Annotated in this window: 93 protein-coding genes, 2 pseudogenes and 1 riboswitch (2 of these 96 only partly in view); of the genes and pseudogenes, 42 read left to right on the forward strand and 53 right to left on the reverse strand. The window is 61.6% G+C overall.

From position 1 onward, the window contains the following. The 8 genes from ccoN to ccoS form a co-directional block, all read left to right on the forward strand. On the forward strand, positions 1 to 1,302 hold the 3' portion of the coding sequence (gene ccoN / locus MTX19_RS32055) for a cytochrome-c oxidase, cbb3-type subunit I (RefSeq protein ID WP_280978242.1). Its footprint begins 321 nt before the window's first position; 1,302 of the gene's 1,623 nt are visible here — the last part of the coding sequence; its start codon lies beyond the left edge, outside the window; its stop codon occupies positions 1,300 to 1,302. An 8-nt stretch (positions 1,303 to 1,310) separates the two neighbouring features. Continuing rightward, a complete protein-coding gene (ccoO, locus tag MTX19_RS32060) occupies positions 1,311 to 2,045 on the forward strand; it encodes a cytochrome-c oxidase, cbb3-type subunit II (RefSeq protein ID WP_280973490.1) in 735 nt (244 codons plus the stop codon). 10 nt (positions 2,046 to 2,055) lie between these two features. After that, complete coding sequence (locus MTX19_RS32065; RefSeq protein ID WP_280973491.1) at positions 2,056 to 2,220, forward strand: cbb3-type cytochrome c oxidase subunit 3; 165 nt, start codon at positions 2,056 to 2,058, stop codon at positions 2,218 to 2,220. Positions 2,221 to 2,226: 6 nt separating this feature from the next. Continuing rightward, positions 2,227 to 3,099, forward strand: coding sequence for a cytochrome-c oxidase, cbb3-type subunit III (gene ccoP / locus MTX19_RS32070; RefSeq protein ID WP_280973492.1), 873 nt, complete (start codon positions 2,227 to 2,229; stop codon positions 3,097 to 3,099). Positions 3,100 to 3,201: 102 nt separating this feature from the next. Continuing rightward, positions 3,202 to 4,659: a cytochrome c oxidase accessory protein CcoG gene (gene ccoG / locus MTX19_RS32075; protein WP_280980809.1), complete on the forward strand. Its 1,458-nt coding sequence runs from the start codon at positions 3,202 to 3,204 to the stop codon at positions 4,657 to 4,659. A gap of 23 nt (positions 4,660 to 4,682) precedes the next feature. Beyond that, positions 4,683 to 5,183, forward strand: coding sequence for a FixH family protein (locus tag MTX19_RS32080; RefSeq protein ID WP_280980810.1), 501 nt, complete (start codon positions 4,683 to 4,685; stop codon positions 5,181 to 5,183). A 10-nt stretch (positions 5,184 to 5,193) separates the two neighbouring features. Continuing rightward, a complete protein-coding gene (locus tag MTX19_RS32085) occupies positions 5,194 to 7,380 on the forward strand; it encodes a heavy metal translocating P-type ATPase (protein WP_280973497.1) in 2,187 nt (728 codons plus the stop codon). Continuing rightward, on the forward strand, positions 7,380 to 7,556 hold the full coding sequence (gene ccoS, locus MTX19_RS32090; RefSeq protein WP_280973498.1) for a cbb3-type cytochrome oxidase assembly protein CcoS: 177 nt from the start codon (positions 7,380 to 7,382) through the stop codon (positions 7,554 to 7,556). Before MTX19_RS32085 ends, ccoS begins: the two co-directional genes overlap by 1 nt. A 148-nt stretch (positions 7,557 to 7,704) precedes the next feature. Here the strand turns inward: ccoS and MTX19_RS32095 are convergent, their stop codons facing one another. Continuing rightward, positions 7,705 to 7,950: a hypothetical protein gene (locus MTX19_RS32095; RefSeq protein ID WP_280980811.1), complete on the reverse strand. Its 246-nt coding sequence runs from the start codon at positions 7,948 to 7,950 to the stop codon at positions 7,705 to 7,707. 213 nt (positions 7,951 to 8,163) lie between these two features. Between MTX19_RS32095 and MTX19_RS32100 the strand changes: the two genes are divergently transcribed. The 4 genes from MTX19_RS32100 to MTX19_RS32115 all read left to right on the forward strand — a co-directional run bounded on the left by MTX19_RS32100 (position 8,164) and on the right by MTX19_RS32115 (position 11,122). Next, positions 8,164 to 8,295 carry a hypothetical protein gene (locus MTX19_RS32100; protein ID WP_280973500.1) on the forward strand — a complete coding sequence of 44 codons (132 nt, stop codon included), beginning with the start codon at positions 8,164 to 8,166 and terminating at the stop codon, positions 8,293 to 8,295. Positions 8,296 to 8,471: 176 nt separating this feature from the next. Next, the gene (locus MTX19_RS32105; protein WP_280973501.1) at positions 8,472 to 9,869 is read left to right on the forward strand and encodes a PAS domain S-box protein; all 1,398 of its coding nucleotides are present in this window, start codon (positions 8,472 to 8,474) and stop codon (positions 9,867 to 9,869) included. Positions 9,870 to 9,877: 8 nt separating this feature from the next. Then, positions 9,878 to 10,150 carry a hypothetical protein gene (locus tag MTX19_RS32110; protein ID WP_280973502.1) on the forward strand — a complete coding sequence of 91 codons (273 nt, stop codon included), beginning with the start codon at positions 9,878 to 9,880 and terminating at the stop codon, positions 10,148 to 10,150. Positions 10,151 to 10,447: 297 nt separating this feature from the next. Beyond that, on the forward strand, positions 10,448 to 11,122 hold the full coding sequence (locus tag MTX19_RS32115; protein WP_280973503.1) for a helix-turn-helix domain-containing protein: 675 nt from the start codon (positions 10,448 to 10,450) through the stop codon (positions 11,120 to 11,122). 352 nt (positions 11,123 to 11,474) lie between these two features. On the opposite strand, the gene MTX19_RS32120 is transcribed toward MTX19_RS32115, so the two are convergent. The 7 genes from MTX19_RS32120 to istA form a co-directional block, all read right to left on the reverse strand. Next, positions 11,475 to 11,654, reverse strand: coding sequence for a hypothetical protein (locus tag MTX19_RS32120; RefSeq protein ID WP_280980812.1), 180 nt, complete (start codon positions 11,652 to 11,654; stop codon positions 11,475 to 11,477). 27 nt (positions 11,655 to 11,681) lie between these two features. Further along, positions 11,682 to 12,404 carry a CBS domain-containing protein gene (locus tag MTX19_RS32125; RefSeq protein ID WP_280980813.1) on the reverse strand — a complete coding sequence of 241 codons (723 nt, stop codon included), beginning with the start codon at positions 12,402 to 12,404 and terminating at the stop codon, positions 11,682 to 11,684. Positions 12,405 to 12,946: 542 nt separating this feature from the next. Continuing rightward, a complete protein-coding gene (locus MTX19_RS32130) occupies positions 12,947 to 13,927 on the reverse strand; it encodes a PDR/VanB family oxidoreductase (RefSeq protein ID WP_280980814.1) in 981 nt (326 codons plus the stop codon). Positions 13,928 to 13,939: 12 nt separating this feature from the next. Continuing rightward, positions 13,940 to 14,692: a GntR family transcriptional regulator gene (locus tag MTX19_RS32135; protein ID WP_280980815.1), complete on the reverse strand. Its 753-nt coding sequence runs from the start codon at positions 14,690 to 14,692 to the stop codon at positions 13,940 to 13,942. A 3-nt stretch (positions 14,693 to 14,695) separates the two neighbouring features. Next, positions 14,696 to 15,742 (reverse strand): aromatic ring-hydroxylating dioxygenase subunit alpha, encoded by a 1,047-nt coding sequence (locus MTX19_RS32140; RefSeq protein ID WP_280980816.1) that lies wholly within the window; start codon positions 15,740 to 15,742, stop codon positions 14,696 to 14,698. A gap of 536 nt (positions 15,743 to 16,278) precedes the next feature. Continuing rightward, entirely contained in the window at positions 16,279 to 17,136 is an 858-nt protein-coding gene (gene istB, locus MTX19_RS32145) for an IS21-like element helper ATPase IstB (protein WP_280980571.1), read from the reverse strand. Next, complete coding sequence (istA, locus tag MTX19_RS32150; protein ID WP_280980572.1) at positions 17,136 to 18,446, reverse strand: IS21 family transposase; 1,311 nt, start codon at positions 18,444 to 18,446, stop codon at positions 17,136 to 17,138. The genes istB and istA overlap by 1 nt, the downstream gene beginning before the upstream one ends. Positions 18,447 to 19,989: 1,543 nt before the next feature. Between istA and dctA the strand changes: the two genes are divergently transcribed. The 4 genes from dctA to MTX19_RS32170 all read left to right on the forward strand — a co-directional run bounded on the left by dctA (position 19,990) and on the right by MTX19_RS32170 (position 25,908). After that, entirely contained in the window at positions 19,990 to 21,312 is a 1,323-nt protein-coding gene (gene dctA, locus MTX19_RS32155; RefSeq protein ID WP_280973509.1) for a C4-dicarboxylate transporter DctA, read from the forward strand. Between the two features lie 770 nt (positions 21,313 to 22,082). Continuing rightward, a complete protein-coding gene (locus MTX19_RS32160) occupies positions 22,083 to 24,755 on the forward strand; it encodes a PAS domain S-box protein (protein ID WP_280973510.1) in 2,673 nt (890 codons plus the stop codon). Then, positions 24,752 to 25,429 carry a response regulator transcription factor gene (locus tag MTX19_RS32165; RefSeq protein WP_280980817.1) on the forward strand — a complete coding sequence of 226 codons (678 nt, stop codon included), beginning with the start codon at positions 24,752 to 24,754 and terminating at the stop codon, positions 25,427 to 25,429. The genes MTX19_RS32160 and MTX19_RS32165 overlap by 4 nt, the downstream gene beginning before the upstream one ends. A 92-nt stretch (positions 25,430 to 25,521) precedes the next feature. Next, complete coding sequence (locus tag MTX19_RS32170; RefSeq protein ID WP_280980818.1) at positions 25,522 to 25,908, forward strand: response regulator; 387 nt, start codon at positions 25,522 to 25,524, stop codon at positions 25,906 to 25,908. Between the two features lie 535 nt (positions 25,909 to 26,443). On the opposite strand, the gene MTX19_RS32175 is transcribed toward MTX19_RS32170, so the two are convergent. From MTX19_RS32175 to MTX19_RS32185, 3 genes are all read right to left on the reverse strand, one after another. Next, positions 26,444 to 27,268: an Effector protein NopP gene (locus MTX19_RS32175; protein WP_280973514.1), complete on the reverse strand. Its 825-nt coding sequence runs from the start codon at positions 27,266 to 27,268 to the stop codon at positions 26,444 to 26,446. A 539-nt stretch (positions 27,269 to 27,807) separates the two neighbouring features. Then, positions 27,808 to 29,634 (reverse strand): glutamine--fructose-6-phosphate transaminase (isomerizing), encoded by a 1,827-nt coding sequence (gene glmS / locus MTX19_RS32180; protein WP_280984944.1) that lies wholly within the window; start codon positions 29,632 to 29,634, stop codon positions 27,808 to 27,810. A 145-nt stretch (positions 29,635 to 29,779) separates the two neighbouring features. Then, positions 29,780 to 30,010 (reverse strand): hypothetical protein, encoded by a 231-nt coding sequence (locus MTX19_RS32185; protein ID WP_280985643.1) that lies wholly within the window; start codon positions 30,008 to 30,010, stop codon positions 29,780 to 29,782. A 1,047-nt stretch (positions 30,011 to 31,057) separates the two neighbouring features. On the opposite strand from MTX19_RS32185, the gene gmd reads away from it, so the two are divergent. After that, positions 31,058 to 32,143, forward strand: a complete 1,086-nt coding sequence (gene gmd, locus MTX19_RS32190) for a GDP-mannose 4,6-dehydratase (RefSeq protein ID WP_280980820.1) — start codon at positions 31,058 to 31,060, stop codon at positions 32,141 to 32,143. After that, positions 32,124 to 33,080 carry a GDP-L-fucose synthase gene (locus MTX19_RS32195; protein WP_280985644.1) on the forward strand — a complete coding sequence of 319 codons (957 nt, stop codon included), beginning with the start codon at positions 32,124 to 32,126 and terminating at the stop codon, positions 33,078 to 33,080. Before gmd ends, MTX19_RS32195 begins: the two co-directional genes overlap by 20 nt. Positions 33,081 to 33,620: 540 nt before the next feature. On the opposite strand, the gene metE is transcribed toward MTX19_RS32195, so the two are convergent. The 7 genes from metE to sfnG all read right to left on the reverse strand — a co-directional run bounded on the left by metE (position 33,621) and on the right by sfnG (position 45,881). After that, positions 33,621 to 35,954 (reverse strand): 5-methyltetrahydropteroyltriglutamate--homocysteine S-methyltransferase, encoded by a 2,334-nt coding sequence (gene metE, locus MTX19_RS32200; protein WP_280985645.1) that lies wholly within the window; start codon positions 35,952 to 35,954, stop codon positions 33,621 to 33,623. Positions 35,955 to 36,055: 101 nt separating this feature from the next. Then, positions 36,056 to 36,256, reverse strand: a riboswitch (cobalamin riboswitch). Between the two features lie 708 nt (positions 36,257 to 36,964). After that, positions 36,965 to 38,077: an MFS transporter gene (locus MTX19_RS32205; protein WP_280984945.1), complete on the reverse strand. Its 1,113-nt coding sequence runs from the start codon at positions 38,075 to 38,077 to the stop codon at positions 36,965 to 36,967. Positions 38,078 to 38,446: 369 nt separating this feature from the next. Next, positions 38,447 to 39,292, reverse strand: coding sequence for a nodulate formation efficiency C protein (locus MTX19_RS32210; protein WP_280985646.1), 846 nt, complete (start codon positions 39,290 to 39,292; stop codon positions 38,447 to 38,449). 1,359 nt (positions 39,293 to 40,651) lie between these two features. Further along, on the reverse strand, positions 40,652 to 42,301 hold the full coding sequence (gene groL, locus MTX19_RS32215; RefSeq protein WP_280980822.1) for a chaperonin GroEL: 1,650 nt from the start codon (positions 42,299 to 42,301) through the stop codon (positions 40,652 to 40,654). 87 nt (positions 42,302 to 42,388) lie between these two features. After that, complete coding sequence (locus tag MTX19_RS32220) at positions 42,389 to 42,703, reverse strand: co-chaperone GroES (protein ID WP_280980823.1); 315 nt, start codon at positions 42,701 to 42,703, stop codon at positions 42,389 to 42,391. Between the two features lie 434 nt (positions 42,704 to 43,137). Then, positions 43,138 to 44,334: an acyl-CoA dehydrogenase family protein gene (locus MTX19_RS32225; RefSeq protein ID WP_280980824.1), complete on the reverse strand. Its 1,197-nt coding sequence runs from the start codon at positions 44,332 to 44,334 to the stop codon at positions 43,138 to 43,140. 446 nt (positions 44,335 to 44,780) lie between these two features. Then, on the reverse strand, positions 44,781 to 45,881 hold the full coding sequence (gene sfnG, locus MTX19_RS32230; protein WP_280980825.1) for a dimethylsulfone monooxygenase SfnG: 1,101 nt from the start codon (positions 45,879 to 45,881) through the stop codon (positions 44,781 to 44,783). A 1,368-nt stretch (positions 45,882 to 47,249) separates the two neighbouring features. Between sfnG and greA the strand changes: the two genes are divergently transcribed. Continuing rightward, the gene (gene greA, locus MTX19_RS32235; RefSeq protein ID WP_280980826.1) at positions 47,250 to 47,750 is read left to right on the forward strand and encodes a transcription elongation factor GreA; all 501 of its coding nucleotides are present in this window, start codon (positions 47,250 to 47,252) and stop codon (positions 47,748 to 47,750) included. 276 nt (positions 47,751 to 48,026) lie between these two features. Further along, complete coding sequence (locus tag MTX19_RS32240) at positions 48,027 to 48,833, forward strand: hypothetical protein (protein WP_280980827.1); 807 nt, start codon at positions 48,027 to 48,029, stop codon at positions 48,831 to 48,833. 261 nt (positions 48,834 to 49,094) lie between these two features. Here MTX19_RS32240 and MTX19_RS32245 read toward each other — a convergent pair whose 3' ends face one another. Continuing rightward, positions 49,095 to 49,394 (reverse strand): hypothetical protein, encoded by a 300-nt coding sequence (locus MTX19_RS32245; protein ID WP_280980828.1) that lies wholly within the window; start codon positions 49,392 to 49,394, stop codon positions 49,095 to 49,097. A gap of 418 nt (positions 49,395 to 49,812) precedes the next feature. Here MTX19_RS32245 and MTX19_RS32250 point away from each other — a divergent pair, with 418 nt between their 5' ends. Both MTX19_RS32250 and MTX19_RS32255 read left to right on the forward strand, forming a co-directional pair. Further along, the gene (locus MTX19_RS32250; RefSeq protein ID WP_280980829.1) at positions 49,813 to 50,586 is read left to right on the forward strand and encodes a sulfite exporter TauE/SafE family protein; all 774 of its coding nucleotides are present in this window, start codon (positions 49,813 to 49,815) and stop codon (positions 50,584 to 50,586) included. 87 nt (positions 50,587 to 50,673) lie between these two features. Then, positions 50,674 to 51,711 (forward strand): Cj0069 family protein, encoded by a 1,038-nt coding sequence (locus tag MTX19_RS32255; RefSeq protein ID WP_280985647.1) that lies wholly within the window; start codon positions 50,674 to 50,676, stop codon positions 51,709 to 51,711. A gap of 341 nt (positions 51,712 to 52,052) precedes the next feature. Here MTX19_RS32255 and MTX19_RS32260 read toward each other — a convergent pair whose 3' ends face one another. The 6 genes from MTX19_RS32260 to MTX19_RS32285 form a co-directional block, all read right to left on the reverse strand. Next, positions 52,053 to 53,405, reverse strand: coding sequence for an amidohydrolase family protein (locus tag MTX19_RS32260; RefSeq protein ID WP_280980830.1), 1,353 nt, complete (start codon positions 53,403 to 53,405; stop codon positions 52,053 to 52,055). 110 nt (positions 53,406 to 53,515) lie between these two features. Continuing rightward, positions 53,516 to 54,409 (reverse strand): amino acid ABC transporter substrate-binding protein, encoded by an 894-nt coding sequence (locus MTX19_RS32265; protein ID WP_280973537.1) that lies wholly within the window; start codon positions 54,407 to 54,409, stop codon positions 53,516 to 53,518. Between the two features lie 29 nt (positions 54,410 to 54,438). Next, complete coding sequence (locus MTX19_RS32270; RefSeq protein WP_348638371.1) at positions 54,439 to 55,164, reverse strand: amino acid ABC transporter ATP-binding protein; 726 nt, start codon at positions 55,162 to 55,164, stop codon at positions 54,439 to 54,441. 97 nt (positions 55,165 to 55,261) lie between these two features. Further along, entirely contained in the window at positions 55,262 to 55,957 is a 696-nt protein-coding gene (locus tag MTX19_RS32275; RefSeq protein WP_280980832.1) for an amino acid ABC transporter permease, read from the reverse strand. Further along, positions 55,954 to 56,745: an amino acid ABC transporter permease gene (locus tag MTX19_RS32280; RefSeq protein WP_280980833.1), complete on the reverse strand. Its 792-nt coding sequence runs from the start codon at positions 56,743 to 56,745 to the stop codon at positions 55,954 to 55,956. Before MTX19_RS32280 ends, MTX19_RS32275 begins: the two co-directional genes overlap by 4 nt. A 51-nt stretch (positions 56,746 to 56,796) precedes the next feature. After that, positions 56,797 to 57,957 carry an aminotransferase class V-fold PLP-dependent enzyme gene (locus MTX19_RS32285; protein ID WP_280973541.1) on the reverse strand — a complete coding sequence of 387 codons (1,161 nt, stop codon included), beginning with the start codon at positions 57,955 to 57,957 and terminating at the stop codon, positions 56,797 to 56,799. 201 nt (positions 57,958 to 58,158) lie between these two features. On the opposite strand from MTX19_RS32285, the gene MTX19_RS32290 reads away from it, so the two are divergent. Next, positions 58,159 to 58,956, forward strand: coding sequence for an IclR family transcriptional regulator (locus MTX19_RS32290; RefSeq protein ID WP_280980834.1), 798 nt, complete (start codon positions 58,159 to 58,161; stop codon positions 58,954 to 58,956). 536 nt (positions 58,957 to 59,492) lie between these two features. Here the strand turns inward: MTX19_RS32290 and MTX19_RS32295 are convergent. Then, the gene (locus tag MTX19_RS32295; RefSeq protein WP_280980835.1) at positions 59,493 to 60,632 is read right to left on the reverse strand and encodes a hypothetical protein; all 1,140 of its coding nucleotides are present in this window, start codon (positions 60,630 to 60,632) and stop codon (positions 59,493 to 59,495) included. Positions 60,633 to 60,889: 257 nt separating this feature from the next. After that, positions 60,890 to 61,354: an IS200/IS605 family transposase gene (gene tnpA / locus MTX19_RS32300; protein WP_280984622.1), complete on the reverse strand. Its 465-nt coding sequence runs from the start codon at positions 61,352 to 61,354 to the stop codon at positions 60,890 to 60,892. 159 nt (positions 61,355 to 61,513) lie between these two features. Here tnpA and MTX19_RS32305 point away from each other — a divergent pair, with 159 nt between their 5' ends. From MTX19_RS32305 to MTX19_RS32315, 3 genes are all read left to right on the forward strand, one after another. Continuing rightward, entirely contained in the window at positions 61,514 to 61,858 is a 345-nt protein-coding gene (locus MTX19_RS32305) for a DNA-binding protein (protein ID WP_348638235.1), read from the forward strand. 226 nt (positions 61,859 to 62,084) lie between these two features. After that, entirely contained in the window at positions 62,085 to 62,492 is a 408-nt protein-coding gene (locus tag MTX19_RS32310; RefSeq protein ID WP_280980836.1) for a hypothetical protein, read from the forward strand. A gap of 435 nt (positions 62,493 to 62,927) precedes the next feature. After that, positions 62,928 to 63,182: a hypothetical protein gene (locus tag MTX19_RS32315; RefSeq protein WP_280980837.1), complete on the forward strand. Its 255-nt coding sequence runs from the start codon at positions 62,928 to 62,930 to the stop codon at positions 63,180 to 63,182. Positions 63,183 to 63,251: 69 nt separating this feature from the next. Here MTX19_RS32315 and MTX19_RS32320 read toward each other — a convergent pair whose 3' ends face one another. The 11 genes from MTX19_RS32320 to MTX19_RS32370 all read right to left on the reverse strand — a co-directional run bounded on the left by MTX19_RS32320 (position 63,252) and on the right by MTX19_RS32370 (position 75,512). Beyond that, a complete protein-coding gene (locus tag MTX19_RS32320; protein ID WP_280980838.1) occupies positions 63,252 to 64,352 on the reverse strand; it encodes an adenylate/guanylate cyclase domain-containing protein in 1,101 nt (366 codons plus the stop codon). 14 nt (positions 64,353 to 64,366) lie between these two features. Next, entirely contained in the window at positions 64,367 to 64,744 is a 378-nt protein-coding gene (locus tag MTX19_RS32325) for a response regulator (RefSeq protein ID WP_280984946.1), read from the reverse strand. Continuing rightward, on the reverse strand, positions 64,737 to 67,460 hold the full coding sequence (locus MTX19_RS32330; protein WP_280980839.1) for a response regulator: 2,724 nt from the start codon (positions 67,458 to 67,460) through the stop codon (positions 64,737 to 64,739). The genes MTX19_RS32325 and MTX19_RS32330 overlap by 8 nt, the downstream gene beginning before the upstream one ends. A 25-nt stretch (positions 67,461 to 67,485) precedes the next feature. Beyond that, complete coding sequence (locus MTX19_RS32335) at positions 67,486 to 68,118, reverse strand: DUF3365 domain-containing protein (RefSeq protein WP_280980840.1); 633 nt, start codon at positions 68,116 to 68,118, stop codon at positions 67,486 to 67,488. A 144-nt stretch (positions 68,119 to 68,262) separates the two neighbouring features. Further along, a complete protein-coding gene (locus MTX19_RS32340; RefSeq protein WP_280980841.1) occupies positions 68,263 to 70,512 on the reverse strand; it encodes a molybdopterin cofactor-binding domain-containing protein in 2,250 nt (749 codons plus the stop codon). 16 nt (positions 70,513 to 70,528) lie between these two features. Beyond that, complete coding sequence (locus tag MTX19_RS32345; RefSeq protein WP_280980842.1) at positions 70,529 to 70,996, reverse strand: (2Fe-2S)-binding protein; 468 nt, start codon at positions 70,994 to 70,996, stop codon at positions 70,529 to 70,531. A gap of 434 nt (positions 70,997 to 71,430) precedes the next feature. After that, positions 71,431 to 72,663 (reverse strand): ABC transporter permease, encoded by a 1,233-nt coding sequence (locus tag MTX19_RS32350; RefSeq protein WP_280980843.1) that lies wholly within the window; start codon positions 72,661 to 72,663, stop codon positions 71,431 to 71,433. Positions 72,664 to 72,686: 23 nt separating this feature from the next. Beyond that, positions 72,687 to 73,382 (reverse strand): ABC transporter ATP-binding protein, encoded by a 696-nt coding sequence (locus MTX19_RS32355; protein WP_280980844.1) that lies wholly within the window; start codon positions 73,380 to 73,382, stop codon positions 72,687 to 72,689. 28 nt (positions 73,383 to 73,410) lie between these two features. Beyond that, positions 73,411 to 74,583: an efflux RND transporter periplasmic adaptor subunit gene (locus MTX19_RS32360; protein WP_280980845.1), complete on the reverse strand. Its 1,173-nt coding sequence runs from the start codon at positions 74,581 to 74,583 to the stop codon at positions 73,411 to 73,413. A gap of 200 nt (positions 74,584 to 74,783) precedes the next feature. Next, positions 74,784 to 75,143: a hypothetical protein gene (locus MTX19_RS32365; RefSeq protein WP_280980846.1), complete on the reverse strand. Its 360-nt coding sequence runs from the start codon at positions 75,141 to 75,143 to the stop codon at positions 74,784 to 74,786. A gap of 135 nt (positions 75,144 to 75,278) precedes the next feature. Next, positions 75,279 to 75,512, reverse strand: a complete 234-nt coding sequence (locus tag MTX19_RS32370) for a hypothetical protein (RefSeq protein ID WP_280980847.1) — start codon at positions 75,510 to 75,512, stop codon at positions 75,279 to 75,281. A gap of 417 nt (positions 75,513 to 75,929) precedes the next feature. Between MTX19_RS32370 and MTX19_RS32375 the strand changes: the two genes are divergently transcribed. From MTX19_RS32375 to MTX19_RS32400, 6 genes are all read left to right on the forward strand, one after another. Then, on the forward strand, positions 75,930 to 77,384 hold the full coding sequence (locus MTX19_RS32375; protein WP_280980848.1) for a HAMP domain-containing sensor histidine kinase: 1,455 nt from the start codon (positions 75,930 to 75,932) through the stop codon (positions 77,382 to 77,384). Further along, a complete protein-coding gene (locus MTX19_RS32380) occupies positions 77,369 to 78,736 on the forward strand; it encodes a sigma-54 dependent transcriptional regulator (protein WP_280980849.1) in 1,368 nt (455 codons plus the stop codon). The genes MTX19_RS32375 and MTX19_RS32380 overlap by 16 nt, the downstream gene beginning before the upstream one ends. A gap of 116 nt (positions 78,737 to 78,852) precedes the next feature. Continuing rightward, positions 78,853 to 79,560, forward strand: coding sequence for a hypothetical protein (locus MTX19_RS32385; protein WP_280984947.1), 708 nt, complete (start codon positions 78,853 to 78,855; stop codon positions 79,558 to 79,560). A gap of 47 nt (positions 79,561 to 79,607) precedes the next feature. After that, positions 79,608 to 80,228, forward strand: a complete 621-nt coding sequence (locus tag MTX19_RS32390) for a hypothetical protein (RefSeq protein ID WP_280980850.1) — start codon at positions 79,608 to 79,610, stop codon at positions 80,226 to 80,228. A 53-nt stretch (positions 80,229 to 80,281) separates the two neighbouring features. Further along, a complete protein-coding gene (locus MTX19_RS32395; RefSeq protein ID WP_280985648.1) occupies positions 80,282 to 81,562 on the forward strand; it encodes an MFS transporter in 1,281 nt (426 codons plus the stop codon). A gap of 28 nt (positions 81,563 to 81,590) precedes the next feature. Beyond that, on the forward strand, positions 81,591 to 82,844 hold the full coding sequence (locus tag MTX19_RS32400) for an arsenic transporter (RefSeq protein ID WP_280980851.1): 1,254 nt from the start codon (positions 81,591 to 81,593) through the stop codon (positions 82,842 to 82,844). A 123-nt stretch (positions 82,845 to 82,967) separates the two neighbouring features. Here MTX19_RS32400 and MTX19_RS32405 read toward each other — a convergent pair whose 3' ends face one another. After that, positions 82,968 to 84,161: an adenylate/guanylate cyclase domain-containing protein gene (locus tag MTX19_RS32405; RefSeq protein WP_280980852.1), complete on the reverse strand. Its 1,194-nt coding sequence runs from the start codon at positions 84,159 to 84,161 to the stop codon at positions 82,968 to 82,970. Positions 84,162 to 84,603: 442 nt separating this feature from the next. Between MTX19_RS32405 and MTX19_RS32410 the strand changes: the two are divergent. The 3 genes and pseudogenes from MTX19_RS32410 to MTX19_RS32420 form a co-directional block, all read left to right on the forward strand. After that, positions 84,604 to 84,678 (forward strand): annotated as a pseudogene (locus MTX19_RS32410) (AhpC/TSA family protein); the annotation flags it as partial. A gap of 86 nt (positions 84,679 to 84,764) precedes the next feature. Beyond that, positions 84,765 to 85,834 (forward strand): IS630 family transposase gene (locus tag MTX19_RS32415; protein WP_280985649.1). Its coding sequence is split into 2 segments (ribosomal slippage): positions 84,765 to 85,292 and positions 85,295 to 85,834, totalling 1,068 coding nucleotides; the frame shifts between segments, so codons are not numbered across the junction. A 3-nt stretch (positions 85,835 to 85,837) separates the two neighbouring features. Further along, positions 85,838 to 86,174: pseudogene (locus MTX19_RS32420) on the forward strand (redoxin domain-containing protein); the annotation flags it as partial. 102 nt (positions 86,175 to 86,276) lie between these two features. On the opposite strand, the gene MTX19_RS32425 reads toward MTX19_RS32420, so the two are convergent. Beyond that, entirely contained in the window at positions 86,277 to 87,341 is a 1,065-nt protein-coding gene (locus MTX19_RS32425) for an AraC family transcriptional regulator (RefSeq protein ID WP_280980853.1), read from the reverse strand. 132 nt (positions 87,342 to 87,473) lie between these two features. Between MTX19_RS32425 and MTX19_RS32430 the strand changes: the two genes are divergently transcribed. Further along, positions 87,474 to 88,010, forward strand: a complete 537-nt coding sequence (locus MTX19_RS32430) for a peroxidase-related enzyme (RefSeq protein ID WP_280980854.1) — start codon at positions 87,474 to 87,476, stop codon at positions 88,008 to 88,010. 39 nt (positions 88,011 to 88,049) lie between these two features. Further along, a complete protein-coding gene (locus tag MTX19_RS32435) occupies positions 88,050 to 88,556 on the forward strand; it encodes a DUF417 family protein (protein WP_280980855.1) in 507 nt (168 codons plus the stop codon). A gap of 100 nt (positions 88,557 to 88,656) precedes the next feature. On the opposite strand, the gene MTX19_RS32440 is transcribed toward MTX19_RS32435, so the two are convergent. The 4 genes from MTX19_RS32440 to MTX19_RS32455 all read right to left on the reverse strand — a co-directional run bounded on the left by MTX19_RS32440 (position 88,657) and on the right by MTX19_RS32455 (position 93,809). Continuing rightward, positions 88,657 to 89,952, reverse strand: coding sequence for an ArgE/DapE family deacylase (locus MTX19_RS32440; RefSeq protein ID WP_280980856.1), 1,296 nt, complete (start codon positions 89,950 to 89,952; stop codon positions 88,657 to 88,659). A 77-nt stretch (positions 89,953 to 90,029) separates the two neighbouring features. Further along, positions 90,030 to 91,346, reverse strand: a complete 1,317-nt coding sequence (locus tag MTX19_RS32445) for an aspartate aminotransferase family protein (protein WP_280980857.1) — start codon at positions 91,344 to 91,346, stop codon at positions 90,030 to 90,032. A gap of 4 nt (positions 91,347 to 91,350) precedes the next feature. Next, positions 91,351 to 92,415, reverse strand: coding sequence for a phosphotransferase (locus MTX19_RS32450; protein ID WP_280980858.1), 1,065 nt, complete (start codon positions 92,413 to 92,415; stop codon positions 91,351 to 91,353). Positions 92,416 to 92,513: 98 nt separating this feature from the next. Further along, entirely contained in the window at positions 92,514 to 93,809 is a 1,296-nt protein-coding gene (locus MTX19_RS32455; RefSeq protein WP_280980859.1) for an MFS transporter, read from the reverse strand. 219 nt (positions 93,810 to 94,028) lie between these two features. Between MTX19_RS32455 and MTX19_RS32460 the strand changes: the two genes are divergently transcribed. Beyond that, entirely contained in the window at positions 94,029 to 94,724 is a 696-nt protein-coding gene (locus MTX19_RS32460) for a GntR family transcriptional regulator (RefSeq protein ID WP_280984948.1), read from the forward strand. A 640-nt stretch (positions 94,725 to 95,364) separates the two neighbouring features. Further along, positions 95,365 to 98,469, forward strand: coding sequence for an adenylate/guanylate cyclase domain-containing protein (locus MTX19_RS32465; protein WP_280986149.1), 3,105 nt, complete (start codon positions 95,365 to 95,367; stop codon positions 98,467 to 98,469). Positions 98,470 to 98,478: 9 nt separating this feature from the next. On the opposite strand, the gene MTX19_RS32470 is transcribed toward MTX19_RS32465, so the two are convergent. The 6 genes from MTX19_RS32470 to MTX19_RS32495 all read right to left on the reverse strand — a co-directional run bounded on the left by MTX19_RS32470 (position 98,479) and on the right by MTX19_RS32495 (position 107,350). Further along, on the reverse strand, positions 98,479 to 99,879 hold the full coding sequence (locus MTX19_RS32470) for an NAD(P)/FAD-dependent oxidoreductase (protein ID WP_280980862.1): 1,401 nt from the start codon (positions 99,877 to 99,879) through the stop codon (positions 98,479 to 98,481). A gap of 5 nt (positions 99,880 to 99,884) precedes the next feature. Next, positions 99,885 to 101,240: a radical SAM protein gene (locus MTX19_RS32475; protein ID WP_280980863.1), complete on the reverse strand. Its 1,356-nt coding sequence runs from the start codon at positions 101,238 to 101,240 to the stop codon at positions 99,885 to 99,887. Then, entirely contained in the window at positions 101,237 to 102,982 is a 1,746-nt protein-coding gene (locus MTX19_RS32480; protein WP_280985650.1) for a ferritin-like domain-containing protein, read from the reverse strand. Before MTX19_RS32480 ends, MTX19_RS32475 begins: the two co-directional genes overlap by 4 nt. Before the next feature lie 11 nt (positions 102,983 to 102,993). Next, the gene (locus tag MTX19_RS32485; RefSeq protein WP_280980865.1) at positions 102,994 to 104,643 is read right to left on the reverse strand and encodes a hypothetical protein; all 1,650 of its coding nucleotides are present in this window, start codon (positions 104,641 to 104,643) and stop codon (positions 102,994 to 102,996) included. A 24-nt stretch (positions 104,644 to 104,667) separates the two neighbouring features. Then, positions 104,668 to 106,068 carry an FAD-binding oxidoreductase gene (locus tag MTX19_RS32490; RefSeq protein ID WP_280980866.1) on the reverse strand — a complete coding sequence of 467 codons (1,401 nt, stop codon included), beginning with the start codon at positions 106,066 to 106,068 and terminating at the stop codon, positions 104,668 to 104,670. A 403-nt stretch (positions 106,069 to 106,471) separates the two neighbouring features. After that, positions 106,472 to 107,350 (reverse strand): DUF2066 domain-containing protein, encoded by an 879-nt coding sequence (locus MTX19_RS32495; RefSeq protein ID WP_280980867.1) that lies wholly within the window; start codon positions 107,348 to 107,350, stop codon positions 106,472 to 106,474. Between the two features lie 198 nt (positions 107,351 to 107,548). Between MTX19_RS32495 and MTX19_RS32500 the strand changes: the two genes are divergently transcribed. After that, a complete protein-coding gene (locus MTX19_RS32500) occupies positions 107,549 to 108,562 on the forward strand; it encodes an NAD(P)-dependent alcohol dehydrogenase (RefSeq protein WP_280980868.1) in 1,014 nt (337 codons plus the stop codon). 27 nt (positions 108,563 to 108,589) lie between these two features. Here the strand turns inward: MTX19_RS32500 and MTX19_RS32505 are convergent, their stop codons facing one another. Continuing rightward, positions 108,590 to 109,363 carry an enoyl-CoA hydratase-related protein gene (locus MTX19_RS32505; RefSeq protein WP_280980869.1) on the reverse strand — a complete coding sequence of 258 codons (774 nt, stop codon included), beginning with the start codon at positions 109,361 to 109,363 and terminating at the stop codon, positions 108,590 to 108,592. A gap of 101 nt (positions 109,364 to 109,464) precedes the next feature. On the opposite strand from MTX19_RS32505, the gene MTX19_RS32510 reads away from it, so the two are divergent. Both MTX19_RS32510 and MTX19_RS32515 read left to right on the forward strand, forming a co-directional pair. Next, on the forward strand, positions 109,465 to 111,060 hold the full coding sequence (locus tag MTX19_RS32510; RefSeq protein WP_280980870.1) for a gamma-glutamyltransferase: 1,596 nt from the start codon (positions 109,465 to 109,467) through the stop codon (positions 111,058 to 111,060). 627 nt (positions 111,061 to 111,687) lie between these two features. Then, positions 111,688 to 113,298, forward strand: a complete 1,611-nt coding sequence (locus MTX19_RS32515; RefSeq protein WP_280978673.1) for an IS1182 family transposase — start codon at positions 111,688 to 111,690, stop codon at positions 113,296 to 113,298. Positions 113,299 to 113,362: 64 nt separating this feature from the next. Here the strand turns inward: MTX19_RS32515 and MTX19_RS32520 are convergent, their stop codons facing one another. Next, positions 113,363 to 114,655 carry an FAD-binding oxidoreductase gene (locus tag MTX19_RS32520; RefSeq protein WP_280980871.1) on the reverse strand — a complete coding sequence of 431 codons (1,293 nt, stop codon included), beginning with the start codon at positions 114,653 to 114,655 and terminating at the stop codon, positions 113,363 to 113,365. A 240-nt stretch (positions 114,656 to 114,895) separates the two neighbouring features. After that, positions 114,896 to 115,343: the 3' portion of an amino acid ABC transporter ATP-binding protein gene (locus MTX19_RS32525; RefSeq protein ID WP_280980872.1), read on the reverse strand. Its footprint extends 284 nt past the window's final position; 448 of the gene's 732 nt are visible here — the last part of the coding sequence; the start codon falls outside the window, past its right edge; it ends in the stop codon at positions 114,896 to 114,898.

Genomic DNA, 115,343 nt, shown 5'->3' on the forward strand with positions numbered 1-115,343 from the left:
TTCAACCTGCCATGGACTACATTCGGTCGGCTGCGCCCGCTGCACACCTCGGCGGTGGTCTTCGCATTCGGCGGCAACGTCTTGATCGCGACCTCTTTCTACGTCGTGCAGAAGACCTGCCGCACGCGTCTTGCGGGCGACCTTGCACCCTGGTTCGTGGTGGTTGGCTACAACTTCTTCATCCTGGTCGCCGGTAGCGGATATTTGCTCGGCGTGACGCAGTCGAAGGAATATGCCGAGCCGGAATGGTATGCCGACCTTTGGCTGGCGATCGTCTGGGTCACATATCTGCTCGTGTTCTTGATGACGCTCGTGAAGCGCAACGAGCCGCATATCTTCGTAGCCAACTGGTTTTATCTCGCGTTCATCATCACCATCGCGGTCCTGCATCTTGGCAATAATCCAGCGCTTCCGGTCTCGTTTCTCGGGTCCAAGTCCTACATCGCCTGGGGCGGCGTGCAGGACGCCATGTTCCAGTGGTGGTACGGCCACAATGCGGTCGGCTTCTTCCTGACTGCAGGCTTCTTGGCGATCATGTACTACTTCATTCCGAAGCGGGCCGAGCGTCCGATCTATTCCTATCGGCTCTCCATCATCCACTTCTGGGCCCTGATCTTCCTGTACATCTGGGCCGGTCCACACCACTTGCACTACACCGCGTTGCCCGACTGGACCCAGACGCTCGGCATGACGTTCTCCATCATGCTCTGGATGCCTTCCTGGGGAGGCATGATCAACGGCCTGATGACGCTGTCGGGAGCCTGGGACAAACTGCGTACCGACCCTGTGCTGCGCATGCTGGTGGTCTCGGTCGCTTTTTACGGCATGTCGACCTTCGAAGGCCCGATGATGTCGATCAAAGTCGTCAATTCGCTCAGCCACTACACGGACTGGACGATCGGTCATGTGCATTCCGGCGCGCTGGGCTGGGTCGGCTTCGTCTCGTTCGGTGCGCTGTATTGTCTCGTGCCCTGGATCTGGAATCGGTCGCTCTACAGCCTGAAGCTGGTCAGCTGGCACTTCTGGATCTCGACGATCGGCATCGTGCTCTACATCTCCGCGATGTGGGTCTCGGGGATCCTGCAGGGCCTGATGTGGCGGGCCTATACGTCTCTTGGCTTCCTTGAATACTCCTTCATCGAATCCGTCGAGGCGATGCATCCCTTCTACATCATCCGCGCTGCGGGCGGCGCGCTGTTCCTGGTCGGCGCGCTGATCATGGCCTTCAATCTCTGGATGACGGTCAATGCCGGCAAGATCAATGAGACCGAGGGCGCCGGCCTCCTCCAGCCTGCTGAATAGGTCGCACGATGTCTCTCTGGAACCGACACAAGATCTTTGAGAAGAACTCGATCATCCTGATCGCGGGTATTCTCCTCGTCATCGCGATCGGCGGGCTGGTCGAGATTACCCCGCTGTTCTACCTCAAGAGCACGATCGAGGCGGTCGACGGCGTGCGGCCCTACACCCCGCTCGAACTTGCAGGTCGCAACATCTACGTCCGCGAGGGGTGCTATCTCTGTCATTCGCAGATGATTCGGCCGCTGCGTGATGAGGTCGAGCGTTACGGTCACTACTCGCTGGCCGCGGAAAGCATGTACGACCATCCGTTCCAGTGGGGCTCCAAGCGCACCGGGCCCGATCTGGCGCGCGTCGGCGGCAAATATTCCGACGATTGGCACGTCACCCATTTGACCGACCCGCGGGCGATCGTGCCGCAGTCGGTGATGCCCGGATATCCGTCGCTCGCAAAGGCTGAACTCGACGCGTCCGATATTGCGGCTCATCTGCGCACGAATCGCGCGGTCGGCGTTCCCTATACCGACGAGCAGATCGCCAACGCGGCCGCCGACCTGAAGGCGCAGACCGATCCCGACAGTGCTGGCTCCGACGCGTTCCAGAAGCGTTATCCGAAGGCTCTGGTTCGCAACTTCGACGGCAAGGGCGGCAATCCGACCGAGCTCGACGCGCTGATCGCCTATTTGCAGATGCTCGGCACGCTCGTCGACTTCAAGCTCTACAACGAAAAAGCCAATTTGCGCTGAGGGCACGAGAATGAAAGCGATCATTCAGGTCGAGAATTTTGCGTCGAGCCTGGTCGGCACGGTCTGGACCCCCATCTTTGTCGGACTCTTCATCGCCATCGTCGCCTACGCGCTTTGGCCCCGCAACAAATCTCTCTTCGATGCCGCAGCCCGGATGCCGCTGCGGGAGGATTGATCGATCATGAGCGAGCATAGCGAGATTGACCATGTTTCCGGCCGCAGCACGACCGGTCACGAGTGGGACGGCATCAAAGAGCTGAATACGCCGCTGCCACGGTGGTGGATATTGACGTTCTACGCCACGATCATTTGGGCGATCAGCTATTGGCTCGTCTATCCGGCCTGGCCGCTCGTCTCGGGCTATACCTCCGGACTGCTCCACTACTCGACCCGCGCCAGCGTCGCGACCGACCTGGCCGACCTCGAGGAGCTGCGTGGTGAGAAAATGGCAGTCCTCGGCAGCGCTTCCCTGGCCGCGATCGAGAATGATCCAGCCCTGCTGGCGCTTGCGCGCGCTCGCGGAAAGACCGTGTTCGCGGACAATTGCGCGCCATGTCACGGCAGCGGAGCCGCTGGCGCCAAGGGATTTCCCAATCTCAACGACGACGATTGGCTGTGGGGCGGCACGCTCGACCAGATCACGCAGACGATTCAGTTCGGGGCGCGGTCCGGACATGCCAAGGCGCATGAAGGCCAGATGCTGGCATTCGGACGGGACGGGATCCTCAAGAAGGATGAGATCGTCACCGTTGCCAACTATGTGCGCTCGCTCTCCGGTCTTTCCACCGCGCCGAACTTCGATGCGGCGGCCGGCGAGAAGACCTTCGCCGAGAACTGCGCGAGCTGCCATGGCGACAATGCCAAGGGCAATCAGGAGGTCGGTGCGCCCAACTTGACCGACCAGATCTGGCTATATGGCTCCGACGAGGCGACACTGATCGAGACCATCACCAACGGCCGCGCCGGCGTGATGCCGGCTTGGGTCGGTCGTCTGGATCCGGTCACCATCAAGGCGCTGACCGTCTATGTGCACTCGCTAGGAGGCGGCAAGTAACCGCCGCCATAGCGGGTGCCATTTCCGAGACTGCTGATCGAGGTCAAATCGGCACCGAGACGTCGATGTAGCATCGACTAACCGTCTCACCCGAGCAGACGCATGAACAAGCCCGTGCCGCCCGATGAACTCATGACCGGCGAAACCGGACCGCTCTACGCGCCTCGCAAGAAGGTGTTTCCACAGAGCGTGTCGGGACGGTTCCGCTCCATCAAGTGGCGGCTGATGGCCGTCTGCCTGGGAATCTATTACCTGCTGCCGTTTATGCGTTGGCATCGCGGCCTCGGCGCGCCCGATCAGGCCGTACTGATCGATTTTCCCAACCGACGCTTCTATTTCTTCTTCATCGAGCTGTGGCCGCAGGAGGTCTATTATTTCACCGGCCTGCTCGTGCTCGCGGCTTTCACGCTGTTCCTGATGAACGCGCTGGGCGGCCGCATCTGGTGCGGCTATCTCTGCCCGCAGACGGTCTGGACCGATCTGTTCTATGCCGTCGGGCGCTTCGTGGAAGGCGGCCGTCGCGAACAGATCAAGGCCGATGCCGGACCGATGACCGTGAAGCGGGCCGGTCGGCGCGTGCTCAAACATGCGATCTGGCTCGTGATCGCGTGGTGGACCGGCGGTGCCTGGGTGCTGTACTTTTCCGACGCCCCGACATTGGTACGCGACCTCGCCACCCTCCAGGCACCCGCGCTCGCCTATATCTGGATCGCGATCCTGACCGCCTCGACCTATCTCCTGGCCGGCTACATGCGAGAGCAGGTCTGCGTCTATATGTGCCCGTGGCCGCGCATTCAGGCGGCGCTGACCGATGAATGGGCGCTCAACGTCACCTACAAATATGATCGTGGCGAGCCGCGCTGCTCGGTGAAGAAGGCTTTCGACATCCGGGCGCTTGGGGAAAAGGCCGGCGATTGCATCGACTGCAATCAGTGCGTGGCGGTCTGCCCGACCGGGATCGACATCCGCGATGGCGCACAACTTGGCTGTATCCAGTGCGGCCTGTGCGTCGATGCGTGCGATGCGGTGATGACCAAGGTCGGCCGCAAGACCGGCCTGATCGGCTATGACAACGACATCAATATCCAGCGCCGCACTGCCGGCAAGCAAGAGATCTTCAAGCCGGTTCGGGCGCGGACGGTCGTCTATGCCGGCCTGATCACCGTGGTCTGCGCGGTGATGCTCTACGCCCTGATGTCCCGGACCTTGCTGGACATCAACGTGCTGCATGACCGCAATCCGGTGGCGGTGCGCCTCAGCGATGGTTCGATCCGCAACGGCTACACGTTGCGTTTTCTGAACAAGCGCGGCTTCGACCGCGTCATCGCGATCGATGTCGATGGGCCGCCGGCCGCCAAGTTCCACGTCATTGGCATCGATTCGGTGACGCCGGATCGTCCAATGATCGTTCTTGCACGCGATACCAGCAGCGAGCTGCGCGTACTGGTGACCGCACCGTTCGCGGCGAATGCCGACAAATCCGTGCCGATTAGGTTCCGCATAACCGATATCGGTCTAGGAGAGGTCGCCTCGGCAACTGATCATTTCGTTCTCCCATAACGACCGCCGATGGAAACGCCACAATGAGCATAACGACACCAAGCGCGCGACCGATTACCGGACGCTTCGTCCTGATCGCGACGGTCGCATTCTTCGCGGTCGTCATCAGTGTCAACGTGGTCATGATCCGCTTTGCGATCGCGACCCTGCCGGGAACGGAGGTCGATAGCGCCTATCGCGCAAGTCTCGCCTACCAGCGTGAGATCGTCGCCGCGAGGCGACAGAATGAGCGCAACTGGCGGATTGAAGCTCATGTCGAGCGGCGATCCGATGGCGCGGCGTCGCTTGCGATCGAGGCTCGCGACCACGCTGGGACCCCACTTGCCGGAATGACCTTCATCGCGCGGCTGGAGCGGCCGACCGACGACCGCGCCGACCACGCGATCGAGATGACCGAAGCCGATCACGGCCGCTACCGCGGCAGCGTCGACGGCGTCGCCGCCGGACAATGGGACCTCGTGATCGAGGGCGACGCCGGCGGCCGCCGCATGTTTCTGTCGAAGAATCGTATCGTCCTGGATTGAGGCAGCGCGCATGCAGGCGGAAGTCGACTTCTCCCACTATTTGAAAGGTGCGGGTGAGGGACTCGTTCACCTTGATCTCGCAGTTGAAGGTATCAATTGCGCCGGCTGCATGGCCAAGATCGAGCGCAACCTATCCAGTATTCCGGATGTGGTTTCTGCGCGTGTGAACCTCGCCGATAGTCGGCTGGCGCTGGAGTGGAGGCCGGGCGCGCTTGATCCGGCACTGTTCGTGAAGCGCTTGGCGGAACTCGGCTACAAGGCCCATCCATTCAAGCAGGACGATGCCGAGTATCGCGAAGCCCAGCGAGCCCAGGGCCTGCTGCGTCGGCTCGGCGTCGCCGCTTTTGCCGCGATGAACGTGATGATGCTGTCAATTCCAGTCTGGTCCGGCAACGTCTCGGACATGCTGCCGGAGCAGCGCGACTTCTTCCACTGGCTGTCGGCGTTGATCGTCTTACCGGCCGCGGCCTATGCGGCGCAACCGTTCTTTGCTTCCGCGTGGTCTGCGTTGCGCGCGCGGGGTGTCAACATGGACGTCCCGATCAGTATCGGCATCGTGCTCGCCTTGGCGATGTCGGTTGTCGAGACCATCAGCCACGCCGAACACGCCTATTTCGACGCAGCGATCATGCTGATCGCCTTTTTGCTCGCGGGCCGCTATCTCGACCAGAACATGCGGCGGCGTACCCGCACCTTCGCTGGTAATCTCGCCGCACTGAAGGCGGAGACCGCGACGAAGTTCATCAGCTCCACGGAGATCAAGACGGTACCCGCCGCGGCGATCAGGCCCGGCGACATCGTACTGCTGAGGCCCGGCGAACGCTGTGCGGTAGACGGCAACGTGATCGAGGGACGCTCGGAGATTGATCAGAGCCTAATCACCGGCGAGACCCTGCCGGTGAGCGCAGCGCCGGGCAGCGCGGTCTTCGCCGGTACTTTGGTGCGGTCGGGTACGCTCCGTGTCCGCGCGGCGGCGGCCTCGGAGAACACGCTGCTTGCCGAGATCTCTCGGCTGCTCGACCAAGCGCTGCAGGCGCGCTCACGCTATTTGCGCCTCGCAGAGCGCGCATCGCGGCTTTATGCCCCGGTCGTGCACGCAGCCGCCTTTCTGACGATGGTGGGCTGGCTCGCCTACGGTGCAACGCTTCACGATTCGATCGTCACGGCGATCGCAGTGTTGATCATCACCTGTCCCTGCGCGCTGGGCCTTGCGATCCCGGCTGTGCAGACGGTCGCGTCCGGCGCGCTGTTCGGTTCCGGCGTGTTGCTTAATGCCGGCGACGCGATCGAGCGCATCGCCGAGATCGACCGGGTCATCTTCGACAAGACGGGTACGCTGACGCTCCCCGAGCTCGATGTTGCCAATCTGGCGAACCTTCCCGACAACGTCGTCGAGATCGCAGGCCGATTGGCGCTGTCGAGCCGCCATCCGGTCGCCGCTGCCGTGGCGCGCGCCGCGGGTGCCACCGAGCCATTGACTGATATCGAGGAGGAGCCGGGGCAAGGCGTTCGGGGCTATCATGACGGGCAGCCGATCCGGCTTGGCCGGCCCTCGTTCTGCAACGCCGAGAACCTCGCCAACGAGATGCTCAGCCGTGATCCCGAGGCGTCCATTGTCGCATTCAGCCATGGCGACGCGACCTTCGTCTTTGCCGTTCGGCAACAGATGCGGCCGGACGCGGCTGAGATTATCGCGAACCTCAATCGCCTCGGCATCGCGGTCGAGATCGTCTCCGGTGATCGTGAACCTGCGGTGCGGTTCGCGGCCGGAATGCTCGGCATCCACGAATGGCGCGCCGAGGTCTTTCCGGTCGACAAGATCGCGCGCATTGAGGAACTGGCGCGAGGGGGCTGCAAGGTATTGATGGTCGGCGACGGCCTCAACGATGCGCCTGCACTCGCCGCAGCACACGCTTCGATGTCACCGGTCAGCGCCACTCACATGAGCCAGGCCGTCGCGGATGCGGTCTTCCTCGGCGACTGTCTCGCGCCGGTGCTGGTGGCGGTCAAGGTCTCGCGCAAGGCGCTGCATCTGATGCGCCAGAACCTCTGGCTTGCCGTGATCTACAATGCGCTGGCGGTGCCGGTTGCGATCGCCGGCCTCGTTACGCCGCTGATTTCCGCAGCGGCGATGTCTGGCTCGTCGCTGTTGGTCATGCTCAATGCGCTGAGGGCGCGAGCGAGGGAGGCTGTCTGATGGAAGTCCTGGTCTATCTGGTTCCGCTCGCGCTCGCCCTGGGCTTCCTCGGCCTGCTCGGATTTCTCTGGTCGCTCAAGAGCGGCCAGTATGACGACCTCGACGGCGCGGCGTGGCGTGCCATCGCCGATGACGAGCCTGTCACCGATCACGGCGTATCCGAGTGGTGGAAATGAACCAGCGCGACCGCGGCAGCGACGGTCAGCGCGGTACAGGCAAACGCCAGGATCAGGCCGGCGGCCATTCGCCAGCAAGACGTCGCACGATGCGACCGCAGGTTCAGAACTGCGAGCAATCTGTCGATGGATGCAAGCCGAGACATGGTCAGCAGCAACTCATCGGCAGGACCTCGGGTTGCCAGTAGCGCCAGTGCGTCGGCGAGACCTCTATGGGCTGCATTGTTGTGGCGTCGACCCATGCGTCGCCGTGGCGCAGGCAGGGAAACGCCAGCCTGCGCGGATCGACATCGAACACTGCAAGTTCGATCGCACAGTCGAATGGAGCGGTCGTGACGTCCCGCCATCCCAGCAAAGTGAGCCAACGAAAGATGACATTGAATGTTCGACGCATGCCGGGCTTCATCTGTGAACGATGACGTCGAGCATGACAGTTTGGATCGCCAGAGCAGTTGATGTGGCGCAATCAGACAGCAAAAGACGGATTGGCAGCTTCGGACGGAAGCGACGGCAACGCTGACCTGCGTCACTGGACTCGTGCGGCCAATTGCTACATCAACGAGTTGTATCAACGCTGTCAAGGTTTGCTCAAAGCCGGGCAAGACACATGAAGGACAGCGCAGTCTCGAAGGCGATCTCGACAGTACCATTCGATGGCAACATGACGGATGTCGATGACGACGACGTGCATCCGCTCACCTTCGGAGCAATCGATGGTTGGGATAACAGGCGATGGTGAGTGAAGGCATCGACAAGAGTAGAGCCGTTGCGAGCTTTGGTATATTGACACAAGCGGATAGGAGTGACCAGCCGCTTTGGGCTATATAGATAGAAATCGCCCGAGAAGCGAAAGTTTGCGAGGCAAACAGCTTGATGACAATGCGATGTCGCTTCTGGCTTAGGTATGGATCGGCTGTGGCTGCAACGCTACTTGTGTTTGCCGTCCGGCTCGTGCTGGACCGCTATTTCGAAGGACGCAGTTTCACTGTCATCTACGTCCCGGCCGTGATGTTTGCCGCCCTGGCTGGCGGACGTGGCCCGGCGCTCCTCGCGACAGTCCTGTGTCTTGGGGCCACACTATTCTTCCTCGGAAATAGACTCCATGCAGATCCGGCTGATCTGATCGACGTGTTGTCATTCGCCGTTCTGGGTCCGATACTCGGCTTCGTCGGAGACCGGCTTTCGCGCGAGTCGGAGGATGCACGCTATCGGCAGGCGCAGCTACAATCCATCCTGGACACTGTGCCGGAAGCGATGATCGTGATCGATGAGAATGGGATCATGCGCTCCTTCAGCGTCGCTGCCGAGCGGCTGTTCGGCTGGGCAGCCGCGGAGGTCATCGGGAAGAACGTCTCGATCCTGATGCCCACGCCCTATCGGGATGAACATGACAACTATCTGCACCGATACCGGAACACGGGTGAACGTCGCATTATCGGCATCGGGCGGATTGTTGTCGGAGAGCGCAGGGATGGCTCGACTTTTCCGATGGAGCTGGCGGTCGGCGAGGCCAGGGTCGGTGCGGAAAGGTTCTTTACAGGGTTCATCCGTGATCTGACCGAGCGCAGGAGCGAGGAACGGCGCATGCAGGAGTTGCAATCGGAGCTGGTCCACGTGTCGCGCCTGACCGCGATGGGCGAGATGGCGTCCTCGCTGGCTCATGAGCTCAATCAACCTCTGTCTGCGATCACGAGCTACCTTCGCGGTGCAGCGACGCTGCTGAAGTCAGAGCATGTCGATAAGCAGAGAGTCATCGAAGCGCTGGATCGTAGCGCCGCCCAAACACTGCGCGCCGGCGACATCATCAAGCGGTTGCGAGAGTTCGTTGCGAAGGGCGAAACCCAGCAAACCTTGGAAAATCCAGCCGTGCTGCTGGAAGAAGCCGCGGCATTGGCGCTTGTGGGCGCGAGGGAGCAAGGCGTCCGGGTTTCGCTTCATTGCGATCGCGACCTTCCGGATATCATCGTCGACAAGATCCAGATCCAGCAGGTTGCGCTCAACCTGATCAGGAATGCAGTTGAGGCAATGGAGACAACGAGCCGTCGCGAACTCACAATCGAAGTCAGAAACAGGAACAACACCGCATTCTTCTCGGTGGCCGATACCGGCACGGGGATCAACCCGGAGATCGCGCGGCAGTTGTTTCAGCCGTTTGTCACCAGCAAGCCGAACGGAATGGGCGTCGGCCTCTCCATCTGCCGCACGATCATCGAATCGCATGGTGGCCGCATCTCCGCCCGGTCTCACAATGACGGCGGTACTGTGTTCGAGTTCACCTTGCCCTTTGCCGAGCCGGAACTGCACGAGCGATGAGATCTGTGATGCGCGCCGATGAAGCCAAGGCATCGCGTCCCCTCAGATGTCTATGGAAGGAAGCGAATCACCGTCGACGAATGTCCGCAGGCGAAGAGCGAGACGAGCAGCAGATCGGAATTGTTAGCCTGATAGAAGAACGGTTGCGCGTTGGTAAGACAAGCCGAGCAGACAACCGCGAGAGCAGATTTGCCCGGGTTCAGATCAGAAAAATCAAGGCCGATGTTGTACCATCGATCTGTTCGGGGGATACGACCCTGGACGGTATCTGGAGCGTCTGATGGACTATGAACCGCAGATCGCGCATCGGATTCGGGACCTCGCGTGAATAAGGCTGGACGGCTAGCCGACGCCGCGAGAGATCCACTCGCCATCTTCTCCACAATTGCAAGTTAAGCAGATGAGAGGTGCGCCGCAACGATTGCACCTCGAGCGAAGCTGACAGGTAACCAGCGCTCGACGCCGGTCGGTAACTCCCTGCGGCCCTCCGGAATTGTACTTAGGGGACCGACCGAGATTTCGGAAACATTAAAAAGAGGCAGACTTCCGATCGTGAAGGATCGAACCGGAGTTTTGCCATGCTCATGACGGCCGCCAATTCCCAAAAGTATAGTCGTTCCCTTCCGCTGTTGCGCTCAGGTGTAGCCCAAAAAGACAGTCCGCGGGCTCTGATGGGGGCAGCGATGCGATTTGCCCGCAACGCTGAGATTTACGGTGAAGATGAGCCAGCCGAATACCTTTATCAGGCCATTTCTGGAGCCGTGCGCACCTATCGTATGCTGGATGATGGCCGACGCCAGATCTGCGGTTTTTACCTGCCTGGAGACATCTTCGGCGTCGAGGCCGGCGAGGTTCACCTGTCGTCCGCCGAAGCCCTTAATGATGCCGAGGTGCTCGTGGTGAAACGCAGCAGCCTAATGGCTCGCGCCGAGCGCGAAAAGGATTTCGCCGCGCAGCTTTGGACGCTCACGGTGCGGGAGTTGCAGAGGGTCCAGGAGCATTCCCTTGTCCTGATCAAGAGCGCCGAAGAGCGGGTCGCCGGATTTTTGCTGGAAATGTCCGGCCGCAGCTGCCGCGATGCCGTGATTGAGTTGCCAATGTCGCGGCGGGACATTGCCGATTACCTTGGATTGACGATCGAGACCGTGTCGCGCACATTTACCCAGTTCGTACAATCCGGCATCATTACACTCGAAACATCCCGACGCATCCAGTTGCGCGACGAAGCCGTCCTGAATCGGCTGAACGCGTAATTGGCGCCGTCGATTAGTTTGATGCGGAGGCATCACGACCGCTTTGCGCCAGCTCCCAATACAATTCCGGTTACCGGATTGACGAAATGAGTGGCCGCGCAGGCGACGCATGTGACAGGCTCGTAGCGATCCTTGCTTGAACCGGTAGAGCTGAAGACCTCTTCGGACAATAATCCCTGTACCGTGCGCCCCGTCCACGGGCAGCAAAAGAGAATGGGGCGCCAAGTCTGTCGATCAGCCATTTCTTTGGTCCATATGATACGCCGAGGGCGTTGTCGGACCTGATCAAGTTCAGGCCGATGATCGCAAGATGACAATTGTCGTCCGGTCAAAGACACCAAGCCAACCTTATCTATGGGCGGACGCTTCGCCGGCGATAGGCTGTCCACGCCGCGCCGAGGCCGATCAGGGCGGTCATCAGGATGATCGCAAGGACAGCCTGCACGATATCGAAATTCGCAGAGTCCGGCGTAACCAGCAACGCCGCGATCGGCGCTGCGATGATGAAGAAGATCCAAACAATCCAGGACATCGATTGGCTTCCAAATGAGGTAGCGGACTAACTCGCGGCCTTCGCGTCTTCCCGAAATTCAAGGTGGTAGCCGGAATAGGTGTCGACAAAGCAGAAATGATCATGCACGTCCTTGACGCCCGCGACGTTCTCCGCTGCCACGATTGCTGCCCGGCGCAAATCAGGACTGATGATGACGCCGTGAAGGTGCACAATGCCGTTACGCACAGCGACCTCAAAACCAATCGGGCACCAGTCCGTGGCGCTGACCTGCTGAACGATGCGGTCGCGGATATGGTCGTCGTCTGCAGTTAGATCCGGGATCTCGGCCGCCTTGCTGGCAACGGCCTGCAGCAGATTCGAAGGGGCCACGATGCCGACTAGGTCCTTGCCGCGCATCACTGGCAGGCGCTTGACGTTCTTCTTTTCCATCAGGCCCACGAGCTCGTCCAGCGATGCTTCTTCCTCGACCGTGATCGGCTCCAGCGTCATCACGTCCTCCACCTTGCGGCCCCGCTCACGGATGAAGTCGACGGCTGCTCGGCCGGGTCCAAGGAAGAACTGCAGCCAGGCCGGACGCTTGCGTCCGGTTCCGATCTCGCTGCGGCGCAGGAAATCACTCTCCGAGACGATGCCCACAAGCCTGCCATCGGAGTTTACGACCGGCACCCCACCGATGTGGTTGCGTAGCATGATGTTGGCGGCGTTCTCGATCGAGGTCTGAGGAGTGACCGTGATGACGTTCTTCGTCATGACCTGGTGAGCTCGCATGGAATGCCTCCTGAGCCTAATGAGTTGAAGGTAGGGCGTCCTGCGCTGCAGGCTTTGACTTAGCTCAATCGAAGCAACGCCAGCCTTGTGGATCTATCATTCAGGTTCTTAAGCTGGAGATTGGTGCGTCCATGCCTGACCGTTGTTGGGTAGCTCAGCTTCTCCAAGGAAGGCGACCGTCGTCGGCCGACTTTCGCTCTCGCAAGAGAATAAGGTCGTGCAAATTGCGTCTGGACTGGCATTGCTTGCGCATTTCAGTGCAACCTGAGGCATGCTACAGTCATGCCGCGCAACACATTTGCCGTGACACCGCCGGCACGACCTCCTGCAGACGGGAACGGCGATAGCGGCTCGGGGCCAAGAGATCGAGGCTTGCATCGACTGCGATGGGCAGGATTGCGGGCTGAATGTCAGCGTGATCGGTGTCGAGTGACACGATTTTTGCCGAACGCCCGAGGACGGTCAGATGTGGGACGACTTGGCTCCTCCGAGACCTCCGTTGAAACTCCGGCTTTTCCGCCGTCGGGCGTCTTGAGGCGAGGCTAAACGACGTCCGGGCGAAGCAGCATGTCGACCGTGATGGTACCGCGGGCGCGCGAGACACATGCGCAGATCTTCTCGCTGGCGCGTTTCTGCTGCTCGCTGAAGAAGACGTCACGGTGATCAACCTCCCCGTCGACGCCGATGAGGTTGATGGCGCAAACGCCGCACTCGCCGCGACGGCAATCCGAAATCACCTCGTAACCTGCCGCATTGAGCGCGTCCAGCATCGAGCGATCGCGCGGAATTTCGATCTCGACGCCCTGTTCGGCAAGGCGCACCCGAAAACTTTCGGTCGGTAGCAAGCCGCTCGAACCGAAAGTCTCGTAGCGCAGGTCGGACAATGCGCGCCCGTCATCGATCCAAGCTCGTCGCGCGGCATCGAGCATACGCATCGGGCCACAAAACAGCGTCATGGCATCAGGCGGCAGCGACGCGAACGTCGCGGCGAGATCGAAGCGACGCTTTTCGTTGCCGGCATGGACAACAAGGCGCTCGTTCAACAAGGGGACCAGAACATCCAGATAGGCCGCATCCTCGCGCGAACGCACCACATAATGCAGAATGAACTCAGCATTGCGCCGGGCGAGCGCCTGTGCCGCCCCGATCAGCGGCGTAATGCCGATGCCGCCGGCGACCAAGCAATAATGTTGACGCGCCCAGTCAATCGGCAGCAACGAGATCGGCAATGTGACGTTCAGCCGTGCCCCCGGCGCGAGCGACCACATGTAGCGCGAGCCGCCACGTGAGTCATCCGCCCGCCGCACCGCAATACGGTAGCCGGCGCCGTCCACTTCACCAACCAGCGAGTAGGACCGCGTCTCGGGCTGGCCATGGACGACGACAGCAACATCGATGTGGCTTCCAACCGGGTAGGCCGCGCCCTTATAATTGTCAGGTCGGATCAGAAACTCGCGGATTGAAGTCGTCAGATCGCGTGTCGCGATCAAGGTGGCGGGCGTCCGTGTTTCGATGAAGCGCATGCGGTTCCTCCTCTAATCGCCTGCCGTCCTGATGAGCGCCAGTCCGGGGAGCAGATCGAAATGTGTCCTATTCTTGAGCACCAGCCGCAGATTTCGTGCGGCCAGCCGCGCGTGCTCGCGCATGACCGCTTCGGCCCGCGCCCCCTCGCGGTTCTCGATTGCGTCGATCACGACTCGATGTTGATCCTGCGCGATCAGCAGCGTCCGGGAAGCGTCCGGCAGCGTCGACTGCGTCATGACAAAACCGCTCGGCGAGGCGAACGGGAGCGCCGACGCGCGATCGACCTGCCGGATCAGGGGTGGGCTGCGCGACAGTTCGGTGAGCTGCGCATGAAAACGCGCATTGAGCGCGACGTAGGAGGCGAAGGCCTCGACTGAGATCGGGTCCTGCCGCACCAGGGTATCGATCTCGTCGAGACAACCCTTCATGGATTCGAGATCGCGCGATGAGACGCCTCGCTCGGCGGCAAAGCGCGCCGCAAGTCCTTCCAACGTGCCGCGCAGTTCGATCGAATCCAAGACATCTCGCTCGGAGAACGCCTTGACCATGAAGCCGCCGGAGGGGATCGCTTCCAAAAGACCCTCCTCCTCCAATCGCACCAGCGCCATTCGCACCGGCGTGCGCGAGACACCGGTGGCCTGCACTGCCTGCAATTCTGAGATTCGCGCGCCTGGCCGCAAATCGCCCGACAGGATCAGGTCGCGCAAACTGAGCTGCGCGCGCACTGTTTGCGAGACGGCGCGATCGCTGTCACGCTCGGCCATGCCTTACTCCGCCGCCTGCCGTTGCGGCGGATGCTCCGCGCCAATCATGCGATCTATCAGTCGGCGTGCCCACATCGCGCCCGCATCGATATTGAGGTTGTAGAAGACCCGGTCTGGGTTTTCGGCGATCGCGCGCTGCTGCGCCTCAAGAATCAGCTCGTCCTCCCGAAAAATGCCGGCAACGCCTTCGCGGAGCTCGGTGGTGAGACGCTGCTCGCCTAACCGATAGTTGCGCACGAATGCCCAGAAGTAGTGACAGCTCGTTTCCGTCTCCGGCGTGATGGTGTTGAGGACAAGACCGTTGACACCGGCCGAGCGATCGCCCTCGGGTGCGCCCGTCCCGGCGGGCGCGACGCCGACATCGATATTGATGGTGCATGGTGCCTCGAAACGAATGATTTGCCAGCGGTCCACCGGACCCGGCTTTTGCAATTGCTTGGCCCAGAACGGCGGCGCGGTAATTCCCTTCATCCAACGCGTGACGGTGACGGTCTTCTCGCCATGCGTGACATCGAACGGCGCTTCCGCGATGGCGTCATTGCCAATGCTGGCGCTGTGGACGAACGTTTCGTGCGTCAGATCCATGAGGTTGTCGACGACCAAACGGTAGTCGCATTTGAGGTGAAGGGTCTTACCGTCGCCGGCCCACGCGGAATCGTCGTTCCAGTGCATGTCCGGCACCAATTGTGGATCGGCCAGCGCGGGATCGCCCATCCATAGCCAGATGAAACGATGACGCTCGACAACAGGATAGGAACGCACGCACGCGGAGGGGTTGATTGTGTCTTGCGAGGGCATGAAGGTGCAGCGCCCCTGCGCGTTAAATTTCAACCCATGGTAGCCGCAGACGACAGCGTCGCCCTCAAGTCGCCCCTTTGAAAGCGGCACCAGCCGATGCCAACAGGCATCTTCCAAGGCAGCCACCTCGCCGTTGCTGCGGCGATACATCGCGACGTGCTTGCCGCATACGGTACGCGGCAATAGCGCCTGCTTCACGTCAGCATCCCAGGCAGCGGCGTACCAGGCATTCATTGGAAAACAGTGGTCCATTGGCGGTCCTCGTTGTTCACCGATGGATACATTCTGTATCCACTTCTTCCACGATAACAGATGAAATCGGGTCAAATATTGACAAAGAACCTGCATCTGGCGGCATTCACGTCAGGTTCTGTATACATTTCGAGGTCGGCTCATCGCGGTCGCGCATCTCCATTTTGCCTGCCCGGCTGATGGAAATTGGCCCGCGAACCCGACTTTCGTGTCAGGGTGGGAGCAACGCCAAATGCGGATCCTCCGTCCCCACAGGGCGCGCCGCTGTGGCAAAGCCAAGATCGGCGCGCCATCAGCACCTTCCCTACATACTGTCGCGGATACGTGGGGCTTCTGCAGCGAGCAGGTGACACGCCGGTAGAGTCCTCGACCTCACGGAATCGCCAAGTCAAACGCGACCTGAAGAGGCCGCCAATGCCGGACAGCGCGTACAACTGGTCACGGCCATCGGTGTTCGCTGCTTTGCAGTGTCGGGTGTCAAACGCCATCCGGAACTGCCCCCTTTGCGTCATGAAGAACTGCCCCCACCATCGGGTTCATGATGTCGGTTGAAGATTGGCTCCGCCGCTGACGGGACGGAGGGAGGCGGAGCCGACCGGAGGGCCGTCAGCGGCGGGCGGCTTGATGAGGCCGCTCTTTCGCTTGGCGCGGAGCCGGTAGCTGTCGCCGCGGATGGTCAGCACGTGGCTGTGGTGCAAGAGCCGGTCGAGGATCGCGGTGGCGACCACCGGATCGGCGAACACGGTGCCCCATTCGGCAACGCTGCGGTTCGACGTGATCAGCATGGCGCCGGTTTCGTAGCGGCGGCTGACCAGCTGGAAGAACAGATGCGCCGCATCGGGCTCCAGCGGCAGGTAGCCGAGTTCGTCGACGATCAGCAGCTTTGGCTTCGCCAGCGCGAGCAGTTTCTCGTCCAGGCGCCGCTCACCATGCGCCTTGGCGAGGCCAGCGACCAGCGTCGTCGCCGTGGTGAACTGCACCGTGTAACCGGCCAGGATCGCCTCTCGCCCGAGCGCGATCGACAAGTGCGTCTTACCGACGCCTGGCGGGCCGAGCAGCAGCACGTTCTCGCCGTTGGCGATCCAACGTGACGCGGCCAGGTCGCGGATCTGCTTCGGATCGATCGACGGCTGCGCCTCGAAGTCGAAGCCCGCAAGCTCCTTCACGGCCGGGAAGTGTGCGAGTTTCAGCGCCATCTCGATGCGGCGATGATCCTTGCGCGCGATCTCGCGCTCGCACAGCAGGATCAGCGTCTCACGCGCCGATAGGTTCGCGCGCGCCGCCTCATCGAGCAGGTTGTCGAGCTGGTCGCGGATGCCGGATAGCTGCAATCGCGCCAGCATGGCGTCGAGCCGATCGATTGGTGCTTCGGTAGCCTTCTTTGTGCGCGCCATCAGAAGCTCCCTCCGATCGCTGCTTCGTATTCGGCAAGAGGACGCAATAACGAGGGCAGTGGAGAAGGCGCCGGCACTGTCGGTGTCGCGATTACCGGTCGGCAGACCGCGCCATTGCGGCCGGCAACCCCGTCCAGGTGGGCGGAATCGACGATCCGCAGCCGGCGACCTTCCGATTGCCTGTGGACCGCAACCTCGCGCATGCCGTGGCGGATGCGCACCTCGCCGGCCGCAACGGTCACCGCCACGCGCTCGCCGATCAGCCGCCACGGCACCGAGTAGCTGTTCGTGTCGATCTCGACGGCACAATCGTTGCCGACGACGCGGGTCAGTTCGCGCAACAATCCGAACGACGGCAGCCCGCCGAGCGGCTTCAACCGGTGTGCCTCGTCACGCACAAAGCGAGCGATCGGCGCCTCGCCGGTGGTGCCATGGATACGCACGTTCGCCACCTCACGCTCCCACTCGGCGAGATGCACCTCAAATGCCTCCCAGCTCGCGAAGGAATGCCCCGCGATCGCGTTCTTCTTCACGTAGCCGACGCCATTCTCCGTCTTGCCCTTCGTGCGCGCCCGATACGGCGCGCAGGCGCGAGGACGGAAGCCCCAATGCTTTGCAAACGCGATGAGCTTGTCGTTGAACTGAACCGATCGGCTCACCGCGTCGTGGCGCACCACGAGCGCGCGTGGATTGTCCATCAGCACTTCCTCCGGCACGCCGCCGAAGGTCGTGAATGCGCTCTCGAGCCCGGCGAACCAGTGCTCTTGCTTCTCGCCCCGGAACGCACGGACATGCAGCCGCCGCGAATGCCCGAGCGTCGCCACGAACACGAATGCCTTGATCTTTACCCCGCCGATCTCGACCAGACGCTCCCCGAAGTCGATCTGCAGCTGTCGGCCTGGGGGCGTCTCGAACCGCGTCGTCGCCAGCGCCTCCGCCTTCAGCGCCTGGCGATAGGGCTGCACGGCGCGTTGCAGCGTTCGCCGGCTGATTGCTACCCCTTTCTCGGCCAACAGGTCCTGGCGCACCACATCCGCATTGCCGCGATGCCGAATGAACCTCTCGCGCAGCCAGCCTTCAAGGCCATCGAGCCGCTTCGCCCGGTCAGGCGACTTGAACGGCTTCACCCCGCCCGCCGCCACGTAGTCCTTCACCGTGTGATGGCTGCAGCCCAGCTGCCGCGCAATCCGCTTCAGACCCCACCCGCACGCCCTCAGGCGCAACATCTCCGCCACGTCATCCGGCGTCTTCATCACCTGCCCCCGTGGATCACTCCACGACGAGCCTTCCGTGATTCGTTCCTCGTTCATTCGCTCTCTCCTCGGCTATCCAGGGAGGGGGCAATTCCTCGTGACGCCGAGGGGGCAGTTTTCCATGGCGCGCGACATCGGGAGCAGATTCCACTCCTGTCATTCATTGTTCCGAGACGATCTCGCCCAGCATTCTGGGATGACGTCAGTAACGCTGTGACTTGGCGCTCCTGAGCCACGCGTGAACGAAGCGCTGCCGTCACTATCATGCACTACTCGTTTCGCTGACCAGCCTTACCTGCCTGACAGCAAAGCTAACGACCGCGCCCCCCCGAGAAATAACTGCGATCCGTCAGTTTGCATCGAGGAGAGCTCCGGCGCGCAGCGCGTGCCCAACTGGTTGGGCGAGCCAATCAAGCTCGACGGAGAAAATCTCGCGCTCCAGGAATGGTGGCCACGTAGCTCACGCCTTAAACGTGAGATCTGCCTGCGGCTGAGACGCGCTCGGTAGGATCTTTTGCGATCGCATCCCATGTATCAGATGTCGCCACGCCCGTTGGTCATCGTGCTACCAGCCTGGGGGCGGAGGTACAGTGTAGAGCTTGGGCAACACGGGCGCTGTGTAGGCCGACTGATATGACAAGCTCAAGGTCGACGCCCCCAGGGGTTTTGGTGTGACAGAAGCTTTTCACAGCAACCAAGGTGCGACAATCCTCAGATTGAGCCAGATGTCGTTCTCGCCAGCGACGACTACTCTTCTAGCTGCCTATGTTACGCACGATTACAAGCGAGACGGTTGCTCGTTTCCGAGCCAGGGCTTGCCTCAGTACGGAGGTCCGAGCCCGGCACCGCCTCTTTTGCCGCATCGAGAGAGACGTGGAGTCTAAGTGGTCCACCGAGGTCATTCGGGCGGCGTTAGACCATTGCGGCGTCAGCTGATCAGGTTACGCGGGCAACGGAACGAGCAAGAACCAACGTGGATCTCGGCATCCCCTCCGAGCATTGCTCCATACTTTCACGGCGTGGATACCTACCATCCAAACAATGGATTTTACCATTGTTGCGGAATGCTGCATCGACGCCGCCACCCCTCTCATGCCGATCACGTCACTGACCATCGCGTGACGCTGCTCGACTAAAGATGGGATGGCGCTATGTCGACAGAAAACGACAGAAGGGGAGCTCAACTGGCGAACGCAATCATCGCCACGGTCAAGAAGCAAGTTGCGGAGCGACGACAAAACAAACGAGCGCTACGTACTTGACCTGGCTTGGCATCCAATCCCGGAAGTTAACGGAATCTACTGGCGGCACATCCAGCGACGTCGCCGCGTTCGCGGCACGAATGCGCGCCAGCACGGAAGACCGTCGAGTCATCGTCAGGCCCGTCCAAGAAGCGCCGCCCCGGTTGGCGCACTTCTTGCTAGACAGAGCAGGATAAGCAGAAACTGAAAGCCTGCCATTGAAATGACGCCGCACGTGTCGAACTGCCGACATCAACGTCTTCAATCGGACACGGCAAGAAACGACTGACGCATATGATGCCGTCGCTTCTCAACGCGCGGCGGCTCGTATTTGAGTTTGCGTCCAAGGGAGGAGCGACATGACCACCATCGCAACTGCGGCGCCTGCGCGGGCATCGCGATCTTGGTACAAACTTCTTTACGTCCAGGTTCTGATCGCGATCCTCCTTGGCATCGTTGTCGGCTGGTTGTGGCCGTCACTCGCGACCAACGAGTGGGTCAAAGCGCTTGGTGATGGCTTCATCAAGCTGATCAAGATGGTCATCGCGCCGATCATTTTCTGCACTGTGACGTCCGGCATCGCGCATATTCAAGATGCAAAGAAGGTCGGAAGAGTTGGCATCAAGGCGCTAGCCTATTTCGAGATTGTCTCCACCTTTGCCCTATTGCTGGGGCTGGTAATGGGCAATCTGTTCCAGATCGGTCGGGGGCTTTCCGTCAAACCGGACGCTGGGGCGGTCGCCAACTACGTAAGGCAGGCGGAAACCTCCAAAACAGTCGATTTCATCCTCAATATTATTCCCGACAGCGTGGTCGGCGCTCTTGCGCGCGGAGACGTCCTGCAGGTACTCCTGTTCGCGGTCTTGTTCGGCTTTTCGCTGATGGCGCTGGGCGAGCGCGGCGAGAGGCTACGCGGCATTATCGACGACGCCGCGCATGCGGTGTTTGGCGTGATCGCCATTGTCATGAAAGCGGCTCCCATCGGGGCGTTTGGCGCCATGGCCTTTACGATCGGAAAATTCGGGCCCGCGGCACTCGGCAACTTGATCGGCCTCATCGCATTGTTTTACGTGACGGCGGCGCTATTCGTCCTGGTCGTGCTTGGTGTTATTGCCCGCCTGGTCGGCTTCTCGGTTCTCAAGTTCATCGTCTATATCAAGGACGAGCTCTTGATTGTACTTGGCACCTCGTCCTCGGAAAGCGCGCTGCCGCAGTTGATGGAAAAACTTGAGCGACTGGGCTGCTCCAAGCCAGTGGTCGGGCTCGTGGTACCGACCGGCTACTCCTTCAATCTCGACGGCACCAACATTTATATGACGTTGGCAACGCTGTTCATTGCGCAGGCGCTCGGGGTCGATCTCACCTTTGGCCAACAGCTCACGATCCTGGTCGTGGCAATGTTGACCTCGAAGGGTGCAAGCGGCGTTACCGGCGCAGGCTTCATTACGCTCGCCGCAACCCTATCAGTGGTCAACCCAGCGCTCGTGCCCGGTATGGCGATCGTGTTCTCGATTGACAAATTCATGAGCGAGGTGCGAGCCCTGACCAACATCACCGGCAACGGCATTGCCGCCGTGTTCGTGTCCTGGTGGGAAGGCGAACTCGACCACGCAACACTGCGTGCGCGGCTCGACAAGGACATCGATCTCACCAAGGCGGAGCCGACGGACACCGCGGGGTAGATCTACAGCTTGTCGGCGATGGCGAAATGCCACCAAGTCGAGTGCGGCTGAGTTCGTCATTCTGGGTGCTCAATCCGGCGGAGGGCGTCCAGGATTGTGCCCCCAAAAGTTTGTCTCCGGCAACTCAGCTTTCCGTTGCCTAGCGTCGGCATCCGGCGCAATAGTGGCGCATAGCTTGGAAACCGAAACGAGCATCTCGCAAAGCCGTCGGTTCCAATATTCCGGGCGCGGTCCAGCGCCAAATCAGCTCGCGTAGAGATGAGCTTTCACGCGCGAGACTGTTCTCTCGAAAGCATGGAAGCGGACGAACGACGTCGAACGATTGGGGCGACCAAAAAAACCAGTTTGCCCGTCCGGTCATTCGAAAAACGCTCAGAACCTTGAGCACGGCCCCGTCCGAAGAGATGGACTTCGCTGGTCGCGCTGCGAAGGGCGGACGAAGCCGTTCTGCGGCCAGTCGAAGTCAACCTGGGTTGGACACTCCTGCCTTTGATCCGATCTGTCTCCTGCAAGCACTACTCGCCGTCGAGCGAAGAAAATCGGGAGCCGAGACCAGCGGCTCTCACGCCGAGGCGACGTTCGATATTCAAACATTTGGCGGAACTATACGAACGTTTGTAATGCGCTTCCCTGCTGGTCGTGCTGATTCTCACAATCGATAACCGATCGTGGAGCCGCTCAGGCGCGCTCTCGGTCGAAATGAATTGCCCCATTTTTGCCCAAAATGTTAATCTCTTCCGGCATCGATTAAGGCCGGACAGTTGACAGGCATGCGTAATCAATTCACCAAGCTCAAGCATCCAGCCTGGCGGCTTGTTTCCGGGAGCCTAGCCTTGGCGGTGGTAACGCTCGCTTCGTTCTACTTTCGCCCCCACTTCGCCGCGACCGCGTTTGCCTATCTGGCGGTGATCGTGGCGTTTTCTCCGATGGACAGCTTCATTGCACCAATTGCGCTGTCCATGATTTCGATCGCGGCATTGGTCTATTTCTTTATGCCGCCAAGTTTCAATCTTCGGATCGACGATCCGCAATATCTTCAGGTGGTTGTCGCGTTCCTGATTACGTCGATTGTTGCAACGTACGTCATCGGACGGCTCCGCCTGGAACGGGAAGATACGCTTAAGGCAACGGCCAGGCTCAAGCGGGAGGCAGCCGATTTGCGCGACCGCCAAAAGCAGTGGCGCGAAATCTTTGAGCACAACCCAGTCATGTACTTCATGGTCGATGACGCCGGCATGGTCCTAAACGTCAATACCTTCGGCGCGACGCAGCTCGGCTACGCGCGCGCGGAACTGATCGGCCAGTCCGTCCTGCAGGTTTTTCTTCAGGATGACCGTGCGTTCGTGCGCGACTGCATCGCCAAGTGCCTTGAACAGGTCGGCCAATCGCACACTTGGGACGTTCAGAAAATTAGGAAGGACGGCTCGGTCCTGTGGGTGCGTGAAAACGCCAAAGCCATGGTATGGGCCGATGACAAGCCGATCGTCCTCATTGCCTGCGAAGATATCACCGAGAGAAAGCGCACGGAACTTGCCCTGCAGCGAAGCGAAGCGCATCTGGCCCAGGCTCAGGAATTGAGCCGCACCGGCAGTTTCGGTTGGAATGTCGCCACCGGCGAGGTCTTTTGGTCAAGAGAGACTTTTCGAATTTTCGGACTCGATCCGGCCACTGAACCAAATCCGGGCCTGGTCGTCGAGCGGACCCATCCGGACGATAAGGCTTCTGTCCAAGAGATCATTGATCGCGCGATGCGAGACCAAGAGGATTTCGAGCATGAATACCGAATCGTGATGGCGGACGGTTCAATAAAGCACATCCACGCGCGCGCGCGAGCCATCACGACCGCATCTGGGGACATCGAATTTGTGGGGGCAGCGACGGACGTTACGGCGACAAAGCAGGCGGAGCAACAGTTGCGCCGTAGCGAAGCCAATCTGGCCGAAGCCCAGCGTCTCAGCCATACGGGCAGTTGGACCTGGGATGTCTACCGTCGCGATTTTGCCTATCGCTCCGCCGAAGTCGATCGTCTCTTTGGCTTCGATCCGGAAGAGGCTGCGTCGAGAGATGCGATCCTCTCGCGGATCCATCCAGATGACGTGCCGCCGCTTCAGGAGGTGCAGCGTCAGGTTGTCGAAGGCAAGGGTGAGAACTTCGAGTATGATTTCCGAGTCCTGCTTCCCGATGGCACAACTAGGCGCATACATTCCGTCGCGCATGCTATGGTCGGGGGCGACGGCTCTTCGCGCGAGCTCATCGGAACCCATATGGACGTCACCGAGCAGTACGCGGCCAGGGAACGGTTGGAAAACACACTCGCTGCGCTGCGAGAAAGCGAGCAACGCTTTCGCGACTACGCCGAAACTGCTTCGGACTGGCTCTGGGAGACCGGCCCGGATCACTTGGTCACACACCTCTCGGAGCACACCAGCGCCGCAGGAATCTTGGCGACCGGCCTCATCGGCCAGCTCCGCTGGGACATTGCGTGCGACGTCGACGCAGAACCCGAAAAATGGCGAGAGCATCGAGCAACGCTGGATGCGCATCTGCCGTTTCGCGATCTGGTCTATCGCACCGTCAACCGGATGGGGGCTCCAATCTACGTTCGGACCAGCGGCAAGCCTTTCTTTGACGTGGACGGCAACTTTCTCGGCTACCGTGGCGTCAGCACCGACATCACCGCGACGATTCGCGCAGATCAAGCGGAGCAAGAGCTGCGGAAGGCTCAGGCCGAGCTTGCGCACGTGACGCGCGTGACGACGCTGGGGGAATTGACGACCTCCATTGCCCACGAAATCAATCAGCCACTTGCCGCCATTATCAGCAATGCCGACGCGTGTCTCGGTTGGATGGGTCGCGAAACTCCCGATCTTTCCGCTGCGCGTAGGTCTGTTGAGTGGATTATCGAAGATGCAATTCGAGCAAGCGAGGTCATCCGCCGCATCCGCGCACTTGCGAAGAAAGGCGAGATCGAGATGGTGCCTCTCGGTCTCAATGAGGTCATCAACGACGCCATCGCGCTCGTGACGCGTGAACTGTTGACCCACCACGTGAGACTACGAACCGAGTTGGCGCCTGCGCTTCCAGCGGTCCTCGGCGACCGGGTTCAACTGCAGCAGGTGATCATCAACCTGGTGATGAACGGAATCGAGGCCATGCAAACGGTTGAGGACCGGCCGCGCGAACTGGTGATTCAGTCATGCAAAGACGATCGCGGATCCGTGCAGATTGCGGTGACTGATTGCGGCGTCGGAATCGCCGATGATCACGCGGATCATGTCTTGGATCCTTTCTTCACCACCAAATCGAGCGGGCTTGGAATGGGCCTTTCGATCTGCCGTTCAATCGTTGAGGCTCACGGGGGGCGTCTGTCGATTGTCCGCAAGGCGGCCCCGGGCGCGACTTTCCAATTCACCCTGCCGTTCCATAAGGAGGTCGTGTCGTGACCGAACGCTCTGACTCGCCGCGCCAAGGCAGGGAAGCCGAGGGAGCAACAAGCGCGATCGTCTTCGTTGTCGAGGATGACGCCTCAATGCGTCGATCGCTCACCAACCTTTTTCAGTCGGTGGGCCTGGAGGTCGTTGCTTTTGGATCGGCTCGCGAAATGCTGCAGAGCAACGTTCCAGATGTCGTAAGCTGTCTGGTTCTTGATGTCCGGCTGCCGGGATTAAGCGGACTTGAGTTCCAGGCCGAGTTGGCCAAGTCGAGCCTTCACATCCCGATCATTTTCATCACAGGCCATGGCGATATTCCCATGAGCGTGAGAGCCATGAAAGGTGGCGCGGTCGATTTTCTTACCAAACCATTTCGCGATCAGGAGCTCCTTGATGCGGTGCTTGCGGCGATCGAACGCGATCGCAAGAGACGGGAAGCCGCGAAGACAATCGCGGGCCTCCAGTCGTTGTTTGAGACTTTGAGCCCGCGCGAGCAGGACGTGTTGAAACTGGTGACGGCCGGCCTGATGAACAAACAAGTAGCTGCGGAGCTCGGCCTCGCCGAGATTACCGTCAAGATCTATCGGGGACACGTGATGAAGAAGATGGGCGCTCGGTCGTTGGCCGATCTGATCAGAATGACTGAGACGCTGGGTATCCATGACAATCGGCCCGAACAAACCTAAGTATGATTTTACAATCACGTGCCCCAAGCCCACTTTCCGCTCAGGGAGGCTAATGCTTCGGAAAGCGCTTTTGCGGGTCAGGAGGGCTCGTCTTGTCCACGCCTTTGATTTCCGTCGTTGACGACGACGCCTCGGTCCGTGTTGCGATAGAGAATCTTCTGAAATCGCGCGGCTATATCGTCCTGACGTTCGCGTCGGCCGAAGAGTTCCTGCAGTCGATGCAGTTGCACGAAATGTCCTGCGTGATCACGGACGTACAGATGTCGACTATGAGCGGCCTGGATATGCTCGCGGCCACACGCGCCCGCGGTTACAACGCGCCGTTCATTTTCATCACGGCGTTTCCCAATGACCGCGTTCACGCCGCCGCGCAGAGTGCCGGAGCGGCTTGTTTCCTGGCCAAGCCATTCGCCGGGCAGACGTTGATCAAGCACCTCGAAATCGCTTTAGAGGGACACCGCGGTGGGCCAGGCACCTGAGCGGATGAACGATCTAGGAGCACCTCTCGCGCGAACCTGCGCGCGAATGAGCCATCGGAAGGGTGAGTGTTGCGGTCGGCAATAGTGCCGACGTCGACGGTCCATTTGCCCTGCTGTTGTGTATGCAGCTCGTAAACAGAACGGGTGGCGACGCCAACCGTTTCATTCGCGCCAGCGTCACGCGATATTGTTGCCGTTCTTTTCCATCGCACCGCGGCCTCGCCCGGGCTCTTTGGGCCGCAGTCATCGCACGGGAAAAAAGCGCCCGGTCCCTTTCGGCAGCCGGGCGCACGTCGTCACGTGTAGTTGTTGCCGATGCGAGCAATTTTACTGCGCGAAACCACGACATCCAACTCGCGCGATCGACGCTGCAACGATGAAGCTAAGCTTTGTCGAACATTCCGAGCAGCAGTCTAGCCCAGATCGTGGAAGCTCTTCTCAATCGTGAGACGCCAAACGCGTCGGGTCGGCGCACGAGAACCCCGGCGCGGCCGATTATTCTCCTTCCGCGGGACATCTTCAGAATGTTCGATGATCACATGAAATCGTCTTCATCGGAATATTCTGATGAGCTTGCCGCAGGTTTTGCATTTCTGCCCTCACCCTCGTCGGTTTTGGAAAGATATCGCGCAGACGTGCCTGTTCGCTGCCACTTACCATGACTGAGCGTCCACTTCTCTGACTTCGTTGGATCGAGCACCATGTTGTCATCATCAACCTCAACGAAGCCCAACTTTTCTGCACGAGCTCTTGCTTCATCATTCGCCGGGCGCAGATTGAGCAACGGCCGTTTACCGTCGAGACCAAGTTGATACTCGAGCAGAATATCGCCGGCATTCTCGACAAGCGGGTGGACGACCTGAAGATCTACGGTGGAGGTCGTTCGAGTGCGTCCCGGAAACAGTTCCTGCCACCGTTCGACGTCGAACTCGGTCATGCTGTCTCCGCCCTCCATTCTTAGAAGCCCGACACTCTTACTTCCAAGGTGGTAGCTGAAGTATCGCGCCTGATCCGAATCGCGAGTGGTTCCATATTCCTCGGCGACCTCCGCGGTTCGCCTTGCTTTATCGGATATGAAGTGTGAGTACTCTTGGGGATTGTTGGCGATATGCCAGATTTCCGGGCCGTGAAAGGCCTGCGCCTCCTGCCTGAACGCCGCCTTGGTCATCTCGACCACGGGCGGCCTGGAAACGACGGAGTACGGCCGCGCTGACGACGACGATGAGTAACCGTTCGAATCCGAGGCGCCTAAACGCAGTTCGGCGAACGTATCCGCGAACCTATCTCCATAAGCGTGCTCGTCGTCTTCGGCCGAACGCGACCATTGGCCGTTGGATGAGCCACCGATTCGATTATACATGACGATACGTACTCCTGGACATTTCAGCATTGGCTTAAGGCCGACTAGGCCCGCAGAGGCTGATAGGTATCCAGGCTTACCAAAAGCTGACGTGGATTTTCGAGATCGCCTTCCAGGGCCGGCGTGGTCACACATATTTCCAATCGCCAATAACGGCGCGTGCTTGTTTCCGAGCGGACCAGCTTCCGCCACGAGCGTGATCGCGGCCGATGATGCCAGACACCAGCAATTGGAGCGGAATAGTCGCACGATTGATGCGATCAATCGGCCTCCTTCCCCAGACCGCCGCCCGGCGCTTGATAACGTCTAGGGCTGGCCTGTCTCCTCGAGCTGGCGAGCGGAGTGCTGCACGAGCTCGCACAGGCGGAGTGATCGGGATCGGCCTAACCACATGGCCCGATCCTCGCCAACGACAACCAATTTGGATAGGAGCGAGACTGACGATGTGGTCGGTTCTCGCATTCACGGAACAGACGCAACCAAACATCACCGGATCGCGAGACGGCCAGGAGCCTCGCGGGCGATCGCTCCGTTGCCGCCTATTCGACGGTCACCGATTTTGCGAGGTTACGCGGCTGATCGACGTCCGAGCCGATGACGGCGGCGGTGTGATAGGCCAAAAGTTGCACCGCGATGGCATATACCATCGGCGTAAAGGTTGCGGCCATGTCCGGCAGCACGATGGTCACGAACGTGTCGAGCGCCGCTTCCGAGGCGCCCTTCGTATCGGTTATCAGGATGATCTTGCCGCCACGAGCAGCGACTTCTTGCATGTTCGAGACGGTTTTACCGAAGACCCGGTCGTAAGGCGCTATCACCACGACCGGCACCGTCTCGTCGATCAATGCAATCGGACCATGCTTGAGCTCTCCGGCGGCATATCCCTCTGAGTGGAGATAGGAGATTTCCTTCAGCTTGAGGGCGCCCTCCAGCGCCAGGGGAACCGATGTGCCACGACCGAGATAGAGCACGTCACTTGACCCGGCGATATCACGCGCCAGTTTCTCGATCTGCGGTTCGACCGCCAGCGCCGCGGCAATCAGCCGGGGCACTTCGATCAGCTCACGCACGAGCTTGCATTCATCGATCTCGGATAATTCTCCACGCTCTTTACCCGCCGCGACCGCAAGCGCGGCCATCACCATCAACTGGCAGGTGAAGGCCTTTGTCGAGGCGACGCCGATTTCCGGCCCCGCCAGCGTCGGCAGCACCGATTCGCTCTCGCGTGCAATCGTCGACGTTGCCACGTTGACGACGGAGATCGTGTGCAGCCCCTGGCCCTTGGCGTAGCGCAATGCGGCCAACGTGTCGGCGGTCTCCCCTGACTGAGAAATGACGATCGCGAGGTCCCCCTTGCGCAAAGGCGCCTCACGGTAACGGAACTCGGACGCGACATCGACCTCGACCGGGACGCGTGCCAGCCCCTCGAACCAGCATTTCGCAATCTGCCCAGCATAGCTCGCCGTGCCGCAAGCCGTGATCAAGATACGCTCAATGACATTGAAGTCGAATGGCAATTTCAGCGGCAAGGCTACGCGCCCAGCGGTCATGTCCACGTAATGGGCCAGTGTCTGCCCGACTACTTCCGGCTGCTCGTGGATTTCCTTGAGCATGAAGTGTGGATAATTCCCCTTGTTCACGAGGAGCGACGACGCACCACACTTTGACGGTTCCCGATGGACGACATTCCCCCGTGCTCCATAGATGACACTGATCGTGCGGGTCAGAACCGTCCAGTCGCCGTCTTCAAGGTAGGTGATGGTATCGGTGAACGGCGCGAGCGCGAGAGCGTCCGACCCCACATACATTTCGCCATTACCATGCCCAATCGCAAGGGGCGCCCCCTGACGCGCACCGATCAGGAGGTCGTCGTGGCCTTTGAATAGGAAGGCCAGTGCAAAAGCTCCGCGCAACCGTGGCAGCGACGCCTTTACCGCCTCCTGCGGCGAGCAGCCATTCTGCAGATAGGATTCGACGAGATGCGCGACCACCTCGGTGTCGGTCTCGGACTCGAATTGGGCACCACTTTGCTCCAGTTCGGTGCGCAGCTCGCGAAAGTTCTCAATGATTCCATTATGAACGACCGCGACATTCTCCGTCGCATGCGGATGGGCGTTGCCCTCAGTGGGCTTTCCGTGAGTCGCCCAGCGGGTGTGACCAATGCCGGCATGACCCGACAAGGGCTTGCGACGCAGCTCCTTCTCGAGATTGTTCAGCTTACCTTCGGCGCGGCGGCGCTCGATGCGAAGAGCTTCGAGCGTCGCGACACCCGCCGAGTCGTAGCCACGATATTCCAATCGCTTGAGTGAGCCGATCAACCGCTCGACGACCGAACCACGACCCAAGATTCCGACAATTCCGCACATACCGATCAATGCACCCATCTTCAAGGAACCTGGCATTCACCCCGATAGGAAAGCCATCACGACATTCATCTGACGGATAGTCACCAGCAATCATCTCGGGCGTCGCTGCAGCCTCATTTGGCATCGTCGCACGCGTACGCACGCGTCAATTCTCGTTCTTGTCATCATCAGTTCGCCCAACCGCATTGCGGTTTTGGCGAGCGCCACTGAATACAAGCGGCGATGCGGCAGCAGACGACGTGACGACATCGAGATGAACCGGATATTCAGGCGCGTCTCCACGCTCTGGTGTGGCGGCCAGCTCCGGCACCAGCGGAGCCTTCGCCCGACAGCGACGATAGCAATCATAATCGCGTCGCAGACCAATGTCGTGCAAGTGACCTCCTTCTAAAGATCGACGACAGTCGAGGCGGGTCGGCCGACGGCATGTCCGGCGATAAAACTTCATGATCGTGGTTCGACCCGTCGTGGTCGAGAGCCACGCTTGATTCTCCGGTACGAGACCATAAGAACCTTCTGCAGCGCCACAGCTGGAAGGATACGCCAGTTAACATCCAAATAGCCGCGCTCCACCATTCTGCTGATAACCTCAGTTAACCGGCCCAGAATGCGGACAGATAAGCTTTTGAAAAGGCGGAGCTGCGCACCTGAGGGAACGACGACCATACGGCTTCTCTCAACGACACGATGCGCATTGATAGGGCCCACCTCTTGTGTTGAAACGCACTTTCGATTCCTGCCATCTAGATTGCCGCTGCCTTATCCTGTTTCGAATGTGCTTTCCGTCTTCTCTCTATCTTGCGGACGTTCTGCTTCGCCGGATTGATTTAATCTGAAAAGCATTCGGCGCTGTTGCAACGGCACTGCCGCGAAGCATCAGTTTACCGCGCAAGCGTTGATCTTGAAGACCGCGACACTCGAACCAACGCGAACGGCGCTAGTCGGACCAACGCCAGACTAGAAGGATCGGGATCGGCAGCTCAACTGTACGGAAGTAAACCTCCGATATCGAAACGTTTGATGAACTATACATACGTTTGCACCGCTTGATCCGCGCTCAGGGCGTCGCTTCGCGCCTGAAAACACGGGCTGTGCGGATCCAGCGCCTGCAGACCGCTCGGGATCGCAGACTCCTATGCTCTGTTCGGGTGTCGAAGGCCGAGCTGTTTTTTCTACTGAAGACAGTAGGCCGTGACCTGAACGTTCGGCGGGAGGTGTGCATAAAGAGCGGCCTCCGCACTGCCTGGTGGAAGATAAATCAATGTATATAATGCGCATCTTTACTTGACGTGTATTATCAAGGCGAACGATTGCTCTCCTCCACTTCGTGTGATCGCGACCCAGCATATCCAGGCTCTTCCGAAAGGCCGCTGCGCAGATGGCGTTGCCGAGCTCAACTTCCGCTCCGTGCTCTGGAGACGACATGGCAGCTCAGGATTCGAAGCGGCGCGTCGCGCTGATCACCGGTGTCACCGGGCAGGATGGCGCATATCTCGCCGAATACCTGCTCGGTCTCGGCTACACCGTTCATGGGATCAAGCGCCGGTCGTCCTCGTTCAACACCGCGCGTGTCGACCACCTCTATCAGGACCCGCATGCCGGCAACGTGCCGTTCCTGATGCACTATGGTGACATGACCGATTCCACCAATCTGATCCGGCTGATGCAGCAGATCCGCCCGACCGAGATCTACAATCTCGCCGCCCAGAGCCACGTTCAGGTCAGCTTCGAGAGCCCGGAATACACCGCCAACGCCGACGCCATCGGCGTGCTGCGCCTCCTGGAGGCGATCCGGATTCTCGGCATAGAAAAGGAGACGCGGTTCTATCAGGCCTCGACCTCGGAGCTCTACGGCCTAGTGCAAGAGGTGCCGCAGAAGGAAACCACGCCATTCTACCCGCGCTCGCCCTACGGCGTGGCGAAGCTCTACGGCTACTGGATCACGGTGAACTACCGTGAGGCCTACGGCATGTTCGCTAGCAACGGCATCCTGTTCAACCACGAGAGCCCGATCCGCGGCGAGACCTTTGTGACGCGCAAGATCACGCGTGGCGTCGCTCGCATCGAGGTCGGCCTTGAGAGCACGATCTATCTCGGCAACCTCGAGGCCAAGCGCGACTGGGGCCATGCGCGTGACTATGTTGAGGGCATGCACATGATCCTGCAAGCGGATCATCCCGATGACTTCGTGCTGGCGACCGGCGAGACTCGCTCGGTGCGCGAATTCGTCGAGCTGGCGTTCGCCGAGGTCGGCCGCGCGATCGAATGGCGCGGCAAGGGCGTCGACGAAACCGGCGTCGACAAGGCGTCGGGCAGGACCGTGGTTCGCGTCGACCCGACCTATTTCCGTCCGGCCGAGGTCGATCTCTTGATCGGCGACTCGAGCAAGGCGCGCGCCAAGCTTGGATGGAAGCCGAGGACGTCCTTCGCGCAGTTGGTGAAGGAAATGGTTGCCGGCGATCTCGCAGAAGCCAGACAGGACGCCGCCAATGGCAAGCACTCCGTATGAACTGAAGGGCAAGACTGTCTTCGTCGCCGGCCATCGCGGCATGGTCGGCTCGGCGCTGATGCGCCGGCTCGCCCGCGAGGGCACGACCCTTTTGACGGCGTCGCGCAGCGAAGTTGACCTCCGCCACCAGGCCGCCGTGGACGCTTGGTTTGCCGCGAAACGTCCCCAGGCCGTGTTCCTTGCCGCGGCCAAGGTTGGCGGCATTGTCGCCAACAACACATTGCGGGCCGAGTTCCTCTACGACAATCTGGCGATCTCGACCAATGTGATCCAGGCCGCGCACGCCACCGGCTGCGAGAAGCTGATGTTCTTCGGCTCGTCCTGCATCTATCCGCGGCTGGCGGCGCAGCCGCTGCGCGAGGATTCGATGCTGACCGGCCCTCTGGAGCAGACCAACGAGCCTTATGCCATTGCCAAGATCGCCGGCATCAAGATGGCGGAGACCTATCGCAGCCAATACGGCTCCGATTTCATCAGCGTGATGCCGACCAACCTCTACGGTCCCGGCGACAATTATCACCCGGAGTACAGCCACGTCGTCGCGGCGCTGATCCGCCGCTTCCATGAGGCTAAACTGTCGGGGGCGACCAACGTCGTGGTGTGGGGTACCGGCACGCCTCGGCGCGAATTCCTCTATGTCGACGATCTCGCTGACGCCTGCATCCACCTGATGAAGGCCTATTCCTCTCCTGAACTGGTCAATATCGGCACCGGCGAGGATATCAGCATCGCTGAATTCGCCCGCGCAGTCGCGGCTGCCGTCGGCTATCGCGGCGAGATCAGCTTCGACACGTCGCGCCCGGACGGCACGCCGCGCAAGCTGCTCGATGTCAGCCGCCTGGCCAAGCTCGGCTGGCGCGCCACCACCTCGCTCGAGCACGGCATCAGGCTCGCGTATCGAGCGTATCTCGACGACAGTAACGCACGGCGAGAGTAAGCCCACTCGTGCCGGACACGCAGGGATGAAGCAGAGCAATCGAGCGCCGCAATCAGTCGGTTGCGATTCTACTCCCGATCGGGACGCCGATTTGGCAGCCGGACCAGGCTGCAAGCTTTTCGAATTCGAAAGCGCGAACGCTTGACGATTGATTCTGAGCATTCGCGCGAAATCGTGAGACGGGGTTGCCCGATGGCATCATGGCGACGATGCGCCTCACCGAAAGGACAGAGTAGGACGCGCCCACTCTATGCCCGCAGCCTGTCGCTCTCCTTGATGCAGGCTTTCGCCGAAGCTTCAGTACCGCCGCCACGCAATTTGTTGCCCATCCGACCAGGCAAAGCGAAATACCACGGGTCCTGGGGTGTGCCGGCCTTTCGCAGACCGGCGTGTGATCGACTCCGGAACGGTCTTTTCGCCATATCCCGCCGACTAGCGGGATATTCACGCAATTGGACCGCCCGCCTTTCAGCGCAGTGCATTTGTCCGAGTCGACATTCACCATCGACGACGGCGTTCGGGCCGACGATCTTCATGCAATCAGCAGGCTGCTCGTAACTCGCGGGCGGCTGCGACCATATTGACCAAGGCGGGAAGCACCTCCTCCCATCTTCGGGTTTTTAGGCCGCAATCTGGATTGATCCAGAGCTGCGAATCGGACAATCGCTGCCTGGCCAGCGTTATGAGATCTTTCATTTCGTCCTTGCCGGGAACGCGTGGCGAATGGATATCGTAGACACCCGGCCCGATTTCGTTCGGATATTTGTAGTTCTTGAAGGCGTCGAGCAATTCCATCTTCGAGCGCGACGTCTCGATTGAAATGACGTCTGCGTCCATCGCCGCAATCGCATCGATGATATCGTTGAATTCGGAATAGCACATGTGCGTATGAATCTGAGTTTCGTCGGCAGCACCGGACGAACAGATGCGAAAGCTATCCACGGCCCAATCGAGATAACTCCTCCATTGTGATTTGCGTAACGGCAACCCTTCGCGCAACGCGGCCTCGTCTATCTGGATTATTGTCGCTCCCGCCTCCTCAAGGTCGAGCACCTCATCGCGGATCGCAACCGCAAGCTGGCGGCAGGCATCGCTTCGCCGAATATCGTCACGGACAAAAGACCAGTTCAGAATCGTCACCGGTCCAGTCAACATTGCCTTCATTGGCTTGTTGGTCAGCGACTGCGCGTATCGCCACCATTCGACCGTCATCGGCTTCGACCGCGAGACATCCCCAAACAGAATTGGTGGACGGACGTAGCGCGAGCCATACGACTGAACCCAACCGTGCTTGGTGAAGGCGAATCCGGAAAGCTGCTCGCCGAAATACTGCACCATGTCATTGCGCTCGAACTCACCATGCACGAGAACATCGAGCCCGATATTCTCCTGCCATAGCACCGCACGCGCCGTTTCCTCTCTGAGAAACTGCTCGTACTGCGCGTTGCTCAACCCTCCTTTGGCATGGCAAGCGCGGGCATTGCGAACTTCCGCGGTTTGCGGAAACGATCCAATGGTCGTCGTGGGAAATGTCGGCAAGGCAAACCGCGCGCGCTGGGCCTCGGCGCGCTTTGCGAAAGGACTGCAACGGTAGCGCTTGGTTTGGTCGATCGCAGCCATGCGCGCAGCGACGTCCGCATTGTGGATCTTGGGCGATTGCTCGCGTGCAAGTGCCGCGTTTTTTGATGCCGCGAGCACATCGGCCACGCCGGCACGATCGCCAGCAAGCGCCCTTCCTAGGGTCGCTAGTTCCTTAATTTTCTGAACCGAGAAAGCCAGCCAGCTCTTTACATCGGAATCGAGATCGGTTTCGAGCCCCAGGTCGATTGGAACATGGAGCAGCGAACATGAGGGGGCGATCTGGACGCGATCAGTGCCGAGTTTTGCCACGGTGGGCGCCAGCTGATCGACCAGCGCTGAAAGGTTGGAGCGCCAAACGTTGCGCCCATCGACGACCCCCAGTGAGAGAACGAGATCGTTGCGAATCCCAGCGACGATCGCGTTCAGCGGGTCTGCCCCCCTTACCAAGTCGACGTGGAGCCCGGAAACCGGCAAAGCCAAGGCCGTATCGAGATTACCGCCGATGGTCCCAAAGTAGGTCGCCAGCATGATTTTAAGAGCAGGTATCTCCCTAGCAAAATAGGTATAGGTACGAAGCAAGGCTTTGCGGGATATTTCGTCGAGGTCCAAGACCAGACAGGGCTCATCGAGCTGAACCCATTCTGCGCCGCGCGCGACCAGCTCACGAAGAACGTCGACATAGACCGGCAGCAGTCGATCCAACAGCGACAATGGATTGAATGAAGGATCTGCGCTCTTGCCAAGCTTCAGGAAGGTCACTGGGCCAATCAGCACGGGACGCGTCTGGTAACCAAGCCCCTTTGCCTCCTCATATTCCTCAATCGGCTTTCGAGAAGAAAGCCTGAAGATCTGCCCCTTGTGAAATTCAGGGACCATATAGTGGTAATTGGTGTCGAACCACTTCGTCATCTCCTGCGCAGGCGCGCCCTGTGCAGGATTGGAGTGAGGGCAACTCGCATCGAGTTCACCGTTCGGCGCACCGCGCGCCATAGCGAAGTAGGTGTAGAGCGGTACAGGACCTGTGGTGCAATCGTAAACATCCGGAATGGCGCCCACCATCACACTGGTGTCGAGCACATGATCGTAAAGCGAGAAATCATTCGACGGAATGACGGTCGCGCCGAGCGATTTCTGCCGCGCCCAGTTAGCAGTGCGCAGTCCAGCTGCCGCTTCAAGCAGCTGCGCTTCGGTGGACTTCCCGGTCCAGTAGCTTTCGAGCGCGAATTTGAGTTCACGGCGCGGACCGATGCGTGGCGTACCAAGTGTAGCAACGGGAAGTGAAAGGACGGACATAGCTCTAACCCCTGGTTTGGGGCAGAGGTCATGGCGATTGCGTGCAGGAAAAGCCGCCGAAGCGGCAATTGCTTGGCGCACCACCGGGACACCCCGCCCGCGGACGAATATGTTGTCGGGGCAGGTCTCCTGGCTTGCGGGTCATCGCTGCTGTCCGGCCTTCCCGAAACCAAGCGGTTTCAGTGACTTTATTGGACAGCGGCTCGCCGCTTACAGTTGCGGGGGCAGCGCCGGCATTCGACCGGCTTCCCTCTTAGCTCCGGATCAGTGCGCTCCGGAGAACCTCGACGAAAATCAGTTATCCGAACAAGCAGCGTTCCGTCAACCTCTTGGCACGGCATCCTTCTGCGGCTCCGCTCAACAAGTCTGTAGGTGTGGCTCCATCGCGACGATCGCGATCTAAAGCCCCCTTTGCGCGATGAGTGTGCCGGGCAGTGCTCGCTTCGAACTCGGCCCTGGTCTCTGCACGCGCGAGTACATCGGGGTCGCATTTTGCCTGCAGCCGATGGCACGCGACAGATCGGCTTCGACCGAGCTACCAGTCGGTAGCCTTTACTAGCATCTTCGACATGTGAATCTCTCGACAACTTAGCAAGATCCGCCTTGCGGGACCGTCACCCTTGGAAGCTGTGGGTCAAATCAGCTTGCCCATCCCGGGCAAAGTGGTTCGAGCGGCTGGGCCGGTAAGCAGCTCCCGGTAACGTATCTATCCCGTCGGCCGTGTGCGCCGAGACGTGCGAATATGCTCTGGAAGGCATGGAAGATCTTGGCACTATCAATCAATCTCGCTTTTGCCGTGCTGGGCGCCCCCATCGATGTCGAACGGACCAGCACTGCGTTTGCTATGTATTTCAGGCCGCTGGACCAACGGCCATTCTGCGACAGTGCTTCTTGGCCATAACCGTTCTCTTTCGCAGCGTCCTCGCTATGTTGCTACCCCCGAGTGGCGGTGATGGGTGCCAACCGTGCGCAACCGCTTGGCAGAAGGCCTACATGTCCTTCTCCAACAATCAGCGAGGGTTGGCCGTCACAGTCCGGGCCGACAGCGTGACGATGCACATGAGTGCTCCTAGTATCGCGAGAGCAAAAGGCAGCCCAGCCATGTGTGCAACGAGCCCGACGCCAGCTGGACCGACGAGGATACCGGCGTAACCCGCCGTCGTGACGGCTGCGATCGCCAAACCTGCCGGCATCACCTTCTGCTTGCCAGCACGGCGGCATAACACCGGCACGATATTCGATGCACCCAATCCGATAAGCAGCAAACCCGCCATGGCAATCGCAGCCACCGGCGCGGCCAGCAGGGCCACAAAACCGATCATGATCGGCACAGGTCCGAACATCAGTGTGGCGCGGTCTCCGATTCTGATCACGAGGGCATCTCCGGCGAGACGGCCTGCGGTCATCGCGATGGAAAACAACATATAACCGAACCCGCCATGCTCTTGCGCCACAAGACCTCTGTCAATGAGAAATAAGGCGCTCCAGTCGATCATCGCGCCTTCGACAAGGAAGGTGATGGCCGCAAGCACCGCTATCAGCAATACGCTGCGATGAGGCAAGACAAGCAGTGGCTCTGACGGCGTGCGACGTGTCGCAAGCAACCGCGGCCATGCCGACAAAATCGCAACTATCATTAGCGCCGAACAAGCCAGCGTCGAAGCAAACGAGTCAATCCGCAGCGAGAGCAAGGCTGTCAGGGCGCCAGCGCCCGACAATTCGCCGATGCTGAACTGTGCGTGAAAGGTGGACATCAATGGGCGGCCGGCTGCTCGCTCTACTTCGGCCGCTTGAACGTTCATGGCTACATTGATTGAGCCGAGTGAAGCGCCAAAGGCAAGCAGCACCGCCCCGAGTTTCAGAGGTGTACTGGCGATAGCGAGCCATGGCAGGGTCAGCGCAAGGCCAAGTCCACCTACAAGAATAGTGCGCCTGGTGCCGTAGCGCGCCCCCGACAAAGCGGTCAAAGGCATGGCGAAGAGGGACCCCATGCCGAGGCAGAGCAGCAGCAGACCAAGCACGCGATGATCGACCGCAAGGCGCTCCTTGGTGAGCGGCACCAGAGGCGCCCAGGCCGAGAAGCCGAATCCGGAGACAAAAAATATGAGTCGCGTCGCGAGCAGGCCGGCCGGCGGATCGGCAGACGGTTTTACGGGGCACTCCGCAGAGAACGCACGTTACGAGTACGGCGCGCCGGCGTTTGCCGGCGCATGCCTGCACACGGTGGGCAGCCCGACGACGATGTCGTCGCGGAACATGCTTCCGTTACTGCAAGTCCAGTGCCATTGCGAAATTAACGCGACGTTCCTGGTGCAAACTTTCGGATGAGCCTATTTCTCGCGACTGCTTGCTATTGCGGGCTGCGGCACCCTCGGACCCACGACGAGTTTGGAGAAGTGTTGTCGTAAATCTCTCAAACCCAACACGGCACCTCCGGCTCAGATGCAGCATCGCTTCGTCGTAGAGCCCCATTGTAAACTCGACGCATTGTCTCAAGGGGCTGCGCCGCGAAGCTGCCCTCCGCGGTCATTCTGCAAGGTCTTCTTGGCCGGTTCTAGTGCTTCTTGTTCTTCTGGATCTGCATGATCGAACCAAGAGCCTGGGGGATAGGTTGCGATGCGCTTAGCAAAAAACGACTGCGGCTCCCAGGTTTTTCCCTCGGCCTTCTCAAAAATGATGACGCCGCCACGAGTGAAGTACCGAGGTCCTGGAATATTGCAGTTCACCACAATCAGGGCGCGCCATAGGCCGCTCTGTGTGGCCTCTTTTTCATCAACTTTCTGCAGGTAATCCACCTGGATCGGATCGCCGATAGTGCAGCGGCCGTGTCGCAGAAGATCGCCCAACCTGCCCTGAGCAGTCATCACAAAGTTGAAGTTGATGGGGTTATGCAGAAAGTGGAGATTCACCGCCTTTTCGCCGTTTGCGATTTCACTGGAGATCAGAGAGAGTGCGAACGCCTTCCAGCCCAATTCTATCGGCTTGGCATATGGCGAATCGACTTTTAACGCGCCGTCGGGCGCAGCCTGCCAGATAATGGCATATTCGGCGGCTTTATCGTCGCGATGTTTACTCCACGAAAAGAAGGCATATTCGCTCCCATCGTTCGATTGAGCGACTCCCCACCTTCTCGGGACGAAGTGCGCGACCTTCGCGACCTTGGAAATGATTTGCTCGATAGTGTCACCGTCTTGCGATCGCCAGGTTGACTTGACCTTGTCGACAAGGATGCTGTCCTCCGCTCTGACATCGCTGCTCGCGACGACCACGGCACCTGGGCAAATCAACAAGAGGTCGAGACAGAGCCAAAGCATGCACCTTCTGGTCATTTTCGTCATCTTCGTCATCGCGACTGGTCAGCGCCGACGCTTGAGCGGAGCGCTAGATTAGACTCATTTTTTTGCTGCAGCTCTGGTCCCGCCGGGCCAACGCGACCTGTTGAGAGTCTCGAGAGAAGCGAGGTGCTGGCAATCTAGAACAACTGTATGCCAGAAAGCATCCAATGCACCTACCAGGAATGGTTGGGTGCGCTCACTCGAATCCTTCAGTACAGTCCAACCGTGAAGCGGTCGTGGGAAAGATACTGAAGAATACTAACGTCGTTACAGATTGTTGAAGGTGATTGATTTGCAAGCACTCGGCGCGCTGATCGGAATGCTTCCACTTGCAGCGTGGTCGATGTGATGATCAGGCAATATCCGTCGGCCGAAATTCGCGGGCACGGAGTCCAACTTGGTCTGACCGCCCGAACAAGGTCGTACGCGTGGGACTCATATTCCGTTTGTTCGCTCGGGCGGCAGATTTAGGTGAAGGTCGGCTTCGACGCCGGGCTCGGACGGCAGAACGTTCATATACCAGCACGACGGATTGCGCGCTGACGTTACCAGACCTACGATCAACCAGCTATTTCGAACAGGTGATTGCTCTGGCTTATTGTCCATTGCATTTGCCGAGCGATCCCCCGGCGCTGACGCCTCAGGTCAGATCGGCAGCCGCAACGAAATTTCAGTGCTCATGAACGTCTTCTCAGGTGTCAGTACCAGCATATCGACGACGGTCATGGACCCTGGGCGATCATATAAATACTTTACGTGCCAAAGCGAGCCGACGTCAGGGGAGACGACGAAATCGCGAGAGTCTAACGCTCTGGCGATCATTCGAACCGCCTCGCTATTCCGCATTGATAGAGAGAACACCGCGTCCATAAGAACGGCTAGGCTCATTCCGTCAGCAAGGAGTGCGCGAGCAATAGCGTCGCCGTGAACTTGCCGGAGCGCTGAGATGACTACCGCGACAGCCTCTGGGTCCCTCACTCTGCCCAGCCTATTGAATCGCCACATAATGCTGAGGACAGAGCCGTGCCGCGAGGATTGCGCCGCCGGCCCTACGGGGGGCTGAGACTACAGTTGCACCCCATCGGGCACACGATCTGCAACGATCCGGAGTGACCGCCCTCCTGGAATATGCACATCGCTGGTACGCTCCGGGATGAGTGGCAACGTCAGGTATGGCTCGCCAATACAAGCTCTCGCGCCTCACATTGCCCGATGCAAGCTGGACGACGGTATTCCAACACGGCTCCAAGGGAACGAGCCTCGTCGACAGCCTTGGTGGCCCGCTGTATCAATGAGCAAACAAAACCCCGGCAATTGCTGCCGGGGCTTTCTTATTTTTGCGTTCCGCGTGACGCGACTGGATCAGAAGTCCATACCGCCCATGCCGCCCATGCCGCCGCCCGGCGGCATTGCGGGGCCGGCAGCGTTCTTCTTCGGCAGCTCGGCGACCATCGCTTCCGTAGTGATCAGGAGCGCCGCCACGGAGGAGGCGTTCTGGACCGCCGCTCGCACGACCTTTGTAGGATCGATGATACCCTTGGAGACCAGGTTGCTGTACTCGCCCGTCTGTGCGTCGAAGCCGTAAGAGTACTGATCCTTCTCCAGGACCTTGCCGACCACGACCGAGCCGTCTTCACCGGCGTTGATCGCGATCTGACGGGCCGGCCACGACAACGCCTTGCGCACGATCTCGACACCGGTCTTCTGGTCGTCGTTCTTGGTGCGCAGGCCCTTGAGCGCTTCGGTGGCACGGAGCAGCGCCACGCCGCCACCCGGCAGGATGCCTTCCTCGACAGCCGCGCGGGTCGCGTGCATCGCGTCATCCACGCGATCCTTGCGCTCCTTCACTTCGACTTCGGTCGCGCCGCCGACGCGGATCACCGCGACGCCGCCCGCGAGCTTGGCGAGACGCTCCTGCAGCTTCTCACGGTCGTAGTCCGAGGTGGTCTCCTCGATCTGCGCCTTGATCTGGGCAACGCGAGCGTCGATGTCGGCCTTCTTGCCGGCGCCGTTGACGATCGTGGTGTTCTCCTTGTCGATCATCACCTTCTTGGCGCGGCCGAGCATCTGCAGCGTGACGTTCTCGAGCTTGATGCCGAGGTCTTCCGAGATGGCCTGGCCGCCGGTCAGGATCGCGATGTCCTGCAGCATGGCCTTGCGGCGATCGCCGAAGCCCGGAGCCTTGACGGCCGCGACCTTCAGGCCGCCGCGCAGGCGGTTGACGACGAGGGTGGCGAGCGCTTCGCCTTCGACGTCTTCAGCGACGATGACCAGCGGCTTGCCGGTCTGCACCACGGCCTCGAGCAGCGGCAGCAGCTCGTTCAGCGAGGAGAGCTTCTTCTCGTTGATCAGGATGTAGGCGTCGTCCATCTCAACGCGCATCTTGTCGGCGTTGGTGACGAAGTAGGGCGAGATGTAGCCGCGGTCGAACTGCATGCCCTCGACGACGTCGAGTTCGGTTTCGAGCGACTTGGCTTCCTCGACCGTGATCACGCCCTCGTTGCCGACCTTCTTCATGGCGTCGGCGAGGAACTTGCCGATCTCGGCGTCGCCGTTGGCCGAAATGGTGCCGACCTGGGCGATCTCCTCGTTCGAGGTGACCTTCTTGGAGTTCTTCTGGAGGTCCGCAACGACGGCTTCGACCGCGAGGTCGATACCGCGCTTCAGATCCATCGGGTTCATGCCGGCGGCGACCGACTTGGCGCCCTCGCGGACGATTGCAGCCGCCAGCACGGTCGCGGTGGTGGTGCCATCGCCGGCCGCGTCAGCGGACTTGGAAGCGACTTCGCGCACCATCTGGGCGCCCATGTTCTCGAACTTGTCGTCGAGCTCGATCTCCTTGGCGACGGTGACGCCGTCCTTGGTGATGCGGGGAGCGCCGAACGACTTCTCGAGCACCACGTTGCGGCCCTTCGGACCGAGGGTGACTTTCACCGCGTTGGCGAGAACGTCGACGCCGCGCAGCATGCGGTCGCGTGCGTCTACGCCGAATTTGACTTCTTTGGCTGACATGGTTGATTTCCCTGAGTTTCATTTCATCTCACCCTGGATAGGACGCCCAGCAGGCGCTCCTCAGGGGTGAGCGGTGCGAGCAGTGGATTAGGCGGCCTTCTTGCTGGAAGATATTTCGGTGAGAACGCCCATGATGTCGCTCTCCTTCATGATCAACAGCTCCTGGCCATCGATCTTGACCTCGGTGCCCGACCATTTGCCGAACAGCACGCGGTCGCCGATCTTCAAATCAATCGGGATCAACTTGCCTGCCTCATCACGGCCACCTGGGCCGACGGCGATGACTTCGCCCTGGGAGGGCTTTTCCTTGGCTGTGTCTGGAATGATGATGCCGCCAGCGGACTTCTCTTCTGCGTCGATGCGCTTGACGACGACGCGGTCATGAAGTGGACGGAAAGTCATACAGTCCTCCTAACTATTTGCACGAGTTAACGATTCTCGACTGTTAGCAGTCGATGCCGGCGAGTGCTAACGCAGGCGGAACTGAAATAGGACAGGCTTCTTCCGGAGCAAGGGTCTGTAGCAAAAAAATTGGCGCTTACCCCCTACCTAAAGAAGGAGCCCGCCGTTTGCCGACGGGACCTTCCGACCAAAGCCAAGACGATTTGGTGGCCCCATTATGCCTCGGGCTACGCCCAACCCGACCAGCAGGTAGCGGGAACGACTTCGAGTTTTCTAAAGGCGTCCTTGGGTCCGGGACTTGCCACCGGTTGGGCTCGCATAAGAACCCTGAAAGATCTCTGACGGCCGGAAACGGCACTGCATCTGAAAGCAGAGGCTCTCATTCTTTTCAGCCGCGGCTCGCAGGCAATGTTGCCAGCAGTTCTCAATCCTCACTATTCTCCCCCCTCGTAGAACAGCTCCAGCGGCAGACCGACCAGAGCCTTGCCGATCCAATCGCGCGCGATCACATTAGAGGGCCCCATCGCGATGGCCGCGCGCGCGTCGCGGAAGGCGCGTTCGATCGGCCCCCGATGGTACCCATAGCCGCCCGTTACCGTCAGAGCCGTGGCCGCGACTTTGTTGGCGACTTCGGCGGCATGCACCTTGAACTCGGTCAGCGGGATAAGGATTTCACTCTGCGGCCTGCCAGCGCGCCACAGCGCGTCCAGTTGGCCCGCGAGTTCGTTGCGCCAAGGCCGCAGCGTCTCGACCAGCACCTTGGCTGCCCCGAGTTCCTGCCGGATCGCTTGGTAGTCCGAAAGACTCTTGTTCCGATCCCTATGCACGAAGCGTGTGGTGTGCGCGACCGCCGCGTTCAGCGCGCCGCGCGCCACACCTTCCCAGACAGAGCCGAGCCCAATCAAGTAGACGGGCGACACCCCGTCATAGATAATCTCCTTGCCCTGCCCTTCGGCACCAAGCCTGTCGCGTTGTGGTACACGCACGTTGATGTAGCGGATTGCGCCCGAATGATTAGCCTTGACACCCAGCGCATCCCATGGCCGTGACTCAATGCCGGGGGACGTGCCGTCGACGATGAAGAACACGATGTCGGTCTGATCCTTGGCGCCCGGAGTGCGCGTCTGGACCACATAATAGTCGGCTTGGCCCGAGCTAGTCGTAAACGACTTCTCGGCGTTGACGAGATAGTCCTCGCCATCTCGCGACGCTTCGGACAGATTGTACCACCAGTGCCCGCCGGTGGCGCGCTCGCTGGTCGAATAAGTGCCGAGCAGTCGTCCATTGTTCGATTTGAGCCATCGCTCCTTCTGATCGGTGCTGCCGAACAGATTGATGGTCTGCGCCGCGCCGACATGCATCACGTAGACGAGGCCGGTCGAGGCATCGACCTGCCCGATCCGACAGGCAGCCTCGGCGAAGTCGATATGGCTGCAGTCGAGCCCGCCGAACTGCACCTCGTTCAGCACGCCGGTCCAGCCGGCGTCCGACAATGCGTGGAGATTCTCCCGCGGAAATCGGCTCTCCTTGTCGTTGCGATCGGCGTTCACCTTTACGGTGGCGTCGATCGCCGCGTCGAGCCGAGCGTAGGCGTCGTCGTCGGCCCTGTGAGCGAAGTTGTCGTTGGTCATGGTCATTCTCCTGTTGGGCAGTGTCAAGCGAGAGCCTGCGTCGGCAACGTTCCGTTAAGATCGCCCCGGCGACGAGCCGCCGAGACGCAGCTCGGCAGCCACGCGGGCGAGTACACCGCGAGGGTCTGGAATGTGCACGCGACCCGCGTGCTCGGCCAGCTGCACCACATCGGCAAAGCGCGCACGATACCGGATCCAGCCTTGGCGCGGCGTCCCGTTGGATCCGATCAGGGCTCGCATTTCGCCGCCACGACTTCAGGCTCGATGTCACCGAGCGCCGCGGTGCTTCGAACGTCAGCGAGATCTCCGCACGCAAGAGCACCGGCCGCAACTGTGCCATCGCCGGACCGCTCGGCCGACAAGCCAGAGAGAGCGCCGGCTCAGCAAGACCCCATCTGGCGCAAGGCGGTCCGCACTTGCTGCTATCGTCGTCACGTCAACCATTGTCATTCGGCCGCCTGGACGTGCCCGGCCATGTTCGTTTCCAGCGTGCGGACCAGCGGAATGATGCGGCGGCCGAAATATTCGACATCTTCCTGGAAATGCAGGAAACCGAGCAACACGAGGTCAACGCCAACCTTCTTAAGCGCAATGATGCGCTCGGCAATCTGCTCCGGCGTGCCGATCAAATTAGTCTTGAATCCATCGTTGTACTGGACGAGGTCATCGAAGCTTGATTTCGCCCAATTGCCCTGACCTTCCGGCGACGCCTTGCCGGCGTTCTTGACCTCGCGCCCAAAGGCATTGACGGCCTCCGGATCGGCCTTGTCGATGATCTCATTGAGGACGCTGCGCGCTTCGGCCTCTGTGTCGCGCGCGATCGCAAAGCCGTTGACGCCGATTTTGACGGAACGGTTGTTTGCGCGGGCTTTGGCCATGATGTCGTCGACCTGCTTCTTGATCTCCTCGACCGAGTTGCCGTTGGTGAAGTACCAGTCCGATACCCGCGCCGCCATGTCGCGCGCCGCACGCGAGCTGCCGCCCTGGAAGACCTCTGGCAGAGGCTGCGCCGGCTTCGGCTTCAGCGTGTAGTCCTTGAAGCGATAGAAATCGCCGCGGAACGTGAAGCTGTCTTGAGTCCAGATGCCGCGTAGTGCCCGGATGAACTCTTCCGAGCGCCGGTAACGTTCGTCATGATCAAGCCAATGCTCGCCGATTGCCGCGAACTCGCCGCGGAACCAGCCGCTGACGATATTGACCGCGACGCGGCCTTCGGTGAGCTGGCTGATGGTTGCGATCTGCTTGGCCGCAACAGCCGGATTCCATGGTCCGGGAAGAAGGGCCGCGATCACCTTCAGCTTGTTCGTTGCTGCAAGTAGCGCATGGCTGAAAGCAACAGGCTCATGCTGAAACTCGGCCCCATAACCGGCTGTGAATCGGATCTGGCTCAGCGCATACTCGAACCCCGCCTGCTCCGCGATCTGCGCCAGGCGGCGGTTATAATCGATGTCCCATCCGGTGCGCTGCTCGATCTTGCTGATGACAAGACCACCGGAGACATTCGGGACCCAGTAGGCGAATTTGATCGAATCATTGCTGGTGCTCATGAAGGTACCTCAACGGTTTTGGCTGGAGTAGGACGTGACGCTGGCGCAACGAAGCACCCAGGCTGCTGTGCCAGCCGGTTGCGACGCCGCTCGTTCGAGCCGTCGTTAGATGTGATTTACGGGACGGTTGGCGCGGCTCAGGTCAGCTGATCGCCGCCGGCGCATGCTCGGTACGTCAGCAACAGGCCGCACGGCACGGCGTCAACGATGCGACGCATGTTCGAAATTGATCAAGGAGGCCAGAGCAAGTCATCCGCATTCTCCCTCGCAAGCGCGCTCGGCGAGCAACTGATACTCGCAGAGAAACCGATCACGCGCGAGTCCAAGGCGCACTCTTTTCCATGCGGTCGGGGAAAGCAACATTCTCTTAATCGCGTTGAACGCGTCGTTTATTGCTGCAGCTCTGGTCGCGAGCTTGTTCAGCAGTGCTGAATGCCAATCGCATTGATCCCAACGATGCGACCTTCGAACACGGCCTTTCCGAGTGCGATGTTCGCTTTGGCGCCCGCGCATTTGCGGCTGTCGACCCAGGCGGTACACGATCGACCACTTAATCAGTCGCTTTAAGACGCCGCCTCATCGCTTGAACGAAGTTACGGCCGCCTGAATTCTAGGCGATCGAATGCGAACATCGGGTTTGATCATCTGCGCACCGTTTAGCGGAGCTGATATCGCCGCGGCGGCAATTACGTTGCCGACAATGCGCTGCATCAGTCCTCGTTGGACGTTGTCGGAAATAAGGACATGGCTTTTGCTAACGGCGCCGCGGGCCGCCTGTTCCGGCCCGCGGCGCCTTCAACAAGTCGTAGGCTACTAAAGCGCGCATTCGTTGCGATCGATACGGGTGCGTTGCTAGATCAAACGCGTCGTTCGGCTCCTCGGTTTGCCGCTCGCTAATTTACGTGCCGTGGCCGACCCGTAAGCGCCAGTTCCGCAAAAGCGATCGGAACCGCGCCGGCTTACCAAACCCTGCGTCCACCTTTGCGGGACGACATCGCACCTCATCCAGGCTGCAGTCTCACGTCTGGCCTTTGCTATGTCATTGCTCGGGTGGTGGACTATCAGCGTTGGCACCCCCTTGGATCCTAGAGCTCCTTATCTTGAGTAGAGGTACCGAACCATATCGGTCAAGCCCACGACATAGCGGTCGGCTGCCCCGCCGGCTTGCACCTTTACGCAGTGCAGCAACAATCATCAGGATTGGAACATCTGTCGGCGCATGGCGTTCCACCCGAGGCTTACGGCGATCGATTTCGATCGGCTCCGATGGCCCAGGCCGTGGCACTCATCGGCACCAGTATCGAGCGTCAAAGGCACCATTCATTCAGGCGACAAGACTTCGTCGATTAACCCGTTAGAACAATTCCGATGATAAAGCTTCCCATGACGGCCGAGGGGCATGCTGCGCTCGAAGGTGAACTGCGTCACCGCATCCGCACCGAGCGACCAGATCTCGTTCAGCGAATTCAACAGGCGATCGCCAATGACCGAAATCTGGTCGAGAACTCGGAATATCAGATTGCGCTTGCGGAGCAAAGCGTTAACGACGCTCGCATCGCCGAGCTGGAAGATAAGCTCGCGCGTGCTGAGATCGTCGACGTGTCCAGACTTTCCGGCGAGCAAATCAAGTTCGGAGCGACGGTGACGTTGATAGATGAGGACACTGGTGAGAAGCGGATCTGGCAGATCGTAGGCGAAGCCGAAGCCGATGCGAGCAAACACAAAATTTCAGTAACCTCGCCAATTGCTTTGGCATTAATTGGAAAGAGAAACGGAAGTACGGTGGTCAAGGCGCCGGGCGGTACCAAGACCTACAGTGTGCGACAAGTAGAGTGGCTCCAGAGCAAGCCCAAGCAAGAGCAAGTGTAAGCGTAATCGACGAAGGCGCCGACCGCACAACCATAGTTACGCGACAACCTATCGGGGATCCTGCTCTAGGTCATCGCGTACAGGGCGGGACTCGGCGCAAGCAAAAGCATAGCCGACTAGTGTAGTCTTCGGCGGGAAGAGCCGGTGGCGATCGAGACCAAGCTCTTTCCCGGCTTCATTGCCTCGGGGGCTCGCTTCGCCGATCGAGAGCGCCCAATAGCGCGCACACGAGTCTCGGGTCGACCAATGAGATCAACGTTACATCGGGACGCGAACATGCCGGGACGACTGGCGCCGGTTCTACTGGTACTGTGTGCGTTCATGATCGTTGGCCTCATCGGCTTGTACGTAGTCGGCGACCTGTCCAGATTTCAGGAAGCTATTTCAATAAGTGAGGGCCAGGTCGCCATGCGCAGCGTGAGTAATCCCGAACAACTGGATCAAGCGCTAAAGCAACATCCCTCAAATGCGATGCTGAAAATGATCGCAATGGCAAGGCTGGATGCGATCGAAATGGATGCTGCCGCGCGGAGGTTACTAGCCGGTGCCGAGCAAAATGATCTTCCGAAAGCAATCGATTTAGCTTCCAGTCGCAGTGATCTAGACAAGCTCCTACGCGATCTGAAAGCCGCCGAGCGTGGTATCGCTACTTTTGAACCCCGTTATATCGCTCTGATCAAATCCGAGCGCGGCAAATTGGAAAACGAAGCCCGTTTGCTCCGTCTTGGAAACGAAACAGTTCTCAGATTTATGAGCATGATTGACGCGCAGCACACCGAAATAGTTGCCGTAGCTTCCAAACTGTCGGCCACGCACACTGAATACTACAAGGCCTATGAGAAGTGTGTGACGGTCCTGCTGAGGGATTTTGGTATCTACAAAGTGACAGAAGGTCAGTTCGTATTCCCGTTTCAATTGACTGCAGACAACTACAATCGTGCTTCAGCAGCAATGATCACCGCTACACAACGCATTGCCGAACTGGACAATGAAATGACCAACCTGAGGGCGCTCCAGCTGAAGAGATGGAAGGCTTTCGTTGGACAATTAAGCGAGCGCATCCAACAGCCGATGGTGGAATAAGGGCAGACATGCAGCGTCCTTTTCAAAGAACCGGACGCGATTCTTGGGCATGTCGCCTCGTGGGGAGACCGCTATCCCCAGGGGCAAATAGTGCCAAAGCTGTTGAACCTGTCAATCTGAAAGCAGGTCCGCAGGCACGCGATTGCATAACGGTGAGGCGCCACCGCGTTCCTTGCGACGCCGAGAGCGAAACGACGTGTCTGCGGCCGTCCGCTCGCAGATCATCTTGGGGGTCGCAAGAACGGTGTGGCAGGAATGGTGTCAATGCTTCTCGTCCGGATGCGCTCGCCAGTCACGGCCTACCGTCTGGTGGCCCTCATCTGTCTTATCCATACGCCCTGCGCGATCAGCGTCGCTTTCCTTGGCTTTCCAATCACGCCCAATTTGCACATCCTCTCCGCGTCCCCGTTCCTGTGCGCGCGACTGCTCCGCTTGTTGAGGGGTCTGATCGGGCTGCACAGGGACCGTCTGCGCTTGGCCAGTCCTTCCCGCTTCTTCGGCGGAGGTGGGAACGAGACCACAGGACAGCAGCATTGCTGTTGTTACCGCAACGATACGCATGCGTTTCTCCTCCATTCAGATGAAACACTAACGACTCACCTGAGCTTCGGTTCGCTGATTTCACGCTGGTTCCGGTGCAGGTGAGCGGTGCAGTATGGGCGCAGAAGGGCGTAACATTGATGCTATAGACTCAAAGCGGAGACCGCGACGATCACAAATAGGCCCCTCGTCCGCACGCAGGAATCAGGCTGTTACCCCTTAAGTCTCGGCACGTCTCGTCCTGAAAATAAGAGCCATCAGGCAACCGACGAGACACTGCATAAACCCGCTGCGGTGATCCTCACGACCCATGTGTCCATCGGTTACTCCATCCTCAAACCGGCCGAGACGTTGCACATTGAAATCGTCAATTGAGCTTTACGTTCGTACTAGTGTGCCTCAGGGGACGTAGCAGCCTCCCCGTCAAGTGGGCCATCCCATGCAAGAGCTGTTCGCTTTGTGTTGGAGCGAACACATGGATGGGATGTCTTTTGAGCTTCCGCTTTTCATTGTTGCGACCTTCGGCGGTGCCGGTGCGCTCGTCGCTGGCCTTTCCGGATTTGCATCCGGCCTGGTAGTCGCCTCGATCTGGCTCTACATCCTTACCCCCCTGCAAACCGCCAGCCTGATCATCGCCTTTGGGCTGGTCGTGCAGGCCTACTCCGTATGGAAACTACGTGGTGCGCTGGACTGGAGACGGCTCTGGCCGTTCATCTTTGGCGCAGCACTCGGCGTACCGGTTGGCGTAACGATATTGACTTGGGGCAATCCTGGCTGCGTCCGCGTTGGCGTCGATGTGTTTCTCGTTCTCTACAGCCTTTATGCGTTGCTTCGTCCTGCGCTCGGGCCGTTGAAAGCGCCGGGCGCTGGCGTCGATGCCATTGTCGGATTCCTCAATGGCGTCCTGGGCGGTATCACCGGGCTCGCCGGAATCCTCGTCACGATCCGGTGCGGACTGCGCGGCTGGCCCAAGGACGTGCAGCGTGCGGTGTTTCACCCCGTTGCGGTGGCGACATTCCTGGTGAGTGCGCTGTGGATCGGCGCCAGGGGCGCGTTGAGCGCGGAGACAATCAAGCTCTTTCTGATCGGATTGCCCGCCCTGTTCGCCGGTACCTGGATTGGTCTCAAGTTGTTCGGTCGCCTCAGCGAGGTTGCATTCCGCAGGATCGTACTGGCGCCGCTTCTGGTTTCGGGCGCGGTCCTGGTCGTTTAGCGTTACGGCAGATCCCGCCCGGCGGGCGGACCGGCTGTATGGAAGGAACATGCAATCATAGGGATCAATGACTCTGGAGCCGTTTCCATGTTTGAACCCACAACTCGCCTCGGCCGCATCGCTATCCTCTGGCGAGGTGATGAAGCGGCGCGCCGCAGTGTTTCCCCAGAGACCAGCCGTTTCAAGGCCGTGTTCGCGGCGCTCGCCGATGTCGGCGTCGATGCCGAACCGGTGGTCTACGAGGACGATGTCCTCGACGCAGTGCGCGCACAGCTCGCCACACTTGATGGTGTACTCGTCTGGGTCAATCCGATTCACGAGGGGCGCAATCGCGCCAATCTCGACGCGCTGCTGCGCGAGGTGGCGGCGCGCGGCGTCTGGGTGAGCGCCCATCCCGATGTCATCCTCAAAATGGGCACCAAGGAGGTGCTCCATCGCACCCGCATGATGAGTTGGGGCTGTGACACGGCCCTCTACCGAACGCTCGAGCAGATGAGGGTGGAATTGCCGTTGCGGCTGGCAGCTGGCCCGCGCGTGATCAAGCGCAGCCGCGGCAACGGCGGCCAGGGCGTCTGGAAGGTCGACGCCCTGGTAAGTCCCCCCACCCGGCCGATGGTTCGCGTGCTTGATGCCACGAGCGACGCATCGGAGGACGTCGCTCTGGACGAGTTTCTTCAGCGGTGCGTCGATTATTTCGAAGACGGCTCTGTGATCGATCAGCCGTTCCAGGCGCGCCTGAGCGAGGGGGTGGTGCGCTGTTATATGGCAGGCGATCGCTGCGCCGGCTTCGGCCACCATAAGGTCAAGGCCCTGGTTGACGAACCGACCGCGCGCGCCGAAGCCGGACCACGGCTCTATGCCAGCAAGGCCGATCCGCGCTTTCAGGTCCTGCGTCGGTTGATGGAAGACGAGTGGACGCCGCAGCTGACAACCTTGCTGGATATTCCGAGCAGCGATCTCCCGATGATCTGGGACGCGGACTTCATGCTCGGTCCGCCCCGTCCCGACGGGACCGACAGTTACGTGCTCGGCGAGATCAACGTCAGCTCAGTCTTCCCGATCCCCGAAGAGGCTTGGGCAGAGATCGCTGGCCGAGTTGCCGATAGACTGAAGTCGAAGCTCTGAGGCGAGAAATCTTGCGTCTGCTCCGATCTCGAGTTTTCAACCGTGCTCGCCAACGGCTGCCACGGCGTCGATGTTGCATTCCGGCTCCATATCCACGATCTCCGGCGTTCGGGTCACATGAACGCGCTCAGTGAGGGTTCGAACCCTGGATGCACTCCCATTGGAGTGCGCTACATCCACCGTCGAACACGCGCGCGATAAGCGCGGTGGACATCACCGAACTTGCGATCTAGATAGGCCTCCTCGCGGGCCACAACGCCGTAGCGGATAACCACCACAACGATCCGTCAGAACACCGCGTCCAGCCGAGCTCCCTAATTGTAACAGGGCGCCCTCGCCTCTCACGGATGCGTCACATTCTCTCGATATCCTTTCCGAAAGAACTGTTGGGCGTTCCCTCGCATGATCCGGTCTATCAGGCTACGAGTATCTTCGAGCGCAATCCAACCTTCGGTAACCAATTGCGAGAGTGCCAGAGCGATTCCGCGGCGCGCTACGAAAGCATGGCCATAAATTGGCTCGACAGCGACATAGTCGCCGCCGAAGGTGAAGATCTTGTTGGACGGAACCGCCATCAGAAACTCCTTCAGAAAGCGAACGCCTGCCACTGGGTTGATAATCCATGCCCAGCACATGTCGATCGCGGCGTTGGGATAATGTTTGGCCAGCGCGATAAACTCGTGCTGGTATGGATACCCAATGTGCATTAGGACGAATCGGGTTTCTGGAAAGTCCTGCAATAGTCGGCAGACGTCGGCAGCATTGCTGTGGGTACGACCGAGTTGCATCACGCCGTAGCCAGCCAAAACGCCGGTGTGCAGCTTGACCGGCAGGCCGCACTCGCCAGCTTTGCCGACGCAATAGCGGAACAGATAATCTTGTAGCGCCTTGAGATCCTCAGGACCGAGGGCATGTAATGCGCCGACCCTGTCGGCGTGGTGGGGAAATAACCTTGACGCATGCGCCTTGGTGATCGGTTCGAAATTGAGCGCACGCGAATAAGCTATTTGCGATTTTACGGCGACCGCTCTGGCGCCGTATGTTGCGAAATAGAAGTCGATGACGTCGAGCCACTCATCGAGTGTCGTTGGGCGTCGACCTGTCTCGGCTTCCACCCACGCAAAGTCAGCAGCACTGCACCGGCACAGTTGAAGGATACTTATATCGTGATCGAGCAGCTCTGGCTGTTCGGTCTCCATGAAGATGCGCTGTAGCGAATTGACGTGGCAGCCCTTGATGTTCGCCAAGCCAAAAATGCGCGCATAAAAGCCGGGCTGAACGGTTTCACGATATTTCTCGGCGATGCGCGGCAGACTCTCGGCAGTCAGTTCATCCTCGCCGTATACGCCGCGAAACGTATGGCGCAGCGCCTGGGCGTAGCCAGTGTGGCGGATGCGGTCCCAGTAAGGGGCGATGATCCGATACTTTTCCTGGCTTGGAAGATCCGGCCCGAGAAACTTGCGCAAGTCGGCCGCTGGCAGGCCGGCCACCACTAGATCTTCGGCAGCATAGGACCTGAATAAATACGCCCAGTCATTGCACGGCAATGTTCGTGGATGGATCTCGCCGGCAAGGCGCTGACTTTCCTCGATCAGGTGCTCATGGGTATCCACAAACGGCGTCTCCTCGACCCATTGTGCGATCTGTCGATCGGATTCCGTCATCGACTCCCAGCCAATCGCAGCTCTACTCATTTGTGGCTCCTTTAAGTACAGTCGCTTGCGTCCGCATTTGCGATCCTCGTGTAGACATGCTGTACGTCTAGCTGTAGCCAGCGGGACCTTCAGCGCCGCGGGTGGCGAGATCAATTGCTGACGACATCACTAGGATGAGCAACGCGCTCTTTAAGAGCGTCGGTCATTGGGAAGTTGAGGTTTATGTTTCTTGGCGGAATCGCAGCCATGAACCATTTGTCATAGATCTTCGTGAACTCGCCGGAAGCCATGAGCTTAGAGAGAACGTCGTCGACCATTTTTTTGAAGTCGGGATCATCCTTCGAGAACATCAGACCATAATAATAGATCGTGCCGTAGTTGGCTCTCAAGAAGGCTAGGTCAGCGGGTTTCGAATAATCCGCCTTCATACCGGCCAAGAGAATGTCGGCCTCCACCCACGCCGATGCACGCCCAGTGGTCAGCAGCAGCAGGGATTCAGCATGGTCTTTGGCCTGCGCGATCGTAAGATTGAGACCCTCATCCTGCGAGATGCCTTTGGCGATGCCGAGCGCATCGGACCCCTGTGTGACAACGATAGTCCTTCCCTTCAGGTCTTTCGGCGTCTTAAACCCGCTCGACACCTTCGCGAGCCAAGCCGTTTGGCTGGCGAAGGTTGCAACGCTAAATGAGACCTGTTCCAGACGCTGCTTGCTGCTGGCAGTTCCGCCGCATTCGATATCGATTGTGCCATTCTGGATAAGCGGGATACGGTTGGACGAATTGACCGGCGTGAGCTTTATCTGAAGATCTGGAGTGCTGAGATCAGCCTTCAGCCGATCGACGACGTGCGCGCAGAGGTCCAGGGAAAACCCGACAGGCTTCTGGTCACCGGCGAGATAGGAAAACGGTATCGAGGCCTCGCGATAGCCAATGGTGATTGTTCTCCTCGACTTGATGTTATCGAGAGTTGGCCCTGCCTGAGCAGCAGAGACTGAAAACACGGCAATCGCAGACGCGGAAAGCAGTGCAAATGTTCTGAACATAGAAATCCCTCTGTTCGGGTGAGACGCGCCTAATGAATGATCTGGTTGAGGAAGGCCTTCGCACGCTCGGTGTTGGGCGCGCGAAAGAAGGTGCTCGGATCGCGCTCTTCCACGATTGAGCCGCGATCCATGAAGACCACTCGATCCGCAACTTCGCGCGCAAAGCCCATTTCGTGCGTGACGCAGATCATCGTCATCCCGTCCTGCGCGAGATCAACCATGGTTTCGAGCACCTCCTTGACCATTTCCGGATCGAGGGCAGAAGTCGGCTCGTCGAAGAGCATGATCTTGGGCTGCATGCACAGGGCACGGGCTATAGCGACACGTTGCTGTTGGCCGCCCGACAATTGCGCGGGATATTTCTTGGCCTGGTCGTGGATCCGGACCTTCCTCAGCAATACCATCGCCCGGTCACGTGCTTCAGACTGAGCGAGCCCCCTGACTTTCATTGGCGCCAACATGCAATTTTCGGCTACCGAAAGATGTGGGAAAAGGTTGAAGCTTTGAAAGACCATGCCGACTTCACGGCGAATGGTGTTGATATCGCGCATCCGATCTGTCAGCTCGATCCCATCGACGACTATTCGGCCGGAATCATGCTTTTCGATGTGATTGATACAGCGGATGAGAGTCGACTTCCCGGAACCCGAGGGCCCGCAGAGTACGATCTTTTCTCCTTTTGCAACTTTGAGGTTGATGTCACTCAGGGCATTGAAGCTGCCGAACCGCTTGACGAGGTGCTCGACGACAACCATCGGGAAAGGGTCGGCTGGGCTAACTGTGCACTCTTGCGGCATGCTGATCTCCAGGTTGTAGCCACTAGGAACGAGGGGCCATCAGCGAATCGATTAATTATCGGCGGGCACCCGCGATCGCGTACTTCTTGCGGAGCGAGGCGACGAATTGGGACGCGGTTGAGCTTATGATGAGATAAACGACGGCCACTGCGAGGTACATCTCGACGAGGCGGCCATTGAGCTGTGCAAGCTTCGAAGCCGCACCAAGGAGATCAGTGAGCGACAGGACGTAAACGAGGGACGTATCCTGAAACAGAATGATGGTCTGGCTCAGTATGATGGGGCTTGCGACCCGAAACACCTGCGGAAGGACGACATGACGATACGTATCGAATGTCGACAGGGCGAGAGCCTGGCAAGCCTCGAACTGTCCTTCGTTCACCGCGCGCAATCCGACGCGAATGATTTCCGAATAGTAGGCGGCTTCGAACAAGCCGTAAGTGATGAACGCCGTGTAGGTGGCACCGACTGGAATCGGACGACCATTGCCTGACAGGTGTCCCAGAACGACGGGCACCAAGAAGAAGAACCAAAATAGGACAAGAATGAGCGGAATCGATCGCATCAGGGCGACGTAGCTACGAACGAGCTGGCTCAGAATGCGGAGCTCAAAGTGCTGCACGAGGGCGAAGAGCGTTCCCAGAAACATCCCAACCAAGAAGGCGGCTGCCGTCAACGAAAGCGAGAACAGCAATCCTGACCATAAATAGGGACACGCTTGCACGACAATCGAGAAATCGAGACCATTCATTTCACGACCTCCATACTGGCAGGCAGGGGGCTTTCCAATTTCACATCGTCAAAATCTGCCCCGATGGCTTCCCTGCCCGGTGCGGCACCGGGAATGCGCACCGCTTTGTCGATGAGCATCATCGTCTGGTAGGCGATCAAAGCCAAAGCGAGATAGATGAGTGTGGCGGCACCGAATGCCGCGAAGGTTTGGAACGTCGCATCGCTGATTTGGCGCGCCTGGGCGGTCAGCTCCATCAAGCCGATGGTCAGAGCGACGGACGTGTTCTTGTAGACGCCCATCACCTCGCTTGTCAGACTTGGCACGATGACCCGCAAAGCCTGCGGCAGGATGATAAGGCGATAGGTCAGATATCCACTCAGACCAAGTGCGGCAGCCGCTTCGGCTTGCCCCTTCGGCAAGGCCTCGATGCCCGCCCGAACCTGTTCTGCGATTCGTGCCGCGGTATATAGGCTCAGACACCACAAGGCGGGAAAGAAAGATCCCCAGGGCGGAGGAATTTGCTTGATCCAGTCGCCCATCGCACTCGGAAGAAGCTCGGGCAGGACGAAGTACCAGAGGAACATCTGCACGAGAACGGGAATGTTTCGGAAGATCTCTACGTACAATCGCGCTAATGCCCTGATAACGGAACTCCGCACGGTTCGACCTATACCAACGACGACTCCGATCCCGAACGCTATCCACCAGCCGAAGAAGGCAAGCGCCAACGTCCAACCGAGGCCCGAAAGAAGCCAGTCGATGTACCGCTGACCATCCGTCGTATTTTCAAGAAGAACTCCGAACATCGCGAGCCTCACGATTGCGGGTGTTTTTATCAGTCCGCTTCCCTGCCAATCCTAAGCGGCCCTGAATGACTTTCTTGATTTGCGTCGACGGATGAGGTCGACCAGACGATCGACATCGTCGACCGTGTTGAACATGCCGAACGACACGCGAATGCCATCGCGTTCGGGGGAAACACGCACCCCATTCTCTTCGAAGTAGCTGAGCCATTCTGTCGCGGGTAGGCCAACGACGTAGATGTGAGGCGAGCGATGCTGCCGCTGACGTGGGCCGACGAGAGTGAGGTCGAGATCGTCCAGTTGAGCGATGAGATGATCGCCCAGATCGAAGCAATGGTTCTGAATGTTATTCACCCCGATCTGTTCGATCATGTCGAGGGAGGCGCCGAGTGCGTGAATTGCAGGAAGGTTGAAGTTTCCTAGTTCGAAACGTCGCGCGCTCGGAGATGGCGACAACCGATCGGTACGTGCGATAAGGTCGCCAGGAATCTCGGCCAAGCTGGCGGCGGCAAGATAGGTAGGCTCCAGCTCCTCCAGCTTCTTATCCCAATAGAGCAGTCCAAGACCTTGAGGGACGAGCAATCCCTTGTGACTGCCGGAGCCCACGAAGCTTGCCTGGATAGCTTTCGCGTCGATCGGAACGACCCCGATCGCCTGCATGACGTCAACGACGAAGTACAGCTTCTTATCCGCGCAAAGAGCGCCGACGCTCTCGATGTCGAAGCGATGTCCAGCGTGGAAGGTGACGTGCGAGAGCGAGATCGCGCGAGTCTTTTCGTCGATGTGGGGAAGGAACGTTTCCGCGTTTACGACATCCGTCATGGGGAGGAAGTCGATCTGGACGCCCTTCTTCTTCAAATTGAGGAAGGCATAGGCATTATTTGGATGATCTCCGTGGATCATCAAAATGTTGTCGCCAGCTCGGAGAGGCAACGCATTCGCCGCGATGTTCATGCCTTCCGATGTGTTCTTCGTGAAGGCAATTTCGTCGGCCGACACCCCAAGGAAACGGGCGACCTTGCCACGCGTTTGCTCAACTCGATCGAGCCATACGCTTTTCGGACCGGCCGTCTCCAGACCTTCACGGAGGAAGGTCTCGATCGCGGCCATGACAGGACGCGCCAGCGGCGCCTGGAAACCGGAGTCGAGATAGACCATCCGTTCGGCTGCCGGGAACTCCCTGCGCACAGCTTCCACATCGTAATGACGAGACATTCCTCATCTCCTTCTCGGACACCTCTCGCCACAGCGGTCGAATTCTGGGCTTAGCCGAAGTGGCCTGTGCACTGCACAAGAACTGATCATGAGGCGACGACGCCGACGATATGGGCAAAGGCGGAGGCGTCCAAGTTATTTTTCCGTATTTCAGTAGTATTTATTCCGAATAATGATAATTTATTGAAATAGGAGACTCGTATGACGGAGCATGAAAGCACGGCTAGACCGCTCGACCGGGCATTCGCCATCGTCGGTTACGTCGCCAATCAGACGAAGGCTGTCTCGGTCGCGGAAATCGCGAGCGCCCTTTCCTTGCCGGTTCCGACCGCTCATCGGCTTGTCGGAAACTTGGAAGAACGGGGGCTCCTCCAGAAGGCGCTTGGATCAAAGCGCTATGTGGTGGGCAACCAGTTGGTCACGCTGTCCGCCAAAGTTATCGGCGCGGCCTTTCGCACGGCGCGGCGCCATGCGGTCCTGCGCGCGGTCGCCGGTGAGATAGGCGAACAGTGCGAGATCGGCGTCGTGCGCGACAACGTCGTCGCTTACGTCGACAGCGTACGTGTGTCCCAACCACAGGGGCTTCAATTCAATCCTGGCGAGGCTGCTCCGCTTCACTGCACCTCGACTGGAAAAATCTACATGAGCCGGTTACCCGAGAGAGCGCGTGAGCAGTTATGCCGCTCCCTCGCTCTGACGCGGTACACCGACAACACCATTGTGGACTACGACACCCTCCTGAAGCTTCTCAAGGAGACCCGCCGTCGCGGATGGGCCAAGACCAATGAGGAGTACGTGAAGGGCGTCGTCGGCTGCGCGGTCCCCATCGTTTCCCCAGACCGAGCGCTGATAGCCTGCCTTGGCGTATCGGTGCCTGTAGCGCGAGTCAGCTTTGCAGAGCTGGATCGCTTCATTCCGCCGCTTCAAAGAGCCGCCTCGCTCCTGTCGCAAACCATCCTTCAGACGGACAGTGAAGACGAAACAATTGAGGAGATTTGAGAAGCGTCGGCGTCCACCTTCCAGGAAGCCCCGTTTTCGCAAGAATCGTTTGCTGGGACCGGATTTTGAGCCCGCGATCTTCAGTGGGCCCAACCGCACCAGTTCCGCACCAGAAACAGTGCAAACGAAATGTGAAGAACGCGATCGAACCCAAACGAAAGCGAAAGAAAATCAACGAGGGCGATCGAGATACTCCCGCTCATAACGGTCTGGTTGCAGGTTCGAGTCCTGCCGGGCCCACCAGCCTTCGCTCGTCGTCGCGGCGAAGCGAGGAAGGCTGCCCCGCCGAAGCCTACGGCGAAGGCGGGCTGGCGACCGCGAGCTACGGCTCGGGAAGCCAGAGCGGATCGCACCAGAAACACCCCGCTTCGTTGTTCGCTGTTGTCATACTTCAGCGGTTTGCAAACTACCGCTCTCAAGTGGATCGTGGATTCGGCGGCTTTGTCGCAAGAAAAGGCCAAGCAGCGTGGCGCGCTTCAGCCCAGTCGTGCCGGATCGCAGTGATTCCGCGATCGCGCTCCACAATCTTGAAAAGATCAGGCGATTTCCTCGTCATCCTCGTGCCCAAGCTTGTTCAGCCGCTCAATGAACTTTCCCTTTTTCTCATGGCGCGCTCGGATCGAGCCGATGCGACTATTGAAGTCTTCTTGGCTCCCCTCTTCGACTGCCAAGACCTGAAGATCGGAAAGAAGGCTCATCGCCTGGTCATAGCCCGCTGGGTTGCGGCGTTCGATCCCGTCTTCAATCTCGCGCCAGACGCTGGCACCGCGTTGCTTGAGAGCTTTTAGCCGCACGCGGCGTGCTTTTTCGGCCTCCGCCGCCCGGCGGCGCCGTTCCGTCTCGCGGCGCTCAGCTTCGGCACGCTCGCGTGCCTCCCTGATCTCCTGCGCCCTCATTCGCAATGTACCGGCTGTGCGGTGTCCTGGCGGTGCCGGGGCTTTCTTTCGAAATCTGCTCCTGAGTTCGGCACCGACATAGGCTTCGCCGTCAGCGACGCGCAGCAGCAGCTCAACCTTCTCAGGTTCAGGAATGGCCGCCAACGTTTTTCGCAGGTCGTCCTTGGACATTGCCGGAGCATCTGCATCCAACTCCACGGCCGCCTGCACAAGATCGGCATCGATGCAGAAAAACTCGGCAAAAGCTTCGAGTGCGCCGGTCAACGGAGCAATGCCCGCTAGCGGTTCGACTTCATCGTCGGGGATCAGATCGTCCTGCACTGCCGCCAGCCACGGGAGATAAAACAATCTGAGATCTCCGGACAGCAGATCCGTCCGCAGCGGCGCAAGCGCAGCGAGCCGACTCGAGCCATCATCCCAGTCGTCATAGCCACCGTCTTCGTCACGCTGAACGTCGACGATCAAGCTATCGCCGGACGTCCACACGTGGACCCAATCAATCTTACCAAGAAAGCGATCGATGTCCTTACGCTTCACAAAGCGCGCGGGCACCCGCAGCATCAGGCGCCGTGTGCCCCAATTCGCCAGATAAAGGTGGAGATCGAACCAGCGCTCCATAAACTTGCGCGGATCGCCTTTGAGATCGCCCCATTCGTAATGGTTGATGAAGCTCGTCGCGGTGATCCGCGCCCGTGATGAGATCGATCGCAGCGTGTCCTGCGCCGCCTGGTCGAGAGGTCGATCGATCGCCTGAAATTCGTAATACTGATATTCGCTCATGCGCGGGGCCGGTCGGCAGGTATGGTCGATGGAGGGCGCCACCCGATTGGCGGTGGAGGCGAGGTCATACTATGACAACCAAAGTGACGAACCGTCCAGGTAGCCCCGCTGTGCAGAGGGCGTGATCCATGGGTCATTCTCCAAGCCCACCTGCTCGAAATTCGTCTCGCCCGGATTTATTTCAGATATTTCAGCCAATAACCTCCAGCAAAGCTGGAGGTTTGATTGGGAACCGCCAAAGGCGGTTTTAAGGGATGTTAGGACGATTGCTTGGATTTTGGGGCAGCTGAAATCTTTAGCTCAAACTGATCCAGTTGCTGGTCGGCCATTTCCTGATTCTTGATGTAGGCCCGGATCATTTCCTCATCGCGGCCGACGGTCGTGACAAAATATCCGCGTGCCCAGAATTTGTGGCCCAGGAAATTTCGCATCTTCCGTTCGACGTTCTGCGCGATCCAGATCGAACTCTTCCCCTTCATATACCCGATGATCTGCGCCACCGAATATTTCGGAGGTATCGATATCAGCATGTGGACATGATCCGGCATCAGGTGACCTTCCTCGATCCGGCACTCCTTCCGTCGTGCCAGATCGTGAAATACCTGGCCCAGATGTCGCTTGATCTTCCCGAACAGCAGCTTCTTGCGGTACTTCGGCGTAAACACGACGTGGTACTTGCACTCCCAAGTCGCGTGATTAAGATGATTGTACTCTGCTTCCATCATGGTCTCCTTGAGGGTTCTTGGCGGTTCCCCAAGGAGACTCCATGACTTCATTCCCGCAGCTGTAGAACTGCCGGTTTTCGCCCCGCCATAGGCGGGGGCTTAGCAGGCTTGGTTAGATGTACTGGATCTTGTATTGAGGCCCAGAGGGAACCGACCATGACTACCCATGTGCTGCAATTTGTCGAGCTCTCGGATCAGGACCGCAAGGCGGCCAAAGCCTTCGACAAGCTCGGCAAGGGCGATCAAGTAGAAGTCCGGGTCCGGCGCAAGTCGGGCGAGGACCAAGTCGTCAGGCTGCGGCCGAAGGCCGCGGCGCTGCTTGAGACTGCACTCGGCCATCTCCTCCAGGGCGAACGTGTCGCTATCCTCGCTGAGGACCAGGAACTCAGTCCCAACGACGCGGCAGAGCTCCTTGGAATCTCCCGCCCGCTCGTGGTCCATCGGATGGACGTTGGCGATCTCCCATTCCGATATTCGGCAAGCATCGGCGTACGAAGCTGAGGGACGTATTGGCGCTGAAGACGAAGATGGATGCTCAGCGGAAGGCACTGGAGGTGCTCACTGAGGACGCCGAGGACCTCAGGCGGCGCTATGGCGTTTGAGCCCTCGGATCGCAGCCATCGGGCCGCGCGGTAGTTCGTCAACGCGCCATCCATCGCCAACATGAAGTGGCGCTCGATGTCTTCCGTGCGTTGAGGACGACTGTGGCGGCGCGACTGCCATCCTCGTGGAGAACGCGCCGGAGGGCAGCCGGGGGCTGTACGCGAGCTGGCAGACGGCTAGTCAAGCGGCGGGCGTGCTGCTTGGTGGATTGGTCACGATGCGGATCTCACTGTCGATGACGCCGGCCCAGCTCGAGGCTTGGGGATGGCGCGGGCCCTTTGTGATCGGTCTGTTGATCGTGCCCGTCGGTCTTTATGTGAGAGCGAAGCTGGACGAGCCCGAGCTGTTCCAAAAGGTGCGGAAGGAAGCTCCGGGCCTTTCCGCTCCAAAGATGCTGAGTATCGAGCCTCATGCATTACTTACCGGCATCGGCATCGCGGTTCTGTATCTTGCCGCGGCCTACGTTCTCTTCGTCTACATGCACACCTTTGCCGTCCGCCAGCTAAAGCATGATGGGATTAGGTTGACCTGAAACAGCGTCGGAGGTCACCTCTCCCTTGGGAGAGGTCGATTTGCGTAGCAAATCGGGTGAGGGGTTGCGGTCTATCGAGAGCGCAAGGCCCCTCACCCGGATTGCACCGGACGATGCTCCGCATCGCCGAGCGCAATCCGACCTCTCCCCGACGGGGAGAGGTGGACCGAAGCCGCCGCGAGTCGATTCAACCCAAACTCATCCCGCTTTAGACCTGCGGTTTTCCCAAGCCTTGATCGCAACAACTGTCGCGAGCGCTATCTTGTTCATGTGCAGCCCGATCGTTGCCGCGATCTCGGATCGCTGTGGCCGCAAACCACTGCTCATCACCGGCACCCTGGCCTTCGCACTGGCGACTTATCCGGCGTTCATGGTGATCACCGCCGAGCCGAGCCTTCTGAGGCTCGCGGTGGTCCAATCCGCATTGGCGCTCCCATGGCTGTCTATGCCGGACCCGCCATGTCGGTCTTTGCGGAGCTCTTTCCGACGCGCATGCGTTCGACTGCGGTGTCATTAGTCTATGGCGTCACCGTCGTGCTTGCCGGCGGATTCGCCCCGCTCATCGTGACTTGGCTGATCGCGGTGACCGGTAATCCGCTCGCGCCTGCACTCTATGTGGTCGGGGCGGCCATCATCAGCGCGATCGCCGTTTTGGGCTTGCGCGATCGCTTCTGCGAGCCATTACGCTAAGCGGGCGCTTGGGTGCCGCAGGCGCGAAGACGTTGCGCATGCCGTAAGCTAACGGGAGGTTCAGCGACATTAGGGGCGACCTTCGCTCTCCGGCGGAGGCTGACTGCGGGAATCACTGGTGGGCCCGGCAGGACTCGTGACCGCCCGAAGGCCATGACATTCGAATAGTTCGAGGCTTCCCTTTCCTTTCAGCTCCGCGAAGCCGCGGCTTCGGCCTGCGCAGCAATGACGAACCTGGGCCCAAGCCGTGGCACTCATGAAGATCGATCCTCCGTCGGCATGCGCGGTGATGCGGGCCGCGGTGTTGACCGTGTCCCCCCACAAGTCGAACATGTACTGGTGCCTCCCCATGATGCCGGCGATGACCGGTCCGCTGTGAATTCCGATCCGGACGGTCCAGCCGGGCTCGAGCCTTTGCGCGGTTTCGATCATTGCCCTCGCACAGTGCACGGCCGCCAGCACCCCGTCCTGCATCGGTTTGAGCAGCCCGGCGGTAGCAAAGAATGCATCCCCGATGGTCTTGATCTTCTCCATTGCGTGCGCGTCGACGATGTCCTCGAACGCATCGACAAGGCCCCGAAGTTCGGAGACCACCTGCTCCGCGGGATGGTTGTCGCAGTAGTGCGTGAATCCAACGATATCGCTGAACAGGACCGTCACATCTTCGACGCGGCGGGGCTTGACCTCGTTCGTCGCCTTCAACTCGGCCAGCGCGCTTGCCGGCAGAATAGCCTCCAGCATCTCGTCAGCGCGGCGCCTCTCATGTTCGATCTCTTCCAGGTAATGGGCTTCCCGATCACGCAGGCGTTTCTTTTCCAGGCACGCGCCGACGCGTGCACCGAGAATCACGGGGTTAAAGGGCTTGAGAAGATAGTCGTCGGCGCCGAGTTCGATGCCGTGGACCACGCTGTCGACGTCGTCCACGGCAGAAATCATGATAACGCGAACCTCCCGTAACGCCGGGTGCGCCTTGATCTGCCGCAATACCTCGTGCCCGTTCATCCCTGGCATCATGACATCAAGGAGCATGAGGTCCACCGGATGCTCGGAAAGAGCTGCTATGGCCTCGACGCCATCCTCGGCGGTCAGCACGGTCTCGTAGCCCAACCGTCGCAATCGACGGACGAGCAGATAGCGATTGTCCTCGTTGTCGTCGACGACCAGGATCACGGGCGATGGATCATTCATCTGTCCGGCGCTCTCTTCACCAGAGCCTCGATCCGATCAAGCAGGTGCAGGAAGTTGGTCGGTTTTGTAATGAAGTCATTGCACCCCGACGCGAGCGCACGCTCGCGATCCTCCGGCAGCGCGTGAGCAGACAGCGCAACAACGGGAATAGCAGCGGTTTCGGGCGCCGCACGCAACCGCCGGGTAACCTCCCAGCCGTCGACGACCGGCAGCCCGAGATCCATCAGAATGAGATCCGGGAGCTGGCTCTTGGCCAGCGCAATTCCTTCCGCACCATCGCATGCAACGACCACGTCGTAGCCTTTCCGACGCAATCGGCGCGACACCATATAGATGTTGTCTTCATTATCCTCGATGTAAAGGATCCTAACCATGACTCTCGGCCCGCCGATGCAGCTCATTGATGGGAAGTTTTTGCTTGAGGAAGTCGCGAATCCTCGTCAGCAGCTCATCACGGGTGCAGCCCGCCTTTGAGACGAACTCGATAATTCCGTTATTGAGCCGCTGCCGGTCTGCTTCGCTCAAGTCGGTGGCCGCCATCACGACGACGGGAATATCTTCAAAAGTCGCGTCACCGCGGAGTGCTTCGAGGAACTCGAACCCGTCCATCTCCGGCATCATGAGATCCAGCAGGATCAGGCTCGGTCTGTGCTGAGCCAGTTGCTTGAGGCCCTCGCGACCGTTCTCTGCGTCAACGATTCGCCATCCCTCAGCGGTAAGCTTCGACGCCAACAGTCTCCGTGTCTGCGCCTCGTTCTCGATGAGAAGGATGTCCTTTCTCGATGGACCGCCACTCAGACGGTGCAGAACGGCTCGGAGCCGCGTCCAATCGATCGGCTTGGTGATGTATTCGCCTGCGCCCAGTGCATAAGCCTTACTGCGCTCATCGACGATGGTCAGCATGATTACGGGAATCGGAGCCAGCTCCGGTATCGATTTGAGCTCTTTGAGAACGTGCCAGCCGTCGAGCTCGGGCATCAGCACATCCAGCGTGATCAGCGAGGGATGAAGCTCTCGCGCGAGCTTGAGCCCCTCTTGTCCCCCTCGCGCGGTCAGGACGTCAAAGCCCTCCTTGCCGAGGAAGCGGCGCATGACATCCAGGGCGTCAGGATCGTCGTCGATGACAAGCACTCGCGACACGGGCTCCATCGTCCGGCTGGACTGGCTCTGCGCGACCCGAGATATCTCGGCGCGTGGTGCTGCGGCATGGACGGCTTGATCGGGCAGGCGAACGGTGAACACGGCTCCGCGACCGGGCATGCTCGCAACGGTGATCTCTCCGCCCATGGCGCGACATAGGCGCTGGCTGATCGCCAGACCAAGCCCCGAGCCGCCGTACTTGCGGGTCGTCGAGCTGTCGGCCTGAGAGAACTCCTGAAAGAGACGTCGAAGCTGATCCGCCGTCATCCCGATGCCGGTGTCGGCCACGACAAAGACCAACCATCCGGCCGGTCCATCAGCTTCACGCGTGGCTGTAAGCCGTATCTCGCCATTCTCCGTAAATTTGCACGCATTGCCGAGCAAATTCAGAAGCACCTGACGAACCCGGGTCTGGTCTGCCCGCATCGCACCGGTATCCGCGGGGCAGTCGACAATGAGTCGGTTGCGGTTCTTGCCGGCGATCGGCTGGGTCGTCCTTGCAACCTCGCCGAGGAGTGCCACAACATCGAACTCCTCCGGGTACAGATCGAGTTTCCCCGCCTCGATCTTGGACAAGTCCAGAATATCGTTGATCAACATGAGAAGATGCTTGCCGGCCTGAACGATGCGCCCGACAGGCTCGAGGAACGTATTATCGGGCTCCTCCTGTGCCTCCTCGTGGAGCATCTCGGCGAGTCCGATGATTGCGTTGAGCGGCGTCCGCAGTTCGTGGCTCATATTTGCCAGGAACTGGCTCTTCGTCCGGTTTGCCGCCTCGGCCTCCTCGCGCGCCCGCTCCAGCTCGATCTGTCGCCGCTTCAGTTCGGTGATGTCGGTGTAGACCACCACCGTACCGCCATCATGGGTTCTGCGCTGGGTCACCCGCACCCAGAGGTCATTGCGGTAGGAAAGCTCGGCCACGCTGAAGGACTCGGAATGCTGCCTCTCGCGTTCCTCGATCCACTGCTCGGGCGTGCGGCCACTCAAATCGGCCACGGAGCGCGTAACTGCCGTCTCGAGGATTTCGCGAAAGCTTGTGCCGGGCCTGAAGAGGTCGGCCCGCTGAGGATAGATCTCGCGTACGCGCTCGTTGCACGCAACGATGCGGTCGTCGGCGTCATAGAGCACGAAACCGTCGGAGATGGTTGCGATTGCTGCCGCGAGCGTCTTGCGCTCGTGTTCGCGTTCGGCAGTGAGTCGGTCCCGCTCCGTGAGCGTATCGCGGAATATCGCGAGCGTGCGGGCCATCGCGCCAATCTCGTCACGGCCCGCGGCGGGAATCGGGACTGCCACGTTCCCGGAGTTAAGGCCGTCGATCGCCACCACAAGCCGCCGGAGCGGCAGCGTGATCGAGCGCAGCAGGAAGAAGGTCAGCAGCGCAGCTGCGATGACGACCGCCACCGCGATAGCTTGCGTGATCCGGGTCGCGGCGACGACGTCCGCGACCGCACGGTCGCGGTCGGCCGCCACCTCGTTGGTAAATTCGGTAACGATCGATCCCAGGAGCTCGTCGACCACGTTGCTGTGTTGTCGCGCCTGCGCCAGGAGGGAATTGCCCATCACCCGGCGATCGGCTGTGTACTCCTCAACGGCCGCGGCGGCGAATTTCTGAAACTGAGCGAGCTCCGCACGGACAGAGGCGATGCGATCGGGTTTCCGTGCCGCAACCCGATCGAGCAGACGCTCCATCCGGCCCTGAGCTTCCGCCGCGTTCTTTTCCGAGAGCGTCAGCATGCTGACGGCAAGATCCGTCATCCAATACCGCAGCTCTCCGAACGCGATGCGCGCGCCGTTCGCCGATTCGATAACGTCGATCAGATCGGCGACCTCGGCGACCGCTGCCGAACTGTTTGCGAGCTTGCGCGTGAGATAGATACTCGTCCCCAGGATGACGACAAGGAGCGCGCCCGACAGAAGAATCACCCGGGTTCGGATATTCAGCCGCGCCATCGTCGCGAGTCCCCCTATATGTGGACTATCGATAGAGGATGATGCTGATCACGCCGCCCAGCTCACCCAATTTCGCGCCTTCCTTCGGATAACCAGTGATGTCGACTTCGCCCTTTGGCGTGCCATGGCAAGTCAGGCAGGTTTTGTCGTAGTATTGTGGCACCATGACTCGAAACGCCGGATGCCCGCCGGTTTCGACCGCGGCAGAGTATGCACGGTCGCGCGGCCAATCCGGCGCGAGAAACTTTGATTTGATGACGTCGGTCTCCCACGCGTCGGGACGCGCCTTTCGGTTGCGAATGCGATCGGGCGGTCCCGTGACCTTCACTTCAGCCTCGCCCTTTGCCCTGCGCGCAAAGGCTTCGTTGACCAGCCGTGCGAACACCGCCGGGATGAACCCCTTGAACCCCGTCCCCTTGGCATTGATCGTCGCCTGATTTGCATCCATCACCTCGACGATCGCGTCCATTTGGATGCGCAGCAATTGACCTTGTCGGGAGGCGGGATCGACCGAGATCGGATCGATGCCGGTCGTTGTGCGATAGATTTCGCGAGCCTGTTCGATCAGCGCCTCGCCGCTGAGACCCTTGTCGCCGAGCTTCGGATCATCAATCCGCTCCTGGGAGCGCGAGACGACAGCTTCGCCGGCGAGCAGCATGTCTGCGAGGCTCTTGCCGATCAACCGCTCCTCGCCCTGATCCTCGCTGGCCGAGGTCGCACAAATCACCCATGCAGGGATCGCGCCCATCAGCAAAACCGCCGCCACGATCCGCGGATGTCTCGACCGGGTCATCGCCTCACCTCACAGTTCTCGAGAGGGGCGTCGCGCGGAGCTCTCGATTGCGGCCAGGACCTTCGCCGGGGTAAACGGGACCGAGCGCAACCGCACGCCAAGAGCGTCGAAGACCGCATTGGAGACCGCAGCCGGCACGACCGCGGCTGCTGGCTCGCCTGCGCCCGACGGCTTCGCGGTTGGACGGTCGACAAGTTCGATGATGACGTCGGGCACCTCGGGAAACGTCAGTATCGGATAGGTGGCCCAATGGAGGCTCGTCACGGCCGAACGATCGAAGAGGAGCTCCTCCTTCAAGGTGCGGCTGAGGGTTTGGATGATGTTTCCCTCGATCTGGTTCCTGACGCCGTCGGGGTTGATGACCTGCCCGCAATCGTGCACGACAAAGAAGCGCTGCACGCGGATTTCCCCACTCCTCCGGTCGACCTCGATGTCCGCCACTGCACCGACATAGGTGGGCGACGGAAAGTCTTTGGCATAGCTGATGCCTCGCCCAGCGACGACATCGTTCTGGTGGCTCTTCCGTGGCGAGCGCCGCTGCTCCCATTTGGCGAGAGAAGCCAGACGCCGCAGAAGCTCAGCACCGCGCGGGTCATTGAGATGGCTGAGACGAAAATCGAGTGGGTCGGCACCAACGAAAGCAGCGAGCTCATCGACAAAGCATTCGTTGGCGAAAGCATTTTGGAGGCGCCCCGGCGACCGAACCCAGGACCAGCGGAATGGCGTCTCCGCGAGGAGATGCGCCACGGTCTTGATGTTCGGGAATGTGTAGGGGATCGCCGAGTTGGTGGTCATGATGTCGGGGTTGCCGTAGCGATACGGTTCCGTGATCGGGGTGGGAGGCACGGCGGCGAGCGTGGCGGCGACGAGTGACATCGGGGCGAGCCCATCCCCAGGGACAAAGAACTCCGACTCCCAGGCGATGATCCCACCTTCGTCATTAACTCCGGCGCGGAGGTCGACCAGTATCGGCGGACCTTTCGGATCCCAGCCATGCTCGTCAGCACGCATCCACTGGACGCGCACGGGTTTCCCGCCCACCGCGCGCGAGAGGAGCGCGGCATCGCCGGCTGCATCTTCGTGTCCGTTACGGCCGTAACAACCCGAACCTTCGATAAAGAGGCAGTGCACGTTGTCCAGCGGCACATCCATCATCGCCGCAAGCTGTCGTCTCAGCCTGTGCGTCCCCTGGGAAGCGCTCCAGCACGTGATTTTACCCTGGTTAATCTCGACGACCGCGCAAGATGGGCCGATCGAGCCATGCGTGTGGATGGCGAAATCGTACGTTGCTGAAATGTGCTTTGGCGCATCGCGCAGCGCCTTGGTGCTGTCACCGACATTGGCAGTGACCTTATCGCTGTTGATTTTGGTGGCGCGAACATAGTCCCAGAGGCGTGCCTGCTCGGGCAACCCTTCCCAATTCGACCAGGTTGCCTTCAGCTTACGAGTAGCCTGGATGGCGCCCCACTCCGTTGTCGCAACGACGCCAAGGAAGTTGCCTTCGCGCACGACCTTGATGAGACCCGGAATGCCGTTCAACGAGGTTTCGTCGACACTCTCCAGGCGAGCACCAATTGCTAACGGACGGATCACGCGGCCGTGCAGCATTCCCTCGATACGGAAATCCTGCATGTACGTGAAGCGTCCCGTCACCTTTGACGGAATGTCGAGACGTGGCACAGACTTGCCTGCAATCGTGTACGATGTCGGATCCTTCACCGGCACATCCTTGTCGATCTTCAGCGAGAAACTGCCGCCACCGACAAGCTCGGCATATGAAATGCTCTTGTCGCCGCCCTTGATAAGGCCGTCCTCGATCCGCAGTTCGGTCGCCAGCACGCCAAGCCGCGCAGCGGCCATTTCAACAAGCGCCTTGCGCGCTGTCGCCGCAGCCTGACGGATCCGCATCCCGCCGATCTGAATCGAGAGGCTGGCCCAGGTGGGGCCCTGGTCGGGCGTCAGCTCGGTGTCGCCCTGGATAAGCCCCACTCTATCGAGTGACACGTCGAGCTCTTCGGCCGCGATCTGCGTTAATGCAGTGCGTAATCCGGTGCCAAGGTCCACCTTGCCGGAATAGACAGTGACCCGTCCGTCGGCATCAATGGACAGAAATCCGTCGACTTCGTCAGATTCGACGGTCTTCCTTGAAGAACTGCTCTCAGCCAAAGCAGGGAGCGCGGCGTCCGCAAACGTGAAGGCGACGACGAGCGCGCCGCCCGTCCTCAACACGTCGCGACGAGTGGAGACGAAATCCAGCATCTCTGTCTCCTTTGTCTCACGCCCTTCGCGCTGCCCGCTGCACCGCCCGAATGATGCGAAGGTGCGTGCCGCAACGGCAAAGGTCGTCGGCGAGCGCCTTCTTGATCTCGGGTATGGTCGGGTTCATGGTTTTCGCGAGGAGTGCGGTCGCGTGTATGATCATGCCGTTAAGGCAGTAGCCGCACTGTGCCGCCTGTTCGTCGATAAAAGCTTGTTGAACCGGCGACGGCTTCTCTGGACTGCCAAGTCCCTCGAGCGTCACCACCTTCTTGTTTGCTGCCTTGGTAAGCGAAATTTCGCACGCGAGCACAGGCTCATCATCGAGCAGCACGGCACACGTGCCGCACTGGCCCAACCCGCAGCCGAAGCGCGGTCCCTTCAATTGGAGATTATCTCGCAAGGCATAAAGAAGCGGCATGCCCGGGTCATCGACTTCAACCGTGACCACGCGGCCGTTTACATCGAGCGAAACCGACGTGGGCATGCGCGCCTCCCACGTTCGTGCGTATGAGAAGCCGCTTATACTCCCTTCAGCGGCCATTTTGAATGCCCCTAGCCGCTTCCCGCTCGGTAGCTGGGTCAAACACTACGACTAGACGCACTGCACCATTTTCGCACCAGAAAAGGCCTCGCCAAGACGCAGCGAACGCGATCGACTGCTATCGAGAGTGCCGCAAGATCATTGGTGGTAATCCTAAATCGCCCGCTCATAACGGTCTGGTTGCAGGTTCGAGTCCTGCCGGGCCCACCAGTACACCAAGTACTTAATCCGGTCTTCGTTCGCCATCGAGGGAGCACCGCACCAGAAGTGCAGCACTGCGGCGTTGCCGAGTGGCGACTGAACCAATTTGATCACTCATCGCGTTTGGCTGCGCGTGGCTCATGATGACTGTCACTTGGTTGAGCCTAGATTGCCGCCTATCCGGACCTTAGTAGCACCGCCGGATCCAAACGCGCGGCCCGCTCGGCGGGCAGAAGACCGAAGACAATGCCGATGAAACTGGAGCAGGCGATCGCGATCAGCGCCATCCGTTCGTTGAACTCGATTGGCCAACCTAACGCGGAGGGGACGACGCGGGCACACCCATAGCCAACGACGAGTCCCAACAAACCGCCGATCGTGCACAGCAGCACTGCCTCCAATAGAAACTGCCAGCGGATGTCTTGTGGCCGGGCGCCAAACGCCAACCGGATTCCGATCTCATTGATCCGTTCGGTGACCGATACAAGCATGATGTTCATCACGCCAATGCCGCCGACCAGCAGGGAGATTCCCGCAAGCGTGGACACCAGCAAGGTGAACTGGCGATAGGCCCGGTCGCGCGTCTGGGCGACCTGGATGAGGTTCTGAATGCTAAAATCGTCGGACTTGCGCCCCACGATCTTGTGACGCTGCCGCAGGACACGGGCAATCGCCGATTCTGCTGCTTGCATGGATTCAGCGGATTCGGTCTTCACGAGAATCGTATGCACCGCATCCGGGTTGGCCTGACTGCGTCCAACTGTGAAGATTTTCGCTGATGACAACGGAATGAACATGACGTCGTCCTGGTCTCGACCTGTGAAATCCTGGCCCTTCTCGGCAAGCACTCCGATCACGAGGTAGGAGGAGCGTTCGATGCGCAGGAAGCGGCCAAGCGGGTCCCTGCCCCTGAACAGTTCGCGCGCCACGGTGCGGCCGATAACCGCGACTTTTGCAGCCGATGTAACGTGATCGTCGTTAAGGAGTTGACCTTCCGCGAGTCTCCAACCTCGCGCCTCGAAGAATTCGGGCGTCACACCGGCGACCAGGGTCGACCAGTTCAAGTCGCCCGATACTGTCGTCTTTTGCTCACCGACGAACGGTGCGGCAATGACAATGTCGGGCACCTCGCGGGCAATCGCCAGCGCATCGGCTGTCGTGAGCGAGAGGATGGTACCCGCCTGTTGGCGCACGCCCTGTGCGAGCTGCGCGCCAGGTTTCACAAGCAGCAGATTCGAGCCAAGCGAATTTATCTGCTTCGAGATTTCGGCACGCGCCCCTTCCGCCACCGCAACCACAATCACGACAGCAGCGATACCGATGACAATGCCGGTCACGGCGAGAATCGAGCGCAATATGTGCGCACGCACCGACCGAAACGCCAGATAAACATAGCTGAGCGATCGCATTGGAGCCCTACGCTGGTCACAATTCATGCGCTGTCGCAACGTCCCGAGTCGCCAACGACGACGCCGTCCCGAAGCCGGATCGTGCGCCGCGCGCAGCCCGCGACCTCGGGGTCGTGGGTCACAAGCACGACGGTAAGCGCGGCGCGCTGCAGCTCGCGGAGGAGCGCGAGAATGGCATCGCGCGTGCTTGTGTCCAGCGCCCCGGTCGGCTCGTCGGCCAAGAGAAGGTCGGGACCGTTGACGATCGCCCGTGCGATTGCAACACGCTGCTGCTCGCCCCCCGAGAGCTGGGAAGGCATATGGTGCATCCGGGCGCCGAGACCGACCTCTTCGAGGACAGCACGCGCCTTCGCAGCCGGATTCCGCAGCGGTTCGCGTCGATAGAACAGCGGTAACGCGACATTCTCGAGCGCGGTCAGGCGCGGTAGCAAATTGAAGTTTTGAAAGACGATGCCGATGCGCCGATTTCGCAGCTCGCTCAAGCGGCTTTTCGACTGCGCAAACACACTTTCGCCGTGGAGAAGGTACCGCCCGCGCGTGGGTTGGTCGAGGCAGCCCAGGATCGACAGCAAGGTCGATTTTCCCGATCCAGACGGACCCACGACGGCGACGAAATCCCCGCGATCGATCTCCAGACAGACATCCGATAATGCGTGAACGGCTTGGTCACCGAGCCGGTGCAGCTTGTGGACGTGATCGAGTGTGACGAGCAGGCTCATGCGCTAACCGGCCGGGCGGCTCCAATTCTCAGGGTTTACTCCGGTAACCGATGGCGACCCGCTCGCCGATTTTGAGATCTGGCGACATGATCTGGGTCAGTGAATCCCCGGTAGCGCCCAATGACACGACCGCAGGCGCCAGATGGCCCGACTTGGCGCGGACCCAGATCACGCCCTTACCGGGGGCGGGATTGTCTGGACGGTCGTGGGTCGGCCGAAAACTCAGCGCAGCGTTGGGAACGACCATCACGTCCTGTCGCTCCTGAACCACGATGTGGACGTCAGCCGTCATCCCCGGAAGCAACAAGCCATCGGGGTTGGGCGCCGAAATCATCACTGTATAGGTCACCACGTTTTGCACCATCTGTGCCGCCTTTCGGATCTCAAGCACGCGACCTTCGAACGCGCGGCCTGGATAGGAATCGACGCTGAACAAGGCGCGCTGCCCGGTTCGGACGGCGCCGATATCGGCCTCGCTGACGGATGCACTAACGCGCATGTCCGAAAGATCGCGCGCGATCGTGAACAATGTCGGCGCCTGCAGGCTCGCAGCCACCGTTTGGCCAAGCTCCACGCTCCGTCGAATGACAACCCCATCGATCGGAGACTTGATGGTGCTTCGTTCCAGATCGAGCCGCGCCCGTTCGAGCGAAGCGCGCGCAGCCATGACTCCGGCCGCCCGCATCTGCTCGCCTGCCTTGGCGGCGGACACTTCCGAGGCGTGCGACCGGGCCGCCATCTGTGCGCGCTCGGCGTCGCGCTGCGAAACACTGCCGTTCCTGCTGAGCGTGCTCTTGATCTGAAGATCGCGCAGGGCGTCATCGTGGCGCGCCTGTGCGCCCTCGACGGCGGCCTTGGCCTCCTCGTGCTGGGCCAGCGCGATCGCCAACGCGGCTTCCGCTTCCCTGACCTGGACTTCAAACGTCGCGCTGTCGAGCGCGGCGAGCGGCTCGCCGGCCCTGACGCGGGAATTGTGGTCAGCCATCAGTTTCGCGACCTGACCCGACAGCTGGGAGCTGACCTCGACCGTGTCAACCGCTTCGAGCGTTCCGGAGGCGGTGACATTCTGAACGACGTTGTCGCGGGCGATGCTGACATAGCGCAACTCGTCGCGATCGTCCCCGATTGCGGAGACCGAATTGTCCGGGGCCCACAGCGGATAAGTGACCGCAATCGCCACAACTCCCAGCGCTACACGCACCAGAAGGCTTCGAGGGAAATTCGGCTGATTGTCCGTGCGAATGGTGATCTCGCCGCGCTAGCTGATGCGGTGCTCCATTTTAAGGATAGGCGTAGCCGCCGTTCGTTCCAGTGCCGCAGGCGGCGCGCGGCGTCTCAGAGAGATTGAGACATATGCGCGCGCCGCCGCGGGCGCGATCCGAAGCGATCGCCGTGGTTGGATCAGGGTATGATAACCGCCGTATGCGGACTGTTGGCTGAGGGCGCCGTCTTTCCGGCCGTGACCGGTGGAGGGGTCTTCAGGGTGCCGTTGCCGGGATTGGCATTCGTGTTGGGCTGCGTGAAGTGGTTCGTAAGTAACGACCCCATTTCGACCGCCGGGGTGGTATGATCTGCACCGGACAGCGGGCTTCCCTGACCCGGCACGGTGTCGGCTGACCGTCCATTGGTTTTGACGAACGGGTTGCTGGAGGTCGTCAGGCCGCCGGCACCTACCGCCGTGAACAAGTGGTCGGATGCTTGGCCGGGGCAAGTGCCCGCAAGCAACGATACGCCTGCTGCGATGATTGCGAGTTTTCTCATCATCAACTCCTCTTCGTTAGCGTTCGCCAAAGGCGCCAAGTTTGTCGACTTGCGCCGAACGCTTGAATGCAGTTGATCTCCAGCGGTTCCTAATTTTTCGCGGAATGACGCTCGATATTCTCGATCATGAATGAGTTAGTTTCTGACAGGGAAGTCAGAATCGTCAAAATTGCGACGATCGTTCGGCTGAAAGTTGGTCCCCCTGCGCCCTTTGCTCTGTCGCTCATAACGGTCTCGCAACCAACGAAGCCAGACCACGCTCAGAAAATCACCCACCCTCTTGAGCCCCGCGAGCCTCGCCTTGCCGATATCACGGTTCTGGTAGATCGTCGCGATCTTCGCATTGGGCAGCGAGACGGCGAGCGGCAAGATCTCGTCTGTTGGAAAGGTCGATTGTCCATGCGGCGCTCGCCTCGATGACCACGTCCTGACTGAGAACATGATTCATGCTCCACACGTCCATGCGGCGCAGGCGCGCGATGGAATTTGCCGATGAAGGCGAAGGAAGACCGCCCCCTATTCCGCCCCTGAGAAAGCCGGCCGCAGGCTTGTGGAGCACGCCAGGACCTTTGAGTCGGATCAGGACGCGAGGATATACATCGAGATGGTTCAATCCGGCTACAATCTCTCATTCCAATCGTGGATGCGGCGGTCTTATCGCAAGGACGGGCGTGCGCCTTATCGTCGAACGCCCAATCAACGATTACTATGCTTCTGGCTCGCCCCGATAGCGGTCGCCTAAAATTCGTATAGATTGAGGGTCATTTCACTGCTCCGGGAACTTCGATGCGGTCTCTTTGGTCGCGACTGCTAGCACTCTGGATCATGCTGGTCCTGTCGGGAGCGGCGACCGCCTATCTCCTGTTCGAGTCCTTTCAGCAGACAGCGGACGCGCGCGTTGCGCGCTCGGAGGAGTTGGCCGCACGGGCCTGTCGGGACATCGCCGACCGCTACCAATTCTTCGTTTCCGGTTGGAGCGGCGGGCGGATCGACGATCGGCTGAAGCAGGAGCTAACAACACTGGTTCAGGTCGCGCTCTCCAGCGCTACCGGCGTCGAGGGCGGCATCTGGCAAGCCGATGCGGGCTCGCTCGCCTACGCCTTCCCTTCCTACGAGGGTACAGGTCCGAAGACCGATCTTCCGGCCGCGGAGCTGAACACGATCCGCGACGTCAACGCCGAAGCCTTGCGTTCGGGGCGGCCGGCCGGCCTGCGGAAGCCGGCGCGATCGCAAGTCCTGCTGGTGCACGCCTGCCCGCTGCGCGGACCGCTGCCGAGCACCACGGCCTGGACCATGACGCGCACCTTCACAGCCGAGGGGCCCGCGTATACTCAACTGCTGACTGGACTGCTTGTGCTTGCACTCACCATCTTCGGCTCGGCGATCTGGCTCGCACGTGTGCTGTTCTCTTGGTCGCGGAAGATCGCGGTGCTGGAGCAGGCGTTGGGCAAGAGCGAAAGCGGGTCGGTCGACCTTCCAAAGCTTCCGCGTACGGGCGAGCAGGAGCTCGACCGGCTGGTCGATGCGTTGAATCAAACCGGCGAACGGCTCGCGCTGGAGCGGCGCCGCGCAAGCACAGCCGAACGTCTCGCGGCCGTCGGGCGGCTGTCGGCAGGGCTTGCTCACGAGATCCGCAACCCCATCGCGGCGATGCGGCTCAAGGCGGAAAACGCACTTGCCGCAAGCGATGACGCTCGCAAGAAAACTGCTCTGGAAGCGATCCTCAAGCAGGTCGCGCGGCTGGACGCGCTGCTGCGTAATCTGTTGCAGATGACCCAGGCTGGCGAGCTCAAGCCGACGGATGTCGACCTTGCTTCGTTCCTGCAAGCAACGATCGAGCCTCACCAGGAGCTGGCGGCGGCCAACGGCTTGTCGCTCGGGGCTGAAACTCCGGAGCCGAGCAACCCAATACCTCGCTTTGACCCGTTCCAGATGCAGCGGGCCCTCGACAATCTGATCCTGAACGCGATCCAGAATACGTCCCCCGGCGGACGCATCGTCGTGGATGCCGTGCGACGGAAGGACAAGTTGCTGCTATGCGTGACCGACAACGGTGCAGGCGTGAGCGAGGAGATGCGCGAGCGCCTGTTCGAGCCCTTCGCAACGGCGCGCACCGAGGGGACTGGGCTCGGACTTGCCATCGTGCGAGAAATCGCGCGTGCTCACCGCGGGGAAGCACGCCTTGCGCACACCGACCGCGGCGCGAAGTTTGAGATCGAGGTGCCATGGCAAACGTCCTGATTGTCGATGATGACCCTGCCTTGCGCGAGGGCCTCGTCGAGGCATTGAGCGACCTCGGCCACACGCCGCAAACGGCTTCCTCGGGGCGCGAAGGCCTCGCCGCGCTGTCCGAGACAGTGGACGCGGTGCTGCTCGATCTCAAGATGCCAGGCATGGATGGCATCGAGGTGCTGCGCCGCATCCGCGCGCAGGAGAACCCGCCCGCGGTGGTGGTGCTGACCGCGTTTGCGAGCGCCGAAAACACCATCGAGGCCATGCGGCTCGGCGCCTTCGACCATCTCACCAAGCCGATCGGACGCGATGAGTTGAAGACCCTGCTGGAGCGCCTGCCCTCACGGCGACGGCCGATCGCGGCGGCAAGCAAGGGCAGCCTCGATACCCTGATCGGACCGAGCGAGGGCATGCGGCGTGTGCAGAAGGCGATCGGGCTTGCCGCCGACAGCCAGGCGACGGTGCTCATCCTCGGCGAAACCGGAACCGGCAAGGAGCTGGTGGCGCGCGCACTGCACGTGCACAGCCAGCGCAAGGACGGGCCCTTCATCGCCGTCAACTGCGCTGCGATCCCGCCGGACCTGCTCGAAAGCGAACTGTTCGGGCATGTGAAGGGCTCGTTCACCGGTGCGACCAGCGACCGCTCCGGCGCCTTCCGCGACGCCGACAACGGCACGCTGTTTCTCGACGAGATCGGCGATATGCCGCTTGCGATGCAGGCGAAGATCCTGCGGGTGCTGCAGGAGCGGATGATGACGCCGGTCGGTGGCAGGCCGGTCCGGACCACCGCGCGGGTCGTTACCGCAACTCACCGCGACTTGCCAAAGCTTGTGGCGGCCGGCGAGTTTCGCGAAGACCTCTACTATCGCCTCAATGTCGTTCCCATCGCGATCCCGCCGCTGCGCGAGCGGTCATCCGATATCGTGCCGCTCGCCGAGCACTTCGTTTCGCTGTTGGTCTCTTCGGAACAACCGGTCAAACAGCTCGGTAGCGGCGCGATCGACAAACTCAGGCGTTACAGCTGGCCCGGCAATGTCAGGCAATTGCGCAATGTCATCGAACGGGCCTGTGTGCTGACCAGAAGCCATACCATCGACGCGGACGATATCGACACCAGCGCCGGGGAAATTCGCCCGGTTGCGACCGCGCTTCCCGGGAGCGATTTGCCGGCGGCGGTCGCCCAGCTTGAGGAAGCGATGATCCGCGAGGCGCTGGACGCCTGCGGCGGGAACCGCACCGAGGCGGCGCGGCGTCTCAACATCAACCGCCAGCTTCTCTACACCAAGATGCAGCGTTACGGCCTGACCGGCAGCGATGCGTCAGGAAATCCGACATCCGCCGTCGGAAAAGACGACGGCTAAACGACCGCAGCTCCCGCTAACTCCTTCAGAAACAAGCGCTTCGGCCTTGGCACGCCGATTGCTGAACCTTTCGCATTGGCGACCAGTCGCCACTCGGAAGGAGCTTGATCATGAAGATGACATCGACACGGATGCGCACGCTTGCGTGCGCGTTCCTCGCCGCCACGGCCGGCTGCGCCGGCGCAAGCGCTTATTCGCAGACGATGGGTTCGGTCTGGGACTCTTCTCAACTGCCGGAGTCGCGCGGCCGGGTGAAGCAATACACGTTGACGCCGCGCGGCGACGTTGACGGGCTGATCCTGACCGACGGCACGGAAGTGAAGCTGCCGCCGCATCTCTCGGCCCAGGTCGTCTATACGATCCGACCGGGCGACGAGGTTTCGATTCGCGGCATGCGCGCCCGGGCCATTCCGCTTGTCGATGCGGCTTCCGTCACCAATGTCGCAACCGGCAGGAGCGTGGCCGACAACGGGCCACCGCGAGGGCCCGAGCGGGGCGGCACGCAACAGACCTTCAACGGCCGGATCGCCGCGGCGCTGCACGGCAAGCGCGGCGAAGTGAACGGCGCGTTGCTCGACGACGGCAGCCAGCTTCGCCTGCCTCCGCCGGAAGCCGAGCGCTTCGCGGACTGGCTGCAACCCGGGCAGATGGTTTCCGTACGCGGAGAGCTACTCGACACCGGGCTGGGCAGGGTGGTCGACGTGCAAGCGATCGGCACTTCGCCTGGTCAGATGACCGAGCTCGACGGACCGCGTCCTCCGCGCGGCCCCAAGGGCGGTCCCGACCGCTTCGGACCGCCTCCGCCGCCTCCACCGCGCGGCTGAGTAAGACAGAGAATTCCAGAAGCCAACAGACCAGAGAGGAGAACAACATGCATTGGATCGATCCCGATTGCCTTCCGGAAGTGAAAGGCACCGTCGAACGCTTCGTTCTCAGCCCGCATGGCGAGATCGACGGCTTTGTCATCAACAGCGAGACGCGCCCGTCCGTCCTCGTCCACACGCCGCCACACATGGAGGCCGAGCTCACCCGCCACGTCAAGGCAGGCGACGTGGTCAGCGTCCGTGGCGCCCGGCCGCGCAAAGCCGATCTCGTCGCCGCGGTCGCAGTGATCACGACGAACGGAGCGCGCATTATCGACCAGGGACCAGGCCATGATCGCGAACATCCCAAGCTAGAGAAAAGGAAGATGTCGGCCGAGGGAGCGGTGCGACTCTCGCTGTTCGGCCCCAAGGGCGAGCTTCGCGGCGCGCTGCTCGCCGACGGCACGGTGATCCGTGTCGGTCCGAAGGAGGCTGAACAGGTTGCCAAGTTCCTTGCGCCGAACGCGAGGATCGCCGCGAGAGGCGACGGCGTCGAAACCAAGCACGGCAGCGTGCTGCATGCGAAGGAGATCGGCACCGACAGTGACGATCTGCGCCCGATCAAGGAGGCAAAGCCGAAGCCCAAGCACGAAGCAAAGCCCAAGCACGATCAGGCCGCACGCGCCTGAGCCGGAGACGTGAAAAGAAATTGGCGGAATCACATCGAAGGTCGAGGGCGGACATGTCCAGCGATTCGAAATCAAGGCAACGCGCCAACCGCGCCCTCGATGCCGCCAACTTCTTCCTGGCCGATGTGCGCGACGGGCTCGGGCCCTATCTCGCCATCTATCTCCTGACCGAGCAGAAATGGGACGAAGCCAGCATCGGCATGGTTATGTCGATCGCAAGCTTTGCCGGCATCGTTGCGCAGACGCCGGCCGGCGCCCTGGTCGATACGACAAAGGCAAAACGTCAATTGATGATCTGCGCGGCGCTGATTGTCACTATCGCCTCTCTGACCTTGCCGCTTTGTCCGGGCTTCTGGCCCGTTGCGGTATCGCAAGGTATCGCGCATGCCGCGGGCGTGATGTTTCCGCCGGCGATAGCTGCGGTGTCGCTCGGCGTCGTGGGCCGTCGCGCCTTCACTGCCCGCATCGGCCGCAACGAAAGCTTCAACCACGCCGGCAATGCGATGGCCGCGACGATTGCGGGCGGCACAGCCTACTTCTTCGGCCCTCAGGTCGTCTTCTACCTTCTTGCGGTTATGGCGATCGCAAGTCTCGTCAGCGTGCTGGCGATCCCGGAAGACGCGATCGACCATGACCTCGCACGCGGGCTGCACGGGAGAAGCCTGGACAGAGCCCTGGAGCGCCCGTCAGGCCTGGGTATCCTCCTGACTTGCCGCCCGCTTCTCATTTTTGCGGTTTGCGTGACGCTGTTTCATCTCTCGAATGCGGCGATGCTTCCGCTGGTCGGGCAAAAGCTGGCGCTGCAGGACAAGGATCTCGGCACCAGCCTGATGTCGGCCTGCATCACCGTTGCCCAATTCGTCATGGTGCCGATGGCGATGTTGGTGGGCGCGCGCGCCGACCGATGGGGGCACAAACGCTTCTTCCTCGCCGCGCTTCTGATCCTGCCCCTTCGCGGCGCCCTCTATACACTGTCCGACAACGAGGCCTGGCTCGTCGGCGTGCAGCTTCTCGACGGTATCGGCGCCGGCATCTTCGGCGCGATCTTTCCCGTGATCGTGGCCGATCTGACGCGCGACACCGGGCGCTTCAATGTCGCGCAAGGCGCGATCATCACGGCGCAAAGCATCGGCGCGGCGCTGTCCACCACGCTCGCAGGCCTTGTCGTCGTCAAAGCGGGCTATAGCGCAGCCTTCCTCACGCTCGGCGCCATCGCGGCGAGCGGCTTTGGAGTGTGCTGGTTCGCATTGCCCGAGACGCGCGCGCAGTCCGGTATGGGTACAAGCCGACTGACGCGGAGAGCCCCATCGGCTTCCGGCATCGCTGCAGGATGATTCTTTTTCTTTTGGAGACGACAGGACAATGCCGCCGCACGAATCGCTTCTGACCTTGAGCATCATTGTCCCGGCAACCGCCGGCGTCATCATCAGGCCATTTCGCTTGTCCGAGGCGATCTGGGCTGTCGGGGGCGCCGTCGCGCTGATGATTTGCAACGTCCTGACCACACGCGAAGCGCTGCACGGCGTCGCCAAGGGTCTCGACGTCTATTTCTTCCTGATCGGCATGATGCTCACCGCGGAACTTGCGCGGTGCGAAGGTCTCTTCGACTATCTGGCCGCGTTCGCGGTCGAACATGCCCGTGGCTCGCCACAGCGATTGTTTCTTTTGGTCTACGCCGTCGGCATTCTCGTCACCGTCCTCCTTTCCAATGATGCCACCGCCATCGTGCTGACGCCCGCGGTCTATACCGCGACCCGCGCCGCCGGCGCGAATCCCCTGCCCTATCTCTTCGCGTGCGCCTTCATCGCCAACGCCGCGAGTTTTGTGCTGCCGATCTCCAATCCCGCCAACCTGGTCGTGTTCGGCGAGCGTATGCCCCATCTGTTCGAATGGCTGCACCGATTCGCGCTGCCTTCGATTGCCGCGATTGCGATGACCTATGTCGTGCTTCACCTGACACAGCGCCGTGCGCTCGCCAAGGACGACATCGAGAGCCGTGTACCGCATCCCAGGCTCGGCCGCGGCGGCAAACTCACCGCAATCGGCATCGCCGCGATCGGCGTCGTGCTGCTGACGGCTTCGGCACTCGACGTGCCATTGGGATTGCCGACTTTCATTTGCGGTGCTGTTACGGCCGCGGCCGTGCTCGCTATTAACCGCCAGTCGCCCTGGCCGGTGATGAGAGGCACTTCCTGGAGCGTGTTGCCATTGGTCGCTGGATTGTTCGTGATGGTGGAAGCACTGGTGAAGACCGGCGCGATCGGCCATCTCAGCGCGCTTTTACAAGCGGGGATCGAAAGATCGCCGAGCCACGCCGCCTGGGGCGCCGGCCTCGTCACCTCGATCGCCGACAACATCGCGAACAACCTTCCCGTGGGCCTGGTGGCGAGCTCTGTCGCGGCCAACGACCACCTCCCTCCATCGGTGCTAAGCGCGATGTTGATCGGAGTCGATCTTGGACCCAATCTCTCGGTGACCGGGTCGCTGGCGACGATCCTGTGGCTGGTGGCGCTGCGGCGGGAAAAGATCGACGTCACCGCATGGCGATTCTTGAAAATTGGCGCGCTGGTGACGCCGCCCGCATTGCTCGCGGCGCTTGCTGCAGCGATCATGTGAAGGCAATGCACCGGGGAACGACGGACGCGAAAGCTGGCCGTTGCCCCAGCGATCTCTGACTAAGCCGCGCTCAGCAGAGCGACCCGGGCAAATCATCGGCGCCGAAGTCGTCGCCCACCTCAGCTAATACGCAAACAGCTCGATCGGGTCGCTGAAGCCGCGCACCGGAAATTCGCCGACGCGTTCGAGATCGAAATCGTTTGCGACCATGTCGGCGAACGCGCGGGACAGCAGCACCGTCCGTCCCAACTGCTTGGTGAGGGTTTCGAGGCGCGAAGCCATATTGACCGCGGGCCCAATGACGGTGAAGTCGAGCCGCGTGCGCGAGCCGATGTTGCCGTACATGACGTCTCCGACGTGGACGCCGATGCCGAAGTTCAACGGGGCCCCACCGCTCTCCCGGCTCTTCTCGTTCAGGGCGGCCATGGCCTGACGCGCCTCGGTCACGGCATGCAGCAGGTTTGCACAGGCCGACGGCTGGCTGAGCGGAAAGATGGCGAGCAGACCGTCGCCCATGAACTTCAGGATCTCGCCGCCGTGCCGCGCAATCGGCTCCGACATCGCGTCGAAATAGTCGTTCAGCAGACCGATGACGTCGTCGCGCGGCCAGCTGTCCGAGATCCGGGTGAAGTCGCGCAGATCGCAGATCATGATCGCGGCATGCACCGTCGTTCCGCTGCCGCGGCGGGTGGCGCCGGCCAGGATGAGCTCGCCCGCATGCGACCCGACATAGGTTTCCAAGAGCGTGCGTGCCAGCCGGTTCTTCATGCGAATTTCGCTGACCAGCGCCAGGATCGGCATCAGCCGCTGCAGGCCCGCGATATGTGCGTCGTCGAAGCCGCCGGGCCGGTCGGTTGAGAAGGCCACCGCATGCCGCTTGCCGAGCGTATGGTACATCGGCCACGCCACATAATCGGTCAGGCCCTTCGACCGCAACTCGTCATAGACGCTATGCTTGCGGCCCAGCGCGGGATCGCGTTCGAGATTCTCGCGTATCTCGGCGGCGCCGCCCTGGATCTCCTCCACCGGACTGCCGATATATTCGGATCGCTGCCTGACGTCGTAGTCGACCCGCGTAATTGCGGCCTCCTGCATCCCGTCGGCCCACAAGACTCGGGCGCCGAGCCATTGGGGGTGCAGGATCAGGAGATGGAGGGATGCCCGCTTGATCGGAATTCCCGCGCGCTGAAGCCGCACGCACAGCTCGGCGAAGATATTGTCGATGAAGCGCTCGTCGCGCGTCTCATTCGCCAGCCAGTGCACGACGTCGTTGTCTGAATCCCTGGCGGCGGAATCGGTGTTTGGCGGCGCGTTCATATCCTGCTCCTGAGCGTGACCCGGATCCGGCGGTACCGACTATGTCGTGCTCCCGCTCGACGACGTCAACACATTCCATCGCGATTGTGCGCATCAGGTTGCCGGTGGGCGCCGATGGCCGGCATCCCAGAACGCAGCGGGTGGACGAGATTGACGCCGTTCAGCCCCGGCCATGGAGGACACAGCGCAGCAGCATCTCCAGATGCGGCACAGCGATGACAGCGAGGCCCGCAACCGCACTTCCCGTCATCGCATAGGCGAACAGGGCATCCTTCGCCATTCCGCTCACAGGCTGAATGGACGCAGTCGAGAGATGGTCAACTCAGACGCGACGTGGCAGATAGGCCGGAGCGATATCGCTCATTCCTGCGGAGAATAGGATGGACCGTCTGGCTTCCATGGAGACGTTCGTGCGGGTCGTCGAAACCGGATCGTTTTCGGGCGCGGCCCGCTGGTGCTGAGCTTCTATCGCGGTGTGTGGTGCCCGTACTGCAATATGGAGCTGCAGGCCCTGGAATACCAATCCGCTGAGGTGCTGACTCACGGCGGGCATTCCCAAATCAGAGGATCGATGATTCAACATGGCAACTGGAGGGAGTTGCCATGGGCCAGCCGATTGCGGTTCGAACGGATTTTGCAGCGGTTGAGCTGCGCCGGCTGGCGCGGCGGGCGAAGGACAGCGATCAGGTCCGGCGCCTTCTGGCGATCGCTGCGGTGCTCGATGGCGCATCGCGGGCGGAGGCCGCCAAGGTCGGCGGGATGGACCGGCAGACGCTTCGCGACTGGGTGATCCGATTCAACGAGCAAGGGCCTGATGGTCTGATCAATGTTCCCGCGCCAGGCGCGCCGGCGAAGCTCAACACGGAGCACCGGGCGTTTCTGGCGCGGATCGTGGACGAAGGGCCGACCCCGCCCATCCATGGCGTGGTGCGCTGGCGGGCCTGTGACCTGATCATGCGGCTGCATGAGGAGTTCGGCATCTCGGTGTCAGACGATACGGTCTATCGAGCCCTCAAGGACCTCGGCTTCTCACACGTCAGCGCGCGGCCGAGAGCGTACAAGCAGGATCCCGAGGCGATCGAGGCATTTAAAAAAAATTCCACGCTCGCGTGGAGGAAATCCGCAGCAGCCTTGCGCCGGACACGCCGGTAGAGGTGTGGTTTCAGGATGAGATGCGGGTGGGGCAGAAGAACAAGCTCACCTATCGCTGGGCTAGAAAGGGATCGCGGCCGCGGGCCGCTCACGACCAGCGCACGCAATCGACCTACCTGTTCGGTGCCGTGTGCCCGGAGCTCGGAACCGGCGCGGCACTGGTTCTGCCCTTCTGCAACAGCGAGGCCATGCAGCTTCATCTCAACGAAATCGCAAGCAAGGTCAGCCCTGGCGCCCACGCCATCGTCATCCTCGATCAGGCCGGGTGGCACGGAGCGAAGGAGCTGAAGATCCCGCACAACATCTCGCTGATGCCGTTGCCGCCGCGTTCGCCCGAGCTGAACAGCCAGGAGAATATCTGGCAGTTCATGCGCCAAAATTGGCTGTCAAACCGCGTCTTCAAATCCTATGACAACATCGTCGATCACTGCTGTTACGCCTGGAACACTCTCATCGATCAGCCGTGGAAGATCATGTCAATCGCGCTCCGCGATTGGGCCTACATCGGTCGATCAATTTGAGGATTGGTAGAAGCCGCGAAGCCCGAGTTCGACAAGTACGGCGCTGCGCTGGTAGCGATCTCGCCGCAGACCGCGCCGAACAGCCGCAAATCGGTGCGCCAGAACAAGCTGTCGTTCCCGATCCTCTCGGACACAAAGGGCCAAGTGGGCGCCGCGTTCGGCCTGCGCTTCCATCTGCCCGACTATCTGGTCGAGTTGGACGCTGCCGATGCCAGCCCGCTATGTCGTCGGACAGGACGGCGTGATCTTCTACTCCGAGGTGAACCCCGACTACACCCATCGGCCCGAGCCTGAAGACATGATCCCGGAGCTTCAGCAGGCTGTCGCGGTCAAGGCGTGACGGCATGAGGCGGCCAATGGAGCGCAGGCTCCCGCGGCCATCGGCGGCCGTCGATCGTGCGGTTTCACCAACCATCCTGCAGACCGGTCGTCTCGGCGGCCATCACCCATCGTCATTGGCCAGCGAGGAGGCAGCGCCCTTCCTTGCGGGCCTGTGCTTCGCAGAAGGTGCCGAGGCGGACGTCTCTGCAAGCGTTGCAACGGTGGAGCCCGCAGGCCTCGCGAACACCTCCCGGCCTGATGGCTCCTGTGTCTTGCGCCACTGCGCGGGAGTGACCCCCATATGGCCCTTGAAGGCGCGCTGGAAAGCCGCTTCCGATTGATACCCGACCAACTCAGCCACGGCTCCCGTAGAGAGGGATGATCGTCTCAGCTCGTTCGCGGCCAGGGTCATCCGGATATCGGTCAGGAGATCGGCGGCCGATCGCCCGAGCTTCTCCTGGAATTGGCGAGCGAGCGTCGCGCGCGACATGTTGCAGAGACGCGCAAGGTCCGGCAGCGACCATGCGCGCGCCGGCTCGTTGAACAGAGCAGCCACCGCCGGCGCCAGGCGCGGATGCCCGGCCATCGCCAGAAGACCGCGCGGCGCATCATCGGTCTCGCTGGCAAGGCGCAGCGCAAGCGCGAACATCGCCGTCGACAGCGCGTTCAGCATCGCGCGTCCGCCCAGCCGATCGTCCGCCGTCTCGCTGCGCATCAGCGAGACGAGGCTCGCGAGCTGCGCCGCCGTATCCCTCTCTCCGGAATGAGCACCGGCGCGAACGATCAGATATGGCGGCAGATAGTTGCGGAGGAGGCGATCATGCGGCGGCGCGATCGCGAAATGTCCGCAGAGCAGATCGAGCCGCTCGTCCGAGCCGAGGTTTTCACTGATCGTGAAGTTGAGGGACGCACGGTTGCGGGCCGGCAGCGGCGCAGCCCCACTGCCGTCATGTATGACGTGACGGGGATTGCCGGGAAGCAGCAGGATGTCGCCGGGCTTGAGCTGCAGCGGCCGGCCTCCCGCCGGGTTTTCCAGCAGCGCGGAGCCGGCGAGCACCGCGTGATACGGGATTTCATTCGGCTCGCCCGGCCCCTGGTCGATACGCCAGGGCGCGCCGTAGGAGCAGCGCAGATCGAGCCGGCCACGCACCGGCATCATCTCGAACAGCCGGCTGAGCCAATCCATGGCGACCTCCCGCGAACAACGAATGTGAGACGATAGAGCATATATTCGAGACATCGAAACATTCAACGTCTCAAGGCGGGTGCCTATCGTCACTCCGCAATCGTTCACCACCCCAACTAACGGAGTGCCACCATGTCCCGTCTCTCGGTCCCCAATCTGGAATCCGATACCGGTCCGTCCGGACAGGTCTACGCGCAAATCAAGAAGGCGATCGGCGCCGTGCCGAACACCTTCGCGGCGATCGCCGCCCACGGTCCCGCCGCCCTCAAGTCGATCCTCGCCGCCGATGCGGTGCTGGCCGGCGGCAGCCTGACGAAGCGCGACCAGGAAGTCATCAAGCTAGTCATCAGTGCAGCAGGCGGCTGCGACTACTGCGTCGCCGCCCACAGCTATCTCGCCAAGCTCGCGGGCGTGAAGCCCGAGGTGCTGAAGCAAATCCGCGATGGCGAGCCGAGCGGTGATGCCAGGCGCGACGCGCTGGTGAACTTCGTTCGCAAGCTTGCGCAGTCGAGCGGCACCGTCAGCGACGCCGATTTCGCGGCGATCAAGGCGGCCGGCTACACCGACGCGCAGCTGGTGGAGATCAGCCTCGCTTTCGCGACGACTGTCTTCACCAACGTCTTCAACCGCATCAACGACACCGACATCGACTTCCCCACGGTCGCGTGACGCAACAGCGCCGCACCGTCACATGAAAGGATCACGACCATGACTACGATGACAACCGCCACGCAGAACCCGCTCGTCCGCGTGCTCAACAAGTCCGGCCTGCTCGCGGACGACCTCGACTATCACGTCGTGCGCGCCGCGATGGTGATCATGTTCTTCTTCTTCGGTTACCAGAAGTGGTGGCCATATGAATTCGAACGACTGGTCCCGTTCATCAGCAACGGGCCGCTGATCTGGTGGCTCTATCCTGCGTTCGGCCACGCCGGCGCCAGCTACTTCCTGGGCGTCTCGGAGTGGACGTTCGGATCCCTGCTGCTCGCGGGCTTCTGGGACAAGCGGCTCGGCGTCCTCGGCGCGCTGGGTTCGACCGGCACCTTCATCGCAACCGTCACCATCATTCCGTTCATGCCGGACGGTTGGGACGTCGCCGCCGGAGGCTTCCCCGCGATGACGGGCAACGTGCCCTTCCTGATGAAGGACGTCGTCCTGCTCGCGGTCTCGCTCTATCTCCTGCGGCAGGACGTGGTTCGCCTGACGCGGCAATAGAGTGGCACTCTGCCGAAGGCGATGCGTTGCCGGCGAGCTTCCCGCTCGCCGGCAATTGCTTATGCCTGAGGTTCTGCCGGATCGGCAGCGCAGCGCATGGTCACGCGATCGCCTCGAGGCCGCACCAGTCGGCGATGAACAGCGCCAACGTCTTGGTCACCTTGCGCAGTGATTCCAGATCGACGCATTCGTCGAACGCGTGGGGATTGCGGCAGTAGGGACCGTAGACCAGCGTCGGGCAGTTGGCGTAAAGGCCGAAGAAGCGCGCATCCGTGGTGGCGGCGAAAGCGTGCTCCTTGAGATCGTCGCCCCAGACCTCCGCATGACAGCGGCGCAGCACCGCCTCCTGCTGCTCGGCCCCGACCAGATGATAGCCCTCCGCCATGAAGCCGGGATAGGAGATCCGCGGCGGGTGCGTCACGAGGAACGGGTTGCGTGCCGACACATCGGTGATGAACTGCTCGAACTCGGCGCAGGCGTCGGCCGGGGACTGGCCGGGGTAGACCGCGACCCGCACCTCAAACGCGCACGCCGACGGCGCGCTCGACGTCCACTCACCGCCTTCGATACGGCCGACGTTGAAGTTGATCGGATGAGGATGGTTCTGGAACGGCGGATAGTCGCCCTTCCGCGCATTCCAGCGCGTCTCGAGTTCGCCACGCGCCTGGATCAGCTCGATGGCATTGTTGATCGCGCCGGCTCCCTTGCCGAAGTCGCCGGACGCATGCCCCGGCGTACCGGCCACCTCGACCCGAATCCAGATCGGACCGATCTGTCCACGCAGCAGCTTCGGCTCCAGTGGCTCGGGGATGAAGGCGGCATCGGCGGTGTAGCCGCGCACGACGCAGGCGAGCGCGCCGTTGCCGGTGCACTCCTCCTCGACCACCGACTGCACATGCACGGTAGCGGCGGGCTGCAGCCCGAGGCGGTGCAGCGCCTTCAGCGCGAAGAGGTTGGCCGTGAGCCCCGACTTCATGTCGCCGGCGCCGCGGCCATACATCCAGCCGTCCTTGATGACGGGCTCATAGGGACCGTAGGTCCATGACGTCGCGACGCCGGTCGGCACCACGTCAATGTGGCCATTGAGGATTAGCGAGCGGCCGGTCGCGGCTTTCGGGCGATGGGTCCCGACCACGTTCCACGATTTGTCATAGGAGATCGATACCGGCGAGAAGCCCGGATGATCGCGCATGCTGTCGGCGTCGATCACCCACTTGTCGATCTCGAGACCAAGCCCGGCCATCGCGTCCGCCATGACCTCCTGGGCGGCGGCTTCCTCGCCGCGCTGCGAGGGGACGCGCACGAGCTGTTGCAGGAACTGCACCTGTTCGTCGAACAGGGCGTCAACCGCGGCAAGAATTTGCGCGTTCCGGGCGGTGCCGTCTTTCACACTCACGGGAAAAATGTCCTCTCGGTTCTTGTCATTGTTTGATCGCGAGCTGGATCACGCGGGTCCGATCGGTTTCCTGAGCCCTACAGCGAAGCCAGCACGTCACGCAGGGCCGCGATGAGCGTGTCCGCATTGTCACGCGAGAACACCAGCGGCGGACGGATCTTGAGCACGTTGGCATTCGGCCCCGAGGCGCTGATCAGAACGCGGCGCTCCCGCAAGCCGTTGACCAGCCGCGTCGTCGTCGCCACATCCGGCGTTTTCGCCGAGGGATCAGCGACGATCTCGACACCGATGAACAGGCCGGCGCCGCGCACGTCGCCGATCTGCGGGAAGTCGCGGCCGAGCTGCTGCAATCCCTGGCGCATGTAGGCGCCGACATCGGCCGCGTTCACCTGCAACCCTTCATCCTTGATGATGTCGAGCACGGCCAAGCCTGCCGCGGCAGCCACGGGATTGCCGCCGAAGGTGTTGAAATAGCGTGCCCGCTCGCCAAACTCCGCGACGACCTCAGGCCGGACGATGACGCCGGACATCGGATAGCCATTACCCATCGGCTTGCCGATGGTGACCATGTCGGGCGCAACGCCATGGCGCAGGAAGCCCCACATCGCATCGCCGGTGCGGCCGAAGCCGGGCTGCACTTCGTCGGCGATGAAGAGACCGCCGGCCGCGCGAATGGCATCGACCGCGGGCTTCAGGAAGCCCTTGGGCTCGGCCATTACACCGTCGCTGGAGAAGATCGTATCCACGATCAGCAGCGCCGGCTTGATGCCGTGCCGCTCGAGATCGGCGATCGCGGCGCGCACGTCGCGTCCGAAGCGCTCCGCCATGTCGCCCGGCGCCGCGCGGTAGGAATCGGGCGCCGGTACGGTCCTGACATGGCCGCCGAGATGCACGAATTCGCCGAGCGACGGCGAGAATTCGGCGACCGCGCCGGTGAGGCCGTGATAGGCGAGGCTCGTCACGATGATGCCGGTGCCGCCGGTCACGTGACGGCCGATGCGCACTGCGAGATCATTGGCCTCGCTGCCCGTGCAGGCGAACATGACCTGGCTAAGCGCGGCGGGAAACGTCGCCGTCAGCGCCTCGGCATAGGAAATGATGGCTTCGTGCAGGTAGCGCGTATGCGTGTTGAGGATGCCGGTCTGCCGCGTGATCGCCTCGACCACCCTTGGATGGCAGTGCCCCATCGAGGCGACGTTGTTGTAGGCGTCGAGATATTTGTTGCCGCTGGCATCATAGAGCCAGACGCCCTCGCCCTTCACGATGTGCAACGGCCGCTCATAGAACAGCCGATAGGCGGTGCCGAGCACGCGCTGCCGCCGCTCGATCAGACGCTGCTCCTCGGGATTGAGCCGGGCGAAGTCCTCGGCGGTGAAGGCGTTGACCATGGCCATGTGCTTAACCCTCGCAATTGGATGAGACGAACCGCTCGAGATCGGACGCGGACAGTCCGGACAGACGCTGCAGGCCCTGCCAGGCAGCGTGATGGTTTCGCAGGATGTAGTCCCTGTTGTCGGGCCGGCTCGCCGCCCGCCATTCCGAGATGATGATCGACATCGCCACCCGTGCCTTGATAAGGACCGGAAGCACGCGGACCTCATCGACCTCGAGCCGCGTCACGGTGCCGTAGCCGCGCAGGATCGCGCCCGCGAGGTTTTGCCAATCGCCGGTCGCCAGGTGATAGGCAAGCGCCACGGCGAGATCGTTGACGCGCGGGGCAAACACCATGTCGCCGAAATCTATGATCCCCGCGATCTCCAGCGGCAACGCCGGATCGACCAGGATGTTGTGGGGATTGAAATCGTTGTGGATGATCTGGTGCGGCAGCGAGCCCGCTGCCTGCGGAATTTCTTGCGCAAAGGCATCGAGCACGCCGCGCACGAGCGGCTGCCGCTCGTCGCCGACATGCCCGACGAGATCCGCGAGATCGAGCGTATGGCTGATGTCCCAGAGCAGCTTGCCGGCGGGCGGACGTCCCTGAAAGCCGGCGAGCCCCTGACCGAGAATCGCCAGCACACGGCCGAGATTGTGGTTGCGAGCGGTTGATGCCGGCAGACGATAGAGCTGGTCGCCGTCGAGGTAGCTGAGCAGCCGCACCTTCCGGACCGCACCGCCCGCCAAGGCCAGATCGTAGCTGCGCACGCCCTGCAGGGTGGAAATAAGCCGCGGCACCGGAACGTCAGGCGCCGTCGCCTTCAGATGCATCAGCGCGCCGTCCTGAAAGGCCAGCGAAGCCGGATCTTCGACGGGATTGGCGATCTTCAGCACATAGGCATCGCCTGTCGTGGCGACGAATTTGAAGGTTTCGTCGCGCTCGCTCAACAGCCGGGTCACCGAGCCTGACAGACCGTAGATCCGCGCGACCAGATCCTCGACCTCGGCGAGCGGCAGCAGCGTGCAATGCGACGACAGCACATCGCCGGCCGAAGCAGGAGATTCGCTTAGAGTCGCCACATCATTCATTCCGGCATCCCGACATACATACAACAATTGCGCTGTGACATGCACTCGCGGCAGCCATTTCGAAGGAGGCTGCCGCGACTGCTGCTTGAGAGTCCAGTCTAGCTGTTGACGGCGTAGGCGGAGCGATCCGCCCGGCCGAGCGCAACCTTGGCGAAGGCTTCATCCTCGACAGGCAGGAACCAGATCGACAGGAACGCACCGCCGGCAATGAGCGCGAACAGCGCCGCCAGCGGCCCCCACTGAACGCCATAGGCGTGGGCCAGCCAGACACCGACCAGCGGCGTGGTGCCGCCGAAGATCGCGCCGCAGAGCTGGAAGCTCAGCGAAATGCCGGTGTAGCGCATGCGCACCGAAAATGCGCGCGGCAAATAGGAGGCGATCACCGCGTAGTAGGCGCCGATCAGGAAGGTCGCGACCAGGATGCCGATCGCAATGTTCGCAACACTGCCCGACACCACCAGCATCATCATCGGGGCCGACCAGAGGCAGGCGGCGCCGGTCGTAAACAGCAGCAGGCGCCGCTCGCCGATCTTGGTGGCGATGTACGACCCGACCGGGAACGAGGCGAGCTCGACGATGCCGACCCAGGAGATGATGTCGAGGATCTGGCTGCGCTGGATGTTCAGATAGGTTGTCGTGTAGCTGATCATCAGCGTGGTGATGAAATAGAATCCGGCGATGCCTAGCAGGCTCAGGCCGATGCCGAGCGCAACCGCCTTCTTCCTGGTTTTCAGCACCTCGCGGACCGGAACGACGTCGTGGGACGGCGCCTTGTTGAGCTGCGCGACCATCTCGGGGCTTTCATTGACGCCGGCACGGATGATGAAGGCTACGATCACCAGCACGCCGCTGAGGATGAACGGAATCCGCCAGCCCCACGACTGAAAGTCCTGCTGCGGCAGCGCGGACACCGCGCGGAACGCGAGCGTCGCCAGGATAAGACCGATCGGGCTGCCGTATTGCGGCGCGGACGCAAGGAACGTCCGCCATTTCGCCGGAGCATGCTCGGTGGCGATCAGCACCGCGCCACCCCACTCGCCGCCGACGGCGATTCCCTGGACGAGACGCAGCACCACGAGCATAACGGCGGCCATAATGCCGACGGAATGAAAGCTGGGGAGGATACCGATCAATGTGGTCGCCATGCCCATCACGGCCAGCGTGATGATCAGGCTCTTCTTGCGGCCGACCTTGTCACCGAGATGCCCGAAGATCAGCGCGCCGAACGGCCGGGCCACGAAGCCGACCGCGAAAGTCGCGAGTGACGCCAGAACGCCCATGAAGGGATCGTTGGTGGCGAAGAACACATCGCCGAATACCAGCGCGGCAGCCGTCCCGTAAAATGGCGGTCCCGAGAAACGCGGCCAGTGCCGCCCTGATCGGCTGTCGCTCAACCATACCCCTGTTCCTTCTCCCCTGTTCGTGCGCGGGTTTTGAATGTGTGATCTCCGGCAGTTCCTTCGTATTCATTTGATGCATGATGCGTCAAGAATATTTTGATGCATCAAACATCAGCACGCTGGTTATAAAAGAGGCGGGCTGATATAGATTTTTGGGACGTTGAATCGAGACTGGACGGATCGTCGCGAGATAGGGAACCCCTTGTGAAAGACATGTTTTTACAGGTCGATCGCAGCAGCCTGTACGAGACCGTGTACTCGCAGATTGCCCTTGCCCTGATCGAGGGGCAGCTGCAGCCGGACGACAAGGTCCGGATCCGGGCCCTCGCCGATCAGCTCGGTGTCAGCGTCACGCCGGTGCGCGACGCCCTGCTCCGCCTCGTCAAGGAACGGGCACTGGAGATGCGCGGGCTGAAGGACATCCGCGTTCCACGGATGCGTGTCGAGCAGTTGCAGGAGGTGCGGCTGATCCGGTTACGCCTGGAAGGCCTCGCCGCCCAGCTCGCCGCCTCGCGCATCGACCGCACCTCGGAGGTGATGCTGACGCGCATCCTCGAGGAGAACGAAGAGGCGCGGACCAAGGGCGACACCGTCACCGCCATCAAGCTCAACCGGCTGTTTCACTCCAAGATCGCCGAGATCGCGGGTCTGCCCGTGCTGCACGACATGATCGAGAACATGCGGCTGCGGATGGGGCCGCTGATCGCGGCGGTCTATGTCTCGGGCGGACGGCCCATGATCGCCTATCACTACGAAATCCTCGACGCGCTCAGGAAGCGCGACCCCGCCGCCGCGGAAGCCGCCATCCAGGCCGACATCAATGCGACAGCGGAAATCCTGCTGCAGTCAGGGCTTCTGCTGTCGAACGAGGTGGCGACAAACCACGCGGGATTGAAGGCGCTGGCTTGACGCCTTGCGCCGCAACCGCGGTCCTCATCGATGGCGCGATTAGCGCAGCACGACCTCCGGGCGGGTCCACCGCAGATATCGTCGCGGTGCGGCGCCAAGCTCACACTTGAACATCGCAGCGAACGCGCTCTGGCAGATGACCTGCGCGGCGCCGGGCGCCGATGGTATTTTCGATGGATCCCCCTCTTTTGATCCACACCGTCTATGTCCCGCCTTGCGGTTGTGAAGTGCTTTTGCACATCCGAGCCACAACCGCGGGGTGCATCCGTATTTCCACGGCCCCAGTGCCTTTTTGTCCCGTCAGCAGGGCCTTTGGCGGATCGGTCGATCGCTCCCGACTACTTATCCGCTGGACTTCCACGAGTTGTTGGAAGACCTTAGGGTGTGGTGGCGGGAAGCGATCATGGACGTCGTAGAGTGGCTGCGAGGCCTGGGTCTTGAGCAATATGAGACCGCGTTTCGCGAGGCAGAAATCGGACTCGACATTCTGCCTGACCTCACCGACGCCGATCTCGTCGAATTGGGCGTCTCGCTCGGCAACCGCAAGCGTCTGTTGAAGGCCATCGCGGCTCTCGCCAGCAGGCCGGCACCGTCGGGCGAGCCGGGCTCGGACGAGGCCGAACGCCGCCAGTTGACCGTGATGTTCTGCGATCTCGTGGGGTCGACCGAGATTTCGGCGCGGCTCGACCCCGAAGACATGCGCGACGTGATCCGCGCCTATCAGGATGCGTGCTCGGGGGCGGTCGCCCGCTACGAGGGTTTCGTTGCGCGGTTCATGGGCGACGGCATCCTCGCCTATTTCGGCTTCCCACGCGCGCATGAGGATGAGGCCGAGCGCGCGATCAGGTCGGGCCTCGATATCGTGGACGCCGTCGCGAAGCTGGAGACGCCGGCGCGACGCAAGCTCGCGGTTCGGGTCGGCATCGCCACCGGCATCGTCGTGGTCGGCGATCTCATCGGACAAGGTCCCGGTCAGGAAAGGGACGTCGTTGGCGAGACGCCCAATCTGGCGGCGCGACTGCAGGTGCTGGCAGCGCCCGGCACCGTGGTGATCGCCGAAGCCACCATGCGATTGGTCGGCAGGACTTTCGATCTGGCGTCGCTCGGCGTTCACGCGCTCAAGGGGTTCGAAACGCCGGTCCCGGTCTGGTCGGTCCTGCGCGATGCCCGGACCAGCACCCGCTTCGAAGCGTTCAGATCGCACGGACTTTCGCCCATGGTCAACCGCGAGCGGGAGACCGCGCTGCTGCGGGACCGCTGGCAGCGCTCGCGGAATGGCGAGGGACATGTGGTGCTCATCTCTGGCGAAGCGGGGATCGGAAAGTCGCGCATTGTGGCCGCGCTTGCCGAACACGCCACCGCGTCGCCCCACGTCGCGATCCGCTATCAATGCTCGCCCCATCACGTGAACAACGCGCTCTACCCGATCTTGAGCGAAATCGGGCGAGCGGCGGGACTGGTCGACGACGAATCGCCGACGGCGAAGCTCGACAAGCTCGAAGGCATTCTCGTGCGCCATGGGCTGGACGCTCGTGAGTACGCACCGATCCTTGCCGGGGCGCTCTCGATCCCTGCGGCCGATCGCTATCCCCCAATCGATCTGACGGCGGCGGAACAGAAAGAGCGGACAATCTCGGCTCTGGTGGTGTTTTTCGCAGCCAGAGCCCGGCGCGTCCCCGCACTTGCATTGCTCGAAGACGCGCATTGGATCGACCCGACGTCACTCGTCGTGCTGGGACGCTTGTTCGAGCAAGTGCCCGCCCTGAGCGCGCTCATCGTCGTTACGGCCCGTCCCGAGTTCATCTCCCCCTGGGAAAATCAGGCCAATCTGTCCGCCCTACACCTCAGCCCGCTTCCGAAGGACGAGACGACGGCCATGGTCCACGGCGTGGCCGGGGGCAAAGCGCTGCCGGCCAAGATCCTGGAAGAGATCATCGTCAAGACCGACGGGGTGCCGCTGTTCGTCGAGGAACTGACGAAAACCGTCATGGAGTCGGGTCTGCTCCGCGAAGAGGGCGACTCCTATCAGCTTGTTTCAGGACGGACGCCGATCGCGATCCCGTCGACGCTGCAGGACTCGCTGCTGGCCCGGTTGGACCGGCTCAATTCGGTGAAGGACATCGCCCAGATCGGTGCGGCGATCGGGCGCGAATTTTCACACCGTCTCCTCGAGGAAGTCTCGAGCATGCGCGGCGCGGCGCTCATGGACGCGCTCGACAAGCTGATCGCCGCCAACATCATCCATCGCAACGGAGACCCGCCCGAGGCCGTCTATACGTTCAAGCACGCGCTGCTGCGCGACTCCGCCTATCAGCTCATGATCCGCGGGCGGCGCCGCGACGTGCATCGCAGCATCGTCAGGATCCTCGAGACACGATTTCCGCAGATCGTGGAAACCCAGCCCGAGATTGCGGCCATGCATCACGAGCACGGCGGCAACCCTGCGCGCGCCGCCGACTATTATCGGCTCGCCGGCAGCCGCGCTGCGGCGCGTTCGGCCAACGTCGAAGCCCTCGCCTATCTGAATGACGGATTGCGCGTTATCGAGACGTTGCCGTCGGGCGCCGAGCGTGACCGCCTGGAGCTGCAGGTGCAGTTGCTCCGCGCAGGAGCCCTGCGCGGCACCAAGGGCTATTCCGCGCCGGAAACCGGCGACGCCATCCGCCGCGCTTACACGCTGAGCCAAAGCGTCGGCGAGCCGGCGCAATTGCTGCTGACGCTCGCCGGCCTCTATGCCTACCACCTCGTCCATTCCGAGACGATGCGAGCCGGGGAGATCGCCGAGGAACTGCTGACCCTCGCGCGGCAGCAAGGCGACACCAACTACATTATGATCGGGCTGCGCAGCATCGGATGCGTGCAGTTTCAACTCGGACATCAAACCGCCGCGCTCGACCACTTCGAGCAATCGCTGTCGCTGTACGATCCGGTGGCGCATGGTCCGCTCGCTTCGTCGTTTGGGCTGGATCACAAGGAGGTCGCGGCCTCGTTCCGCTCGACCACGCTCTGGCTGCTCGGACGGCCCGCTCAAGCCGAGGCTTCGCAACAGGAAGCCCTGTCTCACGCCGAGAGCCTGAAACATCTACCCAGCATCTGCCAGGCGCTGATCTACAGCGCGCTGCTTCGCGTGCTGGCGCGCGACCACCCCGGCGTGATCGAATCGGCCACCCAGGGAATCCATCTGGCCCGGCGTCTTTCGTTCGACTTGATGGAGCACGGCGCGAGCTTCTTCCTTGCCGCGGCGCGACGCGGCCAGGTACCACCGGAAGAATTGCTGCCGGTGATGCTGAACGCTGCGGATCTGTGGTGGGCTACCGGTGCTCGCCAGTACCAAGGCTACGTCCTGACGGTGATCGCAGAGACCTATCTCGACGCGCATCAGCCTGAAAAAGGTCTGTCAGTCGTCGCGCAGGCCAAGGAATTGCTCGAGGCAACCGACGAGCGATGGGCCGAGGCCGAACTCTATCGCGTCGAAGGCATGCTGCTGCTCGCGTTTCCGGAACGACGGATCGCCGAGGGCGAGGCTTGCCTGCGCAAGGCGATCGCCGTCGCGCGCGACCGAGCGGCGCTGTCATGGGAATTGCGTGCCTCGGTCGACTTGGCTCGTCTGCTGGGGAGCATTGGACGCGCCGCCGAAGGCAAGGCGCTGGTGGAAGCGGTTTATGGCCGTTTCGACGAAGGCTTCGACAGCGTCGATCTTGCGGCTGCGCGCGCGATCCTAGTGCCGCACACGTCTACCGCCTAAGGCCGCCGGTCATTCCGACGCCTCAAGGATCCTGCGCTCAACCAACCACGACACCATGCGCCGCCCGCGCTCACGACTGGTGTCCCGCCCCAATTGGTGTCCAAGCGCCTCAAGGCTGTCGCTCTGCGCCATGCACTCCAGCAGCGTCTCGACCGCGACCCCGTCGAGATAGGCGAACGGGCGCTCAAGCGCCGGATGATGCAGGCCCTTGCGCAAAGTAACGCGGTCGCGTTCGATGATTGGCACATCGGCAATGTGAACATCGCGCGACAGGCGCATCTTTCCAACGAATGTCCGTGGCGACCGCAGCGGCATCGGCCACGCCGGAGCTTGCGGTATGGCCGCGCGCTCGTGCCAGAACGGGGCCGACGTCGTGCCCGCCACCGCCGCATAGTGTCGCGCCGCTGCCGCGCGATGCCGCTCAACCGTGTCCTTCCGGGCGTCCCGATAGAAGGTTATGGCGGCCCCCGCATCTTCGGGACGTGTGAGCATGGTATGGACCACGATCGCGGCCTGGAGGCCGGAATTCATCGCTGCCTGAACGCCCTGCGACGACAGCGGATCGAGCGAGAAGCTCGCCTCCCCGACCTTGATCGAATTTTCCGTCACGCACACGGCGCTCTGATGCGGCGTGGCTTCGTGGAGCCGGACTCCGCCGTCCAGCTTGCCGCGCAGACAATCCCGCAGCAGCAACGACTCCGAAAGCCGGTCCCGATATTCGGCTTCGATATCGCGCCGGCGCCGGCCGCGACATTGGCCGCCATCGACGAAGACCATGGCGCAAAACCCGCCGTCCGATCGTGGCGCGCCCCAGTACCAACAGGTCCGTCCTGCCTCGACGCGGTTGGGACCGGGGACGAGCGGGGTATCACGCCAATGCCCCGACAGCGCCGCTGTCAGGGGTCCCGCCGGCGGCTCCGTCTTGCGGATATTGGAGTAGCGGCCCGCGGCATCGACGAGAAACCGGGCCGAGACCAGCAAGCTGCCTTCGCCCGTCTCGACCGGAACGCGCCATCCCTCAGGGCACGCACGCGGCGCCTTCGCCCTTGCCGGCTGGAGGACGCGCACGCCGGCCCTCCTCGCCGCATCAAGGAGAATTGCGTCGAAGCGTCCGCGGTCGACGATCAAGCCAAAGCGACCGGGTGGCGGCGACACGTCCTCGTCGGCCTCAGCGGCCCATCGCAGCACGGATTTCTCAACCCGCACGAACCCGGCTTGCGCAACGTCGTCGCAGATCCCGAGAAGGTCGAGAACAGTCCAGACCGACGGCGCCATCGCCTCGCCGACACGCGAACGCGGAAATGCGCTCCGCTCGATCAGGATGACTTCGTGGCCGAGCCCTGCGAGCCGCGCCGCGAACGCCGCGCCGGACGGCCCGCCGCCGATCACGCAGACTTCGGCGCTCGTCAAGCGGGTCACGGCAACGCCGCGACGTCGACTGCAGCCCGACCATCGGGGGCCGCCGCGCCGCTGAAATAGTCAGGACGAAGCACGGAGAGCCTCACATAGGCCTGCAGGCAATACTCCAGCCATCCTCTGATGAAATCGCAAGCCGGCCGTCCCCGGGCGATCACCTCGTGATGGCAGCCGCCGCCGCAGAGGTAGCGCGCCCAACAGGAGCGGCAGGGCTCCTGCCGATCGACCAGACGTTCCTCGAGCCATTGCCGCTGACGCGCCCGGTCGACGCCTGTCTCGACGTGCCCCATCGCGCCGGCGTCATCATCGACGAAGCGATGGCAGGCGAACATGTTGCCATCGGCCGACACACCGAAATACCCCGCGCCTGCGCCGCAGGGATAGGGACGATGGGTGCCGCGATGGATCTCGCGCATCGCGCTGTGCATGTTGGCGAACGGATAGCGCTTGCCCTGCGCCATGCGACGCTCAAACTCGCGCCCGCAGGCGACCATCTGCGCGAGCAGCACCTCGAAGTCGGACGCAGCAAGCTCGCTCTTGCCGGTCGGCGAACGCAGCACCGGGGAGAACCCGACGCTGGTGAATCCCAGCTCGGCGAACCCGTCCAGGGTTTCGCGAAGATCGAGATTGTCCGGCGTCACCGTGACACGCGCGGAAATCTGCATGCGGCGCTGCATCGCGAGCAACGGCATCACATTCTCGATCGCCCGCTGATAGCTGCCGCGCCCGTTCTTGAACGGCCGCTGCCGATCGTGAACGGCCCCGATGCCGTCGAGGCTCACCGTCACCGCAAATCGATGTCGCTCGAAGAACTCGCCGTCATCCGGCCGCAGCAGCGTGCCGTTGGTCGTGACCGAGAATTTGGCGTTGGCGCCCTTGGCACGCACCAGCCTCATTGCAAGCTCGGTCGCGTCACGGAGCAATTCGCGCGCCGCAAGCGGCTCGCCCCCCAGGAACGAGATATGGAGCGTGTCTCCCCTCTCCGCGTCGGCGAACAGTCTGCGCACCGCCGTTTCAGCCGTGCGCCATGCCATCTCCTTGGCCTTGCCGCCGAAGCTGCCCTCCTGCGCGTAGCAGTAAGTGCAGCCGAGATTGCAGGCTTGCGCGACCGCGAGCGACAACGACCGCAGCGGCGGATCGCGCGGCGCCGCCATGGCCGTTGAGAGCGGACGCGACAACCCTATCGCTTCACGCACCGCGCCCGGACCGAGCCCCGCCGCACGAAGCAGCTCTTCCCTGGTCTCTTCGTCGAGCGCGAAGACCTGCGAGGCGTCCGCCAGCAGGGCGTGCGGCCCGAATTCGGTATCGAACAGATGAACGTCAGGCGACGCGTCGGGCAGGCTCGCCGTGATCATTGTTGCGGCCAGAATGGAATGCCGATGCCGTCCGCTGCCAGTTTTTCACCGACCTGGAGCAGCTCATTCATCTTCAGCCGCGCGGCATTGACCAGCGGCGCCCCCTCCGTCATCCCCCCGCGCGCGTAGTCCGTGTAGCCCTTGTCGAGGTCGCGCAGGATGTCCTGGTAGATCGCGAGCGCCGCGGCCGCCTGACTGGGCGTGCCGATCTCAACCCGCCGCAGATACGGCAAGGCCGGTTCAGCGCCCTGATACGCCTTGAGCGCAGTCTCCACCTCGCGGAAGCGGCTGTAGTGGTCGACACCGTCACTGTCGATCCGTTCGGCGAGCTCGATCGCATGAGCGGGATAGATCGGTGATCGCAGGGTCGCGATCACCTTGGCATAGGCACCGTCGAGGAAGCCGCTCGGCCGTTCGATGTTGATGAAGTCGTTCAGCGCGTCGGGCGTCAGGCGGCGCAATGCAGCGTCGCGCCAGCCGCCCTTCCCGTCGGGCAACTTCTTCGCCGGATGTAAAACCGGCTCGTAGGACGGGATGAGGCGGGCGTCGTGCAGCATCCAAAGGAGCTCGTTGACCCAGCGCAGGTGCTGCATTTCGCAGGTGGCGATGATCATCAGGCCGCCGCGGATGAAGGTGACGTCGTCCTTCATCGTGTTCCAATGCGATCCCGCCGCCTCCTCGGGAGAGAGCAGCGAAAAGCGCGCATAGAGATATTCGAGCGCGAGCGCCATCTCCATCGGGCCGAGCTTGTCGCGCAATTCGCGCGCGAGCTCTTCCGGGCTTGCGAACGGATTGGCATACCTTTCCCGCAGCGGGACGTAGACCGAATCGATCTCCCGGTCGTGGAGCACGACGTTAAGGTTCTGCCACTCGTGATTGATCTGGAAGTGATCGAACTGGTAGGGGCGGTTCTTGGCGATGGTGTTCGCCGCCTCCGCCGACACGTCGCGCGACCGCTCGGCGCGCAGCCAGTCGACCCGCAAATTGGCCAGCAGCGGATTGGCAGCCTCACCGTTCGGCAGTATCCGCTCGCCGGGCTCGAGTTCCTGGAAGACAGCGTCTGGATGATTGGAGGCCCAATACATGCAGGCGCAGTCGCGAAAATCATGCTGCCAGGGCGAGCAAAGACTCTGCAGCAGTTCGCCCGGCAGATAGGCGCCACTGATCACGCCCGTGACGGGGTCAGTGAAGTGCCGCCGCCAGCCGTCGAATACGACCTCGGCGCCATCGGCCACACCGCGTCGCTTCAGCCCGATCTTCAACGCGCCCGGCGCGAGCCCGCGCAGCAACCGCCAGACGTAGAGGCCATCGAGGGGATAATCCGGATTGTCGGGGTTGTGCAGGTGCATCGACAGACGCTTGCCGGCCTGCTCCACCCATTCGAGATACCAGTCGGTATGCGCGTCCAGCGTGCTGGCGTTCAGCTCGATATCGAGCAACAGCCGCCGTGCGTCGGCGTTGTCCGCCTGCAGCTCCGGATCGAACAGATAGTCGACATATCTGAGCCACGCGCCGTAACGCTGCGGTTCGTCATAGGGCGCGCTGTTGTCGTCGCGGCCGACGAATTCAAAGACCAGGCCCGGGAAGAACCGGCGATCGAAATTGCGAACATCGACCTCGAGGCCCGGGTAGCAATTGCCGACCGCGTCCTCGAGCCGCGTCACGGCCGGATTGCCGGGCACCTGATAGGCGGCGCGGGCAGTGAGATTGCGCGGAAATATCTTTCCCGATCGCTTGTCCATGGCTGATGTCCTCACGCCTTCCGCGGCTGGCCGGCCGCGGTGTCGGCCGCGGCCTGCTCCGCCAGCAAGTCGATGAACCTCATCAGCGTGTCGTAGTCACGCCAGGTCAGGGACAGCGCGTTCTCGTCGGAGTCGCGCATGAAGGGCGGCATGCGCATGTCATGCAGGCCGTCGCGCGACACGCGGGAGTCGCGGAAGCTCGGATTGGGGACTTTCCCCGGCGCTTCTTCAAATTGGGAGAAGCGGCCATATGGCGGCCGGATCAGTCGTTGGACATGCTCCTTGCGGGTGCGCAGGAAATCCCGCAACGTGATCAGGTCGGTGAGCGGCGCATGCGCCGCCATCGCAACCGCGGAATAGGGCAATGGCAGGAACGGGACGCCGTCGCTCTGCTGCGCGACCTTGTCGGAATCCAGCAGGATCGGCGTGAGGTCGACATACGGCTTGTCGTCCTTTGTCATCATGCGCTTGTCGATCTGCGGAAGCCCGGAATAGTTCGGCGGCGGCGGATCGTTGATATTGCTCTGGATCGCCTTGTAGCGCACCGCGTCGAGATTCATCAGGCCCGCAGTCTCGAAGACGCGCGCGAACAGATCGGCGATCTCGGCACCGGTCTCTTTGATCGTTTGCTCGGATACCTCGACCGGCGGCAGCTCGCGGTCCGCGAGATCCCCGGCCAGCGACGCGAAGGGCCGACGGTCCGGGGCGTAGTCGGGCACGCCGGACAGCACCCTCGCGGTCGCGACGAAACGTGCCCCGGCGACGACGAGTTGCGCCGAGATGACGCCGTCGCAGGTGTCGTCGACCACGCCCCAGGACCGCCAGTCGCCGACATCGGCACCGTCGTAGGAATCGCACGGCTGGGGATCGGTCTGCCCCGGCGCGTTCATGATGTAGGTCGACCACGGCGTGTCGGGGTTGAGGATGCGGTTGCGCGCCGGCACGATTTCGTGGATCGCGCCGGGCAAGATCGCCGCGGCGATGATGTCGCCGGGCTGTCCCGGCGACGATGGGCCCGCGATCGCATTGGGTGGTCCGTAGACTTCGCCACGTGCCGGCGTGAAGCGGACGCGGATTTGCGACAGGTCGATGCCCATCGCCGTCGCCGGCGCCGGCTTGATCACCTGGAACGCCCCGAGCGGTATCGGATGGTCCGGATAGACCAGCGGTTCCTGACCCGGCGTGTGCGGGCTGATGGCAAGCAACGGCTTGCGCTCATGGTCGGTGCCGCTGACCTCGAGCCGCGCGATATAGGAGCACGCCGGAGATCCGGTTCGCCGCTGCGCCTTGCAGTTGGCCACGGTCACGTTGAACTGCAGGTTGTCGATCGACGCCCCCAATTGCGCCAGCCGGGCCGGCGTCGCCCTCTCCTCCCGGACCTCGCCGTCGTGCGACGACTGGACTCTCAGCCACAGCTCGAAGAACGGCGCCGCCGGTCTTAGCTGATCGCCATCCTTGAACCTGATGACATTGGGAATATACGGCCGAAGCGATCCGTCAGCGCCGACGTCCAGCGTGACGGCGGGCTTGATCACCGTTTGATGGGCTCCGTGCGTCGAGACGTCGGTGTCCCATTCGAACGCCTCCAGCGGATTGTCGCTGCCGCCAACCCGCGCGATCGCGACCGGGGGCAGGAAATACATCTCGACGACACGATCCATACATCCCTCCCCAACCTATCGAAGCTAGTCGCTGCCAGCGGAATAGGGTTCGCGCACGATGGGCCCCGGCGTGGGCGGCACCAAGGGCGGCTTGCGGCCTCTGCCCTTCAGCGCAACGGCCTGTTGGTAGCGGAAGAAGCCGTTGGGATCGTACTTATCCTTGATCGCCACCAGTGACGAGTAGTAGTCGCCCCAATACGCCTTCGCGAAGTCCTTCTGCTGACGGCGCGGATAGTTCTGATAGGAATGTCCGTTGCAATAGGGCGCGTACATCTTCATGAAATCGTCAAGGAACTGCTCGTAGGGGCCTTTTTCCTCGGGAGTCCGCCAGAACAGGCCGAAGAACGTGTTCATCAGCACATCGCGATGGATGAATGCGTTGGCGCCCTTGCGCACGCGATTGATCTGGCCGCCATAGGGCTCGATCACGAACCAGCTCCATGGGCACGGCGATTGCGCGAAGCGGTCCATGATTTTCCGCCAGTCCTTCAGGCTCAAGGGCCGCGAAACGTAGGCGCTCTGCTTGTCCTCCATCACCGAGTTCGGCACGTCGGGGATCGGAAAGGGCTTGTCGACGATGTAGCGGTTCACCGCCAGATAGGTGTCGACCATGTCGACCTGCAGCTGGACGCCCTTGATCGCCAGCAATGAAGAGAGCGCGGCCATGCCCTCTTCGCGGCTTCCATGATACGTGCCGCGCATCAGCATGACGTTCTTGCCCTGCTGGGCGGTGACGATCACCATGTAACCCAGCTGATCCGCGACGCCCTTGGTCATGTAGTTCTTTTGCAGCTCGACGAGCGCCGCAGGTGCGTCCTCGATCGGCCACAGCAGACCAAAGCCCCAGATCTTCCAGAGGTCGTGTAACCGGTAGGTCGCCTGCAGCAGCACGCCGAAATTGTTGCCGGTCCCGCCGCGAATGGCCCAGAACAGATCCTTGTTCACGGTTTCGCTGGCCAGCACGATGCTGCCATCCGCGAGCATGACGGTCGCATCGATCAGATTGTCGCAATTCATGCCGTATTCGCGGGAGGTGAAGCCGTAGCCGCCGCCCTGCATGTAGCCGGCGAGCGCCACGTCCTCGCAGGCGCCGCCCGGCATGTGCAGCCGGTAGCCGTTGAGCACTGCATTGATATGGCCAAACGTTGCGCCGGCGCCGATCACCGCCCGCTTCGCCGCAGCATCGACGACGACATAATTCATGCGGCTCAGATCGATCACCATGTCGCAGATGACCGAATAGCCGGCCGTGCTGTGGCCTCCCGAACGCATGATCGCCCAGAATTTGTGGTGCTCGGCGAATTTCAGGCAATGCCTGACGTCCTCGAACACCTCGCAATAGACGATAAGCTGCGGAAGGACCTGAAATTCCTGGCTGAAAACCTGCCGCGCGGCATGATAATTGGAGTCGGTCGGCAGGACCACGGAGCCCTCAAGCTGCGATTGGAGCTCGGCGATCGCTTCAGGTGTTGGAATTGCCGATGCCGGCGAATGGGCTGCGCGGAGGCGGGCGACTCTCGCCTCGCGGTGCCTGAGCCTCGCACTCTTCCACATATCGCCACCTAGCCGATGGTCGTGGAATCGGGACGCTCAGCTCGCGATGCGGCCTGGAAGGGTGGTGTTGGAGACAGGGAAAAGCGGCCGAAAGAAACCGCCACAGTAATTATACCTGAGGTTGCCATGGGCATAAATCACCGTCTCTGAAATATGCAGATATCCAATGCCCGATCAGGCAATAAGTCAATCCGCTCGCGGTTCTCGAACCGCTTAAATATTCCGGACACAATCGCTCGAGGCGGCGCGATCGACGAACTCTCCGACTTCTGCATCACCTGGACCGATTGCCCTTTCCTGGATCGCCATTGCCCGACAATGCCTGCGCGGCGCCACCAATGCCGCGGCGAAAGGCTTCGTCGAAGGTCACGCCGCGCATCCGCCACGTGTAGGACTTGCCGTGCCAGTCGATCCGCCACTGCGTAGCCCAGCCGAGATCCTTGTCATCCCACACCAGCCGTCCGACCAAGGCGGCTTCGCCGCCCTGCGGCGCGACGATCGGCGTCAATTTCGCTGACGGCACCTTAGTGACGTCGGCCGCGGTGACGTTCGGTGCGGCGAGCGCCGCCGTACTCGGCAGAACAAGACGCATCCCGAGCTTGTCTGCCGCGGCCGCAAGCGCGTCGCGCTGCAGGTCCGACTGCGTGCCGTCGGCGGTGACGATGTAGTTCTTCGTTCCCTGTTGCATCTCGACGAAGACGCCGAGCACCGGCCGCTGCGCCTTCCACGGCTTCAGGCCGAGCGTCGCCAGGAGGCCGTCGATCTTCTTCTCGTCAAAGCTGACCGTCAGATCGTAAGGGCGGTCGCGGGTGCCCTGCTCGTCGTGATGCGGCTTGCCGGCATACTGGTCATGATAGCTGAAATCGCTGACGAACTCCTTGGCCCTCGATTTGTACGCACCGAGCCGCTTGTCGCCCGCGAGCGCTGGCTGACCGGAGACCTTGATCAGTACGTCCTCCAGGCAGGCGCCAAAACCGATGATGCGGTTCGGCTCGCCCTGACCGGTGACGACGGTCTGCGCGCGGTAGAGATCATCGGCCGCTGCCGCCATCGCCCCGCTGCTACCGGTCAGGGCCGCTGCGACGATCGCCCGGGCCACGCTGCGCATGAGCATACCGGTCAGAATCCTTCCCGTCTCAAGCAAGGCAGCCATGCTCACCTCCGCGCAGCGCTGGGTCCGTACAGATTGACCGCTTTTCCCCGCGGCGCCAACAGGTTCCAACATGGGCACCATGCTGCGCGCTACGTCGCGCGCTATGGCCACGCGCGGCCGGCCTGACATATGCTGAAGTCCTGGATGGCGAGGCTGGGAGCGCCGTCCGCGACAAGAATCCTTTTCGGGAGACGCCCTTTGAAGTGCTACGAGTTGCAAGGCCCAGGTGGTGTCGACGCGCTCGCGCTGGTCGACAAGCCGATTCCGCAAGCCGGTCCCGGCGAGGTTCTGGTCCGACTGACAGCGGCGACCCTGAACTATCGCGACCTGCTGACGGTCAAAGGCGGCTACGGCTCGCGCCAGAAATTTCCGCTGGTGCCGGTCTCCGACGGCGCTGGAATCGTCGAGGCGGTCGGCACCGGCGTGAGGAATTTCGCGCCCGGCGACCGCGTCATCGGCAGCTTCTTCGAGGACTGGCTCGGCGGCGAACCAAGCGAGACGCGGATGCGCGCGGCGCTCGGCGGCAGCGTCGACGGCGTGCTGACGGAGTACCGGCTGTTCCCGGTTCGAGCGCTGGTGCGCACACCGGATCATCTGAGCGACATCGAGGCCGCGGCGTTGCCATGCGCCGGCCTCACGGCCTGGAGCGCCGTGGTCAAGCTCGGCGATGCGAAGCCCGGCCAGACGGTGCTCACCCAAGGGACCGGCGGCGTCTCGCTGTTCGCGCTGCAATTCGCCAAGATGTGCGGTGCCCGCGTCATCGCGACCTCCTCCAGCGAGGCCAAGATCGGGCGGCTGAAGGAGCTCGGCGCGGACGTCACGCTGAACTACAAGACCACGCCCGACTGGGGCAAGAAGGCGCGCGAACTGACGGGGCGCGGCGTCGATCTGGTCGTCGAGGTCGGCGGCGTCGGCACGCTGAACGAGTCGATCCGCGCCACGAAGATCGGCGGTACCATCGCCTTCATCGGCGTGCTCGCGGGTCCTGCGACATCCGACACGCGGCTGCCACTGATGGTGATGCAGCAGCAACGGCTACAGGGCGTCACGGTGGGCTCGGTCGAAGACCTGCAGGCACTCTGCGACGGCATTAGCATGCACGGCGTCAAGCCCGTGATCGACAGGGTCTTCGCGTTCGACCAGGTCAGCGATGCATTCGCGCATATGGCAAGCGGCGCGCATTTCGGCAAAATCGCCATTGCGATCGGGTAGCGCGTCGAAGACACCCGGCATCAACGCTTACCGTCCCGTGAACTGCGCCTTGCGCTTCTCGACGAAGGCCTTGCGGCCTTCCTGTGCATCGGCGTTCTCGCGGATCACCATCTGCACCTCGAGCTCGCGGCGGAACTGATCGGCGTAGCTTGCGTGCTCGCTGTCCTCGAGCAATTGCCGCGTTGCGACCAGTGCCCGGGTCGGTCCGTCGGCGAGACGCCGCGCAAGCGCCTTCGCCTCGTCGAGCAATCTTGCGTCGTCGACCACCTCCCGCACCAATCCCCACTCCTTGGCGCGCTCGGCCGACAGCGGCTCGTTCAACAGCATCAGATCGAGCGCGCGCTGGCGGCCGATCAGGCGCGGCAGCAGCCAGGTCGAGCCGAGATCGGGCACCAGGCCGATCCGGCTGAACACCTGGATGAAGCTCGCCGATCGGCTTGCGAGGATGATGTCGCCGGACATCGCGAGGCTGAAGCCGCCGCCGGCCGCAACGCCATTGACCGCGACCACGACCGGCACGCGGCATTCGCGCAAAGAATGCAATGCCGGCCAATAATGCCGCATGACGCCGGTGTAGATGTTGTCGCCGAGCGACTGGGACGCCTTGAGGTTCTGCCCCGAGCAGAAGCCGCGTCCCTCCCCCGTCAGCACCAGCGCGCGGAGGTCGACATCGCGAGTCATTTCGCCAACCGCCATCGCGAGATCGCCAAGCAAGTCCGGCGTCATCGCGTTCAGGCTGGCTGGATCGTTGAGCGTCAGGATGCCGATACCCCCGTCCCGCTCGCGCTTCACTGCGGACATTTTCCTCTCCCCGGAATTGCTTGTTGTTGCACTCACGGCGCCTTGCTTGGCATGCTACGCTAACTCGACCCACCCGCAACAAGAACAGCGAAAACAGCGCCATGTCCGATCAGTTCTCCAATTCGCAAGTGATCCGCAAACCCGCCGTAACCTCCAGGGGCGGCATCGTCGCGGCGCAATCGCGCAGGGCGGCGGAGGTCGGCGCGGAGGTATTGGCTGATGGCGGCGATTGCGTCGACGCTGTCATTGCAACCACCTTTGCGCTTGGCGTGCTGGAACCCTGGATGAGCGGTGCCGGCGGCGGCGGCGCCATGGTGCTCTATCGTGCGCGCGAGAACCGCCATGAAGTGATCGACTACGGCATGCGCGCGCCCGACAGTCTGCGCATCGAGGGCTATCCGCTGACCGGCTCCGGCGGCACTGCCTCCGACCTCTTCCCCTGGGCGCGCGTGAAGGACGACCGCAACCTGCATGGCCCCGGGTCGATCGCGGTGCCCGGCGTGGTCGCGGGCATGGAGGAGGCGCATCGCCGCCACGCCCGGCTGCCGTGGAAGGATCTGCTGGCGCCGAGCGTGAAGCTCGCCGGCGAGGGCCTGCTGGTCGATTGGTGGACTACCGCGATGATCGCAAGCTCGGCCGCCGATCTCCGCCGCTATCCCGCCAGCGCCGCCGCCTATTTGCACGACGGCCTGCCGCCGAGCGCGCAATGGGGCATCAAGTCGGTGGTGCGCATGCCGCAGGACAGGCTGAAGGCGACGATGGCGCAGCTTGCCGCGGCCGGCCCGCGCGACTTCTACGAGGGCGATCTGGCGCGCAGCATCGCCGACGATATCCAGGCCGCCGGTGGCGCGTTGTCGGTGCGCGACCTCGCCGCCTTCCGCGCCCATCTGCGCGAGCCGCTGGCGATCCCCTATCGCGGCGGCACGGTCTACGCGACGCCGGAATTGACCGCGGGGCCCACCATGGCGCGCACGCTCGGCCTGTTGCAGAAGGCGTTCGAGCCCGCGCGCGGCGGTCCGGATGCCACGGCGTACGCGGCCTATGCGGAAGCGCTGCAGGCGGCGTATCGCGAGCGGCTGAAGGACATGGGCGACGTCGACGGTCGCCGCTCGCTCGGTGCCGAAGCGATCGCCCCCTCCTGCACCACGCATTTCGCCGCGGTCGACCGCAACGGCAACATGGCGGCGGTGACGCAGACGCTGTTGTCGACCTTCGGCTCGAAATTCGTGACACCGAACACCGGGCTGACCATGAACAACGGCATCATGTGGTTCGATCCGACGCCGGGCAACCCGAACTCGCTCGCCGGCGGCAAGCGCTGCCTGACCAACTACACGCCCGTGATCGCGCAAGCGGCCGACGGACGTCGCCTCGCTGCCGGCGCATCGGGCGGCCGCCGCATCCTGCCTGCGGTGTCGCAGCTGCTGTCCTTCGTGATGGATTTCGGCATGGACCTCGACACCGCGATCCACCAGCCGCGGATCGACGCCAGCGAAGGCGCCGTCGTGATCGGCGATGTGCGGCTGCCGCAGGCGGTGCGCGATGCGCTGCGCAGACGCTTCTCCTACGAGGAGGCGCGCATCCAGACCTTGCCGATGAAGTTCGCCTGCCCGAGCGTTGTGCTGCGCAGTGGTGCGACCAACAGCGGCGCCACCGAGTCGTTCCAGCCCTGGAGCGATGCGGTGGCGGAGGCGTGAGGCGGTCTCGGCAAGCATAACAACAACATCTCGGGGAGACGTCATGGCCTACGAGGCTTTCGCCAGGACGACGCCGAGTATGTTGCGCATTTTGTGGCTCACACATCCGCCTTCTCGCGACGGGAATCGTCCGAGCTTTGCATTTCGTTTCACCCTCTCTTGAACTGAGGGCGCAGGGAAAGCCGGGTGCCGATCGCACCCATGGGCCCGGTGCAACAAAAAAGCACCGGGGGTAGGACCACAGGTGAGACCGAAGAACACTCCGGCTTTCCCTGCGCGATGGGTTACGGCTTACTTCGTGCTCTCCCCGGCGAGACTTGGCTTTTTTGTCACCGTCTTCGCAAAGACGCGTTCCGCGTCTTGCGAGGAGACACCTGCCACTGGGGCGTCAGAACCACACGACTTCACCGTCCGCCTCATGCACACTCGTCAGTTGCGCATTCCGCGTCCACCGCATCCCGACCCAACACTCGTGACGATCGCGAAGCGCCCCTCAAGCGGGTGAGACGGGGACATCATACACTGAGTTGCAATTCTGGAAAACAGAAATATTTGCGCGCGAGGGCTTGCGCCGTCGAGGCTGGGCAAGAACTCGGCATTTTTTGGAGTTGATGTACGATTCGGCGCATGGCGAATCGGACGTTCAAGGCCGGCGACAGCCGGGAGCAACCCAGTCTTCTTCCTCCCCGGATTGAGGACTATGTCGGACAGCAGAATCCGGTGCGGGCGATCGACAGTTTCGTTGGCGCGCTCGACCTTTCAAAGCTCGGCTTCCGCCATGCGGATCGTGCCGCGGACGAAGTGGGGCAGCCGCCCTACGATCCGGCCGATCTGCTGAAGCTCTACCTTTACGGCTACATCAACCAGATCAGGTCGTCGCGGCGGTTGGAGCGGGAGGCCTGCCGCAATCTGGAGCTGATCTGGCTGTTGAAGAACATGAAGCCGGGCTATCGGACGATCGCCAACTTCCGCAAGGAGAACTGGGCGGCGCTCAAGGCCGCGAACCGCAGTTTCGTGCTGCTCCTGCGCGACCTCGGCCTGATCGGTGGGACCTTCGTTGCGATCGACGGGGCGCTATTCCATGGTAACGCCAGCAAGGGCAGCATCTTCACGCAAGGGAAGCTGGCCAAACAGATCGCCGCGTTGGACAAGGAGATCGAGGCTTATGGCAAGGCCCTTGAAGCCAACGATGCCGAGGAAGCCAAGCGATGTGCCGGTCCGGGAGATGGCAGCAAGGGCAGCGGCGATGTCGGCGAGAAGGTGAAGGAGCTGATGGCCCGGCGCGAGCGCGCGCAAGCCGACCTCAAGAACCTGGAGACAAGCGACAAGGGGCAACTCTCGAAGACCGATCCCGACGCAAGGCTTCTGAGCAAGGGCGACCAGACCATTGCGGGTTACAACGTGCAGAGCGTCGTTGACGACAAGCACACGCTCATCGTTGCCAGCGAGGTCGTCAACCGCAACGACGCGGGCCATCTTCATGAGATGGCAAAGGCGGCAAAAGAGGCCCTCGACGTCGAGACTCTGCAGGTGGCGGCCGATGCCGGCTATTCCACCAGCGAGGACCTGAAGGCCTGCGAGGATGACGGCATTGTTGCCTATGTGCCGCTGCACGAGGGCAATGGCAAGCTCAAGGAAGGCCGCCTCAGCCGCAAGGACTTCAGTTACGATGCGAACGCCGATGCCTACCGTTGCCCGGCCGGCGAGCTGCTGCGCCCGACGGAAGGGCGCTGGACGAACACGAGCGGCCGCATCGAGATCCGCTACCTGGCGCGCAAGGCGGCCTGCGCAGCATGTCCCCTGAGCGCGCGGTGTCTTGCCCCGAAGGCGCCTTACCGGAGCATCGCGCGCTGGGAACACGAGGACGTTCTCGAACGTCACCGCATGAGGATGCAAAGCGCCGAGGCTGCCACATTGATGCGCCGCCGTTCCGCCATCGTCGAGCACCCTTTCGGAACACTCAAATGCCGCGCCGGCTATCAGCACTTTCTCGTGCGCGGCTTCGACAAGGTCCGCGGCGAATGGAGCCTGATGGCGCTTTGCTACAACTTCACCCGCGTGCTCAGCATTCTCGGCTTCGACCGCTTCGTCGCGTACCTTGCAGAAAAGACGCGCATTGCCGGCGCAAACCTCCTTGCGGCCACTCTGCGCGCCATTCGGCTTGCTTTGCGGCCCTTCCGCGCCAAAATCTCGCTGTCGCTCGTCGTCAGTGCTTTCCGAGCCGCCCCAGCCCCTTAGTTGCCATTCTTGCCCAGTCTCGTCGGGCAAATCAGTGATTGACGCCTTCGACGACAGTCCGCGATCACACCCCCAGCCGGTCCCTCACCCGCCCCGCCAGCACGGCGGTGGTGACACCGACGCGCCAGAATGCGTGCATCGGTATCGGCTTAATGCCCGTGATCGGCATGTCGATCTCGGCCGTGGCGCCGCCGATCAGACGGCGGGCAAGTTGCGCCCCCATCGCGGTCGAGAGCGCGACACCGCGGCCGTTGCAGCCGAGCGAGATCAAAAGATTCTCGGCGGGCTCGTGCACATGCGGATAGTGATCCGCGGTGATGGCGAGCCGGCTGTTCCAGCCATGGGTCCAGGCGACACCCTTGAGCTGCGGCCACAGCCGCTCGGCATAGCGCATCAGATAGGCGACGTCGGACGGGCTCTTGATCCAGCGCATCGGGCCACGGCCGCCCATCAACAGGCGATTGCGCTGGTCGATGCGGTAATAGACCGTGATGTGGCCGCTCTCGTAGAGCACGGGCCGCGTCGGCATGATCGCGCGGGCGACCTCGTCGGACAGCGGCGCGGTGCAGGCGATCGAGGAGAACACCGGCACGATGCTGCGGCGGAGCGCCGGCCAGAGATCGTCGGTGAAGCCGTTGGTCGCGAGCAGCACCTTGTCGGCATGCACCACCGCGCGAGGCGTCTCGATCCGCCAGCGGCTGCCGTCGCGCCGCAGCGACAGCGCCGGCGTCTCGCCATGCACGGCCGCGCCAGCGCCGATCGCGGCGCGCGCCAGTCCCCGCGCGTAGCTCAGCGGATGCAGGTCGCCGCCACGCGCATCCAGCATGGCGCCGAGGTAGCGGTCGCTGCCGGTCAGCTCGCGCATCTCGGCGGCGTTCAGCAGCTTCACCGGCATGCCGCGTGCGATGCATTGCTTCGCGGTCGCCGCGATCGCAGCGGCGCTGGCCTGGTTGTAGGCGGCGCGCAGCGTGCCGTTCTGCCGCGCCTCGCAGGGAATCTGATAGCGGCGGATCAAATCATGCGTGAAGTTGGTGGTGCCGTAGGAGAATTCGATCATGCGGCGGCCGAGGTCGGGGCCAAAATCGGCCTCGATCTGATCGGGGTCGTGCTTCAGCCCGGGATTGGTCTGCCCGCCATTGTTGCCGGACGCACCCCAGCCAGGCTCCTGCGCTTCCAGCACGGTGGCGAAGACGCCCTGCTCGGCGAGATGCAGCGCGGTGGAGAGCCCGGTGAAGCCACCGCCGATGATCGCGACCGGTACGCTCGTATCCACGGTGAGCGGCGGCGTCGGCTCCGCGGGCGCGGCGGTGTCGGCATAGAGGCTAGGCGGCAGCGGCAGGCGAGTGGGTGGGGTCATGGGAGGGTACCGAACTTGGATAAGGCGATGTGGGCGCGTCGGCATATCCACGCGCTCCCTTCACCTCTCCCGCCTGCGGGGGAGGTCGCATTGCATCGCAGATGCAATGCGGGTGGGGGCTTTCTCCGCAACGAGACTCCGACTCGTGGCGAGACCCCCACCCCACCCCTCCCCCGCAAGCGGGAGAGGGAGCACAGTTCCGATGCGGCAACTGTTCGGCTCAACTTCATCGCCTCCGGGTCACAACGGGTGCAGCACGCGGCGCAGGAAATCCTGCGTGCGCGAGTGCTGCGGTTGATTGAGCACGGACTTGGCGGCGCCCTGCTCGACGATGACGCCGCCGTCGATGAACAGCACGCGGTCGGCGACGTCGCGGGCGAAGCCCATCTCGTGGGTGACGACGACCATGGTCATGCCGTCGTCGGCGAGCTTGCGCATCACCGAGAGCACCTCACCGACCAGTTCAGGATCGAGCGCCGAAGTCGGCTCGTCGAACAGGATCGCCTTCGGCTGCATCGCCAGCGCGCGGGCGATGGCGACGCGCTGCTGCTGGCCGCCCGAGAGCTGCGGCGGATGCACGTCGGCCTTCTCGGCGAGACCGACCTGTGTCAGCAGCGCACGGCCGCGCGCGATCGCCTGCTCACGCGGCTCCTTCTTCACATAGAGTGGCCCCTCGATGACGTTCTCC

It is taken from the genome of Bradyrhizobium sp. ISRA464 (genome assembly GCF_029910095.1).
Taxonomy (GTDB): Bacteria; Pseudomonadota; Alphaproteobacteria; order Rhizobiales; family Xanthobacteraceae; genus Bradyrhizobium.

Bases quoted from the DNA above. Each gene is read 5' to 3' on its own strand.
- MTX19_RS32220 (WP_280980823.1), bottom strand. From the start codon at position 42,703: ATGACTTTCCGTCCACTTCATGACCGCGTCGTCGTCAAGCGCATCGAC.
- MTX19_RS32475 (WP_280980863.1), bottom strand. From the start codon at position 101,240: ATGATCACGGCGAGCCTGCCCGACGCGTCGCCTGACGTTCATCTGTTC.
- MTX19_RS32095 (WP_280980811.1), bottom strand. From the start codon at position 7,950: ATGCGTCGAACATTCAATGTCATCTTTCGTTGGCTCACTTTGCTGGGA.
- gmd (WP_280980820.1), top strand. From the start codon at position 31,058: ATGGCAGCTCAGGATTCGAAGCGGCGCGTCGCGCTGATCACCGGTGTC.
- ccoO (WP_280973490.1), top strand. From the start codon at position 1,311: ATGTCTCTCTGGAACCGACACAAGATCTTTGAGAAGAACTCGATCATC.
- MTX19_RS32110 (WP_280973502.1), top strand. From the start codon at position 9,878: ATGCGCGCCGATGAAGCCAAGGCATCGCGTCCCCTCAGATGTCTATGG.
- MTX19_RS32295 (WP_280980835.1), bottom strand. From the start codon at position 60,632: ATGAGCGAATATCAGTATTACGAATTTCAGGCGATCGATCGACCTCTC.
- MTX19_RS32330 (WP_280980839.1), bottom strand. From the start codon at position 67,460: ATGGCGCGGCTGAATATCCGAACCCGGGTGATTCTTCTGTCGGGCGCG.
- MTX19_RS32195 (WP_280985644.1), top strand. From the start codon at position 32,124: ATGGCAAGCACTCCGTATGAACTGAAGGGCAAGACTGTCTTCGTCGCC.
- glmS (WP_280984944.1), bottom strand. From the start codon at position 29,634: ATGTGCGGAATTGTCGGAATCTTGGGTCGTGGTTCGGTCGTCGAGCGG.
- MTX19_RS32430 (WP_280980854.1), top strand. From the start codon at position 87,474: ATGTCCCGTCTCTCGGTCCCCAATCTGGAATCCGATACCGGTCCGTCC.
- MTX19_RS32335 (WP_280980840.1), bottom strand. From the start codon at position 68,118: ATGCTGCTCGCCGGCGAAGCTGTCGTCTCGCGCTCCCAGGAGCGGATT.
- groL (WP_280980822.1), bottom strand. From the start codon at position 42,301: ATGTCAGCCAAAGAAGTCAAATTCGGCGTAGACGCACGCGACCGCATG.
- tnpA (WP_280984622.1), bottom strand. From the start codon at position 61,354: ATGGAAGCAGAGTACAATCATCTTAATCACGCGACTTGGGAGTGCAAG.
- MTX19_RS32355 (WP_280980844.1), bottom strand. From the start codon at position 73,382: ATGAGCCTGCTCGTCACACTCGATCACGTCCACAAGCTGCACCGGCTC.
- MTX19_RS32175 (WP_280973514.1), bottom strand. From the start codon at position 27,268: ATGTATAATCGAATCGGTGGCTCATCCAACGGCCAATGGTCGCGTTCG.
- MTX19_RS32515 (WP_280978673.1), top strand. From the start codon at position 111,688: ATGGCGAATCGGACGTTCAAGGCCGGCGACAGCCGGGAGCAACCCAGT.
- MTX19_RS32250 (WP_280980829.1), top strand. From the start codon at position 49,813: ATGCAAGAGCTGTTCGCTTTGTGTTGGAGCGAACACATGGATGGGATG.
- MTX19_RS32260 (WP_280980830.1), bottom strand. From the start codon at position 53,405: ATGAGTAGAGCTGCGATTGGCTGGGAGTCGATGACGGAATCCGATCGA.
- MTX19_RS32510 (WP_280980870.1), top strand. From the start codon at position 109,465: ATGTCCGATCAGTTCTCCAATTCGCAAGTGATCCGCAAACCCGCCGTA.
- MTX19_RS32160 (WP_280973510.1), top strand. From the start codon at position 22,083: ATGCGTAATCAATTCACCAAGCTCAAGCATCCAGCCTGGCGGCTTGTT.
- MTX19_RS32460 (WP_280984948.1), top strand. From the start codon at position 94,029: ATGTTTTTACAGGTCGATCGCAGCAGCCTGTACGAGACCGTGTACTCG.
- MTX19_RS32380 (WP_280980849.1), top strand. From the start codon at position 77,369: ATGGCAAACGTCCTGATTGTCGATGATGACCCTGCCTTGCGCGAGGGC.
- MTX19_RS32305 (WP_348638235.1), top strand. From the start codon at position 61,514: ATGACTACCCATGTGCTGCAATTTGTCGAGCTCTCGGATCAGGACCGC.
- MTX19_RS32435 (WP_280980855.1), top strand. From the start codon at position 88,050: ATGACTACGATGACAACCGCCACGCAGAACCCGCTCGTCCGCGTGCTC.
- MTX19_RS32255 (WP_280985647.1), top strand. From the start codon at position 50,674: ATGTTTGAACCCACAACTCGCCTCGGCCGCATCGCTATCCTCTGGCGA.
- MTX19_RS32385 (WP_280984947.1), top strand. From the start codon at position 78,853: ATGACATCGACACGGATGCGCACGCTTGCGTGCGCGTTCCTCGCCGCC.
- MTX19_RS32280 (WP_280980833.1), bottom strand. From the start codon at position 56,745: ATGTTCGGAGTTCTTCTTGAAAATACGACGGATGGTCAGCGGTACATC.
- MTX19_RS32480 (WP_280985650.1), bottom strand. From the start codon at position 102,982: ATGGACAAGCGATCGGGAAAGATATTTCCGCGCAATCTCACTGCCCGC.
- MTX19_RS32085 (WP_280973497.1), top strand. From the start codon at position 5,194: ATGCAGGCGGAAGTCGACTTCTCCCACTATTTGAAAGGTGCGGGTGAG.
- ccoP (WP_280973492.1), top strand. From the start codon at position 2,227: ATGAGCGAGCATAGCGAGATTGACCATGTTTCCGGCCGCAGCACGACC.
- MTX19_RS32450 (WP_280980858.1), bottom strand. From the start codon at position 92,415: ATGAATGATGTGGCGACTCTAAGCGAATCTCCTGCTTCGGCCGGCGAT.
- metE (WP_280985645.1), bottom strand. From the start codon at position 35,954: ATGTCCGTCCTTTCACTTCCCGTTGCTACACTTGGTACGCCACGCATC.
- MTX19_RS32390 (WP_280980850.1), top strand. From the start codon at position 79,608: ATGCATTGGATCGATCCCGATTGCCTTCCGGAAGTGAAAGGCACCGTC.
- MTX19_RS32130 (WP_280980814.1), bottom strand. From the start codon at position 13,927: ATGCGCTTCATCGAAACACGGACGCCCGCCACCTTGATCGCGACACGC.
- istA (WP_280980572.1), bottom strand. From the start codon at position 18,446: ATGAACGAGGAACGAATCACGGAAGGCTCGTCGTGGAGTGATCCACGG.
- MTX19_RS32315 (WP_280980837.1), top strand. From the start codon at position 62,928: ATGGCTGTCTATGCCGGACCCGCCATGTCGGTCTTTGCGGAGCTCTTT.
- ccoS (WP_280973498.1), top strand. From the start codon at position 7,380: ATGGAAGTCCTGGTCTATCTGGTTCCGCTCGCGCTCGCCCTGGGCTTC.
- MTX19_RS32505 (WP_280980869.1), bottom strand. From the start codon at position 109,363: ATGTCCGCAGTGAAGCGCGAGCGGGACGGGGGTATCGGCATCCTGACG.
- MTX19_RS32285 (WP_280973541.1), bottom strand. From the start codon at position 57,957: ATGTCTCGTCATTACGATGTGGAAGCTGTGCGCAGGGAGTTCCCGGCA.
- MTX19_RS32345 (WP_280980842.1), bottom strand. From the start codon at position 70,996: ATGCCCACGTCGGTTTCGCTCGATGTAAACGGCCGCGTGGTCACGGTT.
- MTX19_RS32140 (WP_280980816.1), bottom strand. From the start codon at position 15,742: ATGGACCACTGTTTTCCAATGAATGCCTGGTACGCCGCTGCCTGGGAT.
- MTX19_RS32485 (WP_280980865.1), bottom strand. From the start codon at position 104,643: ATGGATCGTGTCGTCGAGATGTATTTCCTGCCCCCGGTCGCGATCGCG.
- MTX19_RS32100 (WP_280973500.1), top strand. From the start codon at position 8,164: ATGAAGGACAGCGCAGTCTCGAAGGCGATCTCGACAGTACCATTCGAT.
- dctA (WP_280973509.1), top strand. From the start codon at position 19,990: ATGACCACCATCGCAACTGCGGCGCCTGCGCGGGCATCGCGATCTTGG.
- MTX19_RS32375 (WP_280980848.1), top strand. From the start codon at position 75,930: ATGCGGTCTCTTTGGTCGCGACTGCTAGCACTCTGGATCATGCTGGTC.
- MTX19_RS32135 (WP_280980815.1), bottom strand. From the start codon at position 14,692: ATGGCCGAGCGTGACAGCGATCGCGCCGTCTCGCAAACAGTGCGCGCG.
- MTX19_RS32290 (WP_280980834.1), top strand. From the start codon at position 58,159: ATGACGGAGCATGAAAGCACGGCTAGACCGCTCGACCGGGCATTCGCC.
- MTX19_RS32225 (WP_280980824.1), bottom strand. From the start codon at position 44,334: ATGACCAACGACAACTTCGCTCACAGGGCCGACGACGACGCCTACGCT.
- MTX19_RS32395 (WP_280985648.1), top strand. From the start codon at position 80,282: ATGTCCAGCGATTCGAAATCAAGGCAACGCGCCAACCGCGCCCTCGAT.
- MTX19_RS32120 (WP_280980812.1), bottom strand. From the start codon at position 11,654: ATGTCCTGGATTGTTTGGATCTTCTTCATCATCGCAGCGCCGATCGCG.
- MTX19_RS32125 (WP_280980813.1), bottom strand. From the start codon at position 12,404: ATGCGAGCTCACCAGGTCATGACGAAGAACGTCATCACGGTCACTCCT.
- MTX19_RS32400 (WP_280980851.1), top strand. From the start codon at position 81,591: ATGCCGCCGCACGAATCGCTTCTGACCTTGAGCATCATTGTCCCGGCA.
- MTX19_RS32445 (WP_280980857.1), bottom strand. From the start codon at position 91,346: ATGGCCATGGTCAACGCCTTCACCGCCGAGGACTTCGCCCGGCTCAAT.
- sfnG (WP_280980825.1), bottom strand. From the start codon at position 45,881: ATGAGCACCAGCAATGATTCGATCAAATTCGCCTACTGGGTCCCGAAT.
- MTX19_RS32210 (WP_280985646.1), bottom strand. From the start codon at position 39,292: ATGACGAAAATGACCAGAAGGTGCATGCTTTGGCTCTGTCTCGACCTC.
- MTX19_RS32405 (WP_280980852.1), bottom strand. From the start codon at position 84,161: ATGAACGCGCCGCCAAACACCGATTCCGCCGCCAGGGATTCAGACAAC.
- MTX19_RS32065 (WP_280973491.1), top strand. From the start codon at position 2,056: ATGAAAGCGATCATTCAGGTCGAGAATTTTGCGTCGAGCCTGGTCGGC.
- MTX19_RS32265 (WP_280973537.1), bottom strand. From the start codon at position 54,409: ATGTTCAGAACATTTGCACTGCTTTCCGCGTCTGCGATTGCCGTGTTT.
- MTX19_RS32325 (WP_280984946.1), bottom strand. From the start codon at position 64,744: ATGGTTAGGATCCTTTACATCGAGGATAATGAAGACAACATCTATATG.
- MTX19_RS32365 (WP_280980846.1), bottom strand. From the start codon at position 75,143: ATGAGAAAACTCGCAATCATCGCAGCAGGCGTATCGTTGCTTGCGGGC.
- MTX19_RS32240 (WP_280980827.1), top strand. From the start codon at position 48,027: ATGCCGGGACGACTGGCGCCGGTTCTACTGGTACTGTGTGCGTTCATG.
- MTX19_RS32245 (WP_280980828.1), bottom strand. From the start codon at position 49,394: ATGCGTATCGTTGCGGTAACAACAGCAATGCTGCTGTCCTGTGGTCTC.
- ccoG (WP_280980809.1), top strand. From the start codon at position 3,202: ATGAACAAGCCCGTGCCGCCCGATGAACTCATGACCGGCGAAACCGGA.
- MTX19_RS32495 (WP_280980867.1), bottom strand. From the start codon at position 107,350: ATGGCTGCCTTGCTTGAGACGGGAAGGATTCTGACCGGTATGCTCATG.
- MTX19_RS32270 (WP_348638371.1), bottom strand. From the start codon at position 55,164: ATGGTTGTCGTCGAGCACCTCGTCAAGCGGTTCGGCAGCTTCAATGCC.
- MTX19_RS32080 (WP_280980810.1), top strand. From the start codon at position 4,683: ATGAGCATAACGACACCAAGCGCGCGACCGATTACCGGACGCTTCGTC.
- MTX19_RS32465 (WP_280986149.1), top strand. From the start codon at position 95,365: ATGTTCTGCGATCTCGTGGGGTCGACCGAGATTTCGGCGCGGCTCGAC.
- MTX19_RS32350 (WP_280980843.1), bottom strand. From the start codon at position 72,663: ATGCGATCGCTCAGCTATGTTTATCTGGCGTTTCGGTCGGTGCGTGCG.
- MTX19_RS32520 (WP_280980871.1), bottom strand. From the start codon at position 114,655: ATGACCCCACCCACTCGCCTGCCGCTGCCGCCTAGCCTCTATGCCGAC.
- MTX19_RS32340 (WP_280980841.1), bottom strand. From the start codon at position 70,512: ATGCTGGATTTCGTCTCCACTCGTCGCGACGTGTTGAGGACGGGCGGC.
- MTX19_RS32115 (WP_280973503.1), top strand. From the start codon at position 10,448: ATGCTCATGACGGCCGCCAATTCCCAAAAGTATAGTCGTTCCCTTCCG.
- MTX19_RS32425 (WP_280980853.1), bottom strand. From the start codon at position 87,341: ATGGATTGGCTCAGCCGGCTGTTCGAGATGATGCCGGTGCGTGGCCGG.
- istB (WP_280980571.1), bottom strand. From the start codon at position 17,136: ATGGCGCGCACAAAGAAGGCTACCGAAGCACCAATCGATCGGCTCGAC.
- greA (WP_280980826.1), top strand. From the start codon at position 47,250: ATGATAAAGCTTCCCATGACGGCCGAGGGGCATGCTGCGCTCGAAGGT.
- MTX19_RS32275 (WP_280980832.1), bottom strand. From the start codon at position 55,957: ATGAATGGTCTCGATTTCTCGATTGTCGTGCAAGCGTGTCCCTATTTA.